Source organism: Cupriavidus sp. SK-3, assembly GCF_000611145.1.
GTDB lineage: Bacteria > Pseudomonadota > Gammaproteobacteria > Burkholderiales > Burkholderiaceae > Cupriavidus.
The window spans coordinates 108,018-192,143 of the sequence record NZ_JFJV02000102.1 but is presented as its reverse complement, the minus strand read 5'-3'; the positions used below and the strand labels follow the sequence as shown (position 1 = coordinate 192,143).

Genomic DNA, 84,126 nt, shown 5'->3' with positions numbered 1-84,126 from the left:
CCCCCCCCCCCCCCCCCCCCCCCCAGCCACTCCGGCGCATGCGTGCCCAGCGGCACTGAAGGCAGCGCCCAGTACGCGGGGGTCTCCGACAGGCGGCCCGCATGCGACACCACGCTCAGTTCGCCGAAGCCCGACGGCAATGTCACCATCAGGTCGGCCACATCCTCAAGCCGCTGGTCCGGCACCTGCAATCCCCCTTCCACCCGCCCCAGGCCACGCAGCCACTGGCCAACCTGCGCCAGCGATACCCGCACATGCCAGCTGCCGCCCTCGACGGCGCGCCGGTGCAGCGCAGCCATGGCGCCGAGCGCCATCAGGTAGCCGGCGGCATGATCCAGCACCTGGGCCGGCAGCGGACGCGGTTCGTCGCTGCCGGCTGCCTGCGCTTCCGCATGGTTGAAGCCGGTGGCGGTCTGCACCAGGGAATCAAAGCCGCGCTTGCCGGCCCACGGCCCGACGTGCCCGTAGGCGCTCAACGTCACATAGACAATGCCCGGCCGCGCCCGGGCTGCCGCCTCCGGCCCCACGCCCAGTTCGGCGAGGCCATGCGGCCGGTAGCCCTGGACCAGCACATCGGCGCCGTGCAACAGTTTGTGCAAGGCACGCTTGTCGTCGGCATCGCGCAGGTCTAGCTGGCAGGCGCGCTTGCCGCGCCCGGTGTCGATCACCAGCGGTTCGATGGCAGGCAGGTGGGCGGAGGTGACCAGCAGTACGTCCGCGCCATGCGCGGCCAGGGTACGCCCGGCCACCGGGCCGGCGATGATGCGCGTGAAATCGAGCGCGCGGACACCCGACAGCGGGCGCGCGCCGGCAGCGGGCAGCGCCGGCAGCGGCTCCGGGAGCGCCTCGCCGATCCGCTCCAGGGTAAACGGCGGCAGGCCGCGCAGCGCCTGCGCCTGCGGATGCTGGTCCCACTCCTCGAAGCTGCGCATGGCGGCCACCACCAGGCCGGCTTCGGAAGCGGCAGCCTCGAAGGCCTCGGCCTCCCACCGTTGCAGGGCGGCTTCCACGGCGGCCCGCTCATGGGCGCAGCCCAGGATGCGCAGCACGCCGTCGCGGTGATGCGGGAAGTTGGTATGCAGGCGCACCCAGCGCCCGTCGCCGCAGCGGTAGGCGCCGGCGATCTTGTTCCACATCTCCGCCGCCGGGCCGCCCTCCACGCGCAGGTAGCGCTCGCTGCGGAATTCGGCCAGGGCGTGGCGCATGTCGATGGCAACATCCTGCCAGCGTCCGCTGCGCTGTTGCCACAGCGTGGCGGCGGCGAGCGCCGCGGCGCCCAGGCTGGCCTGGGCGGCGGTGCCCACGGCAAAGGACGACGGCAGCACCGGGTCGGTGCCGGTGAGTTGCAGCCGGCCCAGGGCTGCGGCGGGCATCCCGGCGGCGTGCCAGAGTCCGGCCACGGCTTCGGCCGGGGTCGGGCGGGAGGCAGGGGCAAGGGTTGGAGTCGGGGTTGGATTCGGCATGGCGGCAATGCTCCAGGGGGCGGATGCGCTCCCTCCATCCTAGGCCGCGGCGGCTGTTTTTGCGCTGCCGCGCGGAGTTTGCACGACTCTGGCCGCCGGCACGGTAAAATCACCCGACCCGGCATTCCGCCATGCAATCGAGCAGCGCGGCGGGCTGCGCGCCAGACGCCGGCCGCCGCCCCGCCCCTGACTTAACCGCCCACCGGCGCCACCATGAGCAACGACCCCAAAGCCAACGACAACACGCCCGCCGCATCCAATTTCCTGCGCAGCATCATCGACCAGGACCTCACCGCCGGCACCTACGCCGGCCGCCAGGATGCCCAGGGCGAGCCGTTGCCCCCCGTCATCACCCGCTTCCCGCCGGAGCCCAACGGCTACCTGCATATCGGCCACGCCAAGAGCATCTGCGTGAACTTCGGCATGGCGCGCGACTACGGTGGCCGCTGCCACCTGCGCTTCGACGACACCAACCCGGTCAAGGAAGATACCGAATACGTCGACTCCATCATCGACGCGGTGCACTGGCTCGGTTTCAGCTGGGACAGCACCGCCAGGGACGGCAGCCAGCAGCCCCACCTGTATTACGCCAGCGACTACTTCGACCAGCTCTACGCCTTCGCCGAAAAGCTGATCGAGCGCGGCGTGGCCTACGTGGACAGCCAGAGCGCCGAGCAGATTGCCGCCAACCGCGGCGACTTCTCCCGCCCGGGCACGCCCTCGCCGTTCCGCGACCGCAGCGTCGAGGAAAACCTGCGGCTGTTCCGCGACATGCGCGACGACAAGTACGCCGACGGCGAGCACGTGCTGCGCGCCAAGATCGACATGAACGCGCCCAATATCGTGATGCGCGACCCGGTGATCTACCGGATCCGCCACGCGCATCACCACCGTACGGGCGACAAGTGGTGCATCTACCCGATGTACGACTTCACGCACTGCATCTCGGACGCGCTGGAGAACATCACGCACTCGCTGTGCACGCTGGAGTTCGAGAACAACCGCCCGCTGTACGACTGGGTGCTGGCCCAGCTGCGCGAATGCGGCGTGTTCAGCGAGCCGCTGCCGCACCAGTACGAATTCGCCCGCCTGAACCTGACCTACGCCATCACCAGCAAGCGCAAGCTGCTGCAACTGGTCGTTGAAAACCGCGTGGACGGCTGGGACGATCCGCGCATGCCCACCATCGTGGGCGTGCGCCGGCGCGGCTTTACGCCGGAATCGATCCAGTTGTTCTGCGATCGCATCGGCGTGGCCAAGTCCGATAGCTGGATCGACATGAGCACGCTGGAAGGCGCCGTGCGCGACGACCTCGATGCGCGCGCGGCGCGTGGCGCGGCGGTGCTGGACCCGCTCAAGCTGATCATCGACAACTACCCCGAAGGCCAGAGCGAAGACTGCTCGGCGCCCGTGCATCCCAAGAAGCCGGAGCTGGGCCTGCGCGTGTTCCCGCTGTCGCGCGAACTGTGGATCGAGCGCGACGATTTCAGCGAAGCGCCGCCCAAGGGCTACTTCCGCCTGTTCGCGCCCAAGGACGGCACCCCCGGCAGCAAGGTGCGCCTGCGCTACGGCTATGTGATCGAATGCACGGGCGTGGACCGCGACGCCGACGGCAAGGTGATCGCCGTGCACGCCAACTACCTGCCCGAGACCAAGAGCGGCACGCCGGGCGCGGACAGCGTCAAGGTCAAGGGCAATATCCACTGGGTCAGCGTGGCGCATGCCTATGAAACCGAGGTGCGGCTGTATGACCGTCTCTTCAACGACCCCAACCCGGATGCCGGCGGCAAGAACTTCCTCGACGCGCTGAACCCGGAATCCAAGAAGATCGTCACCGCCTACCTGGAACCCGGCCTGCAGCAAGCCGCCGCGGAAGACCGCTTCCAGTTCGAGCGCCAGGGCTACTTCGTGGCCGACCGGGTCGATTCGACGCCGGGCAAGCCGGTCTTCAACCGCATCGTCGGCCTGCGCGACAGCTGGGGGAAGTAAACCCATGCAAACCGTAACCTTCCCGCTCGAGGGCGAGCATATCGCCCTGAACGACCTGCTCAAGGTGGCCGGCGTGTGCAACAGCGGCGGCGCCGGCAAGGCGCTGGTGGCGGCCGGCGAAGTGTCGGTCGACGGCGCGGTGGAATCGCGCAAGACCGCCAAGATCCGCGCCGGCCAGGTGGTCAGCGTGGCTGGCGTGAAGATCCGGGTAGTGGCGGCCTGACCGCCCCGGCCGCCGGCATGCCCGGCGGCCGGCCAGCCGGCCATCGGGCGCGTGCCTCCAAGCAAAGGAAATGACAATGCCGATCGCATTCTGGTGTGTGCTGGTGGCAGGCATCCTGCCCGTGATGACGGTTGGCATCGCCAAGGCGAGCGGAAACGCCTACGACAACCACGATCCGCGCGGCTGGCTGGAAAAACAGGCCGGACGCGCCCGGCGCGCCGACATGGCGCATCGCAACCATTTCGAAGCCTTCCCCTTATTCGCCGCCGCGGTGCTGTGCGCCACCCACCTGCAGGCGCCAGCCGCGCGCATCGACGAGCTCGCGCTGGTCTTTATCGCCGCGCGTATCCTGTACACGGTGTGCTACCTGGCCGATCGCGCCACCTTGCGCACGCTGTGCTGGACCATCGGCTTCCTGTCCGTGATTGGCATCTTCCTGCTGCCGGTGTTCGTGCACTGAAAACACCGGGGAGAGCAATCATGCGCTACCTGACTGCCGTCCTTCGCACGCTCTGCCTGCTGGCGCCGGCCCTGCCCGGCACGGCGCGGGCCGAGCCGGCCAGCTACGCGGTGGACCCGACCCATACCGCGGTGTACTTCGCCGCCAGCCATTTCGAGCGAACCTCGGTACGCGGGCGCTTCGGCAAGATCGATGGCCGCATCAGCTATGACGAAACCAGCGGCAGCGGCGCTGTCGATTTTACGGTCGACGCCGACTCCGTCGATTCCGGCAACCGCACGCTGGACGGCATCCTGCGCTCGGCCCAGTTCCTCGATGCGCAGAACTTCCCGGTGGTCCGGCTGCGCGCCAACCGCTTCGTGCAGGACGGCGGCCGGCTGGTGGCCGTGGAGGGCGAGCTGAGCCTGCACGGCGTCACGCAACCGCTGCGGCTGGAAGCCGAGCGCTTCAGCTGTGGCGACATCTCGCTGTTTGGCATCAAGCGCCACGTTTGCGGCGGCGACTTCCGCGCGGTACTGTCGCGCAGCGCCTTTGGCATGACGCGCTTCCTGCCCGACGTGAGCGATAGCGTGGTCCTGACGATTTCGGTGGAAGCCATGCCGGCCGCGCCGGCATCCAAGTGACAGCGACATCACAGTTAGTTTTCGCAGCACCGCCTGATGTCGGGCCGGAGACGCCTGAAGAGCCGGTTTCTTCTGTAAAATCAGCGGTTTGCATTTTTCCGGCGGGGCCATTTTTCCCGGTTTCCGCCTGAACGGGAAACCCGAAAACAATGGTCACGATTCAAGTTGGGGATGTGGTGGCGGCGTCGTTGGCGGCTGCGGGCGCCTGCCTGATCTGCAGCATCCCGATGGCGTTCCTGCGCCGCTTTCCGGCCTGGGCGCTGCGCACCTATGGCCGCCGCGCGCTACTGGTGCCGTTGCTGATCCTGCCGGTGGGAAGCTGGCTGGCGGGGCTGGCGCTGTCGGGGCAGATCGACAGTCCGGCAGGACACGCCATGGTGGTGGCAACCGCCTTTCTCTGCCTGAACCTGGCCTCGGCGCTGCTGCGCTACTACCTGAGCGATTACCGAAAGTCCCGCTAAAGCGAGCGGCGTCCATGACGGCGCCAATGTTCGCGCCAGGCCATCCATGAGCACGCCCCAGCGCTTTGACATCGAAACCGGCCCCGAGACACTGGCCGCCGACCGCATCGACGCCGGCAACGGCGCGAACTGCCTGCTGCTGCACGGCGCCGGCACCAGCCACCGCGCGCGCTGGCTGGCGTTGCGGCAAGCGCTCGCCGCCCAAGGCGTGGGCAGCATCGCCATCGATTTTTCCGGCCACGGCGAAAGCTCGGCGCGCACGCCCAACTCGCTGGCCAAGCGCCAGCGCGAAGCCGAGGCGGCGCTGGCCCACCTGGATGGCGCTGGTCCCCGCGCCTTGATCGGCATCAGCATGAGCGGCGAAATCGCCGTGCGGCTGGCCGCCGAACCGCGCAACCGGATCGACCGGCTGCTGACACTGGTGGGCGCCGCCTACGACCCCGCCGCTTTCGAACTGCCCTTCGGCCCGGCCTTTACCGCCGTGTTGCGCACGCCCGGCAGCTGGCGTGCCTCGCTCGCCTTTAAACGGATCGCGCAATTCCGCGGCCGCCTGACCCTGGTACGCGGCGCCGAAGACAAGGTCATCCCCGCGGGCATTGCCGACACGCTTGCCGCCCGTGCCGGCCTGGCCGAACGGGTGGAAGTGATCGACCTGCCCGGCACCGGCCACTTGCTGGGCGAAGCCTGGCAAAACCAGCCCGGCTTCGCCGCCAGGCTGAGCGCGATCGCGCTGGGCGCCGTGGGCGCCTGAGCCCATTCCAGGCGGCATGGCACGGACCCGGTACGGTGTCGTTGCGAACGCCGCGTCCGATTCACGTATGATGCGGCCTTTCGCTTCTCGCAGCATTTGCCGCTTCCGCTTCCTTCATGGCACTTAAATCCACCATCTACAAGGCCGAACTGTCCGTCTCCGACATGGACCGGCCCTACTACGGCAGCCACGCCCTGACCATCGCGAAGCATCCGTCCGAGAACGATGCGCGCATGATGGTGCGGCTGCTGGCCTTTGCCTGCGAAGCCAGCGAGACGTTGACCTTCACCCGCGGCCTGGACGAGCCCGACGAGCCGGACCTGTGGGAAAAGACCCTGACCGGCGAGATCGCGCATTGGATCGAACTGGGCCAGCCGGACGAGTCGCGCCTGAAGCGCGCCGCCGCGCGCGCCGATCGCGTCACCGTGTTCACCTACAATGGCGCGAGCGCGCGCGAATGGTGGAAAGGCATGGCCGGCAAGGCCGGCAAGCTGCGCAACGTGACCATCTACAATGTGCCGGCCGAGGCGGTGGAAGCACTCGCCGCCCTGGCCCAGCGCGCCATGCGGTTGTCCGTAACGATCCAGGACAGCGAGATCTGGGTCAGCGACGACGACCACAACGTCCGCATTACGCTCGAGGTCCTGCAACAGCCCCAGGGCTAAGCCCGGCTCCCGAGCGGTTTTCGCGTTACCAGCGTTACCAGCATTACCAGGTTCAGAATTACCCATCCGCCCGGTGCGGCCGGCATGCCGCCGGCCTCACCGAACCCGTGACCCTCGCTGATACAGCACAAGGAAGCCATCCATGAATACCACTCCCTCCGGCCTGCAATATGAAGACACCGTCACCGGCGAAGGCGCCGAAGCCACGGCAGGCAAGCATGTCACGGTGCATTACACCGGCTGGCTCTATGAGAACGGCCAGGCTGGCCGCAAGTTCGATTCGAGCAAGGACCGCAACGACCCGTTCGTGTTCCCGCTGGGCGCCGGCCACGTCATCCGCGGCTGGGATGAAGGCGTGCAAGGCATGAAGGTGGGCGGCACGCGCCGCCTGGTGATCCCGGCCGATCTGGGCTACGGCGCGCGCGGCGCGGGCGGCGTGATTCCGCCGAACGCCACGCTGCTGTTCGAAGTGGAACTGCTGGCGGTCTGATCGCCTTGGCGCCGCACCGGCGGCGCCCACCGGCATCCCATCCCGCGCGGATGGCACAAGCAAGAGTGGCGCCCGCGGGCGCCCCTCTTGCGTTCCGGCCCGTGCGTTCAGAAACTGATCGCCGCGCTGCTCACGTCGACCCGCACCTTGTCACGGTCCAGCAGGCGCGCGGCATGGCGCGCATAGTCCTGGGCCCAGGCGGCATCGCTGGCGAAACGCTGCTCGCCGGAGAACTTGGCCACGCTCAGGATCTTGTCGATCACCAGCACCTTGCCCACCGGGCTGGAAGCCTGGCAATCGAGTTCGGCATATTCGCGGTCGAACCAGCGCCAGCCAGCGTCCTCGGTAACCGCCGCCAGCTCGGCGTCGCCAATGGTGAAGCCAAATTCCTTGCCGGTACCGAAAACTACCGTGAGCGTGCGCGCCATAGCCTGATCTCCTGGTTGATCCCACATTGTAAAGACATAGCGGCCGGTACCGCCACCTCGTCCTGGCAGATTGGCCGGCCACGGGTACCTGCCGAATCTCGGCATGACCGTTGTCTATCGCATACAACCAGCCGGAGCTTGCAGAGATTTCTGCACGCCATGTGGTTTCCATGCCGCCTGCCGCGCGGCTTTGGATTATGCTTGCACCATGGCCATCACCCGACAAGATCTCGAAACGGATCGGCTGCGTGATTCACTTTGCAGCACGCCGGTGGCTTCCTCGCTACTTCCCGAAGAAGCTTTCGAACGCTCGCTACGCGCTACGCTGGACCAGCGGCCGGATACGCCCGGGCTGGCAGGCGATGTCTGGGTGTTCGGCTACGGCTCGCTGATCTGGAACCCGATGGTGATTCACACGGACCGCCGGCTGGCCAGCGTGCATGGATACCATCGCGGCTTCTACCTGTATTCGCGCATCAATCGCGGCACCTGGGACAACCCCGGCCTGGTGCTCGGCCTGGACCGTGGCGGTTCTTGCCAGGGCGTCGTCTTCCGCATCCCCCATCACATGATCGAGCAGGAGTTCCGCCTGCTGTGGCGCCGCGAGATGCTCACCGGCGCCTATCATCCGCGCTGGCTCAACGTAAAGATGAACGGTTGCCCGCCGCAGCGCGCGCTGGCCTTCGTGATGAACCGCTCGCATGAGGCCTATGCCGGACGCCTGCCCGACGACAGCGTGGTCGCCCGCCTGCGTCACGCCTGCGGCCTCTACGGGCCGGCGCGCGAATACCTGCAGCAGACGCTGCTGGGCCTTGCCACCAACGGCGTCGACGATCCCTACCTTGGCCGGTTATGGCGCCGGCTGCAGGATACGGATGCCACGGCCGCACAGGCTGTCAGCGAAACCGCCTGACCCGGGAGCCACCAGGATGCCGCGCACTTCCGCCCGCCCCCGCCGACTGGTGCTTGCTGAAGTGTTGGGACTGACCGGCCTGCTGATGGGCGGCGCGCTGCTGGCCGGCCCCGGCGGAACGAGCCTGGCGGCGCGCCCCGCCGGCGGCGGCCCGGCCCAGGCCTCGCCGCGATCGCACGCGCAAGGCGCCGGCTCCGCCACCACCGCGCACGATAGCGTGGGCGGGCTCGACCGCAACCTGATCGCGGCAGCGACGCTGGGCGACCTCGAACTGGTCAAGCGCTTGCTGGCGGCCGGCGCTTCGGCCCAGACCACCGACGAACGCGGCCGCAGCGCCCTACTGGTGGCGATCTATAGCCGGCACACCGAAGTGGCGAAGGCGCTGGTGGCGGCTGGCGCCGACGTCAACCGCAAGGACATCGAATCCAACAGCCCCTTCCTGCTGGCCGCGGCCACCGGGCAGCTTGAAATGGTACAGCTGGCGCTCACGCATGGCGCCGACCTCACCAGCACCGACATCAACGACAGCACCGCCCTGATCGTGGCCTGCGAGCATGGCAATACCGAAGTGGTGAAGGTGTTGCTGAAGGCTGGCGTCGCGGTCGACCATGTCAACCGCCAGGGCTGGACCGCCCTGCTGGAAACCATCGTCATGGGCGATGGCAGCGCGCGCTATGAAGACACGGTGCAGTTGCTGCTCGACGCTGGTGCGGACGCCAATCTTCCCGACCGCGACGGCACCTCGCCGACCCGCCACGCGCGCGAGCGCAGCTACAAGACCATGGTGAAGATGCTGGTGCGCGTGCGCGGGCACTGATGTACCCGCGCACGCCCCGCTGGTTTGCCCCCGGGGCGTGCCCGAGGCGTAGCGCCATGGGGTCAGGCCGCGGCCGGCTGAGATCCCGCGTTGCGAGCATTCTCGCTTTCCTGCAACGCGCGCCACATCACCTTGCCGGTGCCCGACTTGGGCAGCGCGTCGACGAACTCCACCACGCGCGGGTACTTGTAGGCCGCCATATTCTCCTTGGCCCACTCGATGATGTCCTCGGGCGTGGTTTTGCCCCTGGCATGCGTCTTTAGCACCACCACCGCCTTCACCGTCTCACCGCGGTAGGCGTCGCGCGTGCCGATGATGCAGGCCTCCTGCACATCGGGATGCTTGTACAACAGATTCTCGACCTCGGCCGGCCACACCTTGAAGCCCGACGCATTGATCATGCGCTTGAGCCGGTCGGTAAGGAAGTAGTAGCCCTCCTCGTCCATGCGGCCCAGGTCGCCGGTGCGGAAGAAGGTCTTGCCCTCGAACTCGATAAAGGCATCGCGCGTGGCATCCGGCTTGCGCCAGTAGCCCTTGAACACCTGCGGGCCGCACACGATGATCTCGCCGACCTCATTGACCGCCACCTCCTTGAGCGTGACCGGGTCGATCACGCGCGCATCGGTATTGAAGGTCGGCACGCCCAGGCACTGCAGCTTGGGCCGGTCGCCCGGGTTGCTGTGGGTCGGGGCCATGGTCTCGGACAACCCGTAGCCTTCGATGTAGTTCAGGCCGAACTGCTGCTTCAGGCGCTCGGCCACCGCCTGCGGCATCGCCGCGCCGCCGCCGCCGATATAGCGCAGGCTCGACAGGTCGAACTGGTCGAGATTCGGGCTGCCCAGGAAGTCGATGACCATGGTCGGGATGTTGGTCCAGTGCGTGACCTGGTAGCGCGAGATCAGCCGGCCCGCGACTTCACGGTCCCAGCGCGGCAGCATGACCACGGTGGCGCCGCTATAGATCGGGCCGTTCATGCCGTACTGCATGCCGGTCACGTGGAACAGCGGCAGCACCGACAGGATCGTCGACTCCGCGCCGCTGCCACTCCAGATGCCGCCCCCGATCACGTTATGCATGACGGACCGGTGAGTATGGATGCAACCCTTGGGGAAACCGGTGGTGCCCGAGGTATAGGGCATCACCGCCATGTCGTCCGGGCCGGCGGTATGCGGTCCGGGCACCAGTTGCGCGGCGAGCGCTTCGGCCCACGGCGTAGCGCCGGCGGGCAACGGATGCTGGGTGGTCAGCCAGGCCGCCGGGGCGTCTTCCGGGTTTTCGTAGCTGGCCGGCAGCGCATCGCTGTATTGCGTGACCAGCAGATGCTGCAGGCGCTCACCGGCCGGCAGCTCGGCGTTGGCCTGCTCGGCCCCGCCGGCGAGATCCGCGCTGCAGATCGCCACGGTGGCCTGCGCATCGCTGATGTAATGCTTGAATTCCTCGGTACGGTTCATCGGGTTCACCGGCACGACCACGGCGTCCGCGCGCAGGATCGCGTAGTAGGCAATGATGAATTGCGGACAGTTCTGCATGTAGAGCAGCACCCGGTCGCCCTTCTTCACGCCCGCCTTTTGCTGCAGCCAGCCCGCCACTGCGCTGGCCTGGGCTTCCAGCGCCCGGAACGTGATGGCGTTACCGAAATACCGGATGGCTGCCTTGTCGGGGTAGCGCTGCGCGGAGACCACCAGGTTGTACCAGAGCGAGGTCTCCGGCAGCACGATCTCGGTGGGCGCGCGCTTGGGCCAGAACTGGAAATGCGGGCGCGCGGGCTGGGTGGTCTGCATATGGGTCTCCTGTGCGGTCTGTCCGACCTGGTCTTGGAATGCAAGTGAAGCAATGAAGCAATGAATCAAGGAATATAACCGAACGACCGTTCTATTTTCAATCCATCGCTTACCCTTGCCCATCGTTGCTTCGATGGGCCACGGTTGCAATCGGCGGGTCCCGCCCCAAAATGCGGGAGGTCGGCGCGCAAGGCGCGTCATTGCGCGTTATCCCTCGCGGCCCCGCCGCGGGCGTGCCACTATCGAGACTAAGCCATGAGTGACGTAACCCTGCAGAATTTCGAGACGGACGTGATCGAGACGTCGCGCCAGATCCCGGTGCTGGTGGATTTCTGGGCGCCCTGGTGCGGCCCTTGCCGCACCCTCGGGCCTATGCTGGAAAAGCTCGAAGGGGAAGCTGCCGGCAAATGGCGGCTGGCCAAGGTGAACGTGGATGAAAACCAGGAACTGGCGGCACATTTCGGCGTGCGCAGCATTCCACACGTGGTGGCATTTGCCGACGGCAAGGCGGCCGACCAGTTCACCGGCGTGCTGCCCGAGTCCGGCCTGCGCGAGTTTATTGCCCGCGTGATGCCCGATCCTGGCCAGGTGGCCCTGCGCGCCGCGCTCGATCATGCCGCCGTGGGCGACCGCGACGCCGCCAGGTCAGCCTTCCAGGCGGCGCTGGCGTTCGATCCCGGCTTTGACGCGGCTCGCCTCGAGTACATCGGCTTCCTGCTCGACGAGGACGCCCTGGACCAGGCCCAGGCGGAGTTCGGCATGCTGTCGCCGGGCGCGGCCCAGGAGGACGGTTACGCGGCATTGCGCACCCGGATCGAGGCCATGCGCGGCGTCTCCGACCTGCCCGACGCAGCCACGCTGGAGGCCCGCATCGCCGCAGCGCCCGGCGACCTGCAGGCGCGACTGGACCTGGCCCGCGCGCTGATCGCGCATCGGCAATACGAGAAGGCGCTGGAACAACTGCTGGCCATCGTGCGATCGGACCGTACCTTCGAGGACGATATCGGGCGCACCGCAATGCTGTCGGTATTCAAGCTGATGAGCGACCAGCCCGAAGCGGTTTCGCGCTGGCGCCGGCTGCTGGCCTCGGCGCTCAATTAAACTGGCAGCTGCGTGCGGCGGGCCGGACCCGCCGCCCTACCTGGCTACCTATGATCCTGCTCTCGCCGTGACTGCTTCCCTGCCCCGCCTGACCGATTTCCAGACCGACCCCGAACCGCTGCCCAGCAACGACCGCCCGCGCCCCGACCGGCTGGTCGCCGGCAACCCGGACCGCACCACCTGGACGCACTACAGTGCCTGCCAGGGTGATTTCGATTGCGGTATCTGGGCTTGCGAGCCGGGTGCCTGGCGCATTGCCTTCCCGGCTGGCAAAGAGGAGTTCTTCCACGTCATCAGCGGACGCCTGCGCATCAGCGACGACGCGGGCAATGCCCGTGAATTCGGCCCCGGCGACGCCTGCGTGATCCCGGCTGGCTTCACCGGTCTGTTCGAGGTGCTCGAAGCGGTGCGCAAGCACTTTGTCGTGCTGGACCGCGCGGCAGCCAAGGCAGACTAGGCCGCCTGCCCGGACGGTGACTCGATCAGCGTGAAGCCGTTCTCGCGCATGTGGCTGACCATCATCGCGTCCATGCCCTTCACATGCTGGTCGAACCAGCCCGGCAGTTCCGAGAGCAGGCGCCGGCCGAGCGCCAGGTCGCCCTCGGCCACTTTCTCGCGTACCGCGCCAGCCACCGCCAGTACCTGCTGGTGCTCGCCGCGATGGCAATGCTGCGGGCCGAAGGCCATCGCCTCCATCCACGCCTCCTCTTGCCCGAAATGATGGCGGGTGTGATCGATCCACTCGTCCAGCGCCGCCAGGAAATGCGCATCGTCCGCGCGCGTGGCGGCATCCAGCAGTTGAACGAATTCGGCGTGGGTGGCGTCGGTCACCGGCTCGTCCAGCAACAGGTCGGGGGCCAGGGTGGCGGTGCTTGGGGAGGAGGACTCGGTCATATCGGTGGGACAAAAACGCGCAAACCGCAAGGATACCGAATCCGTGGAGTGCGGGTCTGATCCAGGACAAATCGCTGCGCGGCGGAGGCTGCCCGCGCCCGCGGGGTTATGCTGACGGCTTGGCACTTCCCTCTCACCAGGCTCCCCCGCTTCCCATGCCCCGACTGCTCTTCTTCTGCGGCCATGCCGGCACCGGCAAGACCACACTGGCCCACCGCCTGATCGGCCCGCTGATGCAGGCTACCGGCGAGCCGTTCTGCCTGCTCGACAAAGACACGCTCTATGGCGCCTACAGCGCCGCGGCGATGGGCGCCTTGACCGGCGACCCGAACGACCGCGACAGCCCGACCTACCTCAAGCACCTGCGCAATGCCGAATACCACGGCCTGCTCGATACCGCGCGCGAAAACCTCGCACTGGGCATCAGTGTGATCGTGGTGGGCCCGCTATCGCGCGAGGTGCGCGACCATCTGCTGCACGACCCCGACTGGCTGCGCGTGCCCGCCGGCACCAAGGTACGCACGCTGTGGGTACACCTGCCGGAAGACGAGGCCCGCGCCCGCATCGTGCGGCGCGGCAACCCCAACGACGCCTACAAGCTGGCGCACTGGGAGGAATACCGCACGCGGCGCTTCATGCCCGCGCCAGAGCAATACCCAGAGCTGGCCTACTTCGACAATACCGCACCGGGCGAGGCCGAACTGGCTGCCCTGCTGGCGCGGCTTGCGGCGTGACGCGAGACGTCAGTCCGGTGCCGTGAGGGCGGCCAGCACGCTCGAAGCCGCCACCATCCCGAACACGGCGGTCACCGCCACCGAGGAGCCAAAGCCGGCGCAGGCCAGCCCCTGCGGGCCGGCCGGCGGCGCGGCTGGCCCGCCTGGCGCGCCTTCCGGGGCTTCGTCGATTTCGCAGGACTGCTGTTCGGGCTCGGGATAGCGCAAGGGTTCGTCGGAGTAGACTGCGTCGATGCCGAACTTTCTTTTGGGATTGCGCGGCCAGCCCCAGTCCTTGCGCAGGCTGGAGCGCACCTTGGCCAGCAGCGGGTCCTGGACGGTACGGGAGAAATCGACGACCCGGATGCGGGTCGGGTCGAGTTGGCCGCCGGCGCCGCCGCAGGTGATGATGCGCCGGCCCTCGCGGCGCGCCCAGCCCAGCATGGCAATCTTGACCTTGACCGAGTCGATCGCGTCGATGATGTAGTCGTATCCGTCAAGCAGTTCCACGACATTGTCCGGGGTGACGAAATCGTCAACCTGCGTGACCCGGCAGCGCGGGTTGATCTGCACCATGCGCTCGGCCATGGCCTGCACCTTGGCGCGCCCATAGGCGTCGCCCAGCGCGTGGATCTGGCGGTTGGTATTGGATAGCGCGATATGGTCGAGATCGATCAGCGTGACGCGGCCGACCGCGTTGCGCGCCAGCGCCTCGGCCGCCCAGCTGCCCACCCCGCCGATGCCGACCACGCAGACGTTCGCCGCCTCCAGCCGCGCCAGGCCCTCCGCGCCGTACAGGCGCGCCACGCCGCCGNCCCGCGCCGTACGGGCGCGCCACGCCGCCGAAACGGCGGTGGTAGTCGTCCTCCTCCGGGCTCTCGTGGGTAAGGGCCGGCGGCAGTTGCGCCAGTTCCGGCGGGACGGAGGTTTCCGGGACGAGGTTGCTCATTTCTTGCTCGAAGCTTGCTGGTTTTGAAGAGAGACTGCGGGGAAAAGCGCGCGTTGAGGCACCTTGTCAGCCAAGCGCCGACAGGAGAACGGGGCGCGCAACTATACAATACCCACAGCCGTGGTTCGACCGCCGCATTGTCTCGCAGACTGCGCGCGGCTGCCCGCGCCACTCAGGAAACCGACCCCATGCCCGTGCGCCGCAAGGCCATTCTCTGGAGTGTATTGACGCCGCTGGTGCTTATCGCTGCGCTCGTCGTGGTGATTGCGACCTTCGACTGGAACCGGCTCAGGCCGTGGCTTAACCAGAAGGTCTCGGAGGCCATCGGCCGGCCTTTCGCCGTCAACGGCGACCTTACCCTGACCTGGCGCGGCGCCGAGGGCGAAACCGGCTGGCATACGTGGGTGCCCTGGCCGCGCCTTTCCGCGCGCGATATCACCATTGGCAATCCGGAGTGGGCCCGCGAGCCCAACTTCGCCACCGTGCGCGAACTGATCTTCGTGCTGCGCCCGGTGCCGCTGCTCTCCCATCAGATCGCGATTCCCACCATCGTCGTGGACAGCCCCGTAGTCTGGCTGGAGCGGCTGGCGGACCGGCGCAACAACTGGACCTTCGCCACCCCGGCAAGCAAAACGCCTTCGCAATGGCGGCTGGATATCGGCGAAGTGGCGCTGGCGCGCGGCGATCTCGCCCTGACCGACAAGGCGATGAAGATCGAACTGCAGGCGCGCCTGGACACCATCGGCGACGCGGCTCTCTATGAGAAGACCCGCGACGGCGCGCTGATCGCGCCGCCGGCATCCGGCGCGGCCGGCACGGGGGCCGCCAGTGCCATCGGCGCATCCGGCCACGCCGGCAGTGCAAGCAGCACAAGCAGCACCAGCAGCACCAGCAGTGCAAGCAGTGCAAGCAGCGCCGGCGGCCCGCGCTACGGTATCCGCTGGAAGGCCACGGGCCGCTACAACGAGACCACCATCAACGCCAGCGGCAAGGCCGGTACCGTACTGAGCCTGCGCGACGCCAACGTGCCCTTTCCCCTGCAGGCCGAAGTGCGGGTCGGCAATACGCGCGCGGTGGTGGAGGGCACGCTGACCAACCCTGCCCACCTCGGTGCGCTGGACATGCACCTGCAACTGTCGGGCGACAATATGGCCAAGCTCTACGCGCTGACCGGCATCGTGCTGCCGAGCACCCCGCCCTACGAAACCCGCGGCCGGCTCGTTGCCACACTGCGCAAGGGCGCATCGGAATACCGCTACGACAAGTTCACCGGCCGCGTCGGCGGCAGCGACCTGAACGGCTCGCTCACGTACACCCAGCGCCAGCCGCGCGCCCTGCTGTCCGGCGAGCTGGAATCGAACCAGCTGCGCGTCGAAGACCTGGCCCCGCTGATCGGCGCGGACGCCAAGCCCGGGCAGGCTGCCTCGGACAGCACGGTGCGCCAGCCCGCCGACAAGGCCCTGCCGGTAGCGCCATTCCGCACGGAGCGCTGGGACAGCATCGATGCCGACGTGAAGTTCACGGGCAACCGCATCATCCGCACCACCGACCTGCCGATCACCGACCTCGTCACCCATCTCAAGCTCAACGATGGCGTGCTCACGCTCGACCCGCTGAATTTCGGCGTGGCGGGCGGCAACCTGACGTCGTCACTGCAACTCGACGGCAAGCGCGAGCCGCTGGCCGCCACCATCGACATAAAGGCGCGCCATCTCCAGCTCAAGCAACTGTTCCCGAAGTTCGAGACGATGCGCGCCAGCATCGGCGAGCTCAATGGCAGCGCAAGACTGAGCGCCACCGGCAACTCGGTGGCCACGCTGCTGGGCACGTCCAATGGCGAAGCCAAGCTGCTGGTGGAGAACGGCACAGTCAGCAAGTTCCTGCTGGAGGCAATGGGCCTGAACGTAGGCAGCGTGGTGATCCGCCAGTTGTTCGGCGACAAGCCGGTGCAGATCAACTGCGGCGTCAGCGATTTCACGTTCACCAAGGGGGTGGCCCGCGCGCGCACCTTCGTCCTCGACACCCAGGACGCGGTGATCGAGACCAGCGGCGCCGTCGACCTGGCCAGCGAGCGGCTTGCGCTCACCGTCCGGCCCGAGTCCAAGGGCCTGCGCATTTTTTCGCTGCGTTCGCCGCTCTACGTGGGCGGCACGCTGAAGAAGCCCTCGGTCAGCCCGGACATCGGCGTGCTGGCCTTGCGCGCCGGCGGCGTGGTGGCGCTGGCGCTGGTGGCGCCGGTCGGCGCCGCCATCCTGCCGCTGGTCGACCTTTCCACGGCCGACGAGAGCAGCCAGTGCGGCAGGCTGCTGGCGGAAATCCGCAAGCGCCCCACCGCGCCGCCGCCCGGTCAGGCCTATCAGGACCCGGGCACGGGCAGCACAGGCAAGACCGGCCAGAGCGCCGGCCCCCCGCCCTCGCCCGACGCGCTGACCGCGCCCGCCCGGCCGGCCCGCCCCAGCCGACCTCAGCGCGCTACGCCAGAGACCTCCCTGTACCAGGGCGGCTAAGCCGCGCCGGGCTGCCGGCCCGGCGTTGCCTGTCGGCGACACGCGCCCACAGACGCGCGTATTCCGCGACGCAATTTCGCAACACTTTGGTGCATAAGCACAGTCTGTCGTTGTATATCGCCCACGCCGCTCGCATAATTAAACAGCCATTTACAACAAAGTCTTCAATACATGGCACTAAGCGGATGTCCGGCGACGGGTTGATTCCGGCGTTGGAGTCCTTCTTGGGTGCGGTTTCGGCCGCACTTGTTTTTTCCGATTTCCTTCCAGCCCCCGCCCCAGCATGACGCCGCTACACGCCACCGTCCCGCCGATCAGTTGCCTGATCGCGCTAACGGTGTGCAACCACGTGGCCTTCAATGCCAGCCGCGTGGTGGTGTCGCTGTTCGCCCTCTCGCTCAAAGCCTCGACCGTCACGCTCGGCATCCTGATGTCGCTGTATGCGCTGCTGCCGATGCTGCTCGCCATCCACGCCGGCAAACGCATCGACGAGATCGGCCCGCGCAAGCCGATGACGGCGGGCTCGCTGATGGTGGTTGCGGGCACGCTGCTGCCGGCGGTGTGGCCGGACATTGCAGCGCTCTATCTCTCCTGCGCGCTGATCGGCGTTGGCTTCATGCTGGTGCAGGTTGCCATGCAGTTGCTGATCGGGCAGATTTCCACCGATGCCACGCGGCTGCGCAATTACACGCTGCACGCGCTGGGCTTGTCGTTCTCCGGCACGCTGGGCCCGGTCGTGATGGGCTACGTGATCGAACATGCAGGCTACCGCCCGGCCTTCTTCGTGCTGGTGGCGGTAGCGGCAATCGGCGTGCTTGGCCTGCACCTGGTGCGCGGACGGCTGCCGGCACAGGGCGGACGGGCCGCGCGCGGCGCGATCGTGGACGGCACGCGCAACTCGACGCTGAGCCTGCTCGCCCATCCGGAACTGCGCGCAGTCTTTATCGCCAGCGCGGTCCTGTCCGCGGCCTGGGACCTGCACGCCTTCCTGATTCCCATCCAGGGCACCCGGGTTGGCCTCGCGCCCTCGTCGATCGGCTGGGTGCTGGGCGCCTTTGCCATTGCCACCTTTGCCATCCGCGTGGCGATGCCGCTGGTGTCGCGCCGGCTGTCCGAATGGATGGTGATTCGCGTTGCATTGCTGGTCGGTGCGGTGGCCTACCTGATCTATCCCTTCGTCACCGCGTTCTGGCTGATGTGCTGCCTGGCCTTCCTGCTCGGGCTGGCGCTGGGCAGCGCACAGCCCAACGTCATGAACATCCTGCATACGGCCTCGCCCACCGGGCGCGCCGGCGAGGCGCTGGGCCTGCGCTCGGCCGTGCTCAATACCAGCCAGGTAGTGTGGCCGCTGACCTTCGGCGTGGTCGGCACGGCGCTCGGCATGTTGCCGATCTTCCTGTCGATGGCGGGCGCGATGGGCGTGGCGGGCTACTACTCGCGCGGCAAGGCCCGCAAGTTGCCGCCGCCAGCCTGAAGCGCAAGCGGCCTCGCCGGCGACTTGCGCGCGCGCAAATGCGGCTTGCTTCGCTTTCGCTATACTCAAAGCAGACAGGCCGCACGCGCAGGGCGCCTGCCCGCGCGCGGCCTGCTGACTCGATACCTGATCCGACATGACCCAACTCGCCGACCTCCGCCGCACCTACGTACTCGGATCGCTGTCCGAATCCGATGTGGCGTCCGATCCCATCAGCCAGTTCCAGCGCTGGTTCGATGAAGCCATCCACGCCAAGCTCCCCGAGCCCAATGCCATGACGCTGGCCACCGTCGACGCCGACGGCCAGCCCTCGGCACGCATCGTGCTTCTCAAGGGCATGGATGCAAAGGGCTTCACCTTCTTCACCAACTACGAAAGCCGCAAAGGCCTGGACATTGCCGCCAACCCGCGCGCGGCGCTGCTATTCCACTGGGTGCAACTGGAGCGCCAGGTACGCGTGGAAGGCCGCGTTGAAAAAGTGACCGAAACCGAGAGCGATGCCTATTACGCAACACGGCCGCTCGGCTCGCGCCTCGGCGCGTGGGCCTCGGAGCAGAGCCGCGAGGTAGCGGACCGCACGGTACTGGAGCAGCGCGAAGCGGATTTCCGCGCCAAGTTTGGCGATAACCCGCCGCGCCCGGCGCACTGGGGTGGCTATCGCCTGGTGCCGACCCGGATCGAGTTCTGGCAGGGGCGGCCTTCTCGGCTGCACGACCGGATCGCCTACCGGCTGCAGGCGGATGGTGCCTGGCGGATCGTGCGCCTGTCGCCCTGAACGCGGTGCCGGCCGGCAAGGCCGCGCACTGCACAATATTAAGATTTGTCGTAAAGTGGATAAAGGTCGCCACCGGGAGGAGGCGGCCGCCACGAGCAGGCCCCGCCTGCCCGCTGCTGTGAGTTCGAGGAGTGTGCCGCAACCTGTCAGGAGGGAGGCCGCATGTTTTTCAAGCAAGCACTGGACAAGCAACTGGACCACTGGATCGCCGATCTGCGCGATCAGGCCAATCTCCCCGTCAAGCTGCGCCTGTGGAACGGCAACGAGTATCCGCTCGGCCGCTTCGAGCAGCCGGCGGTGACGCTCACGGTACGCGAGGCGGGCGCGCTACCCCTGCTGCTGACGCCCAGCCTGGACAATCTCGGCGAAGCCTATGTGCAGGAGAAAATCGATCTCGACGGCAAGCTGAGCGACATCATCGCCGTGGCGTACCGCTTCTCGGCGGCCGCCAGCGCACAGGCCGGCGGCGCGCTGGCGCGGGTGGCACGGCACTTCGCGCACACCAAGGCAGCCGATAAAGCCTCCATCCAGTATCACTACGACGTTTCCAATGAGTTCTACCGGCTCTGGCTCGATCCGGGCATGGTCTATTCCTGCGCCTATTTCGAGCATGGCAACGAAGATCTCGCCACCGCGCAGCGCAAGAAGATCGACCACATCCTGACCAAGATCCGGCTGCAGCCAGGCCAGACGCTGCTTGACATCGGCTGCGGCTGGGGCGCGCTGGTGATGCGCGCGGCGGATAAGTTCGGCGCGCGCTGCGTGGGCATCACGCTGTCGCAAAACCAGTTCGACCTGGCCACCGAGCGCGTCAGGCGGGCAGGGCTGTCGGACCGCATCGCGATCCGCCTGCAGGATTACCGCGATACCGCCGGCACCTTTGACCGCATCACCAGCGTCGGCATGTTCGAGCATGTAGGCAAGAACAACCTGACCGCTTACTTCAGCCGCATGTGCGATTTGCTGGCCGACGACGGCTACGCCATGAACCATGGCATCACGTCGCCCGATCCCGACAGCGGCGCCACGCCCATGGACGGCTCCGAATTCATGGATCGCTACGTCTTCCCGCAGGGCGAGCTGCCGCACATCGGCATGGTGCTCAACACGCTGCAGCGCGGGGGCCTGGAGGCCACCGATGTCGAACTGATTCGCGGCCACTACGCGCGCACGCTGCGCCACTGGGCGGATAACTTCGAAGCCCAGGGTGATACCATCCGCGCCATGGTGGGCGAAAAGAAGTACCGCATCTGGCGCATCTACCTGGCAGGATGCGGGCATGCCTTCGACACCGAGAAGATGTCGATCTACCAGGTGGTTTGCCACAAGGCCGGCCTGCCGTCGCAGAGCCTGCCCTGGTCGCGTCGCTATATCTACGACAAATCGCTTGACTGAAGCTACTTGACTGAAGACCTGTTCGGCGGCCTGCCGGAGCCAGCGGCACCGCCCGCTCCCGGCACTACCGCAACCAATGCCGGGGCGAACCCGGCAACGCCTGCCACCAAACCCGCGCGCGGCAAGATCGTGCAGGCGCCGCAGCCGGACCCTGCCCTGCTGGCGCTGGCGGAGCGCCTGCCGGCCGGCCTGCATCTCGGCACGTCGTCATGGTCCTATGGGGGCTGGAACGGGCTGGTCTACCAGGGCGAATACAGCGACAGCCTGCTCTCGCGCAAGGGGCTGGCCGCCTACTCCCAGCATCCCTTGCTGCGGGCCGCCGGCATCGATCGCGGCTTCTACGCACCGATTCCGCTGGCCGACCACATGGCCTACGCGGCCCAGGTGCCGGCGCATTTCCGCTTCCTGGTCAAGGCTCCGGCGAGCGTCTGCGATCCGTGGCTGCGCACGTCCGAGGGCGCGGGCCGGCTCGCCAATGCCAGCTTCCTGGATGCCGCGATCGCCGCGCGGGATTTCGTGGCGCCCGCCACCGCGGGCCTCGGCACCAAATGCGGGCCTTTACTGTTCCAGCTCTCGCCGCTGGGCGCGATGGCCGCGGACAGTACCGGCTTCCTGTCGCGGCTCGATGCCTTCCTCGGCGCCCTGCCGCCACTCGACCCCTGCGCCACGCCGCACGCCTGCTACGCGGTGGAACTGCGCGACGCCAGCCTGCTCACGCCCCGCTTTATCAAGTTGCTGCGCGCACGCGGCGTACGTTTTTGCCTGTCGGCGCGCGAGCGCATGCCGCCCGCGGAACGGCAATTGCCGGCGCAGGCGCTGATGGACGAAGGTGAGCCCGGTCCCCTGGTGTTGCGCTGGATGCTGCATGCCGGCTTTGCCTACGAGCAGGCCGAATCCCGCTACGCGCCGTTCGACCGGCTGATCGACGAAGACCCGCATACCCGCGCGGTGATCGCGGAGCAGGTGGTACGCACGCTGCGGGCGGGCCAGCCCGCCTACGTGATCGTCAGCAACAAGGCCGAAGGCTCCGCGCCGCTGACCTGCCTGCGCCTGGCCGAAGCGATTGCCGAACGGCTGGCCGGCAGCTAGCCGCCGGCCAGCGCCTCAGCGATTCAGGAGGTGGGCGAACTTTTGCCGGAACTTGGCCAGCTTGGGCGAGATCACGAAGGAGCAATAGCCCTGGTTCGGATGATTCTGGTAGTAGTTCTGGTGGCTTTCCTCGGCGCGCCAGTACGGCTGCGCGGGCTCGATCTGCGTCACCAGCGGCGCATCGTAGAGTTTCTGCGCAGTCACCTCGCGCATCACGTACTCAGCCATGGCACGTTGCGGCTCGGTGTGGGTGAAGATGGCCGAGCGGTACTGCGTGCCCACGTCGTTGCCCTGCCGGTTCAGCGTGGTGGGATCGTGGATGGCAAAGAAGATCTCAAGGATCTCGCGATACTTGATCACCGAAGGGTCGAAGCTCACGCGCACCACTTCGGCGTGTCCCGTGTCGCCGTCGCAAATCTGCTCGTAGGTCGGATGGTTCACGTGCCCGCCGGTGTAACCCGACTCCACGGCGCGCACGCCCTTGACTTGCTGGTACACCGCCTCCAGGCACCAGAAGCAACCGCCCCCCAGGGTGGCAATTTCCCGATCGTTGTCCATCTTGATTCTCCGGCTCGTGACAATAGCTAGCATACTCGTTCGGCTCCAGGCCTGCCGCCGAAGTATGGCCCGCCGAACCGGGTGACCGCGCCGGAGTCTTGCCGACGCTATTTGATGGGCAAGGCGACCGGCCGGATGGGCGCGGCATCGGCGCCGCGGAACTTCAGCGATGCGCCGATAAAGGCGAACTGGTAGACGCGGTCGCGCGACAACGCCTCCAGGTTCACCAGTTCGATAATCGGTGCGCCCTGCTGCGCCAGCAGATAGGTGTGCACCGGGATGTAGTTGTCGGGCACTTCCGCCGGGAAGGTCTCGAAGCTCAGGTTATCGGCACCGACCACCATGGCGCCGCCCTCTTCCACGAGAAACCTGGCCGCATCCAGGCCAAGGCCCGGCGGGTTGGCCATGTACGCCTGGGCATTTTCATAATGTTGCATGCGCCCCGTGCGGATCAGCACCACGTCGCCCTTCTGCAGCCCTGTGCCTTGCTTGGCCAGCGCGTCGCGCAGGTCCTGCCGGGTCACCCGGTAGTTGTCGGGCAGCATATCCAGTCCCTTGGCCGCGGCTACGTCGATCAGCACGCCGCGGGCGACGATCGGCGGCAGCTTCTCCGCGCCGGTGACTTTCCAGCCGCGATCGCCCAGGTGCTCGGCGGCGGAATAGCCGTTCCAGATCTTGCCGTTCAGGCCGAAGTGGTTGAGCGCGTCGATATGCGTGCCCATGTGCGCGTACATGGAAACTGCCGACCCGCTGTAGCTGACATGCCGGTTCATCGCCTCGCCCACCTGCATGGAGTCGGCCACCAGGTTGCCGTGCGGGGTATGGGTCATCCACATCTGGTACGGCGGATCGCCGGCTGCCTGCCAGCTCGGCATGCCGATGAAATAGTCGACCGCCAGATCGTAGGCCTGCGCGCCCGAGACGCGCGCCATGATGGCCGCGCGCGAGGCCGGGGTGATCAGGTTGAGCCGGCCTATCTCATCCTTGGGGCCCCAGGGGCTGACGCCTACCTGAGGCGCCGCGGCGGCGGCGCCGCTCAGCACGGCGAACAACATCGGCAGGGAAAACCTGGCGAACCGGCGCCCGGCGGCGCGGGCGGGATGGGACGTGATGGATTGCGACATGCGAACTCCTGAAAGGTTGGCGCTTTCCACAGCAACGTGGAAGCCATGTCGCCATCCTATTAGGCATTCTTCGGTAGATAATCTGCGCATTCCGACAAACATATTCAACCCAGGGGAAAATATATGGATTTGCTTGCGGCCATGCGCACCTTCCGCCGGGTCGTGGAGCGCGACAGCTTCAGCCAGGCCGCCGCCGATCTCGGGCACTCGACCGCGGCGGTCAGCAAGCAGGTGCGTCAACTGGAGGCGCGCCTGGGCGCGCTGCTGATCCTGCGCACCACGCGGCGCATGAGCCTGTCGGAAACCGGCCGCGCCTACTTTGCCGAATGCTGCCGCCTGCTCGACGAGTTGGATGCGCTGGAGCGGGCCACGGCGGCGGGCAAGGAGGAGATCAGCGGCCGCCTGCGCGTGAATGCGCCGCTCTCATTCGGCCTCAAGGTGCTTTCGCCGATCCTGGTGGCATTCATGGCGCGCTACCCGCAGCTGCAGGTCGAACTGACCCTGGACGACCGGCTGCTGGACGTGGTGTCGGAGGGTTTCGACGTGTCGCTGCGCATCCGCTCCGCGTTGACGGACTCGTCCCTGATTGCAAGGCGGCTGGGCGAGGTCGAGCAGTTCATCTGCGCCGCACCCGGCTACCTGGCAGCCCGCGGCACGCCGCGCAGCGTCGAGGACCTGCGCGGCCACGATTGCCTTGCCTACCAGTTGGCCGACTATCCGGGCAGCTGGCACCTGGAGGGGCCGCTGGGAACCACCAGCATCGAAGTACCGGCCCGCTTCTCGGCGAACAACAGCCTGCTGCTCAGCGACATGCTGCTGGCCGGGATGGGCATTGGCGCGCTGCCGTCGTTCATCGCGCTGCCGCTGCTGGCGCGCGGCGAGCTGGTCAGGGTGCTGCCTGAGCATGCGCTTGCCGGACGCAGCATCTACGCGCTTTATGCAAGCCATCGCCATCTGCAACGCAAGGTCGGCATATTCGTGGACTTCCTGGCGGAGGCCTTGCGGGGTCAATAGCAGACGCGCGCGCGGCCAGGCGCGCGTCAGCCAGACGACATTGCCAGCATGGCCCGCAATTGCGGCTTGAGTACCTTGCCTAGCGCGCTCTTGGGCAGGCTGTCGAGCAGCACCACCCGCCGCGGCAGCTTGAAGCGCGCAATGGACAAGGCCAGCGTTTCGCGCAGCGCCTCTTGCGCCAGCGCGGCGCGGTCCGCCCCCGCGGCCGGCACCACGACCGCGACCGGCACTTCGCCCCAGCGCGGATCGGGCAGGCCAACCACCGCGCAGTCCTGCACGCCGGGCAGGCCCAGCAGCACATTCTCGATCTCGGCCGGATAGATGTTCTCGCCGCCGGAGATGATCATGTCCTTGCTGCGCCCGACCACTTCGATACAGCCGTCGGCATTGCGATGGGCTAGATCGCCGGAGTGGAACCAGCCGTCACGGAAGTCCGGATGGTCCGGCTGCCGCCAGTAACCCTGCATCAGGTTGGCGCCGGCCAGCCAGAGTTCGCCGACTTCGCCATCGGCCACCTCGGTGCCATCCGCGCCGGCCAGCCGCACCCGCACCTCCGGCTGCGGCCAGCCTGCGTAGCCCGGCCGCGCCATGGCCTCGTCCAGGCGCAGGACGACCGACACCGGTCCCGTTTCGGTGGCGCCGTAGACCTGCCCCAGCGGAATGCCGCGCGCGTGAAAGGCATCGATGTACGCGCGGGGAATGGGCGAAGAGCCCGCCATCACGCCGCGCAGCGAGGACAGATCCGCAGGCGGCCAGCCGGGATGCTCGAGCACCGCGCGCAGCGTGGCCGGCACCATCAGCGCCAACGTGGCTCGCGTCTGCGCCAGTGCAGCGAGCCAGGACTCCGGCGCGAAGCGCTGGTGCAGCGTCACCTGCGCCCCGGCCAGCAGCGCCGGCAAGGTCTGGATGCAAAGGCCGCCAACATGGAACAGCGGCAGCACCGACAAGATATGGTCGTCCTGCGTCATGCCGTGCGCCCACCAGCTCGCGCGGGCGTTGGCCAGCAGGCCAGCCTGCGTATGCAGCGCGCCCTTGGGCTGGCCCGTGGAGCCGGAAGTGTAGACCAGCAGCAGCGGCGCCTGCCCGGGCGGCAGCGATGGCTGCGGCAGCCGCGTGTCCAGCGCTGCCGGCCGGTCGATCAGGCTATCGATGGGCGCGTGCATGGCAGTTGCCGCCACCTCCGCCGCGGCCTGCGCGTGCGGAGCGTCGTGGAACAGCATGCGAATGCCCGCATGCGCGGCGATAGCGCTCAACTCCGGCACTGCCAGGCGAAAGTTCAGCGGTACGAAGATGGCCCCCAGCCTGGCGCACGCGAACAGCAGCGCGAGTTGCAGATCGTGGTTCAGGCACAGCGTGGCCACACGATCGCCCGGCCGCACGCCCCAGGTGCCGGCCAGGTGGGCGCATACGCTCTCCACGCGCCGCCACAGCGTGCCATAGCTGATGGTGCAGCCCTGGCTATGCAGCGCCGGACGCTGCGGTGCGGCGCTCACGTGCGCATGCAGCGCGCGCAGCAAGGCGCCCGGATCCGTGGTGCCGGCAAAGAGCCGGTCGGCACGCTCGCTCATTCGTCGCGCTCACCCGCTTCGTAGAGCGCCTCGCGGCCCATGCGGTCCATGATCAGCTCCGCGGTCCAGGGCAGCATCAGCGCGCCGCAGCGCGAATCGCGATAGAGGCGCTCCAGCGGCAGGTCCTTGAGCATGGACTGGCCGCCGCAGGTGCGGATCGCCAGCCGGGCGATATCGTTGGCGCCTTCCATCACCGTGTAGTGGGCGGCGTACAGGCGCATGCGCGCATCCTTGGACGGACTGGCGCAGGCTTCGTGAATCACGCGCCAGAAGATCGAGCGCATGTTCTCTAGCTGGATGCGCATCTGCGCCACCGCGATCTGCTTGGTGGGATACATGCGGCGCTTCACCGGCGGCTGGCCCGGCACTTCGCCGCGCAGGTACTGCACGGTGAAATCGTAGGCGGCCTGCGCCACGCCGAGATAGGTGGGCGAGAGCGTGAAGAACATCGCCGGCCAGGTCTGCGCAGCCTTGTAGTAGACGCCGCGCGGCATCAGCTGCTCCTGGTCGGCGACGAACACATCCTTGAGCAGCAGCGTGCGCGACACCGTGCCCCGCATGCCCATTGGGTCCCACTCGCCGGTCACGGTAAGGCCTCCGGCATTGCCCGGCACCGCGATATAGAGCGTGTCGCGCATATCGGGCGAATGGTCCGCGCACTCCTCCGTGCAGAGGATGCCGTAGTAGTCGGCCGCGCCCGACAGCGAGGCGAAGATCTTGCGGCCGTTGAGCACCCAGCCGCCTTCCACCTTGCGCGCGCTGGTGCCGAACGGCGCGCGCCCGGCGGCAGCGGCCGAGCCTTCGGAGAAGGGCTGGGCATAGATCGCGCCGTCCCTGACCACGCGGGCGAAATGCAGTTCCCGCCGCGCCTCGTGTTCGGCACGCTGCTCAGGCGTCATGGCGATGCCGTCGGCCAACATGCCGGTCCACATGGTGGAGCAGATATGCATGTTGTAGGTCAGCGCGGTGGCGCCGCAGAAGCGGCCGATCTCCGCGCCCACCATGCAATAGGTGGCAAAGTCCGCGCCCTCGCCGCCGAACTCGCGCGGCACGCACAAGGCCAGCAGCCCGGCTTCGCGCAGGTCGTCGTAGTTGGCAAAGGGGAAGCTGGCCTCGCGGTCCCACTGCGCCGCGCGCGGGGCAAAGCGTTCGCGGCCCAGCCGGTTGGCCAGTGTCAGCAGGCGCGCCTGCGTTTCGGTGAAATCGGCGCTGCCGACGGCAGGGATGAAGTCCAGTGGCATGTTTGTTGTCTCCCGGGGCGCCGCTTGCACGCGGCGATGCCTCGTTGGTAATTTTTGTGCTCGCTGACCGGCGGCGCCGTATTCAGCGCACGGGGAAATGCCGGCCGAGGAAGCCCAGCACGGCGGCATTGAAATCCGCCGGCCGCTCCATGCAGGCCAGGTGCCCCACCCCCGGCAGGCACAGATACTCGGCGCCGGCAATTTTCTGCGCCATGCGCTCCATCACGGCCGGTGCCGCATTGGCATCGTGCTCGCCCGCCAGCGCCAGCACCGGCACGCCGATGCGCGCGAGCATTTCGCGCCGGTCGAAACGCACCAGCGCCTGCAGCGCGGCGCGATAGGTGTCTGGCGGCACCGCTGCCATCACGCTGGCCGCGAACGCCACCGCTTGCGCATCGGCATCCGGCGCGACCATGGCGCGCACCAGTCCGGCCGCCATCTGCGCCATCGTCTTGCCGGCATCGAGCGGTGCCGTGCGCGCTGCAACGAAATCGCGCTGCCACTGCCCGTCGGCCTTGCCGAACGCGGGCGAGGTACCGGACAACACCATGCCGTCGATCAGGCCGGGCATGGCTGCGTAAGCTTCCTGCGCCACCATGCCGCCCATGCTGTGGCCCAGCAGCACGACGCGCCTGCCGGCATCGCGCTCGGCCTGGAATACCGGCTGCAAGGCTTGCGCCAGCCCGGCAAAATCGTAAGGCGCGATCAGGGCGCTATCGCCATAGCCTGGCATGTCCCACGCTACCGCGCGATAACCCGCCTGCGACAGCGCATCGAGTTGCGCCGGCCACGCGGCCTTGCCTCCGCCAATGCCATGCAGCATCAAGACGGCTACCGGCCCTGTGCCCTGTGCGACCACGGCAACGCCATTGGGGAGAATCTGGAGATTCGTGTCTGCGTTCATGCTCATGCATCCGCCTTGGTGGATTGGCCTGGACTGGCAAGCCGGCCCTCGTCGACCTCGCCCGCGCCGTCGAGCGTGATCGTGCAGTTGCGCAGCGGCAGGTCGAAGTGGCCCAGCGTATGGCGGCCGGCCACCTCGTTGGCGCCGGTGGAATAGAGAAAGTTGCCGGCAAAGGCGCGCAACTCTGTCCCGTTGCAGTCGCGCTTGTCATAGAAGGTCATGGCATCCCAGCGGGCCTGCGGGTTCAGGCCCCAGCCCACATGCGAGACCGCGTAGGCATCGCGCGTGCCTTCGCGGTCGGCCCAGGCCGCGTAGTAGCCGCGCATCATGTCGGCGTCCATGCCCTGCCCTTCGATGCCGACCATGTAGTCATCCTCGATATGGCAGACGATGGTGTCGCGCAGGTAAGTCTTGAAGGTCAGGTTGACGTCGCCTGGCGCCAGCACCAGGGTGCCGTTCACCTGCCCGCCGGCGGGGAATGCCAGGCAAAGGCCGCCCGGCCAGTGCGCGACCTGGCCCGGCTTGTTGCAGTAGCCCCAGACACCGCCCACGCGCGCGCTTGCCAGGCCGACGCGCAACTCGGTGCCTGCCGCCGAGTGCACGCGCATCTCGCGCGCGCCGCGCAGCCGCTTCATCGCTGCGCGCACGCTGCCCTCCAGCGCGGGATCGGGCAGGCAGCGCTCCAGGATTTCGGGGTGTTCGTTGCTGACCATCAACAGGCGCGGCACGATGCCGTCGGCGCCTTTCAGAATCAGGGGCAGTTCGGGCGCATGGAGCAGGCCCTCCACGGTGCAATCGATCACCAGGTGGCAGCGCTGCAAGGCGGCTACCACGGGTGCCAGTTGCTGCAGGGCATCACTGGCCCCGGTGGAACGCACCGGCGCTGGCGCCTGAAGCGCCGGGGACGGTACCCGCAGGCGCACCGGCGTGGCGCCGAGCGATTGCACGGCCAGTTCAGCCAACTCCACATTGACGCGTCGGGATTGGGACTCCGTTACAATCCCAACCACTTCCTGGGCGGTCAGGGCGCACAGTTCAAGGGTGCGCCGAAAAGCCGCCAGCCAGCGGTGCTCGATTTGCTCGATGAGCATTTGTCTCCTCCTGGTGCGATCCTGCCGTGGTCTTGGCATGGTCCCGGCGGCAGTCTTGGTGGGTCTGCCCACCGATGCCGCCGCCGGGCGCATTAGCTTGTGCTTGTGATTCTTGTCGCTGGCGCAAATAATATATGAAATTTCATGGATCCCAGTGGAGCCCGCACGATGGGCATGCCTGAGGCCTCCGGCAAGGCCGCCTCTCCCGATTTCGATACGCTGCACTTCCGGCGCGCGCTGTCCCAGTTCGCCACCGGCGTGACGGTCATCACCACCCGTGCGGGCCCCGGCTCGCCGCCGGGTGCGCCGTTCGTGGGCATCACCGCCAGTTCGTTCAACTCGGTCTCGCTCGATCCGCCGCTTGTACTGTGGAGCATGGCCACGCGCGCCAACAGCCTGCCGATGTTCCGCGACGGTTCGCACTACATCATCAATGTGCTGTCGGCATCGCAACTCGATCTGTGCCAGCGCTTCGCCACGCTCAAGGGCGACCGCTTCGCCGGTGTCGACTACCGCCTCTCCGAGACCGGCCTGCCGATCCTGGCCAATGCGCTGGCCTGGTTCGAATGCCACAACCGCAGCCGCTACGACGAGGGCGACCACGTCATCTTCGTGGGCGAGGTGGAACGTTGCGGCGTGCACGACAGCGCGGGCAACCCGCTGGTGTTCCACGACGGCCGCTTTGCCACCACCCGCCCGCTGACGGACTGAAACGCAGGCGCACAAGGCCATCGCAGCCATGACGGATTCGCCCAAGCCCGCTTTTGTCGACGGCTACCTGCCTTATCTGCTGGCGCGGGCCAGCTACCTGGTGTCGGGCGAATTCCACCGGCAGGTGGAAGCGGCGGGCTTCTCCGTGCCCGAATGGCGCGTGCTCGCCACGCTGGCCGACCGGCCGGATTGCACCATCGGCGCCCTGGCCGATATCACGCTGACCAAGCAACCCACCCTGACCAAGCTGATCGACCGCATGGCCGCCAGCGGCCTTGTCGCGCGCCGCAACGGCGCGGACGACCGCCGGCATGCGCTGGTCTCGATCACCCCGCGCGGCCGCGCCCGCGCCCGCGCACTGCTCGAACAAGCCGCCGCGCACGAGCAGCAGGTGCTGGACGACTTCGGCCCGCAGCAAGGCGACCAGCTCAAGGACACCCTGCGCCGGCTGATCGCGCTGCATTCGCCGCGCTGATTGGCGCCAGGGCGGCGGCTCAGGACGACGGATCGCCCTTGATCACCGCCAGCGGCGACCCGTCGGTCTTGATCCTCTGCAGCACGATGTTCGAACGGATATCCATCACGCCGGGCGTGCGATAGAGCCGGTTGACGATGAAATCCGAGTAATGCTTGAGATTGCGCGCCTGCACCTTCAGGATGTAGTTGCTGTCGCCGGTGATGATGTAGGCCGACACCACTTCGGGCCAGGCCTGCACCGCCGCGTTGAACGTGTCGTGCCATCCCTCCGTTTCGGGGCGCATGGACACCTGCACGATCGCTTCCAGCTCCAGGCCAAGCATTTCGGCATCGAACCAGGCGCGGTAGCCGCCGATCACCCCGCTCTCCTCCAGCAGCCGGACCCGCCGCAAGCAGGCTGAAGGCGACAGCGCCACGCGGTCGGCCAGGTCCTGGTTGCTGATGCGCCCGTTCTCCTGCAGGCAGGTCAGGATGCGTAAATCGATGGGATCGAGGTTCATTTCGCAGATTCTTCCATGGCTTCATTCATTCATGAAATTCTATGCGAAATATGCACCGGCAACGCGGTCAATTAGCAAGCCTCTTGCCCGGAATATTGACTATCATGCCGTCATCCGCTCCACGTAGAGCACCGGAACGCCGGCCCCCGGCATCAGCCATCCAATGACAAACCACCCCGCCCCCGACATCCAGCGCCAGCTGTGGGACATCAGCCCGCCGCTCTCGCCCGACACGCCTGTGTGGCCCGGAGACACGCCTTTCCAGCAGCAAGCCGCCTGGCAGATGGACGCGCACTGCCCGGTCAATGTCGGGCGCATCACGCTGTCGCCGCACACCGGCGCGCATGCCGACGCACCGCTGCACTACGCCGCGGACGGCGCGCCCATCGGTGAAGTGGACCTGGCGCCCTATCTCGGCCTTTGCCGGGTGATCCATTGCATCGGCGCCAGCCCGCTGGTCGAACCGCACCATATCGGGCATGCCCTCGCGGGCGTGCCGCCACGTGTGCTGCTGCGCACTTACCGGCAAGCTCCGCTGGCGCAGTGGGATCCCGGCTTCTGCGCGGTCGCGCCAGGGACCATCGCGCTGCTGGCCGCGCATGGCGTCGCGCTGGTCGGCATCGATACGCCTTCGCTGGACCCGCAGGAATCCAAGACCATGGACGCGCACAACATGGTGCGCCGCCATCGTCTCGCCATCCTTGAAGGACTGGTGCTCGACGCGGTGCCGGAAGCCGACTACGAACTGATCGCGCTGCCCCTGCGCTTTGCCGGACTCGATGCGAGCCCGGTACGCGCCGTGCTGCGCAGCCTGACCTGAACCCACCGAACCGCCCCCTCCAGGAAACCTCTCACCCATGACTGCAATGACCCGCGAGCAATGCCTCGCCCTTGACCAGCAGGACCCGCTGCGCAGCCTGCGCGAACAGTTCGCACTGCCGGACGGCGTGATCTATCTCGACGGCAACTCGCTGGGCGCCCGCCCGCGCAGCGCCGCGGCACGTGCCGCCAACGTGGTAAGCGAGGAGTGGGGCACGGGCCTGATCCGCAGCTGGAACACCGCCGGCTGGTTCGAGCTGCCGCAACGCCTGGGCAATATGCTGGCACCGCTGGTGGGCGCCGGCGAGGATGAAATCGTCGTCACAGATACCACGTCGATCAACCTGTTCAAGGTGCTGGCGGCCGCGCTGCGCGTGCAGCAGACGCGCGACCCGAAGCGCAAGGTCATCGTGTCGGAGGCAAGCAATTTCCCCACCGACCTCTACATCGCCCAAGGGCTGGCCGACCTGCTTCAGCAGGGTTACTCGCTGCGCCTGGTGAACGCCCCCGAGGAAATCGATGCGGCGGTCGACGCCGACACCGCCGTGCTGATGCTGACCCACGTCAACTACAAGACGGGCGAAATGCTGGATATGGCAGGCCTCACTGAGATGGCGCACGCCCGCGGCGTGCTCACCGTATGGGACCTGGCCCATTCAGCCGGCGCGGTGCCGGTGGCGCTGAACGCGTCCAAGGCCGATTATGCGGTTGGCTGCACCTACAAATATCTGAATGGCGGCCCGGGCTCGCCCGCCTTCCTGTGGGTCGCGCCGGCACTGCGCGACGCTTTCTGGCAACCGCTGTCCGGCTGGTGGGGCCATGCCGCGCCGTTCGCGATGGAACCCGGCTATCGCCCCCGCGAAGGCGTGGCCCGCTTCCTGTGCGGCACCCAGCCCATCACCTCGCTGGCCATGGTCGAATGCGGCCTGGATATCTTTGCCCAGACCGACATGCAGTCGCTGCGCGCCAAGTCGCTGCAACTGACCGATCTCTTTATCGCGCTGGTGGAGGCACGCTGCGGCCATCACCCGCTCGAACTGGTCACCCCCCGCGCCCACACGCGCCGCGGCAGCCATGTCAGCTTTGCCCATCCGGACGGCTTCGGGCTGGTGCAGGCCCTGATCGAACGCGGCGTCATCGGCGACTACCGCGAGCCGCGTGTCGCGCGCTTCGGCTTCACCCCGCTGTACACCAGCTTCACGGAAGTGTGGGATGCGGTCGAAATCATGCGCGATGTGCTGGACAGCGGCAGCTACAAGGCCGAGCGCCACCAGACCCGCGGCCAGGTGACCTGAGCAGGAGAACGCAAAATGAATAGCAACAAAGGATGCCCGATGTCGGGCGCGGGCCTGAGCGTAAAGGAAACCAGCGGCGACGACGCCAGCTGGCACGACGCCCAGATGGATTTCGCCAAGGAGATGAGCTACGGCGATTACCTGGCGCTGGACAAGATCCTCAACGCCCAGCATCCGCTCTCGCCCGAGCACAACGAGATGCTGTTTATCGTGCAGCACCAGACCAGCGAGCTATGGATGAAGCTGGCGCTGCACGAGTTGCGCGCCGCGCGCGAATGCGTGCGCCAGGACCAGTTGCCGCCAGCCTTCAAGATGCTCACGCGGGTGTCGCGCATCATGGAGCAACTGGTGCAGGCGTGGAATGTGCTGGCCACCATGACACCGCCGGAATACTCGGCGATGCGTCCCTACCTGGGGATGTCGTCCGGCTTCCAGTCCTTCCAGTACCGCGAGATCGAATTCATCCTCGGCAACAAAAACGCCGCCATGCTGCGCCCGCATGCACACCAGCCCGAACACCTGGCCCTGGTGGAGGAAGCACTGCGCACGCCATCGCTGTATGACGAGGCGATCCGCCTGATGGCACGGCGCGGCTTTGCCATCGATGCGACCTGCATCGAGCGCGACTGGACCCTGCCGGCCGGCGAAAACGCCTCGGTGGAAGCCGCGTGGCTGGAAGTCTATCGCCAGCCAGAGGCGCACTGGGAACTGTATGAACTGGGCGAGAAGTTCGTCGACCTGGAAGACGCCTTCCGGCAGTGGCGCTTCCGCCATGTCACGACCGTGGAGCGCGTGATCGGCTTCAAGCGCGGCACCGGCGGCACAGAGGGCGTCAGCTACCTGCGCAAGATGCTCGACGTGGTGCTGTTCCCCGAATTGTGGAAGCTGCGCACGGATCTGTAAGAGCGCGACCGCAAGGCGGTGCTGGCCAGGCCGGTACCGCCGCCCCCGAGCGCTCAGAGCGCCGGGTCCGACAGCCGCGCCGCCAGCGCGCGCAAGGCCGGCGCCAGCTTGTCGTGAAATACCGCTTCCTCGACCGAGCCATAGGACGCGCTGCAACTGAGCATGTGCAATTCCTTCTCTCCCACTGGCCGGAACGCCACCGCGCACGCGTGGATGGCAGGATGCCAGTCGCGGAATGACGCCGCGTAACCCAGGGTCGCGGCCTCCGCCACCGTGGCACGCATCGCCGCCTCCTGCGTTTTCCACTGCTCCGGATAAGCCTGGGCAAACTCCGCCAGCACCCGCTCGCGCCTGGCAGCCGGCAAGGCAGCCAGGTAGGCGCGCCCCATCGAACTCGACACCAGCGACAGGCGCGACCCTACCCCCAGCCCGAGCATCACACCCGCATCGTTCCGGATCGATTCAAGATAGATCACCTCCAGCCGCTCCCGCTTGCCCAGCGACACGGATACCCCGTAAGCCTGGGCAAACGCCAGCATGTGCGGGCGCGCCAGCGTGACTACGTTGGAAGCGGAGAGGTAGGAATATCCCAGCGCCAGCACGCCGGCATCGAGCGCGTACTTGCCCAGGCTATCGTCGTAGCGCAGGTAGCCCAGTTGCACCAGCGTGCCGGCCAGCCGGCTCACGGTTGCCTTGGGGAAGCCGGTGCGGCGCACGAAATCCTGGTTGCCGAGCATCGATTCACCGGTGCGGAAACAACGCAGCAACTCAAGGCCGCGCGCCAGCGCGGTGACGAAATTGGGATCGCTTTCGCGCGGTGTGGCGCTGACGACATCTGCTGCGGGCGTGGCTTGCGATTCGGTGGCCAAAGGAAGTCTCCGCGGGTGGGATGAAGGCGCGCGCCTATTGCACGGACCGCGCATTGCGATATACTACATCATCGGAACAAGGTTCCGCAATGCGGAACTCAAAGAGTCCTCGGCAGAGCGCGGAATGCGCCGATAATTCATGAATTCAGGGCCGGCCCGCGCGGCTGCCCATCCCGACCTGCACCGACCTGCACTATCGAAGGAGACGTAATATGGCTGCCAACGCCGAATTCCACTGGGCCGACCCCCTCTTGCTGGACGACCAGCTGAGCGCCGACGAGCGCATGGTGCGCGATGCCGCACTGGCCTATTGCCAGGACAAGCTCGCACCTCGCGTACTGCAATCGTTCCGCAACGAGAAGACCGACATCGAGATCTTCCGCGAGATGGGCGAACTCGGCCTGCTCGGCCCCACCATTCCCGAGGAATACGGCGGCCCCGGCCTGAATTACGTGGCCTACGGCCTGATCGCGCGCGAAGTGGAGCGGGTGGATTCGGGCTACCGTTCGATGATGAGCGTGCAATCGTCGCTGGTGATGGTGCCGATCCACGAGTTCGGCAGCGAGGCGCAAAAGCAGAAATACCTGCCCAAGCTGGCCACCGGCGAGTGGATCGGCTGCTTCGGCCTGACCGAACCCAACCACGGCTCGGACCCGGGCTCCATGGTCACGCGCGCCAAGAAGGTGGCGGGCGGCTATGAACTCTCCGGCGCCAAGATGTGGATCACCAACTCGCCGATCGCCGATGTGTTCGTGGTATGGGGCAAGCTGGTCGGCGACGACGGCAAGGAAGCCATCCGCGGCTTTATCCTGGAAAAGGGCTGGAAGGGCCTGTCGGCTCCGGCCATCCATGGCAAGGTCGGCCTGCGCACCTCGATCACCGGTGAAATCGTCATGGACCAGGTGTTCGTGCCGGAAGAGAACCTGATGCCGGGCGTATCCGGCCTGAAGGGCCCCTTCACCTGCCTGAACTCGGCCCGCTACGGCATCGCCTGGGGCGCCCTGGGCGCGGCCGAATTCTGCTGGCACACCGCGCGCCAGTACACGCTGGACCGCAAGCAGTTCGGCCGCCCCCTGGCGGCCAACCAGCTGATCCAGAAGAAGCTGGCCGACATGCAGACCGAGATCACGCTGGGCCTGCAAGGCTGCCTGCGCCTGGGCCGCATGAAGGACGAAGGCACCGCCGCGGTGGAAATCACCTCGATCATGAAGCGCAACTCCTGCGGCAAGTCGCTGGACATCGCCCGCGTCGCGCGCGACATGCTCGGCGGCAACGGCATCTCGGACGAGTTCGGCGTGATCCGTCACGTGGTCAACCTCGAAGTGGTCAACACTTACGAAGGCACCCATGACATCCACGCCCTGATCCTGGGCCGCGCCCAGACCGGCATCCAGGCCTTCTTCTAAATTCCCGGGCCCGGAAGCCGGACCGCCCGTTCTCCCGCAGAAAATTAAAAAGGCCCGGCTGCGAAGCCGGGCCAAGCACACTACCAAGGAGAGACGACGGGCGAGCCCATCGTTGTACAACACTGGCCAGCCGGCCGGGCGCAGCGCGCCCCGCCGGCTGCTTACTTGTTGGGTTGCGGCGTCAGCCGCAGGTAAGGCCGCACGGCCTTGTAACCCTTCGGAAATTTCTGCTTTATCACCTCCTCGTCCTTCAGCGAGGGCACAATCACCACGTCGTCGCCGTCCTGCCAGTTGCCCGGCGTGGCAACGCTATGGCTGTCGGTGAGCTGCAGCGAATCGATCACGCGCAGGATCTCGTTGAAGTTGCGCCCGGTGCTGGCCGGGTAGGTGATGATCAGGCGCACCTTCTTTTTCGGATCGATCACGAACAGCGAACGCACCGTCAGGGTCTCGTTCGCATTGGGGTGGATCATGTCGTAGAGCTGGGAAACCTTGCGGTCGCCATCGGCTAGGATGGGGAAATTGACCGTGGTACCCTGGGTCTCGTCGATGTCCTTGATCCACTCTCGATGAGACTCGACAGGATCGACCGACAGCGCGATCGCCCTGACATTGCGCTTGGCAAAATCGCCCTTTAGCTTCGCCGTCAGACCCAGCTCGGTCGTGCAGACCGGCGTGAAGTCGGCGGGGTGCGAAAACAGAACGCCCCAGCTGTCGCCAAGCCATGAATGAAAGCGAATCGGGCCTTCACTGGAATCCTGCTCGAAATCCGGTGCGATGTCGCCAAGACGTAGTGTCATAAGGGTGTCCTCCAAGGGGGCAAATTCGGGTTGAACCAGTGTAGTGAGATTGCGATCCAACCCAAACGAATATAAAGTCACTACAAAATCACCTTTTTGTCTTAGGACCTTTGTCTGCGTCAATGTCCCACACACGGTGTCGGACTCGTGGTGTTGAAACCACGGCGGTTCCCCGCATATGCTAGTAAAGAGGGTGAGAAGCTGCCCGAGAACGTGCGAGGAAGGCAAAATGTCACAATCCGAAACCACCGCCCGCAAACAGGAGAAACTGATGAGCGATGTCAAGACCGTTTTGTCCGATGCCGAAGAACTGCTTAAGCAAGCGGCCTCGACCACCGGCGAGAAAGCTGCCGAACTGCGCGAGCGCGGCATGGGCCTGCTGAAGCAAGCCAAGGAAAAGGCCCAGGACCTGCAGGACGCCGTAGTCACCAAGAGCAAGGCGGCCGCACGCGCCACCGATGACTATGTACACGACCACCCGTGGCGCGCCGTCGGCGTGGCTGCCGGAGTTGGCCTGCTGATCGGCCTGCTGCTGAACCGCAAGTAATTCGCAAGGCCACAAGCCTCGCGTATGAACCCGAACGCCCCGCACTCAGTCCTCCGTAGGTCGCGAGGCGGTGCGGGGCAACGCCCCGCCAGTGGTCCGACACCGCTGGCGGGGCTTCCCGTTTGTAGCTGGTGCAGCGCATTGCCGCTGCACGCCTTCGCCGGAATTGCATGAGCGACCCCACCTCCTCCCCCAAGTTTATGGATGCCCTGCGCAGCCTGGCAGGATCATTGGTGGCGATGGTGCAGACGCGCCTCGAACTTGCCAGCGTAGAACTCGCGGAAGAACGCTCGCGGCTGACGAAGATGGCCTTGCTGGCCTGTTTCGGCCTGGTGTTCTTCGGCCTGGCCCTGGTGACGCTGACCGTGCTGATCGCCATCCTGTTCTGGGACACTTACCGCTGGCAAGCCCTCTGCGTGCTGGTTGCGTGTTACTTGGCCGCCTGCGCAGCCTGCCTCGCATTCGCCCGTCACCTGGCGCGCAATGCCCCGCCCCTGTTCGAAGCCACGCTGGCCGAGATCGACAAAGACCGGGAGATCCTGCGCCGATGAGCCACCCGAACCAGCCAGACCAGCCCACGGAGAACGTGGCCGGCACCCCGCACCGGGAACATCAGCGCCCGGTGCGTTTCTCGCGCGAGGTGCGCTTGCCGCTCGCCATCCGCAAGGAACTCCTGATCACGCGCGCCGCGCTGGAGCGCTACGACTGCGCCCAGGCGCTTCACCATGTACGGGGCAGCGCAACCCGGTTCGGCCGTTTCAGTGCCTGGCTGCCGCGCATGACCCGGCCTGCTTCCTGGCTCAAGCTGCTGGGCCTGGCCAAGGAATATCCGCTGCTCAGCTCGGCCGTGTCCCTGGCACTGCCGTTACTGCGCAAGACGCCGGTGCTGCGCTGGACGTGGAAGGCCTCCAAGTTCGGCATCCTGGCAGGTGCCGGCTACTGGGTTTATCAAACCTGGCAGAAGGGCAGCGCGGAAGCTGCCCGGCGGGCTCCGCCCGACACCATCGAAACCGTCGACACCGGATTTCGCGACCCGCTGGTACGCTAGTACGCTAGTACCGCACCCTCCAAGCAAGGCCATGGCACACGCCGGCCTTGCCTTTCGGGCGCGCGCTTGCCCGTGGCGGGCGCGATGCGCCTTGGCGCCCAGCGGCAGCCCGTGCGGCGCCCCCGCGATGCCAACCTGACCCAAGGGACAGCGCAATGACCCATCGATCGGATATGCAGCAGAAGGCGTTCTATCTGCTGCTGGCAGTAGTCTCGGTAGCCTTTTGCTTCGTCCTCTGGCCCTTCTTTGGCGCGGTGTTCTGGGGCACCATCCTGGCCATCATCTTCACGCCGCCCAACAACTGGCTGACCCGCCGCATGGGCGGCCGGCGCAACCTGGCGTCGCTGACCACTTTGACGCTGTGCATGCTGATCGTGGTGCTGCCGCTGATCTTCGTCACTGGCGCCCTGCTCCGGGAAGGCGGCACGGTCTACCAGCAGATCAGGTCGGGGCAACTCAATTTTGGCGCCTACTTCCAGCAGGCCGTGCACGCGCTGCCGCCTTCGGTGGGACGGGTGCTGGACCGCTTCGGGCTCCTCGATATCGGCGACTTGCAGCAAAAGCTCACCAATGGCGCCGCCCAGGCCAGCCAGATCATCGCCACGCAGGCGCTGAGTCTCGGACAGAACACCTTCCAGTTCGTGGTCAGCTTCGGCGTGATGCTGTACCTGCTGTTCTTCCTGCTGCGCGATGGTCCGCAGATTTCACGGCTGATCATGCAGGCCATTCCCCTGAGCGAGCCGCACAAACAGCACCTGCTGCGCAAGTTCACCACCGTGGCCCGTGCCACGGTCAAGGGCAATATCGCTGTCGCCGCGGTGCAAGGCGCGCTGGGCGGCCTGATCTTCTGGATACTCGGCATCCAGGGCTCGCTGCTATGGGGCGTGCTGATGGCCTTCCTGTCGCTGCTGCCGGCCGTGGGCGCCGCCCTGATCTGGGGGCCGGTAGCCATCTACTTCCTGCTGACTGGCGACGTGGGCAAAGGCTCGATCCTGATCGGCTTCTGCGCGGTGGTGATCGGCGCGGTGGATAACGTCCTGCGCCCCATCCTGGTCGGCAAGGACACCCGCATGCCCGACTGGGTGGTGCTGATCTCCACGCTGGGCGGCATGGCGCTGTTCGGGCTGAATGGCTTCGTCATCGGTCCGCTGATCGCCGCGCTGTTTATCGCCAGCTGGGACCTGTCCACCTCGACGCGCGACGAAATCGAGCGCCGCGATGCGGCCCAGGACAAGGATTCCACGCCACCGGCACCGCCGGAAGGCCCAGCCGGCGCCCGCGGCGACGCACACCCCGAGGCGTCCCGCACGGATTGAGCCCGCCGCTGTATTTGCCGGCCCCGAACACACCAAGGAGTGAGCATTGCGTCAAATCCACGAGTCATCCGGTGCGCAGGCACCCGCGAAGGTAAAGCACTACAGCGTGCGCGAACTGTTTCGCAAGCCGGACCGCTCCCAGTTCTCGATCTCTCCGGATGGACGTCACCTGTCGTTCCTGGCCAGGCATCAGGGCCGCCAGAATATTTTCGTGCAGGCCATCGACGCCGACGGCAACCTGCTGGGCGAAGCCCGGCCGCTGACCCGCGAAACCGAGCGTGACCTGCCCTTCCACGCCTGGAAAGGCAACACGCACATCCTCTACGTGAAAGACTTCGGCGGCGACGAGAACTTCCACGTGCTGTCGGTGCCGATCGACGGCGGCGACCCGGTCGACCTGACGCCGTACCCCGGCGTACGGGCCGAGATCGTCGACGATCTCGAGGACGACGAGCGCCATATCCTGCTGTCGCACAACAAGCGCGACCCGCAGGTCTTCGATGTGCTGCGCGTCGATGTCGTGACCGGCGAGTCCGTGCAGATCGCCGAGAACCCCGGCAATGTGATGAGCTGGGGCACCGATCATGCCGGCCGCTTGCGCGTGGCGACCGCCAGCGACGGTGTGAATACCACCCTGCTCTATCGCGATACCGAGGACCAGCCCTTCCGCCCGGTCCTGACTACCGATTTCCGCGAGACGGTCGCGCCGCTGTTCTTCACCTTCGACAACAAGCAGTTGTATGTGCAATCCAATCGCGGACGCGACAAGCTGGCGATCTTCGAATTCGATCCGCAGACGGCACAGGAAGGCCGGCTGGTCTTCGAGCACGATGAAGTCGACGTCGGCGGCCTGAGCTACTCGCGTCACCGCCGTGTGCTGAGTGCCGCCTGGTACACGGACTGGAAGACGCACCGCCATTTCTTCGACGCGCACGCCGGGCAGATCCATGCCGACCTGGAACGGCAGCTGCCGGGCTACGAGCACCACATCACCAGCCTCACGCGCGACGAGACCCGCATGATCGTCTCCGCGTCGAGCGACAAGACCGCCGGCACCCGCTACCTGTACGACAGCGGCACGCGCAAGCTGGTCACGCTAGGCAAGGTGCTGCCGTGGCTCGATGAAGCCGACATGGCCGGCATGCGGCCGATCCGGTTCACCTCGCGCGACGGCCTGCAGATCCATGGCTACCTGACGCTGCCGGTAGCCGCCGCTGGCGAGCCCGCGCCCCAGGGCCTGCCGCTCGTGGTCAACCCGCACGGTGGCCCCTGGACGCGTGACGACTGGGGCTTCAACCCCGAGGTGCAGTTGCTGGCGAACCGCGGCTACGCGGTGCTGCAGATCAACTTCCGCGGCTCGACCGGCTACGGCCGCAAGTTCTGGGAAGCGAGCTTCAAGCAATGGGGCAAGACGATGCAGCACGACATCGACGACGGCGTCGACTGGCTCGTCGCGCAGGGCATCGTGGATCCGAAGCGCATGGCGATCTTCGGCGGCAGCTATGGCGGCTATGCGACGCTTGCCGGCGTCGCCTTCACGCCGGACCGCTATGCCGCTGCCATCGACTATGTCGGCGTATCGAACCTGTTCACGCTGCTGGAGACGATTCCCGCGTACTGGACGCCGATGCTCGACATGCTGTACGAGATGATCGGCAATCCCAACGACGAAATCGACCGCCAGGCCATGCACGATGCCTCGCCGGTGTTCTTCGCGGACCGGATCCGCACGCCGCTGCTGGTCGCCCAGGGCGCCAACGATCCGCGCGTCAAGCAAGCCGAGAGCGACCAGATTGTCGAGGCGCTGCGAGCGCGTGGTATCGATGTGGAGTACCTGCTCAAGGAAAACGAAGGCCACGGCTTTCACAACGAGGAGAACCGCTTCGACTTCTACGAGGCGATGGAAGCGTTTCTGGCCAGGCATCTGGCAAGGCAGGGCTGATTGCTGCTGGCCAGGGGGCAGGCTTTTGTTCCCTGCCCAGCCGTTTTCCCCGGCCAGGACCCCAAACAAAAAAGGCGTAGCGGTTGCCCGCTACGCCTTTTCGCAATGCTGGTGGGTCGTGCGTGACTCGAACACGCGACCAACGGATTAAAAGTCCGCTGCTCTACCGACTGAGCTAACGACCCGGAAAAACTGAAGCCGCGATTATAGGAATATCCTGGCCCTAATGTCAACCTCAGCGCGTTAAACGTTCGTGCTAGACCATGCGCTCAAGGCGCCATATCTGGTAGCGGAAGCCCAGCACCGAGCCGGCCAGGATACCGGCCAGCGCAATAAACGAGCCGATTGCCAGCGTCGATACGCCCGACAAGCCCTGGCCGATCGTGCAGCCCAGGGCGGTCACGCCGCCTGCGCCCATCAGGATGCCGCCCACCAGATGGTTGCCAACGTCCTCGGCGCTGCCAAAGCCTTCCCAGCGGAAGGTGCGCGTGACCAGCGCATAGGCGGCGGCCCCGGCCACCACGCCGAACACGCTGACGATGCCAATGGTCAACACCTTGCTCTTGTCGCTGAACATCATCAGCCAGTCCAGCGTATAGGCATACGGAGCGACGAAGCTCAGGCTTTCCATGCGGCCGCTATTGGTGCCCACGAACAGTTCTTCGAGCGTGTTGGGATCTTCGGCGACATAGCCAATATGCCCCGAGACGTACCACATCGCCACGATGATGAGCCCCACCGCAATGCCGCCCAGCAGGTTATCGAACGTTCGGAAGCCGCGTCCGGCCAGCGCCCAGATCACCAGCGCGCCGCCCAGCACCAGCCCGATGCCAAGCTGCAAGGTGCCACGCGCCATGCCGCTGGCATGCGCCAGCACGGAGGGCAGGTCCTGCGTGGTGGGCAGCGTGAGTGCCACCGCATCGACGGTATTCACGCGAATCACGCCGAACAGGCCGCGCAACGTCATGTAGGCGGACAGCCCGAGGAATACGAATACCACCAGCGATTTCAGGTTGCCCGCGCCGATGCGCACCAGGGTCTTGCTGCCACATCCCGAGGCCAGCACCATGCCGAAGCCGAACATCAGCCCGCCCACCAGCGCGGAAAGCCAACTGAGCTTGCTTGCGGCATAGATGGTCCTGGCGGGATCGATATAACCGCCCGCCGCCAGCCCGGCGGTGCCGATCATGGCCACGCCGATGGCGAGGCCCCACATGCGCATGCGGCTCCAGTCGCCCATGTTGACGATGTCGGAGACCGCGCCCATGGTGCAGAAGTGCGTGCGCTGGAGCACCACCCCAAACAGGAAGGTCAGGATGAAGGTGCTCGCCAGTACGGTACGGCTGAGCGCTGCGAGATCGATATCGGGCATGAGTGTCCGGCGGGGGAATCGGAACGGGTGTGTGCGGCGTCAGGGTTGAGCGCGCGCGAGCGCGCGCTCTTGTTTCGCAACCGTCAGGCGGCGCCCTGGTAGCGGGTTGGATCGGGCACGCCGGCGGCCTCGAAACCGGCGCGGCGAATGCGGCAGGAGTCGCATACGCCGCAGGCGCGGCCGTCGTCGTCGGCCTTGTAGCACGACACTGTCATGCCGTAGTCCACCCCGAGCCTGACGCCGGCGCGGATGATTTCGGCCTTGGTCATGTCGATGATGGGCGCGTGCACGCGGATACGCTCGCCCTCCACGCCAGCCTTGGTGGCCAGGTTGGCAAGCGTCTCGTAGGCCGAAACATACTCGGGCCGGCAATCCGGATAGCCTGAGTAATCGACCGCGTTGGCGCCGAAGAACAGGTCGCGGCCGCCAACGGCCTCGGCCCAGCCCAGGGCCAGCGAGAGCATGATGGTATTGCGGGCCGGCACATAGGTGACCGGAATCCCGCCGACCGCGCCGTCGGTGGGCACGTCCAGGCTATCGTCGGTCAGCGCCGAGCCGCCGAAGCGGCGCAGGTCGAGGTCGATGATCTCGTGGCGCACCGCGCCCAGGGCCGCCGCCACGCGCTTGGCTGCCTCCAGTTCCGAGGAATGGCGCTGGCCATAGCGCATCGACAGCGCATAGGTCTCGAAATCCTGCGCATTGGCCATGGCAAGGACGGTGGCGGAGTCCAGGCCGCCGGAAAGCAGGACGATAGCGCGTTTTTTCATGATGGCGGGGGGCGGCGCCTGGCGGCGCCACGCAAAATTCAAGGCGAATCGCGTATTTTAGCGCGACCACGACAAAAGGCCCGCGGATGCGGGCCTTGCGTCGTTCGCCTGCCACCGGCGCTCTGCCGGCGCGGCGCTTACTTCAGCGTCTTGAGGCGATTGGTCGCCGCCTGCGCGCCCTCGGTGCCGGGGTATTTGGCTACCACCTGCTCCAGGGTCTTGCGGGCCGCGGGCTTCTGCCCCGATTCGATCTGGTTGTTGGCGATGGCGATCAGCGCATCCGGCACCTTGGGGTGATCCGGATAGGCCTGCACCATGTTTTGCAGCACCGTGGTGGAACGGCTGTAATCCCGCTGCGCATACAACGAGTTACCTAGCCAGTATTGCGCCAGCGGCACATACGGGCTCTGCGGGTACTTCTTGATAAAGGCCGAGAACACGTTGCCGGCACCCTTGAAGTCCCCGGTCTGGAACTGCTTGAGCGCGGCATCGTATTCAGTCTTCTCGCCGGGTTGCGACAGGCCTTCCCGGCCATCCACGGTGACCTGCTGCGGCTCGAATTTCTTCAGGCGCGCATCGAGGTCGGCGTAGTAGTCCTTCTGCTGTTTCTGCAGCGTGGTCACTTCGTTCTGCAGCATCTCGTTCTGGCCGCGCAGCCGCGCCACTTCCTGGCGCAGGCCCTCGAGCTGGTTCTGCATGTCGAGCTGGGCGCGGCTGTTCTGGTCGATACGCTGCGATGCCGTTGCCTGGAAACCGTTGAACTGGTCCCGCATGGTCACGATGGCTTTGCGCGCCTCGTCATCGTCGAACACGCCGGCCCGCGCCTGCGCAACATGCAGCAGGCTGGCGCAGGACATCGCAGTAAGCAATACCAACTTGGAGACGCGTGCTTTCATGAGTTGGCTATCCGCAGATTAGTACGTGATGTCCGCGCGGCGGTTTTCCGCCCACGAGGCTTCGTCATGGCCGGTTGCCTTGGGCTTTTCCTTGCCCAGGCTGACGGCTTCCATCTGGCTTTCCGGCACGCCCAGCGAGGACATGGAGCGGCGCACGGCCTCGGCACGCTTCTGGCCCAGCGCCAGGTTGTACTCGCTGGTACCGCGCTCGTCGGTGTTGCCCTGAATCAGGATGCGGCGGCCCTTGTTGGCGGCCAGGTACTTGGCGTGCTCGGACAGCATGCCCTGGTAGTCGGACTTGACGCTGTAGCTGTCGAAGTCGAAGTACACGCTGCGCTTGGCCAGCGGGCTGTTCGGGTCGTTCAGCGGATCGCGCGAGACGTCCACCGGCGCCACGGCGCGAGCGTCGCTCGAAGGCGTGCCCTTGCCACCGGCACCGGCGGTGTCGTCCAGCTTGACGCCGGAGCTGCAAGCGCCGAGGGCCAGCAGGGCAGCGACGGCAAGGGTTTTGGTCATCATTTGGGTCATGGCTAGGAACTCCTCGTTTATTGCATGAATGGGCCCCAGGACGGCTCGCGAACCTCGCCGGACTGGAGCGACAAAACCTGCCGGGTACGCCCGTCAGTGGACACTGCCGCCAGCACCGAGCGGCCTCCCACCCGGGTGGCATAAAGAATGTACTTGCCGTTGGCGGCGAAGCTTGGCGCCTCGTCGTTGGCGGTGTCGGTCAGCGACGTGACATCGCCGTTGCCGAGATCCATCAGCTGCAGCTTGAAGCCGCCGCTGCGGGTGATATAGGCCAGCTGCTTGCCGTCAGGCGAAATGCGCGGGCTCACGTTGTAGCTGCCCTTGAAGGTCACACGCTGGGCTGCACCGCCTTCTTCCCCGCCGGCCGGCATGCGGTAGATCTGCGGCGCGCCGCCGCGATCGCTGGTGAAGTAGATGCCACGGCCGTCCGGCGCGTATTGCGGCTCGGTGTCGATGGCGCTGCTACGCGTGAGGCGCTTGAGGCCGGAGCCATCGGCGTTGACCTGGTAGATCTGGGTATTGCCGTCGCGCGACAGCGCGACCGCCAGGTGGTGCCCGTCGGGCGACCACGAAGGCGCGCTGTTGTTGCCCTTCTGGTTGGACACCAGCGTACGGCGGCCACTTGCCAGGTCATGCACGTAGACCACGGGCTTCTTGGCCTCGAAGGACACGTAGGCGACCTTGCTGCCATCCGGGGACCACGAAGGCGAGATGATCGGCTCGTTGCTGGTCAGCGCCACCTGGGAATTCTGGCCGTCGGAGTCCGAGATCAGCAGCTGGAAGCGCCCACCCACGCGCGAGACATAGGACAGGCGAGTGGCGAACACGCCGCGCTCGCCCAGCAGCTTCTCGTAGATGTAGTCGGCGATCTTGTGCCCGGCGACGCGCAACTGGTTCGGCCCGACGGTGAAGGCCAGTCCGCCAAGGCTCTGGCCCTTGACGGTATCGTAGAGACGGAAGCGCACGTCGTACTGGCCGTTGCCGGTCGGGGTCACGCTGCCGGCTACGAAGGCATCGGCGCCGCGCGACTTCCAGTTGCCAAGGTCGGCATTGGCGGATTCGGCCACGGTGGCGCCAGCCGGATCGATATTGCGGAAGCGCCCGCTGCGCTGCAGGTCGCCGCGGATGATGGCGGTGACATTTTGCGGGGCTTGCGCTTCGCCCTGGAAATTGGCGGTGGCGATCGGGAACTGGCTGGCGCCTACGCCGGTGATTTCAACATTCAGTTGCGCCTGTGCGCTGCCGGCCGAAAAGGCCAGCGCCACGGCCAGCCAGGCAAACAGGACGTGCGCGGGGGTGTTGTGCCGCCGTGCGGCTAGCCAAAGGGGGGCCCAAAGCTTTCGCATGCTGCTCCTCAGTCGAGATCAATATTCATCGAGCGCGGCCGGCAAACTGGAAGCCGTGGTACGGGCAAGCATGTCGCATGCCCGTATCGCGTGCACCGGGCACATTTGCCGGCTGCGTCAGGCAACCTGTCATCCTAGCGCCGGGATAGCCCGGCTTCGACGCAGGTTGCAATCTGTTGCAATTCGAAAACACCCGTGCCATCGCTATCGCCACGCCCCTCGCCTTAGTCGTTCGGCTTGAACGTGATGGTAAGGCTGGCCGGCGCCTTGCCATTCTCGTCGCGGGGAAGCGGGTCCGAGCGCTCGACGGCGCGCAGCACCGCGCTGTCCCAGGCGGCATTGCCGCTGGACTTCGCCAGCCGCGACGACATCAGGGAGCCATCCGGCGCGAGCTGGACGGACACCACCGCGGCCGGATTGCCGGGCACGTTTTCAGTAAATACGATATTCGGCTTGACGCGGCGACGCACCCGGTCCGGGTAGCCGGGCGAAGCCTTGCCGCCCGAGCCGGCGCCGCTGCCCGCGCTGCTGCCGACGCCGCCGGCGCCACCGGCGGTACCCGAGCCACCGGCCAGGGCCTGCAGGCGTGCCAGTTCGCCATGGCGCTGGGCATTGGCGGCGGCGTCGCGCTTGGCCTTGGCATCGGCATCCGCCTTGGCCTTCGCGTTGGCGGCGGCCTTGGCTTCCGCGTTTGCCTTGGCGGTGGCGGCCGCCTTGGCATCGGCATTCGCCTTCGCCTTGGCGTCCGCCTCGGCGCGCGCCCTGGCATCGGCCTCGGCCCGGGCCTTGGCATCGGCGCGGGCCTTCGCTTCGGCTTCCTTGCGCTCGCGCTCAGCCTGCTCCTTGCGCTGTTGATCGTGCTGGATGGCGGCCTGCTTGCGCGCATCGTCCTTGCGCTGGGCCTCCTTCTTCTGATCTTCCTTCTTCTGCTCCTCGCGGCGTTGTTCTTCGCGGCGCAGGTCTTCCTTATGCTGGGCTTCCTTGCGGGCCGCCTCCTGGCGCTCGGTTTCCTGGCGTGCGCGCAGGTCGGCCTGCTTGCGCGCCTCCTCGCGGGCGGCGGCTTCGGCCTGGCGGCGCTTTTGCTGCTGGAGGGCGATCTCGGCGTCCTCTTCGGCGCGCGACTTCACTGCCGGCGCGGGCGGCGCGGGGCGCGCCTGCTCGACCTCCACAGGTGCGGGCAGCGGAGCGGGAAGCGGCGTCGGCGCGGGGGTCGCCGGGATCTCGTCCCAGAGTTCGGCTTCGGCGCCGACGGGCGTGCTGCTCTGCCAGTGCACGCCAAAATACAGCACGATGCCAAGCAGCAGGTGCATGAAAACCGCGAGCAGGAAGGAACGCAGGGTTCCCCGCTCCGGGGCCGGCTGGTAAGGATAGGCGGCGGTCTTCATGGCGGGCGGCGGTGCTTACTTGGGCTTGACCATCAGGCCGACGCGCTTCACGCCATCGGCCTTTAGCACCGACATCACGTCGAGCACGGCCTCGTACTTGACCGAGCGGTCGGCAGCAATCACCACCGGCTGATCGGGATTCTCGTTCTGGCGCTGGTGCACGAAATCGATCAGGCCCTGCTTGTCGAGCTTGCGCTCGAAGGCATTGCCGGCGCCATCCTTGCCGCGCGCGGTGAGCGCGCCGTCTTCATGCACGGTAACGACGATGGGCGGCGCTTTCTGCTGCTGCGTGGCATTGGCCACGCTGGGCAGATCGACCACGGCAGGGTTCACGATCGGTGCGGCCACCATGAAAATGACGAGCAGCACCAGCATCACGTCGATGTAAGGCACGACATTGATGTCGGCGCTGGCCCGGCGGCGCGAGCCGCCGCGGCGCTGTATCGCTGCCATTGCAGGTATCTCCTTGACCGATGACGTTGGTGGTTTCGGCGCTTTAGCGGGTCTGCCGTTGCAGGATATTCAGGAACTCTTCCATGAAGCTCTCGAAACGGATGGCCAGGCGATCCACCTCGGTGGCGTAGCGGTTGTACGCGATCACGGCAGGAATCGCCGCGAACAGACCGATGGCGGTGGCGACCAGCGCCTCGGCAATGCCGGGCGCAACCGCGGCAAGCGTTGCCTGCTGCACGTTGGACAATCCGCGGAAGGCGTTCATGATGCCCCACACCGTGCCGAACAGGCCGATATAAGGACTGACAGAGCCCACCGAGGCCAGGAATGGAAGATGCGACTCCATCACATCCATCTCGCGCTGGTAGGCCGCGCGCATGGCGCGCCGGGCTGCGTCGAGCAGCGCCCCGGCGTCATGGTTGCGTTCACGCGCCTTCAGGTACTCGCCCATGCCGGACTCGAAGATCCGTTCCAGCGCGCCCGTGCTGTGGCGATTGTTGGCCGCGCTCTGGTACAGCGCCTGCAGGTCGCCGCCAGCCCAGAAGTCGCGCTCGAAGCCCTCGGTCTGGGTGCGCGCCGAGCGCAGCGAGAAATGCTTGCGGAAGATATATGTCCACGAAAACAGGGACATCACCAGCAGCAGGGCCATGACGGCCTGCGCCAGCACACTGGCGTGCAGCACCAGCGAAATGATCGACAGGTCTTGCGTGACGGTCACGGGATTCATCGAGCGGTCTTGATGGTTGCTAGGACGGGAGCGGGAATGGGCGTCGGGCGAAATGTGGTGCGATCGACACATCCGACCCGGATGGCGCCGGTAGCCAGCAATTGCTCACCACGCCAGGCTTCCTGGGCGAATTGGACAGACGCTGGACCAACCCGTTCAATCCGGGTCCGGATCTCAAGCATGTCGTCCAGACGGGCGGGGGCATTGTAGTCCACCGCCGTGCTTCTGACGATGAAGACGACACCGGTCTCATCGGCCAGCGCTTGCTGTTCGACGCCAAGCGAGCGCAGCCACTCGGTCCGGGCGCGCTCGAAGAACTTCAGGTAATTGGCGTAGAACACCACGCCGCCTGCGTCGGTGTCTTCCCAGTACACCCGCAAGGCCCACACATTGTTGCTCATGGCCGCGATTGTAACGGACAGCCGGCCCGACCCGGTGTATACCCTCGCCCGACATTACAACAATTACATTACCTGACAGACTAGCCGTTGACTTTCGGGCGGCGAGCCCTCTCCGCCGTCTTGCAGCGAGCCAGCGCCTCGCGTTAAACTGCCGCCAACCATTCCATCTTGCGCGACTGGCGAAGTCAGTGGGCACTACCACGAGGAAGCGCAAGTTTCTCTGGCGCGATGTATCAAGCGCCTGCCGCTCGCCTGGGCAGCGAATGGGAAGCAGGGTGCGCCCTGCGCCGGACTAGCCACGCTTTCCGGCGCTGGTCGCATGTGCCTTCCCCGCGCGCCCTACCCCGAAGCCGATTCGGATCTCCTTTTTTCAGACGAGTTTTCGCCATGTTCGAACGCAGCCGCTATACGATCGACCAGATCGACCCCGAGATTTTTGCCGCTATCCAGAAGGAAGACCAGCGCCAGGAAGAGCACATCGAGCTGATCGCCTCGGAAAACTACACCTCGCCGGCCGTGATGGCCGCCCAGGGTTCGCAACTGACCAACAAGTACGCTGAAGGCTATCCCGGCAAGCGCTACTACGGTGGCTGCGAGTACGTCGACGTCGTCGAGCAGCTCGCCATCGACCGCGTCAAGCAACTGTTCGGCGCCGAAGCCGCCAATGTGCAGCCCAACTCCGGCTCGCAGGCCAACCAGGGCGTGTTTTTCGCCACCCTGAAGCCGGGCGACACCATCATGGGCATGAGCCTGGCCGAAGGCGGCCACCTGACCCACGGCATGGCGCTCAACATGAGCGGCAAGTGGTTCAACGTGGTGAGCTACGGCCTGGACGCCAACGAAGACATCGACTACGTTGCGCTGGAAAAGCTGGCACAGGAAAAGAAGCCCAAGCTGATCATCGCCGGCGCCTCGGCCTTCGCCCTGCGCATCGACTTCGAACGCATCGCCAAGGTTGCCAAATCGATCGGCGCCCTGTTCATGGTCGACATGGCCCACTACGCCGGCCTGATCGCCGCCGGCGAGTACCCGAACCCGGTTCCGCACGCCGACTTTGTCACCACCACCACCCACAAGAGCCTGCGCGGCCCGCGCGGTGGCGTGATCCTGATGAAGGCCGAGCATGAGAAGGCCATCAACTCGGCCATCTTCCCCGGCATCCAGGGCGGCCCCCTGATGCATGTGATTGCCGGCAAGGCCGTGGCCTTCAAGGAAGCCCTGTCGCCCGAGTTCAAGACCTACCAGCAGCAAGTGGTCAAGAACGCCCGCGTCATGGCCGAAACCCTGACCGAACGCGGCCTGCGCATCGTCTCGGGCCGCACCGAGAGCCACGTGATGCTGGTCGACCTGCGCGCCATGCAGATCACCGGCAAGGAAGCCGAAAAGGTCCTGGGCGAAGCGCACATCACCGTCAACAAGAACGCCATCCCCAACGACCCGGAAAAGCCCTTCGTCACCTCGGGTATCCGCCTGGGCTCGCCGGCCATGACCACCCGTGGCTTCAAGGAAGACGAAGCCCGCGTGGTGGCCAACCTGGTCGCCGACGTGCTTGAGAATCCGCACGACCTGGCCAATATCGCCAGCGTGCGCGAGCAAGTGGCAGCCCTGACCAAGCGTTTCCCGGTCTACGGCTGATCCCCCTGCGCCACCCGCCCACGCGCGGGTGGCCGGCAGTCCGCCGCGGCGCGCCAGCGCTGCCGGCGGGCCTTGCCAACCCAGCCCAGCGCGACACAGAATGAAAAGACGCTGCTCGCGCAGCACGCGCCCCGGTTCAAACTTCGAGGTGGTCAGGCATGAAATGCCCCTTTTGCGCTCATTCCAATACCCAGGTCCTGGACACGCGCATGTCCGAAGAAGGCGATACAGTCCGCCGTCGCCGCCGCTGCGAATCCTGCGACCGCCGCTTCACCACCTATGAGCGGATCGAGCTGTTCTTCCCCGCCATCGTCAAGAAAAACGGCTCCCGCGCGGACTACACCCGCGACAAGCTGAAGGACTCGATGCGCCTGGCGCTGCGCAAGCGCCCGGTCTCCGCCGAAGCCATCGACGCCTCCATCACCCGCATCGAAGAAAAGCTGCTCGCGCTCGGCGAGAAGGAAATCCCCAGTAGCCAGGTCGGGGAACTGGTCATGCGGGAGCTGCGCCGGCTCGACAAGATCGCCTACATCCGCTTTGCCTCGGTGTACCGGAGCTTTGAAGACGTGTCGGAATTCCGCGACATGCTGGATGAGTTTTCAACGTCTACCCCACGAAAGCAGTAGAAAAAGTAACGGGAACGTTGTTTAATTCTTTCCAAACTGTGCCCTAGGCTTCACTCCTATATCTATACTTCCGCCTGGGTAGTAGTGACAAAACAATAGAACGAAGCCAAAAGAACGTAGTCTTTTCGGACGAGGGTCAGAATGGGTCAGTCAAGCTGTCGGGGGACGGCCGGCTTTGCCATGCTCGAAGCATTGGTGGCAATGGTCGTATTGGCGATTGGCGTGCTCGGGGTCGCCGGCCTGCTCCTCAATTCCTCGCGTTTTTCCCAGCAAGCCTCCTACGATACCGTTGCCATGCAGTTGGCCACCGAAATGGCCGAACGCATGCGTGCGAACACTGCCGTCTCCGGCGTGGGCGCGGCCGCCGAGGCCCTCGCGCCCAACCTGTATTTCATCGACACCCAGACCAGCCAGCTGCCCGCGCTGACGCGTAATCCCTATACGACGGCCTGCGCCAGCACGCTGCTCTCCTGCGCGCAGGACACAGCCCGCTTCGATGTGATCGAGTGGTGGAACCGGGTAGCCGCCGCCCTGCCCGGCGGCCGGGCGGTGATCTGCCGCGATACCGTTGCCTATAACCAGACGTCCGGCTTTTCCTGGGGCTGCACGGCCGCTGCAAGCGGCCGTGTCGACGATGCGCCGATCGTCATCAAGATCGGGTGGATATCGCGCCTGAGCACCAAGACGCTGGGGACCGGCGCCGATCTCGCCGACATGAACACGCGACCGCAGATCGTCATCGTCGCCACGCCCGGGACGGTGAACTGATGCGTACGCGCCGCAAGCCGTACCGGCATGCCCAGTCGGGCGTGTCGCTGGTTGAACTGATGGTCGCGATGGTCCTCGGCCTGTTGCTGACACTGGCAGCGACCGCCATATACATGGGCACCCGCACCAACTACAGCACCATCGACGACACCACCGCGCTCGACGAGAAGGGCCGTTTTGCCCTGGACACCATCGTCCGCATCGTGCGGCAGTCCGCATGGACCAACTACGCCGGCAACAGCGCGCCGGCAACAAACCCGGCAAGCGGGCCCATCGCCCAGGCGCCTGGCGGGATCATGCCGACCACCGTCGCGTTGTCACCCACGATCAGCGGCGTCGACAACTGCGCCAGCCCGGGCCAGGACGCGAGCCTCAACCTGTCGTGCCTGCCGGGCACCACCAACCCCGTGAACAAGAGCGACGTGCTGCAGGTGCGCTTTTTCGGTTCGGGCACGCCGTCGGATCGCACCGTGGCCGACAACAGCATGATCGATTGTTCCGGCAATGGCGTGGCGGAGCCACAGGCATGGGAGGACGCGGACCTTGCGCGTGGCTTCGCTCGCTTCTTCGTGGCGCCAGACCCCAAGGATCCAAGCGGCAACCCGCAACTGATGTGCGGCTATCGCGCTCGCGATGCATCCAACAAGGAAATCTCGAACACCGCGATCACCTCCGTGCCAATCATTTCCGGTGTCGAGGTGTTCCAGGTGCTGTACGGGGTCGACACCAACAATGACTACATCCCGGACCGCTACCTGCCTGCCACGGATGTGCTGGCCCTGGCCACCAAATGGCAAACCGTGGTGTCGCTGAAAATTGCCCTGGTACTGGCCGGCGACACCGTGACCGGCCCGGCGCCGGAGGTTCCCACTTTCCAGCTCTTCGGCACGCTCTATGGCGGCGACAGCACCGTCAACGACGCGACCTACAAGCCGACCACGCAGCTACAGCGCTTGCGCCGCCAGTACTCGGTCACCGTGCAACTGCGCAACGTCGCAACTTGCCGCACTTGCTCCCCATCATGAGTGCCCCTCTCAAGCCAGCCGCCCAGCGCGGCGTCGTCCTGATCACGGCCCTGGTCATGCTCCTGGTGCTCAGCATCATGGCCGTGGCCGGCGCACGACTGGCGATCAACAGCAAACGCATGGCATCCAACCAGCGCGACCGCGACCTTGCGGTGCAAGCCGCCGAAATGGCGCTACAGGATGCCGAGATGGACATCCAGGGTGTCGTTGCCGTCAACAGCCGCTCCGCCCTGTTCTCTGGCAGCAATCCCAACCTGTTGCCATTCGTCGCCGGCTGCAACACGGGGACCACGCCTGGCACAGCCTTTCAGGGCCTGTGCGCGGCCGTCGACAGCGGCACCCCGAACTGGGAAACCGTGGACTTCGCGCAGACCGGGGCGAATGCCCGCGCGGTGGCCTACGGCACCTTCACCGGACGCCAGTTCCCGACCGCGCCCACAGGCCTGCTGCCCGCCGCCCTGCCCCGCTACATCATCGAGCCGATCCAGGACACATCGCCCGGTGCCTCCGGAAGCCCCGACGCTCCGGTCGTCTACATCTTCCGCGTCACGGCGATGGGCTTCGGCGCCAACACCGCGACCCGCGTCATGCTGCAGTCGTACTACCGGAAAGCTGAATGAATGACCTCGCTCCTGACCTACGCGGAGATTCGCTGATGACACGCTTATGCCGGATCGCGCTGGCCCTCGTTGTCGCCGGTGCAGGCTTGCTTCCCGTGCCAACGCGGGCGGCCACCGCCTTGACACCGTCCACGGTGGACATTGCGCAGTCGCCGCTCTACGGACGCAACCAGAATGTCAACCCGAACCTGCTGCTGTCGCTGTCGGTGGAGTTCCCGACGGTGGGCGCGGCGTACCGTACCGGCACCTACACCCGCAGCACGGAATATGTCGGCTATTTCAACCCGCTCAAGTGCTACAACTATTCATCCAGCGGGTACTTCGAGATCGCTGGCAATGCCAGCGCCAATCACGAATGCTCGGGCCAGTACAGCGGCAACTTCATGAACTGGGCCACCGCCTCCGCCATCGACATGCTGCGCTTCGCGCTCACCGGTGGCGACCGGGTGGTGGATACCCCCACGGACACCGTGCTTCAGCGCGCCGTGCTGCAGGATGATTTTTTCAACAGCGGTTCCTACTTTCCCGCCAAGACACTGACCAAGTCCAGTTCCAGCGTACCTTCCGCGGTGACGCCGTTCACCACCGATACGCTTTACATCACGTCGTGCAGCAACAAGGTGTTCTTCGGCACCAAGACTGGCAGCGGCGCTTCCTGCAGCAGCCCGGGCAGCTATGCCAACCTCGGCACCATGTATGCCCGCGTCAAGGTGTGCGATGCGAGCGAAGGCAGTTCCCGCACCGACCTCTGCAAGCTCTACGGCACGAACTACAAGCCAGTCGGCGAAATGCAGAAAAACGCCGACCGCGTGCGCTTCGGCGCCTTCGGCTACCTGAACGACAGTTCGGCCACGCGGTACGGCGGCGTGCTGCGGGCCCCGATGAAGTATGTCGGCCCCAAGATGATCGACGGCAACTTCAGCCAGGTCAGCAATCCGAAGAGCGAGTGGGATCCCAGCACGGGCGTCTTCGCTGGCAACCCGGAAAATGCCGGCGAAGGCATCAGCGGTGTGGTCAACTACCTGAACCAGTTCGGCCGCTCGGGCAAGTACAAGGGCCTGGACCCGGTCAGCGAGCTGTACTACGAGAGCATCCGCTACCTGCAAGGCAAGCAGCCCACACCGGAAGCGATCACTGACCTCCAGACCGCCTACAAAGACGGCTACCCGGTCTACACCAGCTGGTCGGATCCGGTCGTCGCGAAGTGCCAGCGCAACTACGTGCTGAGTATCGCCGACATCAATACGCACTGGGATCGCTATGTTCCCGGCAACACCCGCACGACCTATATATCGGGCGGCAAGGCGGTAACCGCAAACGACCCCGTGCGCGCGATCGAGGCCGACGGCTTCGACGTCATGGCCTGGACCAGGAAGGTCGCGGACATGGAGAGCACGACAAGCTACGGCAATAGCAAGCCCAACTCCTCGCTGGCCAATATGAGTACGGCCGACACGGGCTCCAGCGGCCACGGTACGTACTACATGGCGGGTGTTGCCTACTGGGCGCACACCTACGGTTTCCGGGCGGATATCCCGTCGTTGCGCGTGACCACCTACACCATCGACGTCAACGAGAACGGCGATGGGACCGTCGGCACCGCGCAGCGCCAGAGCCAGTTGTACCTGGCGGCAAAATACGGCGGTTTCAACGATGTCAACGGCGACAGCAGCCCCTTCACCACGTCGGGCGCCAACAATACGGTCGCTAAAAACGACAGCGAGTGGGAAGCAACCCCGGCCGGATCCAATGTGCCTGCGACGTGGTTCCTGGCGGGTCAGCCGACCGCCATGATCAAGGCGATCCGCGATATCTTCTCCAAAATCGTCAGCTATGGCGGCACCATCTCCGGCGTCGCGCTCACCTCGTCACGCGTTTCCAGCGGCACCTTTATCTTCGCGCCGGGTTTTGACCAGAACTGGACGGGCAAGCTCTCCGCCTTCGCGCTGAGCAATGACAACGGCATCCAGATCGCAAGCAAGGAAAGCTGGGAAGCCGGCGCCTTGCTCACCGCGCGCAGCGGCGGCGCCGGCTCACGCAACATTCTCACGTGGGTGCCCGCCAGCAGCGGCGCGGGTGCTGGCAGCGGCGCGCCATTCGACTGGTCATCCATCAACAGCGCGCAGAAGCTCTCTCTAAAGCTCAATGCCAACGAGAGCGACAGCGCCGGAGCCGCGCGCCTGAACTACTTGCGAGGCGACCGCAGCAACGAGGAATCGACCGGTGGCACCGGTAGCCTGCGCGCGCGCAACTCCATCCTGGGCGACATCATCAACTCCGGCCCGGCCTACGTTGCGGCCCCTTCCACGGCGATCAACGAGTCCGACTACGGTGCTTTCTACAAGCGGTACCAGAATCGCACCCCGATGGTCTACATCGGTGCGAACGATGGCATGCTGCATGGATTCAACGCACTGACCGGGGCTGAACTCTTTGCCTATGTACCCAATGCCGTGATGGGGAACCTGATTCAGCTGACGTCGTCCAGCTACGTCCATCGGCCCTATGTGGACGCCACGCCCGTGGTAGCGGAAGCCCGGATCGGCGGCAACTGGAAAACGGTGCTGGCATCCGGACTCGGCGGTGGCGCGCAGGGGCTGTTCGCACTCGACGTGACCGACCCGTCAAACGTGGGAGCCGGCAATGTGCTGTGGGAGTTCACCGACAAGGACGATGCCGACATGGGCAACATCATGTCGACGCCGCAACTCGCCAAGCTCTATGTCGGCGTGGACGCGAACAAGGTCCCGCAATACCAGTGGTTCGTGATCGCCGGCAACGGCATCAACAACAACCTGAACGACGGATCGAGCAATGCGGCCGCGCCTTCCGCCCTGTTCATCCTGTCACTCGACAAGGCACCGGGCACACCGTGGCGGTTGAATTCGAACTACTGGAAGATTTCGATGGCGGCGGACAGCAACAGCACCGTCGCCAATGGACTGGGCTCACCGTCCCTGGTGACTCTGGCCTCGCGCCAGACGGTCGCCGCCTATGCCGGCGACCTGCAAGGTCGGCTGTGGAAATTCGTGCTTGGCGGCGGCCCTTCCACCTGGAACGCCAGTGGGGCGCTGCCCTACTACGGCGGGGGCAACCTGGGCCAGCCGCTGTTCCGGGCCCGCGATGCAAGCGGAAATCCGCAGTCCATCACGATCCAGCCGCAGTGGGTCTATGCCCCGGGCGGCTATATGGTGGTCTTCGGCACGGGCAAGTATTACGAATCGGCCGACACCGGCACAGGCTCCTCGCAGCCCCAGAACTCGATGTACGGGGTCTACGACAGCGGCGGCGCCCAGGCTGTAAGCGGGCGCTCCGTGCTCAACCCGGTCACGCTGAAGGCCAACTCGAATGGCGGCTACGACTTCAGCAGCAGTGCCTACAGCCTCGGTTTCCCCACCAAGGACAAACCCGCCCCGAAGGCCGGCTGGTACTTCGATTTCGTCGACAGTGGCGAGCGCCAGGTCACTTCGCTCGTCTCCGCGTACAGCCAGATCTGGTTCAATTCGTTGATGACGGGGGCCGATCTGTGCGGTGCCGGTAGCGGCAGCCATAGCTATCAGCTGTCCGCGCTGACGGGCATGCCGGTCTCGGGCACCAGCACGGGCACGCCGGTCACGGCGCCCAGCTCGGGGACGACGTCGACCCTCGGTATGCTCGGCGCGCCGGTGCTGATCCAGACCTTGACCACTGTCGACAGCCAGCGCAATTCCGTCGGCCAGGTGACCACGAACAAGTCCATTGATGTCTACTCCTTCGGCGCCAGCGGCGGCGGCCGCACGGGGGGCGCCAAGTTGTCCAGCAACCCATATGCCGACACGACCGCAACGCCTGGCTTGACTCCGGGCGGCCTGCCCATCACGGGCCGGTTGGGCTGGCGCGAGATCCGCAACTTCGGAGCGACGAAATGAACTGGCGCAGGCGTGCGGTACGCGGCTTCACGCTGATGGAGCTGCTCATCATCGTCACCATCATCGGCATCCTGGCGGCGATTGCGTATCCGAACTACACCGAGTACGTTACACGCGGCCGGCGTGCGGAAGCCAAGGCGGCGATGCTCAATGCCATGCAGGCGCTCGAGCGCCATTACGGGCAATTCAACACGTATGCGGATTCCGCCGATCCGACCAAGGGATGGCAGGGCTTCCCCCTGCAGTCCGACAGCAATCTCTATACGTTGTCCGCCCTGGCGTGCGGCGCGCTCAGTTTCAATGAATGCGTGCAGGTCAATGCCGTCCCCAGGCTGACTGACGCCACATGCGGCACGCTGCTGCTGCGTAGCACTGGCGAACAGGGCATCCTGGTCAACAATGCATCGAGCTTCACCAACCTGCCACAGGCTTGCCGATGACGCGCGTCCGCCCCGGCCGCCCATCGCGCGGCTTCACCCTGATCGAGCTGTTGACCACCATAGTCGTGATGACCATCCTGGTTGGCTTTGCCATGCCCAGCTTTACGGGTTTCATGCAGCGCAACGCGCTGAATGCCGAGGCAGGGGCGCTCGCGTCCGCGCTGGGCACCGCACGCGCCAATGCCATCTCGCACAATACCTGGGTCACGGTCGCGCCCGTCAACAACGACTGGCAGAACGGCTGGACGGTATGCCTGAACCCCGCCCGCAGCGCCGACTGCTCGTCGGGCCAGACCATCCTGCTGCAACATGCCCAACTGCCACGCAACCTCACCATCAGTTTCAACGGAACGCCGCAGGTCAGCGTGCTCTCCTATTCCCCCGTGGGCTACACCCGCACACTGACCGACGCCATGATGTCGGCGCAGATCCTGATGACGCTAGGCAGCGACAGTCAGGCTCGCCTCATCGACATCAGCCAGCTAGGACGGGTCCGCGTCTGCACTCCCGATACAGCCCAGCCGACGGCTTGCAAGGCGTAGTACGAAGGTGCGCAAGCGGATGGTTCGCGCCAGTCCGCTCATACGCATCGTAGTCAGCACAATCCGCAACGTTTCACCCCGTTGTTTGACGTTATCGTCGGCACCTCTGCCCAACTTGCGAGCGTGCCGTGCCGATCCTCCATGCTGCCCTGACCGCCATGCCGGTTCCGCGCGACACGCGGGCCAGGCGACGCGTTGCCGTGCGCCGCCCGACAGGCGGCTACCTCCTGGTCGAGTCCCTCACCGCCCTGGCGCTCCTCACCATCGGCATGCTTCCGCTTGCCACGCTCGCCCCTGTCGCGCTCGGCGCGCTGCGCCACCATGAAGACATCGGGCACGCGACGCGTGCCGCCGCTGAACTGGCGGAGCTGGAGGATCCCCGCCTGGCGCTGTCGCCGCTGCACGCCCGCGGCATCGGCGCGCATCATCTGCAACTGTGCCGGTCGCTCGCTCCGGCGGGCACGGAGCATGGCCTGCCCGGTTGCGCACCCGGGCGGAGGCTGGCGGTCGTGGGACCGCTGCCTCGTTCCGCTGGCCCGGACGACGAAGCTGCATTGCGGGCCGTCGCGCTGTGGATCAGGCCATGAGACGCCTTTGCAGGCACGGCATCCGCATCTGGAGCGACACGCGTCCCAAGCGCCCGCGAGGCTTCTCGCTGGTCGAACTGATGATCGGACTTGCGCTTGGCATGCTTGCAGGCGCGCTGGCTGCGTCGGCTTTCCACTCGGTACAAGTCGCCTACCGCGCCGCGGTCGACCTTGTGCTGCTGGAGGAGCGGGGCCAGCGTGCCATTGCCGTGGTCTCCCACCTGATCCGGCACGGCGGCTGGCGGCCGCCTGGTGCAACCGCCCTGCCTGACGCGCCACCGGCGCTGTCCGGGCGCGACGATTGCGGCCAGCCCGGCATTGCCGCGCAACCCACCTGCGCGCGCCGCGGTGTCAACGGCAGCGACGCGCTGCTGGTGCGCTTCAGCGGCAGTGGGCGCGCGCAAGATCCCACGCTGCCCGACCAGACCATGACCGACTGCAGCGGCTATGCGCTCCCGGCTGCCAGCGCTGGCGGCGATGCCATCGGAAGCGGCGGTACTTATGCCGGTGCGAACTTGCTCTATGTAGCCAATGGTGCCGATGGCGAGCCGCAACTGTTGTGCCGCTATTCCAGCCGGCGCGACGGACGGGTGCAGCAGGGCAACTGGACTTCCGGCGCGCTGGTGCGCGGCCTGGAGACAATGCAGTTGCGCTACGGCATCGATACCGATGGCGACGGCAAGACCGATACGTTCCTGCGGGCCGAGGAGCTCCGCGCCAGGGGTGAGGCGGCCTGGCACGAGGTGCGGGTAGTCCAGGTGGCACTGGTGCTGCGTGGCGAACGCCCGTTGCCACGGGCTGCCGCGGCCGCCGCGCTTGTCTTGTTTCCGCCGCCGGGACCGGGCGCGCATGGCGGCGACCTCGTCTTCGATCCCCCTCCCGGGTCCACCTTGATGCGCCGCGTGTTCTCGACATCCGTGCGGCTGCGCAATGCAAGCCCTTGCGTGGAAACGCTATGTTGAATCCGGCGTGGACGCCAGGCGTGCCAATGCGGCGCGTTGCCACAGTGCACCGCAAGCGTGCCGGCGGAAGCACCACACTGCTGCTGACAGCCACGATGCTGCTGCTTGTGGTTGCCACCACGCTGGCCGGCCTGCATTTCCTGCTCTCCAGCCGTCAAGTGACCGCATACCAGTTGGAACGCGAAATCGCCTTTCGCGCGGCGGAGACGGCATTGCTCGATGCGGAAGGGGAACTGCTGGAGGCGCTGCGCGCCGGCGCTGCCGGGGCCGACGCGCGCCTTGTCGCGTGGCCGCCGCCTGGCCGGTGCGGCATCGGAGCGCAACTGGGGCTGTGCCGGCCTGCGGCGAACTCTCCGCCGCCGTGGGAGGAATGGCTCGCGGCGCGGCGGCCGGACGAGGCCACCGGCATTGCGCTGGGCACCTTCAGCGGCATCACCTTGCCCGGCTTGCCGGCCGGAACGGCAGGCGTGGACACCTTGCCTCGCTATGTCGTGGAATTGCTGCACGAGCGCCCGCCCGGCGAATGGCTGGGAGCGGACTATGCGGCTGGCGCGGGACCGCGGCTGCGCTTTCGCATTACGGCGCTCGGCCGGGGTAGAGACACCGCGGTACGCAGCGTGCTGCAAAGCGAGTTCCAGCCATGACGCTCTTCACCCGGTGTTGCGTCGCGCTGATCGCCCTCCCCGCGTGGCTGCAGTGTGCCGGCGCGGCGCTCGGCGCGGACGCTTACGTCGCCGAGCCTGGCATCCATGGCTGGAGCGGCCGCCTGCGCAGCCTGGCACTTCCGTCGGGCGAGCACGAGGTAGCGCAAGCGTTGCCGCCGCCGGCCTGGGAGGCGGGCGCACTGCTCGACATGCGCGATCCCGAGTCGCGCCGCTTGTTGACGGCGCTCGCCGGCTCCGACGAAACGCCGACGCGACTAGCTCCGCTGCAATGGGAAGCACTGGATACCTCGACGCGCGCTCTGCTCGATCGAGCCGGCGCCGAAGGACCTCACGACGGCGAGGGCCGGGACCGGCTGGCACGCTTGCGTGGCACACGCCAGGCGCCGGACGCGGCAGCGCCGAAGTCACCGGTGTCCGGGACAGGACGACTGGGGCGCCCGGCCGGCACGCCACCGCTAATGGTTCCGCCGCCCTCCTGGCTGCCCGGCCGGCCCGGCCACGCGGAATTCGCCGCGTTGCACAGCGCGCGCCCGGCGCTGGTCTGGCTGGGCACGCGCGACGGCTTGCTGCACGCGTTCGAGGCGAGATCCGGCAAGGAAGTGCTCGCATTCCTGCCGCGCAGCTTGCTAAGCCAGGCCGCCGGCTGGGCATCGCGGACGGCAAGCCCGGCTCGGGCAGTCACCGCGCCCGTTGCGCCGTGCCCGTACCCTGAAGCGGCGGACGTGGCGCTGGAACCCGGGCGCTGGCGCACCGTCCTGCTATGTGGCGTGCCGGCCAACCCGCCCGGCGAGGAAGCGCGGGCAAGCGTGTTCGCCCTCGACATCACCAGCATCTCCGACCATGCCGCCCAGCCTCCGCCGGCGCTGCTCTGGGAAACCATGGCTTCCGGCACGCTGCCGCTGGCGCCTGCCGGGCCTGTCCGCGCCTTGGCGCTAGCCACCCCTGAGGGTAGGCGCTGGTATGCCATGGCTACGCTGGCCGCCGCGCCGGACGGCGAGCTCCCGTCCGGCGGGCCACATCGCAATCCATCCGCGCGGCAGGCGGGCCTCGCCCTGCTGCCGCTGGACAAACCCACCCGCGCCCCGTGGCATGGGCGGTATGCGATACCGCGGCTACACCTGCCTGACCACGGTTGCGGGATCGCCGGCGCCCGCCCCGCCTTGCTGGCGGCGAGCGTCTTGCCGGACGCTTCCGGCATGGCCGTGGCAGCCTATGCCGTGGATGCCATCGGCAGGCTCTGGCGCTACGACCTGCGCGGCGCGGCGCCATCGCACGATAGCGGCCAGCGCGTTCGCTGCATCCACCGCGTGGAGAATTCTCTGCCAAGGCCGAGCGGCACGGCAACGGCAGCGGCACCCCTCCTGATCGCCGCTCCCGGAGGCCACCTCGCGGTGTACGGTAGCGGCAATCACATCGCCGCTGTCTTCGACAGCGCCGCCCTCGCGGAGGCGGGTGACGCCGGGGCCGGGGCTGCGCGCGTCGCTGCGCACTCCCGCGGAGACGGCGTCGTGCTGCGCCGCCAGCCCCGCGAAGCAGACCGCCCCGGTCAGCCAGCGACAGCTGGCTGGCACCTGACCTTTCCCAACCCCGGCGAACGGCTGGACCGGCTCATTCCCGCCGATCCGGGCTATCTCGGCGTGGTGACGCGCACGCCCGATGCACATCAGCGCATTTACCTGATTCATGCGTTGAGCGGCGAGTCCACCATCAGCGAGCATGCCGGAGGCCCCCTGATTTATGCAACGACCGGGCTGGACGCGGGCGCCCATGCGGCGGTCGTTCTTGGCCGCGTGCCGCTACCACCCGAACGATCCCCACAGCCCGGGATCGCCTCGCGCGAGGCCGTGGCGCTCACGCTCTGGTCCCTGGAGGATGGGCGTGCCGTCCCGTATAACCGCACTGTCGCCAGCCGCCGCACCGGCCGCCTTAGCTGGCGCGAACTGATCCGCTCCGGCTCGCCATGAGCCACCCCTTGCCAAAACGGCCACCCGGCACGTGGCCATGTACGTGCCCCCGATCAATCGCCGGAAACCGGGTGCGCTCCCACGCATCGGCCGGCGGCCGCCATGGAGAATGCGCATGACGCACCACCCTCGCCCGCCCGGATTCACCCTGCTCGAAATGCTGGTCACGCTGACGGTGATGACCATCCTCACCGCGATGGTCGTGCCTGCCTGGCATCGGCATATGGAACGAGGCTGGCGCGCCGAGGCGCGCAGCGCCATGCTTGGCGCGATGCTGGAACTGGAGCGCCACGCGCTGGCCACCGTGAGCTTCGCGAGTGAACCAGGCGGCGCGGTGGTAGCCGGCAAATGGCCACTGCCCGTGCCAGCGCCGCCGGCGCGCCCGCGTCACTGGATCAACGCCAGCGCCTGCCCGAGCGGCGGGCTGGAGCGCTGCGTCGAATTGCGCGCCGTGCCCCAGGCGCCGGACGCGTCATGCGGCACGCTGATTCTGCGTAGTACCGGCGAGTGGCTTGCGCAGCCCGCGTTGGCGGCAAAGCCCGTGCCGCTGCCGCGGGCTTGCTGACATGCCGGGGCACCGGCCTTCGCATGGCCGCCGGCATCGAAACGGCGGCGCAACACTCGCCGAACTGCTGACCTGCCTGGCCGTGCTGTCCATTCTCGTGGCACTCGCCTACCCGTCCTGGCAGCGCTTGCTGGCGCGGCAGCAGGTGGTACTGGCGGCCGACCGACTCGCCGGCTCGCTGGCACTCGCGCGCGCCACCGCCGTTGCCCGGCGCGCGGACGTATTGCTGGCGCCCTTGCCCGGCGCGGCAACGCTGGACCAGGGCTGGCGCCTGACTCTGCCGCCCTCCGGCACCGACGGGCCTGACCGGCACGATGGCGACTTGCTGGCCATGGTCGAACTGCACAGCGCCTGCCTGCGCATCGCACTGCGTTCGACCACGCAAGGCAACCATACGCTGCGCATGGCAGCTGTGGGATACTCTCGCTCAGAGCAAGGCGGTTTCCTCGCCGCCACCTTCACTGTGACCTGCCAGGGTGAACAGCGGCAACTAAGGCTCGGTGCCCACGGTCGCATCCGCCTGTGCACGCCGGGCCAGGATACCGATTGCGGTGGTCCCGACCAGCCCCCCAGCCGCCCTGACACTTGAAGACTGAAACCAACCTCAACTCGCCGCCCGCGCGGCAGGAAGCACCAGGCCTCATGTTCTCCGACACCGACCACGCAGCCATGGCACAAGCTCTCGCGCTAGCGGCGCGAGGCATGTACACCACCACGCCCAATCCGCGCGTCGGCTGCGTTTTGTCCAAGGACGGCAAGATCATCGGCCAGGGCTTCACGCAACCCGCCGGACAGGATCACGCCGAGATACAGGCGCTCAAGGACGCCGCCGCGCGCGGCAACGATCCGGCCGGCGCCACGGCCTTCGTCACGCTGGAGCCTTGCAGCCATTTTGGCCGGACGCCGCCCTGCGCGGATGCGCTGGTGCGCGCCGGCATCGCGCGCGTGGTAGCGGCCATGGAAGACCCGAACCCCACCGTTTCCGGCCGCGGCTTGCAACGGCTGCGCGAAGCCGGCGTGGACGTGCGCTGCGGGCTCCTGGAAAAAGAAGCCCGCGAACTCAATATCGGATTTGTCAACCGCATGACGCGCGGACTGCCCTGGGTGCGGATCAAGGTTGCCGCCTCGCTCGACGGCGGTACCGCGCTGCACGATGGCACCAGCCAGTGGATTACCGGCCAGGCGGCACGCGACGATGGCCATGCCTGGCGCGCGCGCGCAAGCGCCATCCTCACCGGCATCGGCACCGTGCGCGACGACAACCCACAGTTGAATGTGCGCGCCGTGGACACGCCACGCCAGCCACAGCGCGTGGTGGTGGACTCCCGGCTGGAGATCCCGCTGGACGCACGCCTGCTGACGCCGGACACCGGCGATTTTGCCAAGCCGGTGCTGGTGTTCTGCGCCTTCGACGACGGCGCGCGCCGGCGCGCGCTGGAGGCTCGCGGCGTCGAGGTGGTGGTGCTGCCCAATCCGCACGGCAAGGTGGAACTGCGCCATATGCTGGAAGAACTTGGGCGGCGCGGCGTCAACGAGCTGCATGTGGAAGCCGGGTTCAAGCTGAACGGCTCGCTGATCCGCGAGCATTGCGCCGACGAACTGCTGGTCTACCTGGCGCCCAAGCTGCTGGGAGATGCGCAAGGCATGTTCCAGTTGCCGCCCCTGGCACGGCTGCAGGACGCCGCGGCCTTCCGCTGGCATGACGTACGCATGATCGGGGAAGACGTGCGGCTGATCGCACGCCGCGCCGACCACGCCTGACCGCCTGCCGGCCCCCCGACAACAGGAGGCTCCGGGGCAAATACGAACTGGCGCCGCACCTGCTAGCATGCGTGTTTTCCCATCGCATTTCGCACCTACCATGTTCACTGGCATTGTCGCGGCCGTCGGCCGCATCGAATCCGTTTCCCCGCTGGGTGCCAGCGAAGCCGCAGCCGACGCCGGCGTGCGCCTGCGCATCCGCGCTCCCGGGCTTGACCTGTCCGACGTCATCCTGGGTGACAGCATCGCCATCCAGGGCGCTTGCATGACGGTGATCGCGCTGGACGGGGACGCCTTCGACGTGGATGTATCGCGTGAGTCACTCGACAAGACCGCTGGCCTCGACAGGCCAGGTCGCGTCAACCTGGAAAAGGCGCTGACCCTGGCCGACCGTCTCGGTGGCCATCTGGTATCCGGCCATGTCGACGGGCTAGGCGAAGTCACGCACTTCGCTCCGGTGGGCGAATCCCGCGAGTTGCGCGTGCGCGCCCCGCGCGAGCTGGGGCGTTACCTGGCCTACAAGGGGTCGGTGGTTGTCAACGGCGTATCGCTCACGGTCAACAAGGTCATTGACGAGAAGGACAGCTGCACCTTCTCGATCAACCTGATCCCCCACACGATCGAGGTCACCACGCTGCAGGATCTCAAGCCCGGCGCGCGCGTGAACCTGGAGATCGATCTGATCGCGCGGTACGTGGAACGCATGCTGAGCGCCCCGAAAGCCGCCTGATATGCGCGCTTCCAGGCGCCGCTAGCCGGCCGCCATTGCCACGCACCCCAAGCGTCAACCGCCACCGGGAGGTCCCCGGCGGGCAGCGCGCGCCTTGCGGCGCGCGGTTGACGTACAATATTGGGCCAGACCGCTGCCGCGGCCGGCCGGTTTCCCCCCAAGGCGGGTCCCGGCGAGCCAGTGCCGACAGCCGGCCAGCAAGCCATCCCGCCCGAAATTCAGCCAGAATTCCAGCCCCAACCTCAGCCCGCTTTCCAGCCTGCAAGCCATGACAATCGCCCGTACAGAAGAAATCATTGCCGAAATCCGTGCCGGCCGCATGGTTATCCTGGTTGACGAGGAAGACCGCGAGAACGAGGGCGACCTGGTGCTGGCTGCCGATTTCGTCACACCGGAGGCGATCAACTTCATGGCCAAGTATGGCCGCGGCCTGATCTGCCTGACGCTGACCGCCGAGCGCTGCCGCCAGCTCGAGCTGCAACCCATGGTCAGCCGCAACGGCACCGTCCACGGCACCAACTTCACGGTATCGATCGAAGCGGCCGAGGGCGTCACTACCGGCATTTCGGCAGCCGACCGGGCCCGTACCGTGCAGGCCGCCGTGGCAAAGGACGCCCGCGCCACCGACCTGGTCCAGCCCGGCCATATCTTCCCGCTGACGGCCCAGCCCGGTGGCGTGCTGATCCGCGCGGGCCATACCGAGGCCGGTTGCGACCTGGGCGCCCTGGCCGGCCTTACGCCGGCTGCCGTGATCTGCGAGATCATGAAGGACGACGGCACCATGGCGCGCCTGCCCGACCTGGTCGAGTTCGCGCAGGAGCATGACATCAAGATTGGCACCATTGCCGACCTGATTCACTACCGCAGCCGTACCGAGAGCATTATCGAGCGCGCCGGCGAGCGCACCATGCAAACGCCCTACGGTACCTTCAACAGCATCATCTATCGCGACAAGCCGAGCGGCCGCGCGCACCTGGCGCTGGTCAAAGGTGCGCCGCAGCCCGACCGGGAAACGCTGGTGCGGGTGCACGAGCCGCTGTCCACCCTGGACCTGCTCGAAGTGTCGCGCACCACGCATTCGTGGAGCGTGCCCGCCGCGCTCGAGGCCATTGCCGAGGCCGATCACGGCGTGATGGTGCTGCTGAACTGCGGGGACACGGCGGAGCAGCTGTTCACGCAGTTCTCGGCCCTTGATGCCCCGCAGAATCGCCCCCGTGTGAAGCCGGACCTGCGCACCTATGGCACCGGCGCCCAGATCCTCAAGGATCTGGGCGTGGGCAAGATGCGTGTGCTGGCTTCCCCGCTGAAAATGCCGAGCATGACCGGCTATGACCTTGAAGTGACTGGCTACCAGCCCATGAGCGGCGGCCAGGCAAACTGAACTACCGGATATCCGGCGGCCGCAATCCTATCGCCGGCCGCCACCCCGAACCCAGGAGAACACAAGATGGATCACGGTTTCTATCCCAGCAACCTCGAAGGTGAAGGCCTGCGCATCGGCATCGTGCAAGCGCGCTTCAACGAGCCGGTTTGCGACGAACTGCGCGAAGCCTGCGTGGCCGAACTGGAAAAGCTGGGCATCGAAGGCGAGGACACCCTGGTGGTGACCGTGCCCGGCGCCCTCGAGATTCCGCTGGCACTGCAAAAGATGGCCGAAAGCGGCCAGTTCGACGCACTGATCGCGCTTGGCGCGGTGGTCCGCGGCGAGACCTACCACTTCGAGCTGGTCTCGAACGAATCCGGCGCCGGCATCACCCGCGTCGGGCTGGACTTCAACGTGCCCATCTCCAACGGCATCCTGACCGTCGACACCGACGCCCAGGCTCACGCCCGCACCCGCGAGAAGGGCCGCGATTGCGCCCGCGCCGCGGTGGAAATGGCAAACCTGGTTTCCGCGCTGGATTCGCTGCGCGGCCAGGAAGAGGATGAAGACGAGGACGACGATGAGTGACGCGCCCGATAGCAGCAACCCCGCCGGCAAGCCGGCGGACGACGCCGGCGCCAAGCCCGCCGCCAAGTCCGAGCCCAAGGCAGCGCCCAAGAGCGCGCGCCGCCGCTCGCGCGAACTCGCACTGCAGGGCCTGTACCAGTGGCTGCTGAATCGCAACGATACCAATGCGATCCAGGCCCACCTGCACGACGCCCAGGGCTTCAACAAGGCTGACCGCGAGCACTTCGACGCCCTGCTCAATGGCGCCATCCGCGAAGAAACCAGGCTGACCGGTGCGTTCGAGCCTTTCCTGGACCGCCCGGTGGCCGAGCTGTCGCCGGTGGAGCGCGCTGCCCTGCTGATCGGCAGCTACGAGCTGATCCACTGCGTCGACATCCCGTACAAGGTGGTCATCAACGAAGCCGTGGAACTGACCAAGACCTTCGGCGGCGTGGAAGGCTATAAATACGTCAACGGTGTGCTGGACAAGCTGGCCGCCAAGGTGCGCGCGCCCGAACTGGCCGCCCGACGCTGAGCGACGGCAACCTGCGCCATTCACGGCGCCAGGCTTGCCGTTCAGGCACCCGCTCCGGCGGGTGTTTTTACTTCTACGCCGGTCAACCCGGCTTAATTCCGCTTTAACCTCGCGTCTCCTCCCCCAACCCAGCCCACCAAGCCTATTCCCGCCATGGACATGCAGCGCCTCGCCACCGCCTCCCGACTTGCCAACATCGATGCCTTCCACGTGATGGAGCTGGCCAAGCAGGCCGCCGAACTCGAACGTGCCGGGCGCCACATCATCCACATGGGCATTGGCGAGCCCGACTTCACCGCCGCCGAGCCCGTCGTGCGGGCGGCCGAGGCGGCCATGCGCCGGGGCGTCACCCAGTACACCGGCGCGCTGGGCATCGCGCCGCTGCGCGAGGCCATCGCCGGCTATTACAAGACCATGTACGGGATCGACATCCCGGCGCGCCGCGTGATGGTCACCGCCGGCGCCTCGGGCGCGCTGCTGCTGGCGTGCGCCGTGATGGTGGAGATCGGTGCCGAGGTGCTGATGCCGGACCCCAGCTATCCCTGCAACCGCCATTTCGTCGCAGCCTTCGACGGCCGTGCCAGGATGATCCCGAGCGGCCCGGCCCAGCGCTTCCAGCTCACGGCCGCGCAGGTGGAAGCACACTGGGGCGAGCAGACCCGTGGCGTGCTGCTCGCCTCGCCCTCCAACCCCACCGGCACCTCGATCCTGCCGGATGAGCTGGCGCGCATCCTTAGGGCCGTACGCGCCCGCCAGGGCTTCGCCATCGTCGACGAGATTTACCAGGGCCTGTCGTACGACGCGCCGCCGGTATCGGCGCTGAGCCTGGACGACGATGTGATCACCGTCAACAGCTTCTCCAAGTACTTCAACATGACCGGCTGGCGCCTGGGCTGGCTGGTGGTGCCGGACGAACTGGTGAATGCCTTCGAGAAAGTGGCGCAGAATCTGTTTATCTGCGCCTCGGCCGTGGCCCAGCACGCGGCGCTGGCCTGCTTCTCCCCCGAAGCGCTGGCCATCTATGACGCACGCAAGGCCGAATTCCATCGTCGCCGCGACGCCATCGTGCCGGCGCTGGAATCGCTCGGCCTGCGGGTGCCGGTCAAGCCGGATGGCGCCTTCTACGTGTATGCGGACTGCCGGGGCGTCAACCACCCCGCCGCGGGCGACGCCGACACCCTGACCCAGGCCATGCTGCGCGATGCGGGCGTGGTCATGGTACCGGGCCAGGATTTTGGTCCCTATACGGCCAGTGACTATATCCGGATCTCGTACGCGACCTCCATGGAGAACATTGAGGAAGCCATGGCGCGACTGGGCAAGTTTTTCGCCTGAGGATTGCACAAACGAGACCCAAACGAAGGCGCATCAAACGAAAAAAAGCACCCCTGCGGGTGCTTTTTTTCTGGTTGCCGGCTCCGTCTTGTCCTGGCGGGCCCGGAGGCGCCTTCTCGCGCGTGCCGGCAAGCAGCAGCCGTCCAGGCTGCCGCCGGTGCGTATCAGGCGCTTTTCGGCACGTTCCCGGCGGCTTCCAGCTTGTCGCTGGTCGTACCTTGATGGTGCTCTGCCTGCGACTTGGCGTCGGTAGTCACTTCCGGCTTGGCAGCCACGGGCTCGGCCGTGACGCTGCGCACGCCGGGCAGCTGACGCAGGCGGGCACGTTCTGCCAGCACCTTGGCGCCATAGCCGCCGTCGGTGTTGGTGGTCGCTGCGCCGACGTAGTACTTCAGGCCGCCTTCCAGCGAACCCGCGCGGGCGATGCAGTCCTTCAGCACCAGCGCGCCGATCTTGATATTGGCGTACGGGTTGAGCGCGGCTGCCACGCCGCCCACGGCCTCGTACTTGTCCTGGTGGACCTTGGTCATCACCTGCATCAGGCCCTGCGCGCCCACGCCGCTCTCGGCGTACGGGTTGAAGCTGGACTCGATGGCGATCACGCCCAGGATCAGCAGCGGATCGATGCCAACCTCACGCCCGGTCAGGTACGCAGCCTTCACCAGCTGCGCGGTTGCCTGCGCCGCGACGCGGTACTTGCGTGCGATGTACTCAGCCACGACTGCCTGCTCGCGCGCGCTGCCCAGCGTAGCCGGGTTGCGCGCATCCAGCGCCACGCGCTGCGCCGGGATCTGCGCGGCCAGGTGGGCCACGGAGGGCACCTTGCCGGCCGGCTGGCCCCAGTCGTCGGTGCCGGACACCGTGGGCAGGCCCACGGGCTTGGCCGGCGCCAGACCGATCTTGGCCGCGGCCACGTCGGCCGTACTGGCAGGCACCGCCGCTTCCATCAGTACCGCGGGCGCTTCCTCGCCGGCCAGCGCGCCAGCGAGGGCCGTACGCCACTCCTGGCTGACCGACAGCGATACAGCTGCGACTACAGACAACACCCCGAGACTGTTCAGGGCATATTTCAATGTTGCGCGACCGCTCCGCAAGGCGCGGCCAGCGACCGGATGCGCGAGACGGACCTGCAATGCCCGATTCACTCCGGGTACCGGTTGTCTGAAACGGACCTGCAATGCCCGCCCGACTCCGGGAAGATGAAGGGTTTTCCAACCACTCATACTTACCTCCATCCGCCGTCCGCTTCGCGCCGCGTTGTTGCGCCGCACGTCCGTTGACCGCGTATTCAAGTAAGGATGCCGCGCCGCCTAGCAATGACGTCCAGCACCTGTTGGTGAGCGCTCCCCATGCGCCCAACGAGAAACAAGGTAGGCTCTTGGGGGAGCCTGCCCTGCCGCGAACTACTCAAAGCACCCGGCCAGCGCCGGGGCGATCGACCGGACCCGTCCTGCACTGACGGATCCGCTCATATGATCGGATATGGATGATTCTTCACTAACCCCTTGACAGGGCGCAGAAAAATGTGCTGCACCGCAACACTCCAACGAGCAGAAACGGATTGTAGAAACCCTTTTATACATCGTCAAGAATAACGATTTCAATTAACAAAGCTTTTGGTTATATGTAACAAGGCTCTTTGACGCACTTTCACCACCCCCCGACTCTGGGAAAGTCAGCACTGGCAATGCATGGAGGCCATCGCGGCCGACCTCGACGGTGTCAAAAAATTTACAATTTGGAGATGCAAATGAGGATGATTTTTTTGCGCCTCATCGCACCAATGTGTAGATAGAAGCATATAACTTGCCAGGACAGGCGCGCTCCGTCGCCTGTACACCACTAGAATTCACTATGAAATACAACGACTTGCGCGATTTCATCGGCCAGCTGGAAGGCCTTGGCGAACTGAAACGGATTGATGCGCCGGTGTCGCCCAACCTCGAAATGACCGAAATCTGCGACAGGCTGTTGCGGGCAAGCGGACCGGCAGTCGTGTTCGAAAACCCGAGCGATCCCCGGACGCCTGGACAGAGTTATAGCGTCCCCGTACTGGCCAATCTGTTCGGTACGACACGCAGGGTGGCGCTGGGCATGGGCGCCGAAAGCCTGGCCGATCTACGTGATATCGGCCGTGTCCTGTCGGCGCTCAAAGAGCCCGAACCGCCCCGCGGCCTGCGCGAAGCCGGCAAGCTGTTCACGCTGGCCAAGTCCGTGTGGGACATGGCGCCCAAGCGAGTCGGCAGCCCGGCCTGCCAGGAGGTGGTCTGGGAAGGCAACGACGTGGACCTGGCGCGCCTGCCCATCCAGACGTGCTGGCCGGAAGACGCGGCGCCGCTGATCACCTGGGGCCTGGTGATCACCAAGGGCCCGCACAAGAAGCGGCAGAACCTGGGCATCTACCGCCAGCAGGTCATCAGCCGCAACCAGGTCATCATGCGCTGGCTGGCGCATCGCGGCGGCGCGCTGGACTTCCGCGAGCATGCGCTGAGCAACCCCGGCAAGCCATTCCCGATCGCGGTGGCGCTGGGTGCGGACCCGGCCACCATCCTCGGCGCCGTCACGCCCGTGCCGGACACCTTGTCGGAATACCAGTTCGCGGGACTGCTGCGTGGCAGCCGCACCGCGCTGGCCGGCTGCATCACGCCCACGCTGTCCGAACTGAGCGTGCCGGCTTCGGCCGAAATCGTGCTGGAAGGCCATATCCAGCCCGACCCGAACCACCCTTCCGGCTACCAGCACGCGCTGGAAGGCCCGTACGGCGACCACACCGGCTATTACAACGAGCAGGACTGGTTCCCGGTCTTCACCATCGACCGCATCACCATGCGGCGCGATCCGATCTACCACTCCACCTACACTGGCAAGCCGCCCGACGAGCCGGCCGTGCTTGGCGTGGCGCTTAACGAAGTCTTCGTGCCCCTGCTGCAAAAGCAGTTCCCGGAAATCACGGATTTCTACCTGCCGCCCGAGGGCTGCAGCTACCGCATGGCCGTGGTGCGCATGAAGAAGCAGTACGCCGGCCACGCCAAGCGCGTGATGTTCGGCGTCTGGAGCTTCCTGCGCCAGTTCATGTATACGAAGTTCATCGTGGTGGTGGACGACGACGTCGACGTGCGCGACTGGAAGGAAGTGATCTGGGCCATCACCACGCGCGTCGATCCCGCGCGCGATACCGTGCTGGTGGAAAACACGCCGATCGACTATCTCGACTTCGCCTCGCCGGTATCCGGGCTGGGCTCGAAGATGGGCATCGACGCCACCGACAAATGGCCCGGCGAAACCACCCGCGAATGGGGCCGCCCGATCCAGATGGATGCCGCCGTCAAGGCACGCGTCGATGGCCTTTGGGACTCGCTGTTCGAGGCCCGGTCCAAGGCATGACGGCGGACTGCATGTAAGATCACGTTTCCGGGTCGGCGGCGAGCGAAGCCGCTCCCGAACCCAAACGGTATCGCGAGGCATCGCACCGCATTACACCGTATCGCAACCTATCCGCACGTCCGCGCAGACGGACCCGAGGAGGAGACATGGGCACCCTTGAAGAAGGGAGACTGATGTGGACGCCGTCGCCGGCGTTCCGTGACGGCAGCCGTATTGCGCACTTCATGCGCTGGCTGGAAAGCGAGCGAGGCCTCGCCTTCGCGGACTACGCCGCACTATGGCAGTGGTCTGTGACCGACCTGGAAGGTTTCTGGGACGCCATTCGCGCCTACTTCGACCTGCGCTTCGACACCCCACCCTCGCGCGTGCTCGGCGATGCCGGCATGCCCGGCGCGCGGTGGTTCGAAGGCGCCAGCCTGAACTATGTGCAGCAGGTATTCCGCCATGCCGGCAGCGGCGCGGCGCGCCAGCGCCCCGCCATCCGCTACGCCGGCGAATCCGTTGAAGTCACGGACCTTGGCTGGGACGCACTCGAACAACAGGTAGCCTCGCTGGCGCACGCCCTGCGCGAAATGGGCATCACTCGCGGCGATCGCGTGGCAGGCTACCTCCCGAACATCCCCGCCACCGTCGTCGCCTTCCTGGCCACCGCCAGCCTGGGCGCGATCTGGTCGGGATGCGCGCCCGACATGGGGCAGGTGGCGGTGATCGACCGCTTCCGCCAGATCGAGCCCAAGGTGCTGATCGCCGTGGACGGATACCGCTACGGCGGCAAGGCTTACGACCGCGCACCGGTACTGTCCGACCTGGCCGCCGCGCTGCCCTCGCTCACGGACCTGGTGCTGGTGCAGGCGGGAAATCCCGGCGAAGGCACGATCCCGCTTCCGCCCGGCCTGCGCCGCCACGCATGGCAAGACGTGCTGGCCCATCGCGTGCCGCTGGCGATTGAGCCCGTACCGTTCGACCACCCGCTGTGGATTGTCTACTCCTCGGGCACCACGGGCATGCCCAAACCCATCGTGCACGGCCACGGCGGCATCGTCATCGAGCAACTCAAGCTCATGGCCTTTCACAACAACCTCGGGCCGGATGACGTTTTCCACTGGTACAGCAGCAGCGGCTGGATCATGTGGAATGCCCAGGTGGCGGGGCTGTTGCTAGGCACCACCATCGCGCTCTACGATGGCAACCCCGCCTGGCCCGACGCCGGGGTGTTGTGGCGCTTCGTGGATGCCGCCGGCGTCACCGCCTTTGGCGCCGGCGCGGCATTCTTCACCAGTTGCATGAAGGCAGGCATCGAGCCGGCCCGCGTGGCCGACCTGTCCCGGCTGCGCGCGCTTGGCTCCACCGGTTCGCCACTACCTGCAGAGGCCTACGACTGGATCTACCGCCACGTGCACACCGACATCTGGCTGGCGCCCATGAGCGGCGGCACCGACTTCGCCGGTTCCTTCGTGGCGGGTTGCCCGATCCTGCCCGTCTATTCAGGCGAGATGCAGTGCCGCTGCCTGGGCGCAAAAGTGGAAGCCTTCGACGAAGCCGGCCAGACGCTGACCGAAGAAGTGGGCGAACTGGTCTGCACGGCGCCGATGCCGTCGATGCCGCTGTTCCTGTGGGGCGATGCCGACGGAAAGCGCCACCGCGACAGTTACTTCGATACCTATCCCGGCGTCTGGCGCCACGGCGACTGGATCAAGATCACCGCGCATGGCGGCGCCATCATCTACGGCCGCTCGGACGCGACCATCAACCGCCACGGCATCCGCATGGGCACCAGCGAGTTGTACCGGGTGGTGGAAGATCTGCCGGAAGTGCTCGACAGCATGGTGGTGGATCTCGAGTACCTCGGCCGCGAATCCTACATGCCGCTGTTCGTGGTGCTGCGCGAAGGCGTGGTGCTCGACGATGCGCTGCGTGACATCATGCGCGCGCGCATCCGCAGCGCGCTGTCTTCGCGCCATGTGCCGAACGAAATCCTGCAAGTGCCAGGCGTGCCGCGAACGCTGTCGGGCAAGAAGATGGAAGTGCCGGTCAAGAAACTGCTGCTGGGCCACGCCCCGGACAAGATAGCCAATCGCGATGCCATGGCCAACCCGGAGACGCTGGACTGGTACTTTGCCTACGCCGTGCATTTCCTCGCGGCGCGTGCGAGCGAATCCGCGCCGGTGTAAAGCAAAGAGGGTGCGCCGCGGCGCACCCTCTTCTTAATTGCCCATCTCCTTTTTCCCCTTTTCACCCCCTGCACCGGCGAATCAGAACTCCACTTCCAGCTCGCTGATTTCATCGGGCTCTTTCTTGGCGTCCGCGATCCATTCCTGCAACTCCGGCATTGCCAGGATCTGCTTGCAGTATTCCACCGGCGCGGGATCCAGCATCACGCCATAGGTCACAAAGCGCGTCACTACCGGCGCATACATCGCATCGGCCATGGTGCGTTTTTCGCCGAACAGGTAAGGGCCGCCATACTGTGTGAGGCACTCGGTCCAGATCTGTGCAATGCGGTCGATGTCGGCTTGCGCGCGCGACCACACCTTGAAGCCGGGAAAGTGCCCCTTCAGGTTCATCGGCAGCGCCGAGCGCATGGCCGCGAAGCCTGAGTGCATTTCTCCGCAGATGGCGCGGCAATGCGCGCGCGCTGCGCGCTCCTCCGGGAGCAGGCCGGCCTTGGGACTGACTTCGTTGAGATACTCGGCAATCGCCAGCGTATCCCACACTGTCACGCCCTGGTGCAGCAACCGCGGGACGAGGATGGAGGGCGACAGCAGCAGGATTTCCGCGCGCGCCGCGGCATCGTCGGGCGGTACCAGCACCTCTTCGAACTCCAGTCCCGCGAACCGGGCCAGCAGCCAGCCCCGCAGGGACCATGAAGAATACGTCTTGCTGCTGATGGTCAGTGTCGTCCTTGCCATCCCGCCTCCTTGCCACCTGGAAAAGCCGTTGCATGGTGGGCGAATGCCGTTGTGTGTGCCAGTGAACGGTGCGCCCGCATCTCTCGGTGCAGTGTCGTGCTATGTGCTTTGCGCTCGCTGCTTCTACTATGAGTTTGTACTACATCATGGCGATGACATTTGTATTGCGCCTGCGTACTTCGCCGGGCCCCGGGGGTAGTCGAGCCCTATGAGGAACACGCACATCGCAAGCGCCTTTTCATGCCCGGATGCACTCCAGCCGCCGCGGCACTGGCACGGTGCAACACACGGCACCAGCATGAGGCGGCGATATTGCCAAGGGCCAGCAAGCGTCGCCCACGCGCGCCGCTTGCGCCGCATACGAACCAGAACAGGTCACCCCGTTACACCATACGGGCAAGCCCGCAAGCCTCATGCCAGCCGCATCGCCGTGGCACGCATATTGCGGCTGATGAGGTCAACGCATAAAAAGGGGTGAGCCATGCTGTACCAGGTGTACCAGAGCTATGCGGACCTCATGCACCCTGCCTGCAGCGTCGCCGACCTGGTGGCGTCGGCGCTGGCAGTGAACTCGCGGCTCTCAGGTTGCGAGCCAATGCGCGCCACGCGCGCCGCCTGCGAAGTGCTCGCGCTGAGCCGGCTGACGCATCATCGCCCGGCCTTTGGCATCGATAGCGTCACCGTAAACGGCACACCGTTGCAGGTGACCGAGGAAGTGGTCGCAAGCACGCCTTTCTGCTCGCTGCTGCGTTTTCGCAAGCATGGCGTCTCCGGCCAGCCACGCGTGTTGCTGGTGGCGCCGATGTCGGGCCACTTTGCCACGCTGCTGCGGGGCACCGTGCAAACCATGTTGCGCGACCACGACGTCTACATCACCGACTGGCACAACCCGCGCGACGTCTCGTTGCTGCACGGGCGCTTCGGCTTTGACGAGTTCGTCTATCACCTGATCGATTTTCTCCACGCCCTCGGCAGCGGCACGCACTTGATGGCGGTTTGCCAACCCACCGTGGCGGCGCTGGCCGCAGTGGCCCTGATGGCGGAAGACAATGACCCTGCCCAGCCGCCCAGCCTGATCCTGATGGCCGGACCCATCGACGCGCGCATCAACCCGACCAAGGTCAACGAGCTCGCCACCAGCCAGCCCATCGAATGGTTCGAGAATTCGCTCACCGGCTACGTGCCGCTGCGTTTCGCCGGCGCGATGCGCCACGTCTATCCCGGCTTCATGCAGCTGATCGCCTTCATGAGCATGAACCATGAACGCCACCAGCAGGCGTTTCGCGATCTTTACGACCTTCGCGCCCACGGCGATCACGCCCGCGCCGATGCGATCCAGGTGTTCTACGAGGAATACTTCGCCACCATGGACCTGAGCGCGGAGTTCTATCTCGAAACCGTGAGCATGGTGTTCCAGCGCTTCTTGCTGGCGCAGGGCCTGCTCGAAGTGGGCGGGCGCCGCGTGGACACGAACGCGATCCACCGCACGGCGCTACTCACAGTGGAAGGCGAGCGGGACGATATCTGCGCCATCGGGCAGACCATGGCGGCGCAGGAACTGTGCGGCAGCCTGCGTCCCTATATGCGCATGCACCATGTGCAAACCGGAGTTGGCCACTACGGCGTATTCAACGGCAAGCGCTGGGAAACGCAGGTCTATCCGCTGGTGCGCGACGCCGTACACATGAGCGCATGAAACGCGCGAGCCCGTGAGCGCGCCCGGCGCTTCCAGGGCAGCCCGGCTAGGCGGCGTCGCGGTCCTTCGGCCACGGTGTCACCGCGGGCACCGCGCATGGGCCTTCCACCTCGACCGTACCGAAGTCGGCCGGCCCCACGATCTCCAGGTACTCCATGTCCGGCGAGTAATCGAACAGGTAGTGGGTGATGCCGGGGCGCTGATGGACGCAATCGCCGGTCGCCACCAGCGTCTCCTTGTCCTCGTACATGAAGCGCGCCCAGCCCTTGAGCATCAGCACCACGTGGAACTGCGCCTCGTGGCGGTGCCAGCCTGTGCCCTGCTCGGGCGGCTGGTTGGCCTTGACCAGTTGCACCAGCAGCTTGCCGCCGGTGGCCTCGGCAATGCCGAGATCGCGATAGAGGAAGAAATCGCGCAAACCCTGGTCGACGAAAGCGGTGTCTTGCGGGCGCACGTGGGAAAACTTCGTCGGGGTGGAGTCCGCGGCGGGATCGCCGGCGGGCGCGCTGGACTTGTTGAGGGACTCGGCCATGACAAGCTCCTTTCGCTGGGGGAAAGCACTGCGCTGCGACGCAACATTCACGCCAGCAGCGGCCCGGTTGAATGTGGAGCACCGTCCGCTGCGTGTGCCATGCGCCGGGGACCTGGCACGCCGCGCATGCCCTTGCCGGGGGCGCGGCGCACCAGCCCGGCACTGGACCGGTGCCATATGATTATGCATCCCGGACGCCCGGCCGGCAGCATGCCCACGCGGGCAACGCAATGGCGGCTATGATGCAGCGATATGCACTCCCCGGAACCTCCGCATGCAGCCCCTTTCCCATACCCGCTTCCAGGGCCAGGCATTGATCCGGGTCGGAAACGAAGATAGTTTCCTTCTGCTCGCCCCGCAGTTCGGCGGCCGCCTGGTGCGCTGGGTACATCGCGGCGAGGACATGCTCTACTGGCCCGACAACGCCGACTGGTCCCAGCCCGCCCGCGTTCGCGGTGGAAATCCCCTGCTGTTCCCCTTTATCGCCAGGCACTTCGCCGACGGTGCGCAGGGTGCCTGGAAAGACGCCAGCGGCGCCGTGCGCGCCATGCCGAACCACGGTTTCGCGCGTGACCTGCCCTTCGCGGTCACGCGGCACGAGCCGGGACGCAGCATTGCCATGGAGCTGCAAGCCTCGGATGCGACGCGCGCTTCCTACCCGTTCGATTTCAGTTTCGAGGTCACTTACCGCCTGCTGGAGGACGGGCTCGAAGCCAGGCTGCGCACGCGCAATGCCGGTGCACAGCCGCTGCCCTATTACGCCGGCCATCATTTCTATTTCGCGCTTGCCCACCAGGGGCGCGGGGCATCCGGGCTGGCCATGCCGGCCGCGATCCTGATGCATCAGCGCGCCGATGGCTCGCCGGCATCCAGCGGCGCAGGCGCCGCAGCGTACCGGCTTGATGACCTGCGCCTGCAAGACACCTTCCACGTCCTTCAGCCGCGGCTTGCCGCGCCGCGCGCCTGTACGCTGGCGATGCCACCCAACGCCGCTGCCCCTCAGGGCCGCAAGCTGGTGATCGACCTGGACCCGCCGGGCAGCATACCGTGGTTCGCCGTCACCACATGGTCCGAGCACGTCGACGCCGACTACTACTGCGTGGAGCCCTGGCTCGGCCTGCCAAACGCGATCCACCATGGCATGGGGTTGCGCTGGCTCGCGCCGGGCCAGGAAGAGGCGGCGATTTGCCAGCTGCGGCTGGAGCGATAGTGCAGGCGCCCCTGCCGCGCGGGCGGCAGGGGCGGAAAATAACGCACTTTTCATCGGCTGTGGCACGCTGGCACCTTGCGCTCGCCGGGACATCCCGCGTAGAATCGCGCTTCTTGCGGGCGTCGTATAATGGCCATTACCTTAGCTTCCCAAGCTAAAGACGTGGGTTCGATTCCCATCGCCCGCTCCACATCAGATTGAGACGAGCCGCCTTCGCCACCTGGTCGCATACCCGATCAGGCCCCGCCCGGCGGCTTTTTTGTTGCCATGCTCCCCCAAGACCCCAGCTCCGATCCGACGCCAGCCGACGACGCTGACAACGCGCCCATCCCGGCCGACACCGGCACGGACGTCGCGCATCCGCGCCGCATCCGTTCCTTCGTGCGCCGCGCCGGGCGCACCTCCACCGGCCAGCAGCGCGCCATCGATGACCTGGGGCCGCGCTTCATCCTGCCGTATGCCCCGCAGCCGCTCGACTGGGAGGCTGCTTTTGGCCGCGCTGCCCCGGCGATCCTGGAAATCGGCTTCGGCATGGGCGAGACCACCGCGCATATCGCGCAATTGCGCCCGCAGGACAACTTCCTGGGCTGCGAGGTGCACGAGCCCGGCGTGGGCGCCCTGCTCAAGCTGATTGGCGAGCGCGAGATTGGCAATGTGCGGATCATGCCGCACGACGCGGTCGAAGTCATCGCGCACATGCTGACGGAATCCTGCCTGGACGGCGTGCACATCTTCTTTCCCGACCCCTGGCACAAGAAGCGCCACAACAAGCGGCGCCTGGTGCAGCCGCCGCTGGTCAAGCTGCTGGCCAGCCGCCTCAAGCCGGGCGGCTACCTGCACTGCGCGACCGACTGGGAGGAATACGCTCACCAGATGGTGGAAGTGCTCTCCGGCGAGCCAGGCCTGGTCAATACCTCGGATACAGCCGGCGGCTTCGCGCCGCGGCCGGACTACCGCCCGGTGACCAAGTTCGAGCGTCGTGGCGTGCGCCTTGGGCATGGCGTATGGGACGTGGTGTTCCGCAAGCGGGCCTGAGGCCATGCCGTAGCTGGCGGAATAAAAAAAGGCGTGGCCACGAGCCACGCCTTTTTCATTTGCTGCACCACGTATCAGGCATGCCAGGCGATCAGCCCCGAGTAAGCCGTCACCAGCACGACGATACCGAAGACGATGCGGTACCAGGCGAACGGCTTGAAATCATGGGTGGCAACAAAGCGCAACAGCCAGCGCACGCACAGGAAAGCGGACAGGAAGGCGAAGACGAAGCCGATGCCGAAGATGCCGAGGTCGTCGGCGGAGAGCAGCGCGCGTGACTTGTACAGCTCGTACACGGTGGCCCCGAAGATCACCGGGATCGCCAGGAAGAAGGAGAACTCGGTAGCCACCTGGCGCGACAGCCCGAACAGCATGCCGCCAATGATGGTCGCGCCGGAACGCGAGGTGCCGGGGATCAGGGCGAAGCATTGCGCCAGCCCGACCTTGATCGCATCGCGCCAGTTAAGGTCGTCGACGGATTCGATGCGCGGCGCCCCGGCCTGGGCAGCCTTCAGCAAGGCGTTGCCTTGCGGATGGGATACCCGGCCCCGGTGGCTTTCGCGCCACTCGGCCCACAGGATCACCACGCCGCCGACGATGAACGCGGTCGCCACGGTGATCGGGTTGAACAGGTGAGCCTTGATCCACTTGCCGAACACCAGCGCCAGCACGATCGCCGGCACGGTGGCGACGATGACGTTGATGGCGAAGCGCCGCGCTTTCTCGTCGGTGGCCAGTCCGCCCACCACGGTGGTGATACGGCGACGGAACTCCCAGCACACCGCCAGGATGGCGCCGAACTGGATCACGATCTCAAAGATCTTGCCCTTTTCATCGTTGAAATCGAGCAACTGGCCGGCCAGGATCAGGTGGCCGGTACTGGAGATAGGCAGGAACTCGGTCAGTCCTTCGACGATGCCGAGGATCACGGCTTTCAAGGCGAGAGCAATATCCATTCTTATTGGGAGAGCGAAGGAAAACGAAGGCGAGGCGAAGAAAGGAAAATGAGTACCCTTACGGTCTCACACATATGGAACCACCACTATCAACCACGAGCATGACGCTACCGTGTGCAAGGCAAATGCCTCTCACGCAGCGCGCCGCCTGTCCTTACGGACGATTGATCTTGACATTGATCCCGTTGGGCAAAACGGTGATTGTACCGGGCTCGACACTCGCGCCGGCAAGGCGCAGCTCGTCGGGGCGGAAGGTATAGAGCGGGTAGTCCTGCAGCAATTGCTCCGCGAGGATGCCGCCGAGCGCATTGAGCTGGCGCGAGAACTGCGGCGGCAGGCCGTTGACGTCGAACTGCTGGACCTGCGGATCCTGCAGCACGACCGCGCGGCTGGCCGGATCGTAGCGCAGGCCGCTGTCCAGCGCGAAGCGCCCGGTCAGCGGCTGGCGGAAGAACAGCCGGTTGTCCACGGTGGCATCGAACTGTACGTTGACGCGGTTGCGGCCGGGGTCCAGCGTGAGCTGCGGGTTGGCGAGCTGGATGTCGAACAGCTCCATATAACGCTTGTTGAAAGGAAACTTGCGCTCCAGTGCCGATTGCAACTGGCTCTGCGAGAAGGTGTAGTCGTTGCTCATCACACCGCAGGCGGCGAGTCCCGCGAGGAGCGCGGCTGCACCGCTTGCTGCCAGCCAACGCCGGCGAGTCATTTTGAACATCTGTTTGATCCTTGCGGGTTTAACCGGCGTGGCCGGGCGCGGTAGCGGCCTCTAGCTGCGACAACCATGCCAGCGCATGCACACGCGAGTCGCCGCACATGTCGGCCGCGGGCTTCAGTCCGGCGCAAAACGCCGGCCGCGTGGGTTCGCCGAAAATCGCGCAGCGCCGGTCTGGCAACAGTTGCACGCAGGGTACGCCGGCCGGCTTGCCGTATGGCATGCCGGGGATGGGCGAAGTGATCGAGGGCGCGGTGCAACAAGCGCCACAATCTGGCCGGCAGGAAAGTTCAGACTGAAGGGGCATGGCAAAGGTTCAGGGCAGGCATCGCCCGGCAGCCCCGTATTGTGCCCCAATCCGAACCCCCTCCTTCACGCTTTGGCGCCGGCAGTGCCATGGATTGCCGGCACGCTTGACCGCCGGAATCGCGTCTACTACATTACTGACCCAAGAGTTATTTATCTGCAATTCTCGCGGAACGCGCCGGCATCGGTGCGCAGCGGCACAGTGAAAAAGTCTCCAGACCAGAATCAGGAAGCGGCAAACACCAAACGTTGGGCTCGCCGCAAAGCCGCACGCCCGCAGGAACTGGTGGCCGCCGCGCTCGAGCTTTTCGTCCAGCGCGGCTATGCGGCCACGCGGCTGGAGGATGTTGCCGCCGCGGCAGGCGTGTCCAAAGGCACGGTGTATCTGTATTTCGCCAATAAGGAAGAGCTGTTCAAGACCGTGGTACGCGAGAACCTGGTGCCAACACTGACCAGGGGCATCGACCTGGTGGAGAACTACCAGGGTTCCACGCCGGCGTTGCTCCGCGAGTTGCTGCGCGGCTGGTGGGGCCTGATCGGGGCCACGCCGGTAGCCGGCCTGACCAAGCTGATCATGGCCGAGTCCAGCAACTTCCCCGACATCGCGCAGTTCTACCATGAGGAAGTGGTGCTGCCGGGTGACGAACTGTTCGCGCGCGTGCTCAAGCGCGGCGTGGAGCGTGGGGAGTTGCGCGAGACGCCGGCCAACCCGACCACAACGCTGATCTGCGCGCCGCTGATGTTCCTGATGCTGTGGCAGCGCGCGTTCAGCGCGTCGTCGCGCATCGAGATCGACCCCGAGGCTTTCCTCGACAACCT

84 protein-coding genes, 2 tRNA genes, 2 pseudogenes and 1 riboswitch (1 of these 89 cut by a window edge) are annotated in these 84,126 nt (G+C 66.3%); of the genes and pseudogenes, 57 read left to right on the top strand and 31 right to left on the bottom strand.

All coding sequences use genetic code 11. From position 1 onward, the window contains the following. Window positions 1-1,463, bottom strand: a 1,463-nt coding sequence (locus CF70_RS10925; RefSeq protein ID WP_063830452.1) for a CoA transferase, incomplete at its 3' end; no start/stop codon positions are given. 213 nt (window positions 1,464-1,676) lie between these two features. On the opposite strand from CF70_RS10925, the gene CF70_RS10920 reads away from it, so the two are divergent. From CF70_RS10920 to CF70_RS10885, 8 genes are all read left to right on the top strand, one after another. Further along, the gene (locus CF70_RS10920; protein WP_035864030.1) at window positions 1,677-3,452 is read left to right on the top strand and encodes a glutamine--tRNA ligase/YqeY domain fusion protein; all 1,776 of its coding nucleotides are present in this window, start codon (window positions 1,677-1,679) and stop codon (window positions 3,450-3,452) included. A gap of 4 nt (window positions 3,453-3,456) precedes the next feature. Next, window positions 3,457-3,675, top strand: a complete 219-nt coding sequence (locus CF70_RS10915) for an RNA-binding S4 domain-containing protein (protein WP_035864028.1) — start codon at window positions 3,457-3,459, stop codon at window positions 3,673-3,675. Between the two features lie 76 nt (window positions 3,676-3,751). After that, window positions 3,752-4,135 (top strand): MAPEG family protein, encoded by a 384-nt coding sequence (locus CF70_RS10910; protein ID WP_035864027.1) that lies wholly within the window; start codon window positions 3,752-3,754, stop codon window positions 4,133-4,135. A 20-nt stretch (window positions 4,136-4,155) separates the two neighbouring features. After that, window positions 4,156-4,758: a YceI family protein gene (locus CF70_RS10905; RefSeq protein ID WP_035864025.1), complete on the top strand. Its 603-nt coding sequence runs from the start codon at window positions 4,156-4,158 to the stop codon at window positions 4,756-4,758. A gap of 149 nt (window positions 4,759-4,907) precedes the next feature. Further along, window positions 4,908-5,219 (top strand): hypothetical protein, encoded by a 312-nt coding sequence (locus CF70_RS10900; protein WP_035864023.1) that lies wholly within the window; start codon window positions 4,908-4,910, stop codon window positions 5,217-5,219. 46 nt (window positions 5,220-5,265) lie between these two features. Beyond that, the gene (locus CF70_RS10895) at window positions 5,266-5,970 is read left to right on the top strand and encodes an alpha/beta hydrolase (protein ID WP_035864020.1); all 705 of its coding nucleotides are present in this window, start codon (window positions 5,266-5,268) and stop codon (window positions 5,968-5,970) included. 116 nt (window positions 5,971-6,086) lie between these two features. Beyond that, complete coding sequence (locus CF70_RS10890; protein ID WP_035864018.1) at window positions 6,087-6,635, top strand: YaeQ family protein; 549 nt, start codon at window positions 6,087-6,089, stop codon at window positions 6,633-6,635. A gap of 142 nt (window positions 6,636-6,777) precedes the next feature. Further along, on the top strand, window positions 6,778-7,125 hold the full coding sequence (locus CF70_RS10885) for an FKBP-type peptidyl-prolyl cis-trans isomerase (RefSeq protein WP_035864016.1): 348 nt from the start codon (window positions 6,778-6,780) through the stop codon (window positions 7,123-7,125). 107 nt (window positions 7,126-7,232) lie between these two features. On the opposite strand, the gene CF70_RS10880 is transcribed toward CF70_RS10885, so the two are convergent. Continuing rightward, on the bottom strand, window positions 7,233-7,553 hold the full coding sequence (locus tag CF70_RS10880) for a hypothetical protein (RefSeq protein ID WP_035864014.1): 321 nt from the start codon (window positions 7,551-7,553) through the stop codon (window positions 7,233-7,235). Window positions 7,554-7,761: 208 nt separating this feature from the next. Here CF70_RS10880 and CF70_RS10875 point away from each other — a divergent pair, with 208 nt between their 5' ends. Then, window positions 7,762-8,466, top strand: coding sequence for a gamma-glutamylcyclotransferase (locus CF70_RS10875; protein ID WP_035864012.1), 705 nt, complete (start codon window positions 7,762-7,764; stop codon window positions 8,464-8,466). 16 nt (window positions 8,467-8,482) lie between these two features. Then, window positions 8,483-9,283 carry an ankyrin repeat domain-containing protein gene (locus CF70_RS10870; protein ID WP_081862119.1) on the top strand — a complete coding sequence of 267 codons (801 nt, stop codon included), beginning with the start codon at window positions 8,483-8,485 and terminating at the stop codon, window positions 9,281-9,283. Window positions 9,284-9,345: 62 nt separating this feature from the next. Here the strand turns inward: CF70_RS10870 and CF70_RS10865 are convergent, their stop codons facing one another. Next, window positions 9,346-11,064, bottom strand: a complete 1,719-nt coding sequence (locus CF70_RS10865) for a long-chain fatty acid--CoA ligase (protein ID WP_035864010.1) — start codon at window positions 11,062-11,064, stop codon at window positions 9,346-9,348. 255 nt (window positions 11,065-11,319) lie between these two features. On the opposite strand from CF70_RS10865, the gene trxA reads away from it, so the two are divergent. Then, on the top strand, window positions 11,320-12,165 hold the full coding sequence (gene trxA, locus CF70_RS10860; protein ID WP_035864008.1) for a thioredoxin: 846 nt from the start codon (window positions 11,320-11,322) through the stop codon (window positions 12,163-12,165). Between the two features lie 67 nt (window positions 12,166-12,232). After that, complete coding sequence (locus CF70_RS10855) at window positions 12,233-12,622, top strand: cupin domain-containing protein (RefSeq protein WP_035864007.1); 390 nt, start codon at window positions 12,233-12,235, stop codon at window positions 12,620-12,622. Here CF70_RS10855 and CF70_RS10850 read toward each other — a convergent pair. Then, window positions 12,619-13,059: a bacteriohemerythrin gene (locus CF70_RS10850; RefSeq protein ID WP_035864005.1), complete on the bottom strand. Its 441-nt coding sequence runs from the start codon at window positions 13,057-13,059 to the stop codon at window positions 12,619-12,621. The genes CF70_RS10855 and CF70_RS10850 overlap by 4 nt on opposite strands. 155 nt (window positions 13,060-13,214) lie before the next feature. On the opposite strand from CF70_RS10850, the gene CF70_RS10845 reads away from it, so the two are divergent. After that, window positions 13,215-13,793, top strand: coding sequence for an AAA family ATPase (locus tag CF70_RS10845; protein ID WP_035864003.1), 579 nt, complete (start codon window positions 13,215-13,217; stop codon window positions 13,791-13,793). Between the two features lie 9 nt (window positions 13,794-13,802). Here CF70_RS10845 and CF70_RS10840 read toward each other — a convergent pair. After that, window positions 13,803-14,586, bottom strand: a pseudogene (locus CF70_RS10840) (tRNA threonylcarbamoyladenosine dehydratase); the annotation flags it as partial. A gap of 1 nt (window position 14,587) precedes the next feature. After that, window positions 14,588-14,721 (bottom strand): annotated as a pseudogene (locus CF70_RS37650) (tRNA threonylcarbamoyladenosine dehydratase); the annotation flags it as partial. 188 nt (window positions 14,722-14,909) lie between these two features. On the opposite strand from CF70_RS37650, the gene CF70_RS10835 reads away from it, so the two are divergent. The 5 genes from CF70_RS10835 (at window position 14,910) to CF70_RS10815 (ending at window position 21,961) form a co-directional block, all read left to right on the top strand. Further along, on the top strand, window positions 14,910-17,228 hold the full coding sequence (locus CF70_RS10835; RefSeq protein WP_035864001.1) for an AsmA family protein: 2,319 nt from the start codon (window positions 14,910-14,912) through the stop codon (window positions 17,226-17,228). Between the two features lie 283 nt (window positions 17,229-17,511). Then, on the top strand, window positions 17,512-18,702 hold the full coding sequence (locus CF70_RS10830) for an MFS transporter (protein ID WP_035863999.1): 1,191 nt from the start codon (window positions 17,512-17,514) through the stop codon (window positions 18,700-18,702). A gap of 136 nt (window positions 18,703-18,838) precedes the next feature. Then, a complete protein-coding gene (gene pdxH / locus CF70_RS10825; RefSeq protein WP_035863996.1) occupies window positions 18,839-19,477 on the top strand; it encodes a pyridoxamine 5'-phosphate oxidase in 639 nt (212 codons plus the stop codon). A 162-nt stretch (window positions 19,478-19,639) separates the two neighbouring features. Continuing rightward, entirely contained in the window at window positions 19,640-20,872 is a 1,233-nt protein-coding gene (locus CF70_RS10820; RefSeq protein ID WP_035863993.1) for an SAM-dependent methyltransferase, read from the top strand. Window positions 20,873-20,878: 6 nt separating this feature from the next. Then, window positions 20,879-21,961 carry a DUF72 domain-containing protein gene (locus CF70_RS10815; RefSeq protein WP_035863991.1) on the top strand — a complete coding sequence of 361 codons (1,083 nt, stop codon included), beginning with the start codon at window positions 20,879-20,881 and terminating at the stop codon, window positions 21,959-21,961. 15 nt (window positions 21,962-21,976) lie between these two features. On the opposite strand, the gene msrA is transcribed toward CF70_RS10815, so the two are convergent. Next, complete coding sequence (msrA, locus tag CF70_RS10810) at window positions 21,977-22,519, bottom strand: peptide-methionine (S)-S-oxide reductase MsrA (RefSeq protein WP_035863988.1); 543 nt, start codon at window positions 22,517-22,519, stop codon at window positions 21,977-21,979. 107 nt (window positions 22,520-22,626) lie between these two features. Continuing rightward, entirely contained in the window at window positions 22,627-23,574 is a 948-nt protein-coding gene (locus CF70_RS10805) for a cyclase family protein (RefSeq protein ID WP_051648251.1), read from the bottom strand. Between the two features lie 192 nt (window positions 23,575-23,766). Between CF70_RS10805 and CF70_RS10800 the strand changes: the two genes are divergently transcribed. Then, window positions 23,767-24,657: a LysR family transcriptional regulator gene (locus tag CF70_RS10800; RefSeq protein WP_035863984.1), complete on the top strand. Its 891-nt coding sequence runs from the start codon at window positions 23,767-23,769 to the stop codon at window positions 24,655-24,657. Between the two features lie 26 nt (window positions 24,658-24,683). Here CF70_RS10800 and CF70_RS10795 read toward each other — a convergent pair whose 3' ends face one another. From CF70_RS10795 to CF70_RS10780, 4 genes are all read right to left on the bottom strand, one after another. Then, window positions 24,684-26,225 carry a class I adenylate-forming enzyme family protein gene (locus CF70_RS10795; RefSeq protein WP_051648244.1) on the bottom strand — a complete coding sequence of 514 codons (1,542 nt, stop codon included), beginning with the start codon at window positions 26,223-26,225 and terminating at the stop codon, window positions 24,684-24,686. Beyond that, entirely contained in the window at window positions 26,222-27,466 is a 1,245-nt protein-coding gene (locus CF70_RS10790) for an acyl-CoA dehydrogenase family protein (protein WP_035863981.1), read from the bottom strand. The genes CF70_RS10795 and CF70_RS10790 overlap by 4 nt, the downstream gene beginning before the upstream one ends. Before the next feature lie 82 nt (window positions 27,467-27,548). After that, window positions 27,549-28,370, bottom strand: coding sequence for an alpha/beta fold hydrolase (locus tag CF70_RS10785; RefSeq protein WP_035863979.1), 822 nt, complete (start codon window positions 28,368-28,370; stop codon window positions 27,549-27,551). Window positions 28,371-28,372: 2 nt separating this feature from the next. Further along, complete coding sequence (locus CF70_RS10780) at window positions 28,373-29,461, bottom strand: hypothetical protein (protein WP_035863977.1); 1,089 nt, start codon at window positions 29,459-29,461, stop codon at window positions 28,373-28,375. Between the two features lie 168 nt (window positions 29,462-29,629). On the opposite strand from CF70_RS10780, the gene CF70_RS10775 reads away from it, so the two are divergent. Both CF70_RS10775 and CF70_RS10770 read left to right on the top strand, forming a co-directional pair. Then, window positions 29,630-30,172: a flavin reductase family protein gene (locus CF70_RS10775; protein ID WP_035863975.1), complete on the top strand. Its 543-nt coding sequence runs from the start codon at window positions 29,630-29,632 to the stop codon at window positions 30,170-30,172. A gap of 28 nt (window positions 30,173-30,200) precedes the next feature. Next, window positions 30,201-30,647, top strand: a complete 447-nt coding sequence (locus CF70_RS10770) for a MarR family winged helix-turn-helix transcriptional regulator (protein ID WP_035863973.1) — start codon at window positions 30,201-30,203, stop codon at window positions 30,645-30,647. A 19-nt stretch (window positions 30,648-30,666) separates the two neighbouring features. Here CF70_RS10770 and CF70_RS10765 read toward each other — a convergent pair whose 3' ends face one another. Further along, window positions 30,667-31,149 (bottom strand): Lrp/AsnC family transcriptional regulator, encoded by a 483-nt coding sequence (locus CF70_RS10765; protein ID WP_035863970.1) that lies wholly within the window; start codon window positions 31,147-31,149, stop codon window positions 30,667-30,669. A gap of 163 nt (window positions 31,150-31,312) precedes the next feature. On the opposite strand from CF70_RS10765, the gene kynB reads away from it, so the two are divergent. From kynB to kynA, 3 genes are read left to right on the top strand one after another with little or no spacing between them, the layout of a single operon-like run. Then, complete coding sequence (gene kynB, locus CF70_RS10760) at window positions 31,313-31,969, top strand: arylformamidase (RefSeq protein WP_035863968.1); 657 nt, start codon at window positions 31,313-31,315, stop codon at window positions 31,967-31,969. A gap of 37 nt (window positions 31,970-32,006) precedes the next feature. Next, window positions 32,007-33,263 (top strand): kynureninase, encoded by a 1,257-nt coding sequence (gene kynU / locus CF70_RS10755; protein ID WP_035863966.1) that lies wholly within the window; start codon window positions 32,007-32,009, stop codon window positions 33,261-33,263. Window positions 33,264-33,278: 15 nt separating this feature from the next. After that, on the top strand, window positions 33,279-34,166 hold the full coding sequence (gene kynA, locus CF70_RS10750; protein ID WP_035863964.1) for a tryptophan 2,3-dioxygenase: 888 nt from the start codon (window positions 33,279-33,281) through the stop codon (window positions 34,164-34,166). A 53-nt stretch (window positions 34,167-34,219) separates the two neighbouring features. Here kynA and CF70_RS10745 read toward each other — a convergent pair whose 3' ends face one another. Then, the gene (locus tag CF70_RS10745) at window positions 34,220-35,035 is read right to left on the bottom strand and encodes an IclR family transcriptional regulator (RefSeq protein ID WP_035863962.1); all 816 of its coding nucleotides are present in this window, start codon (window positions 35,033-35,035) and stop codon (window positions 34,220-34,222) included. Between the two features lie 212 nt (window positions 35,036-35,247). On the opposite strand from CF70_RS10745, the gene CF70_RS10740 reads away from it, so the two are divergent. Continuing rightward, window positions 35,248-36,441 carry an acyl-CoA dehydrogenase gene (locus CF70_RS10740; protein ID WP_035863960.1) on the top strand — a complete coding sequence of 398 codons (1,194 nt, stop codon included), beginning with the start codon at window positions 35,248-35,250 and terminating at the stop codon, window positions 36,439-36,441. 161 nt (window positions 36,442-36,602) lie between these two features. Here the strand turns inward: CF70_RS10740 and CF70_RS10735 are convergent, their stop codons facing one another. Then, window positions 36,603-37,241, bottom strand: a complete 639-nt coding sequence (locus tag CF70_RS10735) for a peroxiredoxin (protein ID WP_035863958.1) — start codon at window positions 37,239-37,241, stop codon at window positions 36,603-36,605. A 229-nt stretch (window positions 37,242-37,470) separates the two neighbouring features. Between CF70_RS10735 and CF70_RS10730 the strand changes: the two genes are divergently transcribed. The 5 genes from CF70_RS10730 (at window position 37,471) to CF70_RS10710 (ending at window position 42,094) form a co-directional block, all read left to right on the top strand. Further along, on the top strand, window positions 37,471-37,788 hold the full coding sequence (locus CF70_RS10730) for a DUF883 family protein (RefSeq protein WP_324291756.1): 318 nt from the start codon (window positions 37,471-37,473) through the stop codon (window positions 37,786-37,788). 170 nt (window positions 37,789-37,958) lie between these two features. Next, window positions 37,959-38,339 (top strand): phage holin family protein, encoded by a 381-nt coding sequence (locus tag CF70_RS10725; protein ID WP_035863955.1) that lies wholly within the window; start codon window positions 37,959-37,961, stop codon window positions 38,337-38,339. After that, on the top strand, window positions 38,336-38,836 hold the full coding sequence (locus tag CF70_RS10720; protein ID WP_035863953.1) for a DUF3318 domain-containing protein: 501 nt from the start codon (window positions 38,336-38,338) through the stop codon (window positions 38,834-38,836). The genes CF70_RS10725 and CF70_RS10720 overlap by 4 nt, the downstream gene beginning before the upstream one ends. A 155-nt stretch (window positions 38,837-38,991) precedes the next feature. Next, a complete protein-coding gene (locus CF70_RS10715) occupies window positions 38,992-40,152 on the top strand; it encodes an AI-2E family transporter (RefSeq protein WP_081862118.1) in 1,161 nt (386 codons plus the stop codon). A 46-nt stretch (window positions 40,153-40,198) separates the two neighbouring features. Continuing rightward, window positions 40,199-42,094 carry a S9 family peptidase gene (locus CF70_RS10710; RefSeq protein WP_035863949.1) on the top strand — a complete coding sequence of 632 codons (1,896 nt, stop codon included), beginning with the start codon at window positions 40,199-40,201 and terminating at the stop codon, window positions 42,092-42,094. A gap of 109 nt (window positions 42,095-42,203) precedes the next feature. Here the strand turns inward: CF70_RS10710 and CF70_RS10705 are convergent. From CF70_RS10705 to ybgC, 10 genes are all read right to left on the bottom strand, one after another. Continuing rightward, window positions 42,204-42,279 (bottom strand) — tRNA-Lys (locus CF70_RS10705). Window positions 42,280-42,350: 71 nt separating this feature from the next. Next, complete coding sequence (locus tag CF70_RS10700; RefSeq protein ID WP_035863947.1) at window positions 42,351-43,466, bottom strand: YeeE/YedE family protein; 1,116 nt, start codon at window positions 43,464-43,466, stop codon at window positions 42,351-42,353. 83 nt (window positions 43,467-43,549) lie between these two features. Then, window positions 43,550-44,233, bottom strand: a complete 684-nt coding sequence (gene queC / locus CF70_RS10695; protein WP_035864102.1) for a 7-cyano-7-deazaguanine synthase QueC — start codon at window positions 44,231-44,233, stop codon at window positions 43,550-43,552. Window positions 44,234-44,370: 137 nt separating this feature from the next. Continuing rightward, window positions 44,371-45,129: a tol-pal system protein YbgF gene (gene ybgF, locus CF70_RS10690; protein WP_035863945.1), complete on the bottom strand. Its 759-nt coding sequence runs from the start codon at window positions 45,127-45,129 to the stop codon at window positions 44,371-44,373. 18 nt (window positions 45,130-45,147) lie between these two features. Then, window positions 45,148-45,657: a peptidoglycan-associated lipoprotein Pal gene (pal, locus tag CF70_RS10685; RefSeq protein ID WP_200876727.1), complete on the bottom strand. Its 510-nt coding sequence runs from the start codon at window positions 45,655-45,657 to the stop codon at window positions 45,148-45,150. A 17-nt stretch (window positions 45,658-45,674) separates the two neighbouring features. Beyond that, a complete protein-coding gene (gene tolB, locus CF70_RS10680) occupies window positions 45,675-47,003 on the bottom strand; it encodes a Tol-Pal system beta propeller repeat protein TolB (protein ID WP_035863941.1) in 1,329 nt (442 codons plus the stop codon). A 224-nt stretch (window positions 47,004-47,227) separates the two neighbouring features. Then, the gene (tolA, locus tag CF70_RS10675; protein WP_035863939.1) at window positions 47,228-48,388 is read right to left on the bottom strand and encodes a cell envelope integrity protein TolA; all 1,161 of its coding nucleotides are present in this window, start codon (window positions 48,386-48,388) and stop codon (window positions 47,228-47,230) included. Window positions 48,389-48,403: 15 nt separating this feature from the next. Further along, window positions 48,404-48,841, bottom strand: a complete 438-nt coding sequence (tolR, locus tag CF70_RS10670) for a protein TolR (protein WP_035863937.1) — start codon at window positions 48,839-48,841, stop codon at window positions 48,404-48,406. Window positions 48,842-48,884: 43 nt separating this feature from the next. Then, window positions 48,885-49,568 carry a protein TolQ gene (tolQ, locus tag CF70_RS10665; protein WP_035863933.1) on the bottom strand — a complete coding sequence of 228 codons (684 nt, stop codon included), beginning with the start codon at window positions 49,566-49,568 and terminating at the stop codon, window positions 48,885-48,887. Continuing rightward, a complete protein-coding gene (ybgC, locus tag CF70_RS10660) occupies window positions 49,565-49,969 on the bottom strand; it encodes a tol-pal system-associated acyl-CoA thioesterase (protein WP_035863931.1) in 405 nt (134 codons plus the stop codon). The genes tolQ and ybgC overlap by 4 nt, the downstream gene beginning before the upstream one ends. Window positions 49,970-50,131: 162 nt before the next feature. Then, a riboswitch (ZMP/ZTP riboswitch) is annotated at window positions 50,132-50,234 on the top strand. Between the two features lie 122 nt (window positions 50,235-50,356). Here ybgC and glyA point away from each other — a divergent pair. The 20 genes from glyA (at window position 50,357) to CF70_RS10560 (ending at window position 70,567) form a co-directional block, all read left to right on the top strand. Next, complete coding sequence (glyA, locus tag CF70_RS10655; RefSeq protein WP_035863929.1) at window positions 50,357-51,604, top strand: serine hydroxymethyltransferase; 1,248 nt, start codon at window positions 50,357-50,359, stop codon at window positions 51,602-51,604. Between the two features lie 158 nt (window positions 51,605-51,762). Beyond that, window positions 51,763-52,230 (top strand): transcriptional regulator NrdR, encoded by a 468-nt coding sequence (nrdR, locus tag CF70_RS10650; RefSeq protein WP_035863927.1) that lies wholly within the window; start codon window positions 51,763-51,765, stop codon window positions 52,228-52,230. 180 nt (window positions 52,231-52,410) lie between these two features. Beyond that, window positions 52,411-52,998, top strand: coding sequence for a type IV pilus modification protein PilV (pilV, locus tag CF70_RS10645; protein ID WP_235184989.1), 588 nt, complete (start codon window positions 52,411-52,413; stop codon window positions 52,996-52,998). Next, window positions 52,998-54,023, top strand: coding sequence for a PilW family protein (locus CF70_RS10640; protein WP_035863922.1), 1,026 nt, complete (start codon window positions 52,998-53,000; stop codon window positions 54,021-54,023). The genes pilV and CF70_RS10640 overlap by 1 nt, the downstream gene beginning before the upstream one ends. Next, complete coding sequence (locus CF70_RS10635) at window positions 54,020-54,643, top strand: pilus assembly PilX family protein (RefSeq protein ID WP_035863920.1); 624 nt, start codon at window positions 54,020-54,022, stop codon at window positions 54,641-54,643. Before CF70_RS10640 ends, CF70_RS10635 begins: the two co-directional genes overlap by 4 nt. A 35-nt stretch (window positions 54,644-54,678) precedes the next feature. After that, entirely contained in the window at window positions 54,679-58,551 is a 3,873-nt protein-coding gene (locus tag CF70_RS10630) for a pilus assembly protein (protein ID WP_081862117.1), read from the top strand. After that, a complete protein-coding gene (locus CF70_RS10625) occupies window positions 58,548-58,991 on the top strand; it encodes a type IV pilin protein (RefSeq protein ID WP_035863917.1) in 444 nt (147 codons plus the stop codon). Before CF70_RS10630 ends, CF70_RS10625 begins: the two co-directional genes overlap by 4 nt. Beyond that, entirely contained in the window at window positions 58,988-59,533 is a 546-nt protein-coding gene (locus tag CF70_RS10620) for a GspH/FimT family pseudopilin (RefSeq protein WP_035863915.1), read from the top strand. Before CF70_RS10625 ends, CF70_RS10620 begins: the two co-directional genes overlap by 4 nt. Window positions 59,534-59,661: 128 nt before the next feature. After that, window positions 59,662-60,120: a type IV pilus modification PilV family protein gene (locus CF70_RS10615; RefSeq protein WP_035863914.1), complete on the top strand. Its 459-nt coding sequence runs from the start codon at window positions 59,662-59,664 to the stop codon at window positions 60,118-60,120. After that, window positions 60,117-61,082 (top strand): PilW family protein, encoded by a 966-nt coding sequence (locus CF70_RS10610; protein WP_051648240.1) that lies wholly within the window; start codon window positions 60,117-60,119, stop codon window positions 61,080-61,082. Before CF70_RS10615 ends, CF70_RS10610 begins: the two co-directional genes overlap by 4 nt. Then, window positions 61,076-61,726 (top strand): pilus assembly protein, encoded by a 651-nt coding sequence (locus CF70_RS10605; RefSeq protein WP_235184988.1) that lies wholly within the window; start codon window positions 61,076-61,078, stop codon window positions 61,724-61,726. Before CF70_RS10610 ends, CF70_RS10605 begins: the two co-directional genes overlap by 7 nt. Next, a complete protein-coding gene (locus CF70_RS10600; RefSeq protein WP_051648239.1) occupies window positions 61,723-63,711 on the top strand; it encodes a hypothetical protein in 1,989 nt (662 codons plus the stop codon). Before CF70_RS10605 ends, CF70_RS10600 begins: the two co-directional genes overlap by 4 nt. A 115-nt stretch (window positions 63,712-63,826) precedes the next feature. After that, a complete protein-coding gene (locus tag CF70_RS10595) occupies window positions 63,827-64,276 on the top strand; it encodes a type IV pilin protein (protein ID WP_035863912.1) in 450 nt (149 codons plus the stop codon). Between the two features lies 1 nt (window position 64,277). Further along, entirely contained in the window at window positions 64,278-64,865 is a 588-nt protein-coding gene (locus CF70_RS10590; protein WP_035863909.1) for a pilus assembly FimT family protein, read from the top strand. A 53-nt stretch (window positions 64,866-64,918) separates the two neighbouring features. Next, window positions 64,919-66,037, top strand: coding sequence for a bifunctional diaminohydroxyphosphoribosylaminopyrimidine deaminase/5-amino-6-(5-phosphoribosylamino)uracil reductase RibD (ribD, locus tag CF70_RS10585; RefSeq protein ID WP_035863908.1), 1,119 nt, complete (start codon window positions 64,919-64,921; stop codon window positions 66,035-66,037). A 100-nt stretch (window positions 66,038-66,137) separates the two neighbouring features. After that, window positions 66,138-66,767: a riboflavin synthase gene (locus CF70_RS10580; RefSeq protein WP_035863906.1), complete on the top strand. Its 630-nt coding sequence runs from the start codon at window positions 66,138-66,140 to the stop codon at window positions 66,765-66,767. 268 nt (window positions 66,768-67,035) lie between these two features. Then, window positions 67,036-68,148, top strand: coding sequence for a bifunctional 3,4-dihydroxy-2-butanone-4-phosphate synthase/GTP cyclohydrolase II (ribBA, locus tag CF70_RS10575; protein ID WP_035863903.1), 1,113 nt, complete (start codon window positions 67,036-67,038; stop codon window positions 68,146-68,148). A gap of 66 nt (window positions 68,149-68,214) precedes the next feature. Then, window positions 68,215-68,718, top strand: a complete 504-nt coding sequence (ribH, locus tag CF70_RS10570; RefSeq protein WP_035863901.1) for a 6,7-dimethyl-8-ribityllumazine synthase — start codon at window positions 68,215-68,217, stop codon at window positions 68,716-68,718. Further along, on the top strand, window positions 68,711-69,232 hold the full coding sequence (nusB, locus tag CF70_RS10565; RefSeq protein ID WP_035863899.1) for a transcription antitermination factor NusB: 522 nt from the start codon (window positions 68,711-68,713) through the stop codon (window positions 69,230-69,232). Before ribH ends, nusB begins: the two co-directional genes overlap by 8 nt. A gap of 153 nt (window positions 69,233-69,385) precedes the next feature. Continuing rightward, complete coding sequence (locus CF70_RS10560) at window positions 69,386-70,567, top strand: pyridoxal phosphate-dependent aminotransferase (RefSeq protein ID WP_035863897.1); 1,182 nt, start codon at window positions 69,386-69,388, stop codon at window positions 70,565-70,567. A gap of 164 nt (window positions 70,568-70,731) precedes the next feature. Here CF70_RS10560 and CF70_RS10555 read toward each other — a convergent pair whose 3' ends face one another. After that, window positions 70,732-71,790: a lytic transglycosylase domain-containing protein gene (locus CF70_RS10555; RefSeq protein ID WP_035863895.1), complete on the bottom strand. Its 1,059-nt coding sequence runs from the start codon at window positions 71,788-71,790 to the stop codon at window positions 70,732-70,734. Between the two features lie 631 nt (window positions 71,791-72,421). Between CF70_RS10555 and ubiD the strand changes: the two genes are divergently transcribed. Both ubiD and CF70_RS10545 read left to right on the top strand, forming a co-directional pair. Next, complete coding sequence (ubiD, locus tag CF70_RS10550; protein WP_035863893.1) at window positions 72,422-73,951, top strand: 4-hydroxy-3-polyprenylbenzoate decarboxylase; 1,530 nt, start codon at window positions 72,422-72,424, stop codon at window positions 73,949-73,951. A gap of 146 nt (window positions 73,952-74,097) precedes the next feature. Then, window positions 74,098-76,122, top strand: a complete 2,025-nt coding sequence (locus tag CF70_RS10545; RefSeq protein WP_035863890.1) for an acetoacetate--CoA ligase — start codon at window positions 74,098-74,100, stop codon at window positions 76,120-76,122. A gap of 81 nt (window positions 76,123-76,203) precedes the next feature. Here CF70_RS10545 and CF70_RS10540 read toward each other — a convergent pair whose 3' ends face one another. After that, window positions 76,204-76,860 carry a glutathione S-transferase family protein gene (locus CF70_RS10540; protein WP_035863888.1) on the bottom strand — a complete coding sequence of 219 codons (657 nt, stop codon included), beginning with the start codon at window positions 76,858-76,860 and terminating at the stop codon, window positions 76,204-76,206. A 481-nt stretch (window positions 76,861-77,341) separates the two neighbouring features. On the opposite strand from CF70_RS10540, the gene CF70_RS10535 reads away from it, so the two are divergent. After that, a complete protein-coding gene (locus tag CF70_RS10535; RefSeq protein WP_035863886.1) occupies window positions 77,342-78,556 on the top strand; it encodes a polyhydroxyalkanoate depolymerase in 1,215 nt (404 codons plus the stop codon). 46 nt (window positions 78,557-78,602) lie between these two features. Here CF70_RS10535 and CF70_RS10530 read toward each other — a convergent pair whose 3' ends face one another. Next, window positions 78,603-79,088: a cupin domain-containing protein gene (locus CF70_RS10530; RefSeq protein WP_051648237.1), complete on the bottom strand. Its 486-nt coding sequence runs from the start codon at window positions 79,086-79,088 to the stop codon at window positions 78,603-78,605. A gap of 274 nt (window positions 79,089-79,362) precedes the next feature. Here CF70_RS10530 and CF70_RS10525 point away from each other — a divergent pair, with 274 nt between their 5' ends. The 3 genes from CF70_RS10525 to trmB all read left to right on the top strand — a co-directional run bounded on the left by CF70_RS10525 (window position 79,363) and on the right by trmB (window position 81,333). Next, complete coding sequence (locus tag CF70_RS10525; protein WP_035863884.1) at window positions 79,363-80,298, top strand: aldose epimerase; 936 nt, start codon at window positions 79,363-79,365, stop codon at window positions 80,296-80,298. Between the two features lie 115 nt (window positions 80,299-80,413). Next, window positions 80,414-80,488, top strand: a tRNA-Gly gene (locus tag CF70_RS10520). 77 nt (window positions 80,489-80,565) lie between these two features. Then, window positions 80,566-81,333, top strand: a complete 768-nt coding sequence (gene trmB, locus CF70_RS10515) for a tRNA (guanosine(46)-N7)-methyltransferase TrmB (RefSeq protein ID WP_035863881.1) — start codon at window positions 80,566-80,568, stop codon at window positions 81,331-81,333. 74 nt (window positions 81,334-81,407) lie between these two features. Here the strand turns inward: trmB and CF70_RS10510 are convergent, their stop codons facing one another. The 3 genes from CF70_RS10510 to CF70_RS37645 all read right to left on the bottom strand — a co-directional run bounded on the left by CF70_RS10510 (window position 81,408) and on the right by CF70_RS37645 (window position 83,308). Further along, the gene (locus tag CF70_RS10510) at window positions 81,408-82,289 is read right to left on the bottom strand and encodes an undecaprenyl-diphosphate phosphatase (RefSeq protein WP_035863878.1); all 882 of its coding nucleotides are present in this window, start codon (window positions 82,287-82,289) and stop codon (window positions 81,408-81,410) included. Window positions 82,290-82,443: 154 nt separating this feature from the next. Further along, on the bottom strand, window positions 82,444-83,004 hold the full coding sequence (locus CF70_RS10505; protein WP_035863875.1) for a DUF1439 domain-containing protein: 561 nt from the start codon (window positions 83,002-83,004) through the stop codon (window positions 82,444-82,446). A 19-nt stretch (window positions 83,005-83,023) separates the two neighbouring features. Continuing rightward, window positions 83,024-83,308 carry a YkgJ family cysteine cluster protein gene (locus CF70_RS37645; protein ID WP_035863873.1) on the bottom strand — a complete coding sequence of 95 codons (285 nt, stop codon included), beginning with the start codon at window positions 83,306-83,308 and terminating at the stop codon, window positions 83,024-83,026. 201 nt (window positions 83,309-83,509) lie between these two features. Between CF70_RS37645 and CF70_RS10495 the strand changes: the two genes are divergently transcribed. Further along, window positions 83,510-84,126, top strand: partial view of a TetR/AcrR family transcriptional regulator gene (locus CF70_RS10495; RefSeq protein WP_035864088.1) — the 5' portion only. It continues 178 nt past the right edge of the window; the window shows 617 of its 795 coding nt (coding positions 1-617); it begins with the start codon at window positions 83,510-83,512; its stop codon lies off the right edge, out of view.

Coding starts and splice junctions, on each gene's coding strand:
- CF70_RS10920 (WP_035864030.1), top strand. CDS start 1,677: ATGAGCAACGACCCCAAAGCCAACGACAACACGCCCGCCGCATCCAAT.
- CF70_RS10915 (WP_035864028.1), top strand. CDS start 3,457: ATGCAAACCGTAACCTTCCCGCTCGAGGGCGAGCATATCGCCCTGAAC.
- CF70_RS10910 (WP_035864027.1), top strand. CDS start 3,752: ATGCCGATCGCATTCTGGTGTGTGCTGGTGGCAGGCATCCTGCCCGTG.
- CF70_RS10905 (WP_035864025.1), top strand. CDS start 4,156: ATGCGCTACCTGACTGCCGTCCTTCGCACGCTCTGCCTGCTGGCGCCG.
- CF70_RS10900 (WP_035864023.1), top strand. CDS start 4,908: ATGGTCACGATTCAAGTTGGGGATGTGGTGGCGGCGTCGTTGGCGGCT.
- CF70_RS10895 (WP_035864020.1), top strand. CDS start 5,266: ATGAGCACGCCCCAGCGCTTTGACATCGAAACCGGCCCCGAGACACTG.
- CF70_RS10890 (WP_035864018.1), top strand. CDS start 6,087: ATGGCACTTAAATCCACCATCTACAAGGCCGAACTGTCCGTCTCCGAC.
- CF70_RS10885 (WP_035864016.1), top strand. CDS start 6,778: ATGAATACCACTCCCTCCGGCCTGCAATATGAAGACACCGTCACCGGC.
- CF70_RS10880 (WP_035864014.1), bottom strand. CDS start 7,553: ATGGCGCGCACGCTCACGGTAGTTTTCGGTACCGGCAAGGAATTTGGC.
- CF70_RS10875 (WP_035864012.1), top strand. CDS start 7,762: ATGGCCATCACCCGACAAGATCTCGAAACGGATCGGCTGCGTGATTCA.
- CF70_RS10870 (WP_081862119.1), top strand. CDS start 8,483: ATGCCGCGCACTTCCGCCCGCCCCCGCCGACTGGTGCTTGCTGAAGTG.
- CF70_RS10865 (WP_035864010.1), bottom strand. CDS start 11,064: ATGCAGACCACCCAGCCCGCGCGCCCGCATTTCCAGTTCTGGCCCAAG.
- trxA (WP_035864008.1), top strand. CDS start 11,320: ATGAGTGACGTAACCCTGCAGAATTTCGAGACGGACGTGATCGAGACG.
- CF70_RS10850 (WP_035864005.1), bottom strand. CDS start 13,059: ATGACCGAGTCCTCCTCCCCAAGCACCGCCACCCTGGCCCCCGACCTG.
- CF70_RS10845 (WP_035864003.1), top strand. CDS start 13,215: ATGCCCCGACTGCTCTTCTTCTGCGGCCATGCCGGCACCGGCAAGACC.
- CF70_RS10835 (WP_035864001.1), top strand. CDS start 14,910: ATGCCCGTGCGCCGCAAGGCCATTCTCTGGAGTGTATTGACGCCGCTG.
- CF70_RS10830 (WP_035863999.1), top strand. CDS start 17,512: ATGACGCCGCTACACGCCACCGTCCCGCCGATCAGTTGCCTGATCGCG.
- pdxH (WP_035863996.1), top strand. CDS start 18,839: ATGACCCAACTCGCCGACCTCCGCCGCACCTACGTACTCGGATCGCTG.
- CF70_RS10820 (WP_035863993.1), top strand. CDS start 19,640: ATGTTTTTCAAGCAAGCACTGGACAAGCAACTGGACCACTGGATCGCC.
- msrA (WP_035863988.1), bottom strand. CDS start 22,519: ATGGACAACGATCGGGAAATTGCCACCCTGGGGGGCGGTTGCTTCTGG.
- CF70_RS10805 (WP_051648251.1), bottom strand. CDS start 23,574: ATGTTGTTCGCCGTGCTGAGCGGCGCCGCCGCCGCGGCGCCTCAGGTA.
- CF70_RS10800 (WP_035863984.1), top strand. CDS start 23,767: ATGGATTTGCTTGCGGCCATGCGCACCTTCCGCCGGGTCGTGGAGCGC.
- CF70_RS10795 (WP_051648244.1), bottom strand. CDS start 26,225: ATGAGCGAGCGTGCCGACCGGCTCTTTGCCGGCACCACGGATCCGGGC.
- CF70_RS10790 (WP_035863981.1), bottom strand. CDS start 27,466: ATGCCACTGGACTTCATCCCTGCCGTCGGCAGCGCCGATTTCACCGAA.
- CF70_RS10785 (WP_035863979.1), bottom strand. CDS start 28,370: ATGAACGCAGACACGAATCTCCAGATTCTCCCCAATGGCGTTGCCGTG.
- CF70_RS10780 (WP_035863977.1), bottom strand. CDS start 29,461: ATGCTCATCGAGCAAATCGAGCACCGCTGGCTGGCGGCTTTTCGGCGC.
- CF70_RS10775 (WP_035863975.1), top strand. CDS start 29,630: ATGGGCATGCCTGAGGCCTCCGGCAAGGCCGCCTCTCCCGATTTCGAT.
- CF70_RS10770 (WP_035863973.1), top strand. CDS start 30,201: ATGACGGATTCGCCCAAGCCCGCTTTTGTCGACGGCTACCTGCCTTAT.
- CF70_RS10765 (WP_035863970.1), bottom strand. CDS start 31,149: ATGAACCTCGATCCCATCGATTTACGCATCCTGACCTGCCTGCAGGAG.
- kynB (WP_035863968.1), top strand. CDS start 31,313: ATGACAAACCACCCCGCCCCCGACATCCAGCGCCAGCTGTGGGACATC.
- kynU (WP_035863966.1), top strand. CDS start 32,007: ATGACTGCAATGACCCGCGAGCAATGCCTCGCCCTTGACCAGCAGGAC.
- kynA (WP_035863964.1), top strand. CDS start 33,279: ATGAATAGCAACAAAGGATGCCCGATGTCGGGCGCGGGCCTGAGCGTA.
- CF70_RS10740 (WP_035863960.1), top strand. CDS start 35,248: ATGGCTGCCAACGCCGAATTCCACTGGGCCGACCCCCTCTTGCTGGAC.
- CF70_RS10735 (WP_035863958.1), bottom strand. CDS start 37,241: ATGACACTACGTCTTGGCGACATCGCACCGGATTTCGAGCAGGATTCC.
- CF70_RS10730 (WP_324291756.1), top strand. CDS start 37,471: ATGTCACAATCCGAAACCACCGCCCGCAAACAGGAGAAACTGATGAGC.
- CF70_RS10725 (WP_035863955.1), top strand. CDS start 37,959: ATGAGCGACCCCACCTCCTCCCCCAAGTTTATGGATGCCCTGCGCAGC.
- CF70_RS10720 (WP_035863953.1), top strand. CDS start 38,336: ATGAGCCACCCGAACCAGCCAGACCAGCCCACGGAGAACGTGGCCGGC.
- CF70_RS10715 (WP_081862118.1), top strand. CDS start 38,992: ATGACCCATCGATCGGATATGCAGCAGAAGGCGTTCTATCTGCTGCTG.
- CF70_RS10700 (WP_035863947.1), bottom strand. CDS start 43,466: ATGCCCGATATCGATCTCGCAGCGCTCAGCCGTACCGTACTGGCGAGC.
- queC (WP_035864102.1), bottom strand. CDS start 44,233: ATGAAAAAACGCGCTATCGTCCTGCTTTCCGGCGGCCTGGACTCCGCC.
- ybgF (WP_035863945.1), bottom strand. CDS start 45,129: ATGAAAGCACGCGTCTCCAAGTTGGTATTGCTTACTGCGATGTCCTGC.
- pal (WP_200876727.1), bottom strand. CDS start 45,657: ATGACCCAAATGATGACCAAAACCCTTGCCGTCGCTGCCCTGCTGGCC.
- tolB (WP_035863941.1), bottom strand. CDS start 47,003: ATGCGAAAGCTTTGGGCCCCCCTTTGGCTAGCCGCACGGCGGCACAAC.
- tolA (WP_035863939.1), bottom strand. CDS start 48,388: ATGAAGACCGCCGCCTATCCTTACCAGCCGGCCCCGGAGCGGGGAACC.
- tolR (WP_035863937.1), bottom strand. CDS start 48,841: ATGGCAGCGATACAGCGCCGCGGCGGCTCGCGCCGCCGGGCCAGCGCC.
- tolQ (WP_035863933.1), bottom strand. CDS start 49,568: ATGAATCCCGTGACCGTCACGCAAGACCTGTCGATCATTTCGCTGGTG.
- ybgC (WP_035863931.1), bottom strand. CDS start 49,969: ATGAGCAACAATGTGTGGGCCTTGCGGGTGTACTGGGAAGACACCGAC.
- glyA (WP_035863929.1), top strand. CDS start 50,357: ATGTTCGAACGCAGCCGCTATACGATCGACCAGATCGACCCCGAGATT.
- nrdR (WP_035863927.1), top strand. CDS start 51,763: ATGAAATGCCCCTTTTGCGCTCATTCCAATACCCAGGTCCTGGACACG.
- pilV (WP_235184989.1), top strand. CDS start 52,411: ATGCTCGAAGCATTGGTGGCAATGGTCGTATTGGCGATTGGCGTGCTC.
- CF70_RS10640 (WP_035863922.1), top strand. CDS start 52,998: ATGCGTACGCGCCGCAAGCCGTACCGGCATGCCCAGTCGGGCGTGTCG.
- CF70_RS10635 (WP_035863920.1), top strand. CDS start 54,020: ATGAGTGCCCCTCTCAAGCCAGCCGCCCAGCGCGGCGTCGTCCTGATC.
- CF70_RS10630 (WP_081862117.1), top strand. CDS start 54,679: ATGACACGCTTATGCCGGATCGCGCTGGCCCTCGTTGTCGCCGGTGCA.
- CF70_RS10625 (WP_035863917.1), top strand. CDS start 58,548: ATGAACTGGCGCAGGCGTGCGGTACGCGGCTTCACGCTGATGGAGCTG.
- CF70_RS10620 (WP_035863915.1), top strand. CDS start 58,988: ATGACGCGCGTCCGCCCCGGCCGCCCATCGCGCGGCTTCACCCTGATC.
- CF70_RS10610 (WP_051648240.1), top strand. CDS start 60,117: ATGAGACGCCTTTGCAGGCACGGCATCCGCATCTGGAGCGACACGCGT.
- CF70_RS10605 (WP_235184988.1), top strand. CDS start 61,076: ATGTTGAATCCGGCGTGGACGCCAGGCGTGCCAATGCGGCGCGTTGCC.
- CF70_RS10600 (WP_051648239.1), top strand. CDS start 61,723: ATGACGCTCTTCACCCGGTGTTGCGTCGCGCTGATCGCCCTCCCCGCG.
- CF70_RS10595 (WP_035863912.1), top strand. CDS start 63,827: ATGACGCACCACCCTCGCCCGCCCGGATTCACCCTGCTCGAAATGCTG.
- CF70_RS10590 (WP_035863909.1), top strand. CDS start 64,278: ATGCCGGGGCACCGGCCTTCGCATGGCCGCCGGCATCGAAACGGCGGC.
- ribD (WP_035863908.1), top strand. CDS start 64,919: ATGTTCTCCGACACCGACCACGCAGCCATGGCACAAGCTCTCGCGCTA.
- CF70_RS10580 (WP_035863906.1), top strand. CDS start 66,138: ATGTTCACTGGCATTGTCGCGGCCGTCGGCCGCATCGAATCCGTTTCC.
- ribBA (WP_035863903.1), top strand. CDS start 67,036: ATGACAATCGCCCGTACAGAAGAAATCATTGCCGAAATCCGTGCCGGC.
- ribH (WP_035863901.1), top strand. CDS start 68,215: ATGGATCACGGTTTCTATCCCAGCAACCTCGAAGGTGAAGGCCTGCGC.
- nusB (WP_035863899.1), top strand. CDS start 68,711: ATGAGTGACGCGCCCGATAGCAGCAACCCCGCCGGCAAGCCGGCGGAC.
- CF70_RS10560 (WP_035863897.1), top strand. CDS start 69,386: ATGGACATGCAGCGCCTCGCCACCGCCTCCCGACTTGCCAACATCGAT.
- CF70_RS10555 (WP_035863895.1), bottom strand. CDS start 71,790: ATGAGTGGTTGGAAAACCCTTCATCTTCCCGGAGTCGGGCGGGCATTG.
- ubiD (WP_035863893.1), top strand. CDS start 72,422: ATGAAATACAACGACTTGCGCGATTTCATCGGCCAGCTGGAAGGCCTT.
- CF70_RS10545 (WP_035863890.1), top strand. CDS start 74,098: ATGGGCACCCTTGAAGAAGGGAGACTGATGTGGACGCCGTCGCCGGCG.
- CF70_RS10540 (WP_035863888.1), bottom strand. CDS start 76,860: ATGGCAAGGACGACACTGACCATCAGCAGCAAGACGTATTCTTCATGG.
- CF70_RS10535 (WP_035863886.1), top strand. CDS start 77,342: ATGCTGTACCAGGTGTACCAGAGCTATGCGGACCTCATGCACCCTGCC.
- CF70_RS10530 (WP_051648237.1), bottom strand. CDS start 79,088: ATGGCCGAGTCCCTCAACAAGTCCAGCGCGCCCGCCGGCGATCCCGCC.
- CF70_RS10525 (WP_035863884.1), top strand. CDS start 79,363: ATGCAGCCCCTTTCCCATACCCGCTTCCAGGGCCAGGCATTGATCCGG.
- trmB (WP_035863881.1), top strand. CDS start 80,566: ATGCTCCCCCAAGACCCCAGCTCCGATCCGACGCCAGCCGACGACGCT.
- CF70_RS10510 (WP_035863878.1), bottom strand. CDS start 82,289: ATGGATATTGCTCTCGCCTTGAAAGCCGTGATCCTCGGCATCGTCGAA.
- CF70_RS10505 (WP_035863875.1), bottom strand. CDS start 83,004: ATGTTCAAAATGACTCGCCGGCGTTGGCTGGCAGCAAGCGGTGCAGCC.
- CF70_RS37645 (WP_035863873.1), bottom strand. CDS start 83,308: ATGCCCCTTCAGTCTGAACTTTCCTGCCGGCCAGATTGTGGCGCTTGT.